Below are 93,946 nucleotides of genomic sequence, written 5' to 3' on the forward strand. Positions count from 1 at the left end.
ACCGGCGCAACGTCGTCGACGCCTACCGGTACTGGCGGCGGTCGGCCGTCGTGGCCGACCTGGACCTGCGGCGGCACGACTTCCATGTGGCCATCGAGAACCTGCGCCACGACCACAACATCGGGACCGTGGTGCGCACGGCCAACGCGTTCGCGGCGCGGGCGGTGCACATCGTGGGCCGTCGGCGGTGGAACCGCCGGGGCGCCATGGTGACCGACCGGTACCAGCACGTCGAGCACCACGCCGACGTCGGGTCGCTGGTGGCGTTCGCCGCCGCGGAGTCGTTGGTGGTGGTGGGGGTGGACAACCTGCCTGGTTCGCTGCCGGTCGAGGCGACGTCGTTGCCCCGGCGGTGCGTTCTGCTGTTCGGGCAGGAGGGGTCCGGGTTGAGTCCCGAGGCGCGGGGGGCGGCTGATCTGGTCGTCTCCATCGCACAGTTCGGGTCCACCCGGTCCATCAACGCCGGGGTCGCGGCCGGGATCGTGATGCATGCCTGGGTTCGGGAGCATGCCGATCCCGCTTCGTCCTGGTGAGGTCGTGCCCTAGGGGATGGCCGCGGTGGTGGCCGGTGCGGGGGCGGTGGCCGGTGTCGTTGCCGCTGCCACGTCCACCGGGATGCCGTTGAGGACGGCGGTGCCGGTGAGGGCGTCCAGGTCCGTGTCGTCGGTGAGGATGTTGGAGTTGACGCCGGGGTGGGCCCGGGCGACCTGTCCTCGGGTGCCGGTCACGTCGTGACCCCAGCCGTGGGGGATGCTGACCACGCCGGGGCGGACGGTGTCGGTGATCTCCACCGGGATGGTGATCGTGCCCGTTCGGGAGCTGATGTGCGCGCTCGCGCCGTCCTCCAGGCCCAGGCGGGCGGCGTCGGTGGGGTGTAGTTGGGCCGTGCAGCGGTTGGTGCCGCGAACGAGGCCGGCGACGTTGTGCATCCACGAGTTGTTCGACGCCAGCTGGCGGCGGCCGATCAGGATCAGGTGATCGGGGTTCGTGTTCTCCAACGCGGCGAGCAGGCGGGGGACGTCGGCGACGATGTCCTTGGCCGCCAGTTCGATGGTGCCGCTGGGGGTGGCGAGGATGTCGGGAAGCCGGGGGCGCAGGGGCCCGAGGTCGACGCCGTGGGGGGCGGCTTCCAGGTCCGCCAGGGTCAGGTCGTAGGGGCCGGCGCGCAGCAGTTGGTCGATCAGGCGTTCCGGGCCGGTCCTGTCGGTCACCGGATCCACACCGGCACGTTTCGCGGCCTCGGCCGCGACGAGGTCGTCGAGGGCTTCGAGGTTGGGGGTGGGGCCCTGGCCGGTGACGATCGCGGTGAGGCGTAACAGGGTCCGCCATTCCTGGGGGACCGTGGTGGGCAGGGCGGCCGGGGTCCAGTTCGCCACGTTGCGCACGGCCAGTTGGTAGAGGGCCACGTCGTAGTGCGGGCGCTCCAGCAGGGTGGGGCCGGGGAGGATCACGTTGGCGTGCCTGGTGGTCTCGTTCAGGTACACGTCCAGCGAGACCATGAAGTCCAACTGGCCCAACGCCTCCGACAGCCTCGCGGCGTTGGGGGTGCTCAGGCACGGGTTGCCGGCCACCGTCACCAGGGCGCGGACCTGTCCCTCGCCGGGAGTGAGGATCTCGTCGGCGAGGGTCGCCACCGGGAGCTCGCCCAGCACCTCGGGGAGGCCTCGGACCCGGCTGTGCCAGCGGCCCGAACGCCACGGGCGACGCGGGCCGGGACGCGCGTTGGCCTGGCCGGCGGCCGCCAGCGGGAACATCGCGCCGCCGGGGCGGTCCAGGTTGCCGGTCAGGACGTTCAGCACGTCCACCAGCCAGCTCGCCACCGTGCCGAAGGACTGGGTGGTGGTGCCCATGCGGCCGTAGACGGCGGCGCTGCCGGCGGCCGCCAGATCGCGGGCCAGCCTGGTGATCGTCGACGCGGACAGGCCGGTGGCGGGCGCCACGGCCTCGGGGGTGAACGGGCGGGCCAGGACCTCGACCTCGTCCAGGCCGGACAGGTGGGGGGTCAGGGCGCCCGGGGCGCACAGGTTCTCCGTGAACAACACGTTGACCATGGCGAACAGCAGCAGGGCGTCCGTGCCGGGACGGATGGCGTGGTGTTCGTCGGCCTGTTCGGCGGTGCGGGAGCGTTTCGGGTCGACCACCACCAGCCGCCCGCCCCGGGCGCGCAGAGCCCGCAGCCGGCCCCGAGCATCGGGGGCGGTCATCAGGCTTCCGTTGGACACCAACGGGTTCGCGCCCAACACGAGCAGGTACTCGGTGCGGTCAAGGTCGGGGACGGGGATCGACATCGGGTGGCCGAACAGGTAACCCGACGAGAAGTGTTTGGGCAGCTGGTCGACGGTGCCGGCGGTGTAGAAGTTCTTCGTGCCCAACGCCTTGTAGAACGCGGGGCCGTACAGGGCGGTCGCCGTGTTGTGCACCGACGGGTTGCCGGCGTAGACGGCGACGGCGTCGCGGCCGTGCTCGGCCATCAGGCGCGGCAGGTGGCGGTCGATCTCGGCGAACGCCTCGTCCCAGGACACCTCCTCGAAGCGGCCGTTCCGCTTGACCAGCGGCGCGCGCAAGCGGTCCGGGTCCTGGTGCAGGGCGCCGACGGACGCGCCCTTGGGGCAGATGAACCCCCGGGAGAACACGTCCAGCTCGTCGCCGCGTACCCGGGTCACCCGGTCCCCGTCGACGGTCACCGTGAGGCCGCAGGTGGCCTCACACAACGGACAGGTCACGGCTACGGTGCGCATACCCCCAACTGTTACACAACACACCGACATCACCCGCTCGACGGACACATCGGTACCGATACAGCCCGGACTATGGACAGGTGAGCCAACGAGCCGGCTACACCGACTCCGCCTCGGCCCCGCCGTCCCTGTGGGCCGCGCGGGCCGCGGTCGCGGAACGGGCCGTGCTCACCCGCCACCTGCGGCGCGTCTGGGCACTGCCCGGCACCCGGCTGGGCGTGAGCGGCTGGCCGGCCAACGCCCGGCAGAAGGCCCACACCCACTGGAACTACTGGTGGCAGGCCCACCTGCTCGACTGCCTGGTCGACGCCCAGCACCGCCAGCCCCACCCCGGCCGGGCCACCACGATGAACCGGCTCGCACGGGGCATCCGGCTGCGCAACTTCGGGGCCTGGACCAACTCCTACTACGACGACGTCGCCTGGCTCGGTCTGGCGCTGCTGCGGCTGCACGACTGCGAGGGCGTCACCGTCGCCACCCCGCTGACCAGGATCACCGCCCAGCTGCGCGCCGGCTGGACCGACCACGCCGGCGGCGGGATCTGGTGGCGCCGCGACGACGACTTCAAGAACGTGCCGGCCAACGGACCGGCCGCCATCCTGTTCGCCCGCTGGGCCGAGGACGGCGGTGAGCGCGCCGACCGGCAACGCGCCCGCTCACTGACGGCCTGGATGGAGGAACTGCTGGTCGACCCGGCCACCGGCCTGCTCTGGGACGGCCTGCACGTCAACCCCGACGGGTCCATCCGGGACGTCGTGCGCACCGTCTACACCTACTGCCAGGGCGTGTTCCTCGGCGCGTGCGTCGAACTGGACGACGGCCCCGGCGTGTGGCGCACCCGCGCCGAACGCACCATCCGCGCCGTGGCCGCCCACCTCACCGACCACGACGTCATCCGGGGCAGGGGCGGCGGCGACGGCGGGCTGTTCGCCGGCATCCTCACCCGCTACCTCGCCCTGGCCGCGGTCCGGTTCGGCGACACCCCGGCCGGGGCGGCGGCCGGGCGGATCGTGCTCGCCTCCGCCGAGGCCGCGTGGCGCAACCGGGCCCTGGCCAGAGGCGGGCCGCTGTTCGGGCCCGAGTGGTCCCAGCCGGCGCAGGAGCCCCGCTCACCCCGCCACCGCCGCGCCGAGCGTGACCTGTCGGTGCAGCTGTCCGGCTGGATGGCGGTCGAGGCGGCCGCCGTCGTCGAACGCCACCAGGCTCAGTAGCCGCCCGACACGGGCAGCACGGCGCCGGTGACGAACGACGCCGCCGGCGACAACAGCCACAGCACGGCCTCGGCGATCTCCCCTGGCTGGCCGGCGCGGCCCATCGGGATCAGCGGCGAGAGCCGGTCGGGGCGCTCGGGCATCCCCGCCGAGGCGTGCAGGTCGGTGTGCACCAGGCCGGGGGCCACGGCGTTCACCCGCACGGCCTCGGTCGCGACCTCCTTGGCCAGGCCCAGCGCCATGGTTTCCACCGCCGCCTTGCTGGCCGCGTACGGCACCCACTCGCCAGGTGAGCCCCGGTGCGCGGCCGTCGAGGACACCATCACGATCGCGCCGCCGGCGCCGCCGTGGCGGGTCGAGAGCCGGCGCACCGCCTCGCGCGCGCAGAGGAACACGCCGGTCACGTTCACGTCCAGCACCCGGCGCACCACCTCCGGGTCGTGCTCGTCGAGCCGGCCGGGGGTGTTGCCGGTGATGCCGGCGTTGGCGACCAGGCCGGTCAGCGTGCCGAGGTCGTCGGCCGCGGCGAACAGGCGGGCCACGTCGCCGGCGTCGGCGACGTCCCCGGCGAGCGCGGTCGCCCGGACCCCGGCCGTCTCGGCGTCGGCCACCACCGACGCGGCGGCGGCGGCGTCCGAGGCGTAGTTGACGACCAGGTCGTAGCCGGCGCGCGCCGCCAGGCCGCACACGGCCGCGCCGATCCCCCGGCTACCGCCGGTGACCACCAGGACGCCCGCGCTCACCCGGTCAGACCTCGCGGGCCCAGAGGACCAGCTGGATGCCGTCGGGGTCACGCAGCGCGATGACCTCGGTGCCCGGCGCCGACTGTTCCTCGCTGATCGGCGAGAACGTCACGCCGTGCTCGGTGAGCCGGTCGGTCCACTCCCGCAGACAGGTGTTGTTGGGGACGCTGAAGGACAGGTGGTCCAGGCCGGGGCGGCGCTCGTCGAACAGCGCGCGTCCGGCGTCCGGGTGCTGGACCAGGGTCAGCGTGATGCCGAAACCCGGGCCCCGTAAGTACACCTTGCGCCGGCCGGTCTCCTCGTCGTCGTCGCGGCCGATGCTCTCGAAGCCGAGCACCCGCTCGTACCACGGCTCGCTGCGGTCGACGTCGGTCACGGTGAGCGCGACATGGTGTACGCCGGTCAACGTGGGCATCAGAGTCCTTCCGGGCCCGTTCGGACGAGGGCCGACTCCGCCATACTGCCCGAGCCTGGTGACGATTCCACGGCCGTTACTGGATCTTTTGCAGGCCGAGACCCGACGCTCAGTCACCGAGGTTGGCGCGCGCCGGCTCCGTCTCGACCGGACGGTGCATCTCCTGCCGGTAGCGCAGCACACCCCACAGGGTGCCGACCACGAAGAACGCGATGCTGCCCCACAGCGCGACCGCCTTGAGCCACGGCAGGCCGTCGATGACACCGGCCGCGTAGTAGCCGACGAGCACCAGCGTCGGCACCCAGGCCAGGCCGCCGATCGAGGTGGCCAGCAGGAAGCGGCGGCGGTCCATGCTCGCCGCGCCGGCGATCAGCGGCGCCAGCGTCCGGATCCACGGGATCCAGCGGGCCAGCACGATCGCCAGGAAGCCGCGCCGGTCGAGGAACTCGCGCGCCCGCTCCAGGTTCTCGTGGTTGAGCACCCGCCCGCCCCGGCGGGCGATCAGCGCGTTACCGGTCTTGTGCCCCACGTAGTAGCCGACCAGGTTGCCCACGACCGCGGTGACCGTCGCGGCGATCGACAGCAGCCACGCGCTCGCCTCGTGGTCGTGCTGGGCCAGCACCACCCCGGCGGCGAACAGCAGCGAGTCACCGGGCAGGAACAGCCCGACGATGAACGCGCACTCGGTGAACACGAACCCGAGCACGATGACCCACACCATCACCGGTCCCGCCGAGGCGAGGACGCCGGAGGACAGCGCGCTCACGTCGGCGAAATCGATGGACACGACCTGTAGGTTAGTTCCTCCACCGGCGGGTTCGGGGAGAACCGGTCCCGATCGCGAGGTATGCCCACGTTCCGCGCGGGCCCGGAGTGGGGCGGATCACGCCGCCTCGGGCAGCGCCCGCCCGCCCCTGGCGTACTCGCCGACGTACCGGATCGCCGCCCGCCCCTCCGGCAGCACCGGGTAGAACGCCGGGAACACGTGCACCTGCCCCGGCCACACCTGCAACTCGCACTCGCCGCCGGCGGCGCGGATCCCGGCCGCGAGCCGCTCGGAGTCGCCGAGCAGGCACTCGGTGTCGCCGACCTGGATCAGCACCGGCGGCCAGCGGCGCTTGGGCGCGGCCAGCACGTCCAGTCGGCGGTGGCTGGTCGGGTGCGTCCCGGCGTAGCTGCGCCCGCATTCCTTGGCCCGCGCCGGCGGCACGAACGGGTCCCGCCGGGCGGCGTCCCGGTCGTCGACCTCGGCGCAGGCCAGGTCGAGGAACGGGGAGAACAGCACGGCCGCGGCCGGCATCGGCAGCCGCCGGCGGGTCAGGTCGGCGAGCAGACCGGCGGTCAGGTGCCCGCCGGCCGAGTCGCCCATCACCACGATCTCCTCCGGCGCGTGCCCGGCCGCCAGCAGCCAGCGGTAGGCGGCCAGCGCGTCGTCGGCGGCGGCCGGGAACGGGTGCTCGGGCGGGCGCCGGTAGTCGGCCAGCAGCGCCGGGCGGCCGGTGGCCGCCGACAGCGCCGCGACGAAGTGCCGGTGGGTGCGCCGCGAGCCGAACGCGAACCCGCCGCCGTGCAGGTAGAGCAGCACGCCCGCGCTCCGGTCGGCGTCCCGGCCGGTGATCATCAGGCCGGGTTGGCCGTCGGTGGCGGCGACCGTGGTGCCGCGCGGCAGGGGGGTGAGCCCGACGGTGTCGAACGCCTCACGGACCACGCGCAGCGCCGGGCCGCGGGTGATGGGCAGCCGCTCGCCCAGCGGACGCAGGCCGGTCATCAGCAGCTGGGCCAGTGCCCGGCTCGCCACGCTCGGCGTGGCCGGCACCGGGTTGCGCGGACGCGCCGAGCTGGGCGAACGCGTCATCGCGCACCACCTCCCGGCTCTGACGGTAAATGATGAGTGGCCCCGCTGGAGGCTCGATAACTCGACACCAACATCTCGGTTGCGCAACTCGGGTGTCGTACGGTTGGGACGTGAACGCCTCCGTGCTGCAGACCCTGACCGACCTGCTCGGCAAGGACGGGTTACTGGTCGATCCGGACGTGACCGGCAGCTACCGCCGCGACATGATGCCGCTGGCGCCCCACGGCTCCCCGCTGGCCGTCGCGCTGCCCCGCGACGCCGCCCAGGTCGCGGCCGTGGTGAAGGCGTGCGCGGCGGCGAAGGTGCCGATCGTGCCGCGCGGCGCCGGCAGCGGCCTGTCCGGCGCGGCCAACGCCATCGACGGCTGCGTCGTGCTGGTCACCACCCGGCTGAACGAGATCGTCGAGGTCGACCCGGACAACCGGCTGGCGGTCGTCCAGCCGGGCGTGGTGAACCTGGACCTGCGCGGCGCGGTGGAGAAGCACGGGCTGTTCTACCCACCGGACCCGTCCAGCTACGACTGGTGCACGATCGGCGGCAACCTGTCCACCAACGCGGGCGGGCTGTGCTGCGTCAAGTACGGCGTCACCACCGACTCGGTGCTGGGCCTGGAGGTCGTGCTGGCCGACGGCGAGGTGCTGCGCACCGGCCGCCGCACGGTCAAGGGCGTCGCCGGCTACGACCTGACGAAGCTGTTCGTCGGCAGCGAGGGCACCCTCGGCGTGATCACCCAGGCGACGCTGGCGCTGCGGCCGCTGCCGCAGGCCCCCGGCACGCTGGTCGCCGCGTTCTCCTCGGTCGCCGCCGCCGGGGCTGCGGTCAGCCGGGTGGTGCGCGAGGGCATCGTGCCGTCGCTGATGGAGATCATGGACGCCACCTCGATCGAGGCCGTCGAGGCGCACCTGAAGACCGAGCTCGGCGCGGGCAAGGGCTGCGCGGCGCTGCTGCTGTGCCAGTCCGACTCGGGTGGCGAGCAGGCCAGGCGGGAGCTGGGCGCGATCGAGCAGGTCTGCCAGGACAGCGGCGCCGACCTGGTGCACTCCACGTTCGACCTCGCCGAGGGCCAGATGCTGCTCGCCGCGCGGCGGGCGGTGCTGATGGCGTTGGAGGAGTACGGCACCTGGATGACCGACGACGTGTGCGTGCCGCGCACCAGGATCGCCGACCTGATCTCGGGCTGCGAGCGGATCAGCGCCGAGACCGGCCTGCGGGTCGCGGTCGTCGGGCACGCCGGCGACGGCAACATGCACCCGACGATCATCTACGACCCCACCTCGGAGCGGGAGTTCGCGCTGGCCACGCGGGCGTTCAACGACATCCTGGCGGTCGGCCTGTCGCTGGGCGGCACGGTCACCGGCGAGCACGGCATCGGCAAGATCAAGCGCGAGTGGCTGGAGCGCGAGATCGGCCCGGTCGGCCTGCGCACGCACCGCGCCATCAAGGCCGCGCTCGACCCGGAGAACCTGTTCAACCCCGGGTCGATGTTCTCGATGACCTGAGTGTCAGAACCGCTTGAACTCGGTGGTCTTCTCGGCCGAGGACTCGACCGGGATCTCGGTGGTCACCTCGCTGGTGACCTCGACCGGGGCACCGTTGGCGGCCAGCCGCTTCTTCTCCCGGCGCGACTTGAGCACCTCGATCACGATCGGGATGATCGAGATCAGCACGATGAGGACCAGCATCGCGTCGATGTTCTCGTGCACGAACGAGACCTGGCCCAGGGCCGCGCCCAGCAGGGTCACCCCGGTCGCCCACAGCACGCCGCCGATGGCCGAGTAGGTGAAGAACTTCTTCGGGTCCATCCGGCCGACACCGGCGATCGCGGTGATGAACGTGCGCACGATCGGCACGAAGCGGGCCAGGATGATCGCCCGGGCGCCGTACTTCTCGAAGAACTCGTGGGTCTTGTCCACGTACTCCTTCTTGAAGAGCTTGGAGTCCTCCTTGCTGAACAGCGCCGGTCCCGCCTTGGCGCCGATCCAGTACCCGCAGACGTTGCCGACGAACGCACACACGGTGAGCAGCACGCACACCAGCCACAGGTCGACGTCGATCACCCCCGAGGCGGCGAACAGGCCGGCGGTGAACAGCAGCGAGTCACCGGGCAGGAAGAACCCGATCAGCAACCCGCACTCGGCGAAGATGATCAGGCACAGCCCGGGGAGCAGGAACGGGCCGAGCCCCCGCAGGATGGTCTCGGGATCCAGCCACGAGGGCAGGAACGACATCGCGTTGGCGGTGGCGGCGGCAATCGTCACGCCCCACAAGGTACCGAAAAACCAAGAAAGCGTTATAAAAGGGTCACGAGCCCGACGACCGCACCGGCCGCCAGCCCCAGCAACAGGGCCAACAGCAGGATCCAGCCGACCGCGATCCTCGCCTCGGGCTCGATCCGGTTGGTCAGCTCGCTGGCCGCCGGATCACGCACCGTCGGGTCCGGCGGGTCCGGCGGGCGCGGCGGCATCGCCAGCCCCGACCCGGACAGCAGGCCGTAGCCGCCGAGCACCGGATCGGTGCCCTCGGCGGGTTGCGCGGCCGGCAGCGGCGTGCGGGCCGCGTGCGCGCGCAGCGCCTCGGCCACCAGCCGCTCCGGATCGTCGGTCACGCCCGCGACGTTATACCCACTCACCCCGGTGCAGGACGGCACGCGGGTGCAGCGTCTCGTCGAGCAACACCAGGTCGGCGGCCAGACCCGGGGCGATCCGCCCGGTCACCCCGCCGAGCCCGAGCAGCTCCGCCGGCCGGGTCGAGGCGGCCGTGACGGCCTCCAGCACACCGAGGCCGCAGTGCGTCACGAGGTTGCGGAACGCGGCGTCCATGGTGAGCGTGCTGCCCGCCAGCGAGTCGCCGCCGGCCAGCGTCGGCACCCCGTCGGTGACGGTGACCTCCAGGCCGCCGATCTCGTAGGTGCCGTCCCCCGCGCCCGCCGCCGAGATGGCGTCGGTGATCAACACGGTCCGGCCGGCGCCGGCGTGCCGGGCGGCCAGCCGCACGACCGTGGGATGCAGGTGGACCAGGTCGCAGATCAGCTCGACGGTGACCCGCTCGTCGTCGAGCAGGGTGCCGATCGGGCCGGGTTCGCGGTGGTGCAGCGGGCGCATGCCGTTGAACAGGTGGGTCGCCACGCTCGCCCCCGCGTCGACGGCCGGCACGACGTCCTCGGCGAGCGCGTCGGTGTGCCCGACGGCCGCGATCACCCCGGCGTCGACCAACCGTTTGACGGCCGGCACGGCACCCTCCAGCTCGGGGGCGATGGTGACCATGCGGATGGCGCCGGCGCCAGCGGCGAGCAGCGCGTCCACGGAGGCGGCGTCCGGGGGGCGGAGCACGGTCGGCTCGTGGGCGCCGCAGCGGGCGGAGGACAGGAACGGGCCCTCGAGGTGGATGCCGGTGAGCAGACCGTCGGTCACCAGGTCGCGCAGGGCGGCGACCTGCTCGACGAGTTCGGGGATCGGGCGGGAGACCAGGCTGGCCAGGGTGGTGGTGGTGCCGTGACGGCGGTGGGTCAGCACGGCGTGGCGGACGTCGTCGGGGTTCGTGCTGGTGAAGGCGGTGCCGCCGCCGCCGTGGCAGTGCAGGTCGACGAAGCCGGGCACGACCCACTGGCCGTGGGCGTCGGTGACCTGTTCGGCCGGTGGTGGTTGTCCGGTGCCGACGGCGGTGATCGCGCCGTCGTTCACCAGAACCCAACCGGGGTCGAGTACGCCGCCGGGCGTCGCCACCCTGCCCCCGGTGATGAGCCGTCCAGCCATCGCCACACCCCTTGAACCCGCCGCTGATGAAGCTATTGGTCTATACCATAGCGGTTGCCGATTCCCTGGTGGTGATTCACAAGGTATCAACCAAATATGGCGAAGTCTAACCGTTACGTTTCGTGTGTCTGGTATGGACGGTCTGGGGTCACGGGGTGATCCGGGCAGGGCTCGACGGCAGGACCGCGCCCTGCCCGTCCCGCCGGTGACCGCCTGGCTAGACCTGGCCGGGGCTGGCCATGATGCGCTGGAGGGCGTCGAGAGCCCGGCTGGCGGTGGACTTGACCGTGCCCTTCGAAATACCCGCCGCCTCGGCGATCTCGGCCTCGGACAGGTCGCCGTAGTAGCGCAGGACCAGCACTTCTCGTTGACGCGGAGGCAGCTGCGACAGCGCGCGCACCACCGACTGGTGCTCGGCCGTCAGCATGGCCAGGCTCTCCGCCGAGCGTGCGTTCACCTGGTGCGGCGGGGTGTACTCCCGGGCGGTCTTGCGCCGCCGCAGGACGCTGCGGGAGCCGTTGACCACCGCCGTGCGCAGGTAGCCCAAGGCCGCCGCCGCGTCGCGGAGATTGCCCCAGTTGCGGTGCAGGCCGGTGAACGCCTCCTGCACCACGTCCTCGGCCGTGGCCGGTTCGTCGACCAGCAACAGCGCCAGGCGCACCAACCGCATCCGGTGGGTGCGGTAGAGGTCCTCCAGGGTCAGCGGCGCCGGTTCCCTGCCCGGCACGGCATAACTACCGGTGTCGACAGCGCGCAGGTGACCGAGCGTGCGTTCGACACGCCGCTCGGTGCTGTTCCCGAAGGCCTGACCGTCCCCTGCCACGCGTGAACCGTACCGGTGATGCGCACCGGCGGACACCACCCATGACCGACCCGGGGCAGTAGCGTGCGCACATGATCTGGTTCACCGTGGAAACCACCTACACGCAGGACCGGGACGCGCTGCACGCCGCGCGGCCGGGACACCGGGAGTACCTGAGCGGCTTGGTCGAGCAGGGCAGGGTCGCCGCCGCTGGTCCCTGGGCCGATGACTCGGCGGGGTTCGCCGTCTACCGGGTCGCCGACCGGGACGAACTCGACCGGCTGCTGGCCGAGGACCCCTACACGACCGGCGGTGTGGTCGCCGGGCGCACGGTCAACGAGTGGAAGATCGTGCTCGGGTCACTGGCCGCCCAGTAGGTCGCTCAGTAGGTTCCGCCGAGCTTGCGGTGGTCCCAGCTGACGATCCTGGTCGGCGTGCACACCAGGCCGATCCGTTTGGCCGCCTGCAACCGCACGAACTGGGTGGCGGCCGTGGCGATCTGCTCGTTGGGGTTGTAGCGCCTGGCCAACGCCGACCCGATACGGGCGACCCGCTCGCGGTCGGTGACCAGTTCCACGTCGCACTCCAGCGACACGCCGCGTAGCTGGTCGTAGGTCTCGCCGGCCTCGATGAGCACCGTGGCCTGCGGCAGGCGGCGCAGGTTGACCGCCTTCTGGGAACTGGCGTACGTCCAGGTCTCCAGGCCGGGACCGCGCGGGACGTACCACAGCGGCACCAGGTGCGGGCGCCCGCCGCGGCCCACGGTCGCCAGGTTCGCGACCCTGCCGGCAGCGACGAACGCCTCGACCTCCTCGGGCGTCATGGTGATCTGCGCGCGACGCGACATCGGCCCTCCCGTGATCGACGCGCGTGCAGGCTAGCGCGAACCGGCGCTGCGCACGGCTGCCCGCGCGCCGGGACCGACGATGCTCGACTCCTCCGCGCCGCGCGCCTCGATGTCCCTGATCGCGTCCCGGTCCGCCGCCGGCACGTACTTGCGGGCCGCCTGCTCGATCACGCGGGGGAGCAGCGCGCGGAACAGCTTCAGCACGCCCACCCACCCCGGGACGTGCACCGCGCGCGCCCGGTCGCGGACCCCGGCGCTGATCAGGTCCACGGCCACCGACAGCGGGTACTTCCGGCTGGCGAAACCCCGGTCGGCCGCGCGCACCGGGCCGAACACCGGGTGGTCCTCGACGCTGTTGACCATGTCCGTGGCGATCCAGGTCGGGTGCACCACCCCCACGTCGACCCCCAGGTGACGGACCTCGCCGCGCAGCGCGTTGCCGAACGCCTCCACGCCGGCCTTGGCCGCCGTGTACGCCGAGTTGCCGGGGATGTGCGCGATCGCCGCCGCCGAGGAGACCAGCATCGCGTAGCCCTTGCTGGCGATCAGGTGCGGCAGCGCCACCCGGACCGTGCGCCACACGCCCAACAGGTTGATGTCGATCACCCGCTCGAACGCCTTCGGGTCGATGGAGCGGGTGAAGCCCGTGGCGGCGATACCGGCGTTGGCCAGCACCACGTCGATCCGCCCGTAGCGCTCAACGGCCCCGGCGACCGCCCGCTCCAGCGCCTCCCAGCTGGTGACGTCGGCCTCCCAGTGCCCGGCGTCGGGCCCGCAGTCGGCGGCGACCCTGGCCAGCTCGTCGGCCTCCAGTCCGACGAGCGCGACCCGCGCGCCCCGCCCGGCGAGGTCCCGCGCGACCCCGGCGCCGATCCCCCGCGCCGCGCCCGTGATCAGCACAACCTGTCCGCGTACGTCCCGCCTACGGCCCATGTCGCTCGCCTCCTCGGAAGAACACCTCGGCCAAAACTTACCACGAGTAACCTACCCTGAGTAGGAGACTAACGGCCGTTGGCCGCAACCGCCCGGTCGACCAGGATCGGAAGACATGGTTGATCCCCTGCTCGACCGCAGATCCGTCCTTCGCGCCGCCACCGTCGGCACGGCCGCCACCGTGGCCGCCAGCACCGTGGCCGCCGGCACCGTGGCCGCCGGCACCGTGCTGGCCTCGGCCACACCCTCGGCCGCCTCCCCCGCCCCGGTCTTCGCCCACGGCGTCGCCTCCGGCGACCCGCTGCCCGACGCCGTGCTCCTCTGGACCAGGGTGACCCCCACCCCCGAGGCCACCCCCGGCTCCGGCCTCGGCCCGGCCGTCGAGGTGGCCTGGGAGATCGCCACCGACCCGACGTTCGGCACCCTCGCCGGCTCCGGCACGGTCACCACCGGCCCCGACCGCGACCACACCGTCAAGGTCGACGCCACCGGCCTGCACCCGGCCACCACTTACCACTACCGCTTCCGCGTCGCCGGCACGACCTCGGCGACCGGCACCACCCGCACCGCCCCCGCCACCGACGCGGCGGTGTCCCGGCTGCGCTTCGGCGTCGTGTCCTGCTCCAACTGGCAGGAAGGCCACTTCGCCGCCTACCGCTACCTCGCCGAACGCGGCGACCTCGACGCCGTCCTGCACCTGGGCGACTACCTCTACGAGTACGGCGCCGCCGCCGGCGCGGTCCGCCAGCACGACCCGGCCACCGAGATGATCACCCTCGCCGACTACCGCCGCCGCCACGCCCAGTACAAGACCGACGAACACCTGCGCCGGCTGCACGCCGCCTGCCCGTTCATCGCCACCTGGGACGATCACGAGGTCGCCAACGACGCCTGGTCCGGCGGCGCCCAGAACCACCAGCCCGACACCGAAGGCGACTACGCCACCCGCCGCGCCGCCGCCCACCAGGCGTACTTCGAGTGGATGCCGGTCCGCAACCAGGCCGACCGCCTCTACCGGCGGCTGCGCTTCGGCCTGCTCGCCGAGATCACCATGCTCGACCTGCGCAGCTACCGCTCCCAGCAGGTACCGCCGTTCGACGGCGGCACCGACGACCCCAACCGCACCCTCACCGGCGCCGAGCAACTCGCCTGGCTCCAGCAGGGCCTGGTGTCCTCCGGCGCCCAGTGGAAGCTCGTCGGCAACTCGGTGATGGTCGCGCCGGTGCTCGTCCCGCCGCTGCCCGCCGACCTGCTCGGCCCGCTGCTCGAACTGCTCGGCCTGCCCCGCGAGGGCGGCGTGGTCAACCCCGACCAGTGGGACGGCTACGCCGCCGACCGCCGCCGACTGCTCACCACCATCGCCGACAACGACGTCACCGACACCGTGTTCCTCACCGGCGACATCCACTCCGCCTGGGCGTCGGACGTACCGCGCGACGCCGGGCTGTACCCGCTGTCGCCGTCGGTGGCCACCGAGTTCGTGTGCACCTCGGTGTCCTCGGACAACATCGACGACATCGCCGGCGTGCCGCCCAGGACCGTCGGCCCGGTCGTCGAAGGGGCGCTGACCACCCTGAACCGGCACATCAAATGGGTCGAGGTCGACTCACACGGCGCGTCGGTGCTGGAGGTCACGCCCGCCGGGGCGCAGATGGACTGGTACTTCGTGGCCAACAAGGACGACGCCGCCAGCGCCGTGTCCTACGCCCGGTCCTACCGGGTCCGGGCCGGCACCCAGCGGGTCGCCAGGGTGTGGTCGCCGATCGGTGGGGAATCGGCGAGCTGACTCGTTACAGTCGCAGGTCGTAGTATCCGTGCCGACGGCCCAGTCCAGCCCCGAGGAGGACGTACCGATGCCCATCGCCACACCCGAGGTCTACGCCGAGATGCTGGACCGGGCGAAGGCGAACGAGTTCGCGTTTCCCGCCATCAACGTGACCTCGTCCGAGACGCTCAACGCCGCGCTGCGGGGCTTCGCCGAGGCCGAGAGCGACGGAATCGTCCAGGTCTCCACCGGCGGCTCCGAGTTCGCGTCCGGGACCAAGGTCAAGGACATGGTCACCGGCTCGGTCGCGCTCGCCGAGTTCGCGCACGTCGTCGCCGCCAAGTACCCGGTGAACATCGCCCTGCACACCGACCACTGCCCCAAGGACAAGCTCGACGGGTTCGTCCGCCCGCTGATCGCCCTGTCCCAGGAGCGGGTGGCCGCCGGCCAGGAACCGCTGTTCCAGTCACACATGTGGGACGGCTCGGCGATCGACCTCGACGAGAACCTCACCATCGCCGCCGAACTGCTCGACGCCGCGGCCAAGGCGAAGATCATCCTCGAGGTCGAGATCGGCGTCGTCGGCGGCGAGGAGGACGGCGTCGCCCACGAGATCAACGAGAAGCTCTACACCGCCGAGGGCGACTTCACCAGGACGGTCGACGTGCTCGGCTCCGGCGAACGCGGCCGCTACCTGCTGGCGGCGACCTTCGGCAACGTGCACGGGGTGTACAAGCCCGGCAACGTGCGGCTGCGGCCGGACGTGCTCAAGCGCGGCCAGGAGGTCGTGGCCGCCAAGCTGGGCCTGGAGGCCGGCGCCAAGCCGTTCGAGCTGGTCTTCCACGGCGGGTCGGGCTCCCTGCTGGAGGAGATCCACGAGGCGCTGTCCTACGGCGTGGTGAAGATGAACATCGACACCGACACGCAGTACGCGTTCACCCGGCCGGTCGTCGGGCACATGTTCGCCAACTACGACGGCGTGCTCAAGATCGACGGTGAGGTCGGGAACAAGAAGGTCTACGACCCCCGCAGTTACCTGAAGGCGGCCGAACAGGGCATGGCGGCGCGGGTCACCCAGGCCTGCGAACACCTGAAGTCCGCCGGCCGGATGTTGGCGGGATGAGAGGATGACGTTGCAGGAGAACCTGTTCGGCGGTCCGCCGGCCACCCAGCTGCCCGACCGACCCGAACCGCAGAACGCGCTGGAGTCGGGCACCGACCCGGCCAAGGTCGTCACCCGGTGGCCCGACTTCAGCGAAGGCTGGGCCGCGCTGGCCGAACTGGCACTGTCGGAGAACAACCCGGTGGCCGCCTACGCCTACGCGCGCACCGGCTACCACCGGGGCCTGGACCAGCTCCGGCGAGCCGGCTGGAAGGGACACGGGCCCGTTCCCTGGGCCCACCGACCCAACCGCGGCTTTCTCCGGGCGCTGGGCGCGCTGGCCCGAGCCGCCGAGGCCATCGGCGAGACCGACGAGCACGACCGGTGTCTGCAGTTCGTCACCGACTCCGACCCGGCCGCCGTCGCCGAACTCGGCTTGGCGTGATCGCTCCACTCGCACTCCGAGTTGTCCACAGGCTCGTCCGACCACAGCTTTCCCACCCACTACCCGGATAGACTGGCCTTGAGGGGTGCCCCCGGAGCGGGTGGGGGCTGTGGTGAGGGCGTTCGTGTTTGGTCGTCGGTGTTGGCGTCGAGAGGTTCTGATCCGCGTTCGGTTCAGGGTGCTTGTCGTTCGGTGAGCCCGGGCCCCGTTGTCGGGGTCCGGGCTCTCGGCTGCTGGGGCCGTTGTGTGCCGGTGGGTCAGCAGGTTGCCAGCATGTCTTCCAGGGCCGCTTGTTCCGCCTCGGTGACCGTGAGGTCGTAGGTGTACTTCACGTGGGTGTAGGCGCTGGCGTACTGGCAGTGGTTCGACTCCAGCGGGGGTTGCCACTCGTCGGGGGTTTTGTCGCCCTTGGACTGGTTGACGTTGTCGGTCACCGCCCAGAGTTGGGGGGAGGTGAGGTCGTTGGCGAACGTCTCGCGTTCGTCGGTCGTCCAGTCGGCGGCGCCGGACCGCCAGGCGGCCGCGAGCGGGACCATGTGGTCGATGTCCACGTCGGCGGGGGCGTCCCAGGTGTCGCCGTCGTAGGGGCTGGTCCAGGTTCCTGAGGTGGGCTGGCAGTCCTCGCCCACCTCGACGTCGTCGCCGTCGCGTTCGAGGACGGCTTCCCGGGTGTTGCAGGCGCCCTCGACCGTGGACCAGTGGGGGAACAGGTCCCGGTCGTAGCCGTCCATGGAGCCGGCGGGGGCCACGGTCAGGTCCGCCAGTTCCGTCGCGGCCGTGTCGGCATCGGGGATTCCCGGGGGGATGGCGTTGGCGGTGCCTCCCAGGCCGACGGCGGCGCCGGTGGCCAGCAGTAACGCGGCGCCGAAAATCCTTGCTTTCCCCGACCTGGTGAGCATGTTCGCCTCCGTGGTTCGCGAGATGCGGCGAACCGACTGTGCGCCACGCGGGTCCGGGGGCTCAATGACTCCTTGGTAGGGAACGGGAAGTCCCGACTTTCGTCGGCGGCCGAACGGATGACTCGATCACCGGCAGGCCAGCAGGTCCTCGGTGTGGCGGTACCACGTCCACCGTTTCGCCGGGCGCGGGTGCGCCACGCCGTCGCGGACGGGGGTGACCGGGGCGCCGCCGTACTGGGCGGCGCGGCCCGTCAGGGTCGTCCTTCTCCTGCGCAGCAACGACTTGGTGACGATCTCCAGGGTGAGGCCGGGGCCGCCGGCCAGGTCCGGGGCCACCGTGACGCGGTGGGCGGGGCCGCGCAGGGGGATCTCGTCGTCGCAGTAGACCGTGCCGTTGACGGCGGGCAGGACGCCTTCGCCGAGCAGGACACCGCCGGAGTCGTCGCGGATCAGCGGGGTGGGGGTGGGCGGTGCGCTGAAGGGATCCGCGGGGAGGGTCCACAGGCGGGCGACCGGGGACCTGGTCAGCGGCACGTAGGCCACCGGCAGGTCCAGGCGGGAGCGGCGCAGCAGACGCAGGACCACGGCCGCCAGGTCGGCGTCGGTGCCGTGCACCACCACCCGGTCACCGTCGAAGTCCCTCACCAGCGGGTCGACGTCCGATTTGCCGGGTGTGGCGGGGATCTCCCGAACGTCTGAGCCGCTGGCCGAGGCCAGTTTCGGCCAGTCGTCGCTGGTGAGCGCCACGCCACAACCGAGTATCAGTGCGCCCATCCACCCGCTCCTGGTCTACGCTCAGGCACCGGCGTTTCGCCCTCAGAAACGTGTCCTGCGGAACCCGGGAGAAACCACCATGCCGGCCATCGTGCTCATCGGCGCCCAGTGGGGCGACGAAGGGAAGGGTAAGGCCACCGATCTGCTCGGCGAGCGGGTGCAGTGGGTCGTGCGCTACCAGGGCGGCAACAACGCCGGCCACACCGTCGTCCTGCCCGACGGGCAGGACTTCGCCCTGCATCTCATCCCGTCCGGGATCCTCACACCGGGCGTCACCAACGTCATCGGCAACGGGGTGGTCGTCGACCCGGCGGTGCTGCTCGACGAGCTCGCCGGACTCGAGGAGCGCGGGGTCGACACCGACCGCCTGCTGATCTCCGCCGACGCGCACCTGATCATGCCGTACCACGTGGCCATCGACAAAGTCACCGAGCGGTACCTCGGCAAGGCCAAGATCGGCACCACCGGGCGCGGCATCGGGCCCGCCTACCAGGACAAGGTCTCGCGTGTCGGCGTCCGCGTGCAGGACGTGCTCGACGAGAAGATCCTGCGGCAGAAGGTCGAGGCCGCGCTCGACGTCAAGAACCAGATCCTGGTCAAGGTCTACAACCGCAAGGCGCTGGACCCCGAGCAGGTCGTCGACTCCGTGCTGGAGGCCGGCGAGCGGTTCGCCCACCGCATCGCCGACACCCGGCTGCTGCTCAACGAGGCCCTCGAACGCGGCGAGACCGTCCTGCTCGAAGGCTCGCAGGGCACCCTGCTCGACGTCGACCACGGCACCTACCCGTTCGTCACCTCGTCCAACCCGACCTCGGGCGGGGCGTGCGCCGGGTCGGGCATCGGACCCACCCGGATCACCACGGTCATCGGGATCCTCAAGGCCTACACCACCCGCGTGGGCTCCGGGCCGTTCCCGTCGGAGCTGCACGACGAGATGGGTGAGCGGCTGCGCAAGACCGGCGGCGAGGTCGGCGTCACCACCGGCCGTTCGCGGCGCACCGGCTGGTTCGACGCGGTCATCGCCCGCTACGCGGCGCGGGTCAACGGCATCACCGACTACTTCCTCACCAAGCTCGACGTGCTCTCCGGGCTGGAGAAGGTCCCGGTGTGCGTCGGCTACCGGGTCAACGGCGACATCGTGCACGAGATGCCGATGACCCAGACCGACGTGCACCACGCCGTCCCGGTCTACGAGGAGCTGCCCGGCTGGTGGGAGGACATCTCCCAGTGCCGCGACTTCGACGACCTGCCGGCCAACGCCAGGGCCTACGTCGCGCGGCTGGAGGAGCTGTCCGGGGCGCGGATCTCGGCCGTCGGCGTCGGCCCCGGCCGTGACCAGACCATCGTCCGGCACTCGCTCACCGGCTGACCCCGTGGCCTGGCCGGACATCAGGCACACCTACGACGTCGTCGCCCGCGACTACGCCGACAGCTTCGCCGACGAACTGGCCGGCAAGCCGTTCGACCGGGAGCTGCTCGACGCGTTCGCCACGTCGGTCTCCGGGGCGGCGCGCGGGCCGGTGGTGGACGTGGGCTGCGGGCCGGCCGGGCACGTCACCCGCTACCTGGCCGACCGGCTGGAGCTCACCGACGTGCGGGTCGAGGGCATCGACCTGTCGCCGGTCGTGGTCGGCGAGGCCCGGCGGCGCCACCCCGACCTGCTGTTCTGGGTCGGTGACCTGCGCGAGCTGCCGGCCGACGACGGGGCGCTGGCCGGGATCGTGTCCTTCTACTCGGTGGTGCACCTGCCGCGCGCCCAGTGGCCGGGGGCCTTCGCCGAGTTCCGGCGGGTCCTGGTGCCCGGCGGGCGGCTGCTGGTCGGCGTGCACGGCGGCGTCGGCGAGACCGGTGTCGACGGGTGGTTCGGCCGGGACGTGGCGATCCGCACGACCCTGGTCGACCTGGAGGAGCTGACGGCCTTCGCCGCCGGCGCCGGGCTCACCGTCCTGGAACGCCACCAGCGCCCGCCCTACCCCGGCGAGTACCCGTCGGTGCGGCTGTACCTGCTGGCCGAGAAACGCTGAGGGACCCCTCCGCCGAGGCGGAAGGGTCCCTCGACCACCGGGTCAGGCCGCCGGGCGGTCGTCGCGGGCGGCGACGGCGACGTCCGGGTTGTCGCTGAACAGACCGTCGATCCCGGCGGCGCGGAACGCCGCGATCTCGGCGAACAGGTCGCCGTACTCGGCCGGCACCACCGAGGAACGGAAGTCGGCCGGCAGGAACTGGTTCTCCGCGCGGAAGGTGTACGGGTGCACCGTCAGACCCGCGCGGTGCGCGTCGCGCACCAGCGCGGTCGGCTCACCCAGGAAACCGGCCGCGTCACGCGGAATGACCTGGTTCTTCTCCGGGCCGAGACCGTCGGCGTAGCCGGCGACCCAGCGCAGGCCCGACGCGGTGACCAGGTCGGCGTAGGTGCGCGGGTCGCCGTTGGCGACGAAGTCGTAGGGCGCGCCGGACGCCGAGGTCAGCTGCACCAACGGAACCCGCAGCCGCGAGGACAGCCACCGCAGGTTCGACACCTCGAACGACTGCACGAACACCTTCGCCCCCGGCCGGTTGAGGCCGTTGCGGTTCAGCGCCTCGACGACCTTGGGCTCCAGGGCCAGACCCTGACGCTGGAAGAACGTCGGGTGCTTCGTTTCCGGGTAGATCCCGATGGGACGGCCCAGCTCGCGGGACAGCCGCTTGGACAGGTCGATGACCTCCTGGAACGTGGGCACCGGGTAGCGGCCGTCGTAGAGCGTGTTGCGCTGGCGCACGTCCGGGATCCGCTCGGTCGCGCGCAGCGTGCGCAGCTCGGCGAGGGTGAAGTCCTCGGTGAACCAGCCGGTCACCGCCACCCCGTCGAGGTCCTTGGTGGTCTTGCGGCCGGCGAACTCCGGGTGCTCGGCGACGTCGGTCGTGCCGCCGATCTCCGGCTCGTGCCGGGCCACCAGCACACCGTCCTTCGTGGTCACCAGGTCCGGCTCGATGTAGTCGGCGCCCATCCGCGCGGCCAGCTCGTAGGCGGCCAGGGTGTGCTCCGGGCGGTAGCCCGACGCGCCACGGTGGCCGACGACGGTGAAGTCGTCACCACGGCTGGCGCCGGGGCCGGGGCCGGCCGGCCGGTCGGCGGTCGCCGGGGCGGCACCGACCATGGTCAGCACGGCCGCCGCGGCGACCGTCATACGCAGGAACTTCGGACTCACGGGGGGTTCCTCCTCGCTAGATGGGGCCAGCGCATGCTGGCCGACGCGGGCAAACTCCACTCGGACCACAGATGACCGCGGGGAAACCAATCTGATCACTTCTGTGTGACCGTTGCCACGGGTATGTTGCTGCTGGTGGTGATCAGCGACGCGGTCGGCGAGCACGACGAGGAACGCCCGGCGCGCCGGCTGTCGGGCCGCTGGGCGCTGTTCGTGTGGGCCGTCTCGGTCGCCGTCGCCCTGCTGGTGCTCAAGCAGGTCTTCCTGCCCTTCGCCCAGGGAAACCAGTACTACCTGGTGATCTTCCTCGGGGTGACCCTGCCGCTGGTGTTCCTCTGCTACCGGCCCCGGGGCACCTCGGCCGGCGAGGACGGCGACAACCCCGGGCCGCTGGACTGGGTGTTCGCCGGGATCGCGCTGCTGGTCGGGCTCTACCCGGTGCTGCCGCTGGCGATCGGCGACGCCGGCGGCGGGTTCGACACCTTCCTCGACCGGCAGGGCCAACTGTCCACCGCCGACATCGTGGCCGGCACGCTGCTGCTGGTCCTGGTGCTGGAAGCCACCCGGCGCACCACCGGGCTGGTGCTGCCCGTGGTGTGCCTGGTGTTCCTCGCGTTCTCCTACTACGGCGGCTACCTGCCGCAGGACTGGGACATCTCGCACGCCGGCGTCGACTTCAGCCAGATCATCAACGCCCTCTACAACGACCAGAGCGGCTTCTACGGCATCCCGCTGGACGTGGCCGCCACCTACATCGTGCTGTTCACCATCTACGGCGCGGTGCTCGCCTCCTCCGGCGCCGGCACGTTCTTCGTCGACCTGAGCTTCGCGCTGTTCCGCCGCTCGCGCACCGCGCCAGGGCGCACCGCCGCGCTGTCGGGGTTCCTGCTCGGCACCGTCTCCGGCTCCGGCACCGCCACCACCGTCAGCCTGGGCGCCATCACCTGGCCGGTGCTGCGCAAGGCCGGCTACCCGAAGGAGAACGCCGGCGGGCTGCTCGCCGCGTCCGGCATCGGCGCGATCCTCTCGCCGCCGACCCTGGGCGCGGCGGCGTTCATCATCGCCGAGTACCTGGAGGTCGACTACCTCACGGTGCTGGTCTGGGCGATCGTGCCGACCCTGCTGTACTACCTGGGCATCGCGTTCGCCGTGGAGATCGACGCCCGCCGCTTCGGCGCCCAGCGGGTCGAGGTCGACTCCCCGCCCGTCGGCACGGTCCTGCTGCGCGGCGGCTACCACTTCCTGTCGCTGGCGATCATCGTCGTGTTCCTGGCGCTGGACATCCCGCCGTTCACCGCCGTGGTCTACGCCACCGGGGTCGCCGCGCTGTTCGCGCTGGCCGCGCGGCTGCTCACCCACCGGGCCGACGGCGTGGCCGCCGGCCTGCTGACCTGGTTACGGGCACTGGCCGACTCGCTGGCCGAGGGCATCCGGGGCGCGCTGCCGGTGATCGCGGTGTGCGCCGCCGCCGGGGTGATCACCTCCACGATCACCAAGACCGGTCTCGGTCTGGAACTCGCCGCCGCCCTGGTCGACGCCGCCCAGGCCCTCGCGTCCAACCCGACGGTGGTGCTCACGCTGACCGTGGTGTTCGCGGCGGTCGCGGTCAGCGTGCTCGGGCTGGCCGTGCCGGTGACCGCGTCGTTCATCATCGCCTGGGTGGTGCTCGCGCCGGCGCTGGCCGACCTCGGTGTCGCCCCGCCCGAGGTGGCGATGTTCATCTTCTACTACGCCGTGCTCTCCGAGGTGACCCCGCCGACCGCGCTCGCCTCGGTCGCCGCCGCCGCCATCACCGGCGGCTCGGTGATGAAGACCATGTGGCAGACCTGGAAGTACACCCTGCCGGCGTTCCTGGTGCCGATCGCGTTCGTGCTCACCGACAACGGCTCGGCGCTGCTGCTGCAACGCGACGTCGGCACCGTGGCGTGGGTGGTGGCGGTCTCCGCGCTCGGAGTGGCGGCGCTGGCCGTGGTCACCGGCGGCTGGCTGTTCGGCCCGGCGCGCTGGCCCGAACGCGCGCTGTGCGCCGTGGCCGCCGCGCTGCTGCTGTACCTGCAGCCGCTGTCGGTGGCCGTCGGGATCGGCTGCGCGGTCGTCGCGGTGGTGGTGCACCTGGCCATCCGCCCGAAACAACCCGTTACCGGACAAGGGAGCGAAGCGTGAACATGCGATCGACGAGGATCGTCGCCGGAGCCCTGGCCGTGGCCCTGGTCGCCGCCGGCTGCGGCGGCAAACAGGAACGCGAGGCCGGCGGCGGCGACACCGGGGCGTGCGAGGCGTCCTCGGGGCGGATCACCATCGCCACCGGCAACACCGGCGGCGTGTACTACACCCTCGGCGGCGGCCTGGCCCAGCTGATCAGCGACAACACCGAGCTCAACGCGGGCGCCGCGGAGACCGGCGCGTCCGTGCAGAACATCCAGCAGCTGGTCTCCGGGGACTACGACATCGCGTTCTCGCTGGCCGACACGGCCGCCGACGCGGTCAACGGCACCGGCTCGTTCGAGGGCCAGAAACAGGACATCGCGGCGCTCGCGCGGATCTACTCCAACTACACCCAGGTCGTGGTGCGCGCCGACGCCGGCATCACCTCGATCGCCGACATGCGCGGCAAGAAGATCTCCACCGGCTCACCCAAGTCCGGCACCGAGGTGATCGCCCACCGGCTGCTGGAGGCCGCCGGCCTCGACCCGGCCGCCGACGTCTCCGCCCAGCGCCTGGCGCTGCGCCCGACCGTCGACCAGATGAAGGCCGGGCAGATCGACGGGCTGTTCTGGTCCGGCGGCCTGCCCACCCCCGAGATCACCGACCTGACCACCTCGCTCGGCGAGGACGTCACCTTCCTCGACATCACCGACCTGCTGCCCGAGCTGAAGAGGATCAACCCGGTCTACGACGAGGGCACGCTCACCGCCGACACCTACAAGCTGCCCGCCGACGTGTCCACGGTCGTGGTGCCCAACATGCTGCTCGTGCGCTCCGACTTCGCCGACAACGACGCCTGCGCGATCACCAGCCTGATCTTCGACAAGAAGGACGAGCTCGTGAAGGTGCACAAGGCGGCGGCGGAGCTCGACGCGGCGAAGGCCGTCGAGACCGACCCGGTCCCGCTGCACCCGGGAGCTGAACAGGCCCTGAACACCGACTGACACCCGAGGGCATCTACGCTGCGCTCGTGCGTGTCCTGGTTATCGGCTCCGGTGCGCGCGAGCACGCACTGGTGCTCGCGCTCGCCCACGACCCGGCTGTCGTCGCGCTCGCCTGTGCCCCCGGCAACGCCGGGATCGCCGCGCAGGCCGAGACCTACGGCGTCGACGTCACCGCCCCGTCGGCCATCGCCGAGCTGGCGACCCGGTGGCGGGCCGACCTGGTGGTCGTCGGCCCCGAGGTGCCGCTGGTGGCCGGCGCGGCCGACGCGGTCCGCGCGGCCGGCATCGCCTGCTTCGGCCCGTCGGCGGCGGCCGCCAGGATCGAGGGCTCCAAGGCGTTCGCCAAGGACGTGATGGTCACCGCCGGGGTGCCGACGGCGACCAGCGAGGTGGTGGACAACCCGGCCAAGCTCGACGCCGCCCTGCGCCGCTTCGGCCCGACCTGGGTGGTCAAGGACGACGGCCTGGCCGGCGGCAAGGGGGTGGCCGTCACCACCGACCAGGCCGCCGCCCGCGCCCACGCCATGACCCTGCTCGACGACGGCCACCCGATCCTCCTGGAATCCTTTCTGGACGGCCCGGAGGCGTCGCTGTTCTGCCTGGTCGACGGCACCACCGTGGTCCCCCTGCTGCCCGCCCAGGACTTCAAACGGGTGGGCGACGGGGACGCCGGCCCCAACACCGGCGGCATGGGCGCCTACGCCCCGCTGCCCTGGGCCCCGCCCGGCCTGGTCGACGAGGTCGTCGCCAAGATCATCGCCCCGGTCGTCGGCGAACTCGCCGCCCGCGACTGCCCGTTCTCCGGCCTGCTCTACGCCGGCCTCGCCCTCACCGACGCCGGCCCGCAGGTGATCGAGTTCAACTGCCGCTTCGGCGACCCGGAGACCCAGTCGGTGCTCGCCCTGCTGCGCACCCCGCTCGCCGGCCTGCTGCACGCCACCGCCACCGGCACCCTCGCCACCCAGCCACCCCTGGAGTGGTCCGACGGCGCCGCGGTCACCGTCGTCATCGCCGCCGAGGGCTACCCCGGCCGCCCCCGAGCCGGCGACGTCATCACCGGCGCCGACACCGACGGCGTCCTGCACGCCGGCACCCGCCGCCGCGACGACGGCGCCATCGTCTCCGCCGGCGGCCGCGTCCTCGCCGTCGTCGGCACCGGCGACACCATCGCCGACGCCCGCGCCGAGGCCTACCGCAAGGTCGACACCATCCACCTCGCCGGCTCCCACCACCGCACCGACATCGCCGAACGTGCCTCCGTGACCACCTGAGCTTGGTAGCCTCCAGAACGGAAGCTGACCGACAACCAGTTGGGGGGCGACGGGATGCTCACCGCCGGCGCGATAGGAAGCGGCCTCACCAAGGCGTTCCACCAGGTCGACCAGGCCACCAGATCGCTCAGCTCGGGCACCTTCACCGTCAACCAGGACAACGTCCTCGCCGCCGCCCGCATCATCGAATCTCAGGCGGAGCACCTGTCCCGCCTGCTGCGGCTCTCCAAGCGGGGTATCAGGATCGAGCCGCCGGGCAGCGACGACGTCAGTACCCGCATGTCGAAGGCGTGGAACGACCGACTTCTCGACGACGAGGACGCCTACGCCAGGCGGATCGGCGAGTACGTTCTCGGCCTGCGCAAGCTCGCGATCCAGCTCGGCGACACCGCCAAGGCCTACGGGTACAGCGAGGAGCAGATCGAGGCGGCCTTCCGTGGATCCCAGGGTGCGTAGGGCGTTCCCGCTCGTTGCCGGTCTGTTGACGATCGCCCTCGCCGCGGGATGCTCCGACGCGACCGGCGGCACGGCCGTCCCCAACGGCGGTGGCGGTGACACCCCGAGCAGCGCCGGGCCGGACCCGTCCTCGGGTGGTCCGGAGCCGACGGTCGAGATTCCGCCGCGCCCCAAGGACCTGAAGGTGGATGGCCTGGAGCCCTGCTCGGTGCTCACCGAGGCGCAGGTCGCCCAGATAGCCAAGGACTACAAGTTCGACGCGCCACCGGTCCAGGACACCGCCGGCAAGGACAAGATCTGCACGCTTGAACAGACCGCCGAACCTTTCAATGCCATCGATGTCCTGCTGATCACCGACAGGGGCATCGAGTACTGGCTGTCCGGTCAGGGCAATGTCGATGCCTGGCCGGTGACCGTCGCCGAATTCCCGGCGGTGGACTACAAGCTCGCCGGTGTCGACGATGAAGAGTGCGTGACGTCGGTCGGAGTCGCTGACGGGCAGCAACTGACCGTGGAGTACACAGTCCTGACGGAGGAAGTCGACTACCGGGAGCTGTGCCAGGTCACCGAGAAGATCGCCGCGATGGCGACCGAGACGCTGCAGACGTTGAGGTGAGGGAGTTATGGACGGGGACTACGGACTCAGCGACCTGCGCTTCGAGGGGTACTCCAACGAGGACCTCGCGCGTCAGGTGGACGGACTGCGCGACGGCGGAAGCGGCACCGAGAGCCTGAACAACGCGGTTCGGGCGCTGATCGGCTTGGCCGACGGTCTGTCCGACACCGACACGGTGCTCCGCGAGCAGCTTCGCGAGATCGGCGTGAGTTGGGAGGGCACCGCCTCCGACGACGGGTTCCTGGCCACCCAGAGCGCCTCGATCTACGCCGAGGACGCCACCGACCCGGTCCGCGAGTCGGCGGACAGCGTCAACGAGCAGGGTGACGTGTTCACCAGCACCCGTAACTCCGCGCCGGACTCCGGCACGTTGCGGGGGCCGAGCGAGGAGAACATCGGCGACCGGGTCGCCGGGTTCTTCGGTCACACCACCGATCACGCCAAGGACGTCCGGGCCACCAACCAGGCCAGGGACCAGGCGATCGACGGCCTCAACGGCTACCAGTCGGGCAGTTCGGCGGCGATCGGGCGGGCCGGTGGTCTGCCGGTGCCGCCGGGGATGAACCTGGTGGCGCAGCCGGCGGAAGCGGAGTTGGGTGTCACGGGGGCGTCCGGGTTGGAGTCCGGGCCGGCGGTGGGTCCGGCCGGGCAGCCGGGGTCCGGTCCTGGTGCCGGCCCCAATCCGACGTTGCCCGGTGGGCCGAACAACCCGCTGCCGACCTCCGGTGGGACGCCGCCGGTCGGTGGCCCGCCCGGGCAGCAGTTCACCTCCACGAACCCGGTCAACCCGTCCCTGCCGTCGGGGCCGAGCGTCGGCCAGAACCTGTTGCGTCCGCTGAATCCGGTGCTGATGGGCGACGCCGCGTTGATGACCGCCGGTGGCGGTGGTGCCGGGACCGGCGCCGGGCCGGGGGACCGGACGGTCCGTGGTGGCCTGAACCCGGCCTCCGGCAAGGGGGTCACGCCGGGCCGGGCGGTCACCATCGGGGCGGTGCCCGACGACGAGGCCCGCGCGGCCCGCAACGCGGAGAAGTTCGGGGCGAGAACGGGGCGGCCCGGCTCGTCGCTGATGCAGCCGGCGGCTCCGGGTGGTCGTGCCGACGGTGAGGACGACAAGGAGCACGTGCGCCGGTACGGGATCGACTCCGGTGACGTGTTCGAGGACCAGCGTGTGGTCGCCCCCGAGTCCATCGGCGACGAGCCGGATGACCACTAGCGGGACGGTCAAGCTCTCCACGCTCGAGTTCGACGTGCTGTGGGAGCGGGAGCGGCTGCCGCGCAAGCACGAGGCGATCGCGGTGCCCAGCCCGGGCAAGACGCACTCCGAGCGTGCCCGGCTGGTCACCAAGGCGTTGGCGGAGCTGGCGGCGCGCGGGCTGACGGTGCACGACCGGGCGGCCGGCGCGCTGCTGGACCGGCTGGAGCTGCTGGCCCGCCCCCAGGTGTCCATCGACAGCTGGGTCTGGTCGGACCGGGAGATCCGCGCGTTGACGGCCGCGAGCGGCGACCAGGCGGTGCTGGCGGTGGTCGAGGGTGACGAGGTGTGGCTGATTCCCTCGCGGGACACGGCCATCGCCGAGTCGGCGGTGTCGATCTGCGGTGAGGCGCCGGCCGGGCCGGGGCTGTCGGTGAGTGTGCCGACCGACGTGCTGGTGGCGGCTGACGGCGAGGCCGGTGGGGACAGCCGGGAGCTGTCGGCGGCGCTGATCCGCCGGGGTGTGCCGAACAACGACGCCAAGACGCTCGGGTTGATGGTCGACGGGATGGACCTGCGCGGGCAGTTCTGTGTCAACCGGGTGCGCCGCGACGGCCGGCTGGCCAGGGCCGAGCGGGTCGTCGCCTTCCATGACACCGCGCAGGGCAGGTACGCCCACCTGGCCAAACCCAACAACGACGGCCGGACCTGGAGCACCGTGACCCCGGCGGACAACCGGCGGTTGGCGATGCTGGTGCGGGAGCTGGCCGACGAGGTCTGACGGCCGGTCGTGCGCCTGCGCGCCGGGGCGGTCAGGCTGTGGGTATGGATCACCCGTTGAAGATCGCCGGCCGGGCAGCGGTCCCGCCGTTCCACGTCATGGAGGTGCTGTCGGCGGCCAACGACCGGCAGCGGGCGCGGGGCGACGTGGTGTCGCTGGCCGCCGGGCAGCCGTCGGCGGCGGCGCCTCGGGCGGTGCTCGCGGCGGCCGCCGAGGCGTTACGCGGCCCGTTGGGCTACACCGAGCAGCTGGGGATCCCGGCGTTGCGGGAGGCGATCGCCGACCACTACGAGCGCCGTCACGCCCTGGCGGTCGACCCGCACGACGTGGTGGTCACCACCGGCTCCTCCGGCGGGTTCCTGCTGGCCTTCCTGGCGGCGTTCGACCACGGCGACCGGGTGGCGCTGGCCCGCCCCGGCTACCCCGCCTACCGCAACATCCTCAGCGCGTTGGGCTGTGAGGTCGTGGAGCTGCCCTGCGGCCCGGGCAGCCGCTTCCAGCCGACGGTGGAGATGCTGGAGGCGCTCGACGGGCCGGTCGACGGGCTGGTGGTCGCGAGCCCCGCCAATCCGACCGGCACGATGCTGGCCGCCGGTGAGCTGGCCGCGATCGCCGGCTGGTGCGCGGGCAACGGCGTGCGGCTGGTCAGCGACGAGATCTACCACGGCATCCAGTACGGCGAGGAGGAACCGGCCTGCGCCTGGCAGTTCTCCCGGGAGGCCGTGGTGGTGAACTCGTTCTCCAAGTACTTCGCGATGACCGGCTGGCGGCTGGGCTGGCTGCTGGTCCCCGAGCAGCTGCACCGCGCGGTCGACTGTCTGACCGGCAACTTCACCATCTGCGCGCCGGCGTTGTCCCAGCAGGCGGCGACCGCCGCGTTCACCTACCCGGAGCTGGACGCGCACGTCGCGCGTTACCGGGCCAACCGGGACGAGCTGGTGCGCGGCCTGGGTGAGCTGGGCATCACCGGGCTCGCCCCGGCCGACGGCGCGTTCTACCTCTACGCCGACGTCGGCCATCTGACCGACGACACGATGTCGTGGTGCCAGCGGCTGCTGGCCGACACGGGGCTGGCGATCGTGCCGGGGATCGACTTCGACCCGGTCGGCGGGCACCGGTTCGTCCGGCTGTCGTTCGCCGGTCCGTCGCAGGACGTGACCGAGGCGTTGCGCCGGTTGGGGAACTGGCTTCCCTGAGGGGTCTTCCCCGATGTGCCGGCCGCGTGCGGCTGCCAGACTCGGTGGTGTGGAACCGCCGGTGGGCGCCGTTCGTTCACCGGACACAGGCGGTTTCGGGGAGAGGTTGGACCCACATGCTGTTGAAGATCATCGGCGCGATCATCGTCATCTGGGTGGCTTTCGCCGTGCTCGGGTTCGTGTTCAAGGTGCTGGGCACGCTGCTGGTGGTCGCCGGCGTGTTGACCGTCGGCGCGATCGGCTACGCGGCGATCAAGGGCTCGTCCCGCAAGCAGATCGGCCGTTAGCGTCCGATCCCGGCGATCCGGTCGAGGACCTCGGTGATGTCGGCCGCGCTGACGTCGCGGTGGGCGATGAACCGCACCCGGCCGAGCATCGGCACGGCCAGCACGCCGACCCGGCGCAGCGCCTCCAGCGTGGCGCCGGCGTCGGGCGTGGCGGCGAGCACGATGTTGGTCTCCGGGGTGCCGACCTCCCAGCCGAGTGAGGCGAGGCCGGCGGCCAGTGTCGCCGCGTTGGCGTGGTCGGTCGCCAGGGCCGGTATCCGGTCGATGGCGATCAGTCCGGCCGCCGCCAGCACGCCGCCCTGGCGCACGCCCCCGCCGAGCATCTTGCGCAGCCGCCGGGCCTCCTCGACGAACGCGGCCGTGCCGGCGACCAGCGACCCGACCGGCGCGCCCAGGCCCTTGCTCAGGCACACCTGCACGGTGTCCACGCCGACGGTCAGCGCCGCCGGCGGCACCTCCAGGGCGACCGAGGCGTTCCACAGCCGCGCACCGTCGAGGTGCACCCGTAAGCCGATGTCGCGGGCGGTGGCCACCAGCTTGGCGTGCTCGTCGGGCGGGGTGACCACACCGCCGGCGGCGTTGTGGGTGTTCTCCAGGCACAGCAGCGTGGTCCGCAGCGCGTAGTAGGGGCCGGTGGCGCCGCCGGCCCCGCGCACCGCCTCCACCGGCAGGTGCCCCGGCCGGTCGCCCCAGTCGACGGCCTCCGGCATGCCGCCGGACAGCCACGCGGCCGCGCCGAGTTCGCTGTCGAGCACGTGGGCGCCCCGGGAGGCGATGAACTTCTCGCCCCGGCTCAGGTGCGCGGTGAGCGCGATCATGTTGCCCATCGACCCGCTGGGCACCCACAGGGCGGCCTCGACGCCGAGCACGTCGGCGACGCGCTCCTCCAGGCGGCGCATGGTGGGGTCACGGTCCAGCACGTCGTCGCCGACCTCGGCTCTGGCCATGGCGACCCGCATCGCCTCGTCCGGGGCGGTGACGGTGTCCGAGCGGAGATCGATGAGCCTCGTGTTTGTCACGATCCGATCACACCACATGCCGCTGGAGGCACCCGCCGGGGCACCTCGGGCGTCCTAGGGGGTGGCGTGGATCTCGTCGGGACACCGTGCAACCGTTGACCCGACATCTTCCGTCCCCCAGAAGCAGACGACGAGCGGAGAGAGTCCGCGTGGAACAGCGCGACGAGGAGGACTTCGCGGAGTACTTCGTGGCTCGGCGTGACGCTGTGCGGCGATCCGCGTACCTGCTGTGCGGTGACTGGCACCGTGCGGACGACCTCGCCCAGACGGCGTTCGTCGCGTTGCACCGCAGGTGGCGCAAGATCCGCGACCGAGGGGCGCTGGATGCCTACGTCCGCCGGACGCTGGTGCGCGCGGCGATCGACGAGTCCCGGCGTCCCTGGCGCCGGGAGCGGTTCGTCGACGAGCTGCCGGAGAACGCGCAGCTCGGCGACGGCGGTTCCGGCGAGCTCGGCGAGGCGGTCGCCAACCGGGCCGCCCTGCTCGACGGCCTGCGGCGGGTGCCACCCCGGCAACGGGCGGTGCTCGTCCTGCGGTTCCTGGAGGGTCTGGACGTGTCGGCCACGGCGGACGCGCTCAAGTGCTCCGAGGGCACCGTGAAGAGCCAGACGTCGCGGGGACTGACCGCGCTGCGGGAGGTTCTCGGCGACACGCTCGACGACCTGAGGTCGGCGACATGAGGAGGGAGGCCGTCGATGGATGAGCACAAGCTGTCCGAGCTGCTGCGCGACGCCGTCGCCGACGTGCCGCCCCCGACCTTCGACCAGGGCGACGTCGTCAGGGAGTCCGCGCGCCAGCGGGTCCGCCGGCGCAACGGCCTTCTGACCGGATCCGCACTCGGAGTAGCCCTTCTGGCGGGCGCGACTGCGCTGAGCGTGGCATTGTGGACAGGGACGGACTCGTCCGGACAGCCGAATGCCGCATCGGGTGACAGTGCACCCGGTAACGGAACCACTGCTCCATACGAGTTAGAGGAAGAGAAGGCCGCCGACGCGCCCAGCGCGGGAGGCGACACGAACTCCTCTCCGGAGTCGCGGAAGCAGGGCCGCACTTCGGGTGAGGAAGCCGGGCCTGCGGGGCCCGGCAGCACCCCTAGCGGGTGCGAACAGGCGGACCGGGAGCTCGCTGCTGCCCTCGCGGGCGAGCTCCCGGCCGCCGCACTTCCCGCCTACTACACCTGCCCGTCTGATGTGACGAACATCACATACGACCTGTACGGCGGTCGGCTCACCGTGATGCTGCTCGACGCCGGCAGCCTGATGGCGTCGGACGACGAGCCGGGCTGGACGATGCGGCAGGCCGTCGCCGAGACCGCCGACGGCCGGCACGTGATGATCTTCAGCGCTGCCCGGGACCCGGGCACGCCGCCGTTCGCCGACGAGCTGGAGGACCTCGCCGAACGGGTTGCCGGCCACTACTGAGCGCTGACCTGGCACGATCTGTCCGGATGACGGCAGCCAGCACACCCAAGGGCGAACGCCGCCGCCAGGCTCTCGTGGCGGCTGCGGCGCAGCTGCTCGCCGAGGGTGGCTTCGAGGCGTTGCGCCACCGCGCGGTGGCCGAGCGCGCCGGCCTGCCGCTGGCCTCCACCACCTACTACTTCGACTCGCTCGACGACCTGGTCATCGCCGCCGTCGAGCACCACGGCCGGGGCGAGCTGCGGCGCGGCGCGCAGCTGCTGGCCGCGCTGCCCACCCGGCCCCGGGGCGTGGCCGCGGTGATCGACCTGGTGCTCGACCAGCTGCTCGGCCCGCCGGCCGCCGACCGGGACGCCGAGCTGGTGCTGCTGCGCTACGAACGCCTGGTGGCCACCTTCCGCCGCCCCTACCTGCGCCCGCTGATGCACACCCTCGGCGGCGAGCTGCGCGGGCTGCTGCTGGAGGTGTTCACCCGCTCCGGCATGGACGCCGACCGCCGCCGGGTCGAGCAGATCATCGCGCTGGTCGACGGCACGGTGGTGAACGCGTTGATCGAGATCGACCCGGACCCGAGGGCGGTGGCCCGGCGCGCGCTGCGCGAGGTCCTCGCCCCCTGAACCGCTGAGCACGCAACCTCTTCCCCGCGTCGCGCGTATGCAGTGACGGAGCGAAAGGGGCGCGGATGCGCAAGACCGAGGAGAACCGGTTCCGGGAGTTCGCCCGCGAGCAGTCCGCCGCACTGCGCCGCACCGGCTACCTGCTGTGCGGCGACTGGCACCTCGCCGACGACCTCACCCAGCAGACGCTGATCAAGCTCTACCGGGCGTGGCCCCGGCTGGAGCGCGACGCCGCCCCGGTCAGCTACGCCAGGAAGGTGCTGCTGCGGTGCTGGCTCGACGAGCGCCGGCGGCCGTGGCGGCGGGCGGAGCGGCGCGACGGGGAGATCCCCGACGGCGCGGATCCGGCGACCGGGCCGGTCGAGGCGCACGAGCTGGTGAGCCTGCGCGCGGCGCTGTTCCGGTCGCTGGACGAGCTGGGGCCACGACAGCGGGCGGTGCTGGTGCTGCGGTACTTCGAGTCGCTGTCGATCACCGAGACGGCGGCGGCGCTGGGCTGCACCGAGGGAACGGTGAAGAGCCAGGCGGCCAGGGGTCTGGCCGCGTTGCGGACGTCGGTCGACGTCCGCGCCGAGGATCTGACGAAGGAGTCGCGATGAACGAACGACAGCTGATCGACGACCTGTCCACCGCGGTGCTCAACGAGCCGCCGCTGGGTTTCGACCCGGACGAGGTGATCGACCGGGCCGCGCGCCGGCGCCGGCACACGATGGCCACGGCGATGACGGGAAGCGCGGCCGTGCTGGTGGCGGTGACCGCGATCGCCTTCGGCGCCACCGGGGCGAACTCGCCACCGAGCGTGGGGGTGGCCAGCCAGCCGCCGGGGCCGGCGAGCGGTGGGCCCGACCCCGACGAGCCGGTGCCGTGTCCGCTGCCGATGGCGGAGATCGTCCCGGGGCAGCTCGCCAAGCACTTCCCCGGCGTCGAGTGGGATCCGGTTCCGGAGCCGCACATCGACACCGAGACCCAGAGCTGGATCAACCTGGCCGGCGACACCACGCAGAACGTGTACGTGATCTGCGGCAGCCCGGGCGGGATGGTCGAGGGCATCGAGACGCCGGAGCCGACGCTGGTCATCGACGAGCCGCAGCCCGACGGTGCCCTCCTGCGGGTCTGGCAGCGGGAGACGATCGAGGACCGGGTCCAGATCACGGCGGAATGGACGCTGCCCGGTGGGGGCGAGCTGATCGAGGTCCAGGTCAATGCCAAGGGTGAGCCGTTCGGCACACCGCGACAGGCTGGCGAGCTGGCCACCGAGCTGGCGGGGTTGGCCGGCTAGGCTGGGCAAACGTGACAGTCAAGCCGCGTATCCCCAACGTGCTCGCCGGCCGCTACGCCTCGGTGGAGCTGGCCACGCTCTGGTCGCCCGAGCACCGGATCGTCCTGGAACGGCGGCTCTGGCTCGCCGTCCTGCGGGCCCAGAGTGAGCTGGGGGCCGCCGTCGCGGACGGGGTGATCGAGGACTACGAGCGGGTGGTCGACCAGGTGGACCTGGAGTCGATCGCCGCGCGGGAACGGGTCACGCTGCACGACGTCAAGGCGCGGATCGAGGAGTTCAACGCGCTGGCCGGGCACGAGCAGGTGCACAAGGGCATGACCTCCCGGGACCTGACCGAGAACGTCGAGCAGCTGCAGATCCGCGACTCGTTGGTGTTGATGCGCGACCGGGCGGTCGCGGTGCTGGTCCGGCTGGCGGCCCTGGCCGCCGAGCACGCCGACCTCGTGATGGCGGGGCGCTCGCACAACGTGGCCGCGCAGGCGACCACGTTGGGCAAGCGCTTCGCCTCGGCGGCGCAGGAGCTGCTGATCGCGCTGGAGCGGACCGAGGACCTGATCGCCCGGTACCCGCTGCGCGGGTTGCAGGGCCCGGTCGGCACCGGGCAGGACATGCTGGACCTGTTCGGCGGTGACGTGTCCACGTTGGACAGGTTGCAGCGCAGGATCGCCGGCTATCTCGGCTTCACCCGGGTGTTCGACAGCGTCGGCCAGGTGTACCCGAGGTCGCTGGACCACGACGTGGTGTCCGCGCTGGTGCAGCTGGCCGCCGCGCCGTCGAGCCTGGCCACGACGATCCGGCTGATGGTCGGCCACGAGCTGGCCACCGAGGGTTTCCGGCCGGGCCAGGTCGGCTCGTCGGCCATGCCGCACAAGATGAACACCCGCTCCAGCGAGCGGGTCAACGGCTTCGCCGTCATCCTGCGCGGCTACGCCTCCATGGTCGGTGAGCTGGTCGGTGACCAGTGGAACGAGGGCGACGTGTCCTGCTCGGTGGTGCGCCGGGTCGCGCTGCCGGACGCGTTCTTCGCTCTCGACGGGCTGTTCGAGACCTTCCTGACGGTGCTCGACTCGTTCGGTGCCTACCCGGCGGTGATCGCCCGCGAGCTGGACCGCTACCTGCCGTTCCTGGCCACCACCAAGGTGCTGATCGCCTCGGTGCGGGCGGGGGTCGGCCGGGAGACCGCGCACGAGGCGATCAAGGAGAACGCCGTCGCCGTCGCGCTGGCCATGCGTGAGCGCGGTGTGGAGCGCAACGACCTGCTCGACCGGCTGGCCGCCGACGAGCGCGTGCCGCTGGACCGGGCGGGGCTCGACGCGCTGCTGGCCGACCGGCTCTCGTTCACCGGGGTGGCCGGCGCGCAGGTGGCCGCGGTGGTCAAGCGGGTCGAGGAGGTGGCCGCGCGGTACCCGGAGGCGGCCCGGTATTCCCCCGCGGCCATCCTCTGAGTCCGGCTACCCTCGACCGGTGGCGACCGTATCCGCGCTGGCGTACTACCCGGTCAAGGGGTGTGCCGGTGTTTCCGTGCCCGGGTTCGAGATCACCGCGACCGGCCCGGTGCACGACCGCGTGTTCATGTTCGTGTCCGCCGGGGAGGGCGTGTTCCGCAGCCAGCGCCGCACGCCCCGGCTCGCGCTGGTGCGCCCCGAGGTGGTGCACGAGGGCGCCAAGCTGACGCTGGCCGCGCCCGGTGTCGCGGAGCTGACGATCGACGTGGTCACCGACGGTCCGCGCCGGCGGGTCGACGTGCACGGCGTGTGGCAGGGCGACGGGGTCGACCAGGGCGAGGACGTGGCCGGCTGGGCGAGTGAGGTGCTCGGTGAGCCGGTGCGGCTGGTGCGGGTGCCGGCCGACCACGACCGCAGCGTGGACGAGCGCCACGGTCCGATCACCTTCACCGACTCGACGCCGCTGCACCTGACGTCGCTGGCCTCGTTGGACGAGTTGAACGCGCGGATCCTGGAGCGTGGCGGCGACGCCGTGCCGATGGAGCGGTTCCGGCCCAACATCGTGGTCGCCGGCCTGGACGGGCCGTTCGCCGAGGACGCGGTGCGTGGGTACGGCATCGGCGGGGTGGCGCTGCGCTGGGTCAAGCCGGACGTGCGGTGCGCGGTGACCATGGTCGACCAGGTGAGCGGGTCGCCGTCGGGGCCCGAGCCGCTGCGCACGCTGGCGACGTTCCGGCGGGAGCCGGCGGGCGGCGTGAGCTTCGGGGTCAAGCTGGCGGTGGACCGCCCCGGGCGGATCGCGGTCGGTGACGAGATCGTCCTGTCCGAATAGTTCGTGTTGCGAATTGTTCGGTTAGGCTGGTCGTGTGGACGACGTGGACGAGGAGCGGCTCGGGGTGGTGGCCGCCCTGGTGCGCTGTGCCTACCTGGTGAACGCGGTGTACGCCGCGTCGGCGCGCGAGCACGGCCTGACCGCCCAGCAGGGGCAGCTGCTGTGCGTGCTGATGTCCCGTCCGCTGGGCATGGGGGAGCTCGGGGCGACGTTGGGGCTGGCCAAGTCCAGTCTGACCGGCCTGGTGGACCGGACCGAGCGCAACGGCCTGGTCAGTCGGGAGGTGGATCCGGCCGACCAGCGCGCGGTCCTGGTCGGGCTGACCGCGCGCGGCACCCGGCTGGTGCGCGAGTTCTACGACGCGACCTGCCGGCGGGTGGACGAGTTGCCGGCGGGGCTCGACCAGGCGGAACGGGACGTGCTGGCGGGTCTGCTCAGCCGGGTGGTGGCCGACAACGCGGTGCCGATGGTTTTTGGGAACACCTTGAATTCGTAGCACGAACTAATATAGTTCGCAGTACGAACTCAAGGGAGGATCTCATGCGTGACCTCGTCTTCGGTATCGGCGTCGGCGGCAGCCTGGCCGACGGACCGGACCTGCTGGCGCTGGTCGAGCAGGCCGACCGCGACGGCCGCGACGGCCTCGACCACGTCTCGCTGCCCGACCACCCCTACCTCGGCGACCGGCTCGACGCCTACGCCACCATCGGCGTCCTCCTCGGGCGCACCAGCGCCATCACCGCCTTCGCCAACGTGACCAACCTGCCGGCCCGCCCGGCGCCGGTCCTGGCCCGCACGATCGCCACGCTCTCGGCGCTGTCGCGCGGACGCGTCGTGCTGGGCGTGGGCGCGGGCGGGCTGTGGGACCGGATCACCGACCTCGGCGTGCCCCGGCTGTCCCCGAAGGAGGCCGTGGCGTCCCTGGCCGAGGCGATCACCCTGGTCCGGCGGCTGACCGGCGGCGGCCCGCCGGTCACCGTCGAGGGCCGCCACCACCGGGTGCGGGAGCTGGAACCTGACCCGGTGCCGGCGCCGCCGGTGTGGACCGGGTCGGTCGGGCCGAGGTCGCTGGCGGTCACCGGCGCGCTGGCCGACGGCTGGATCCCCGGCCACGCCGCCGACTGGCGCAGCCCGCGCTACCGCGAGTCCCGCCCGGTCATCGACGAGGCGGCCCAGGCGGCCGGGCGCGACCCGCGCGCGATCCGCACGGTGTTCAACCTGCCCGGCCGGATCACCGACCGCCCACTGGCCGCCACCCGCGACCGCGACGGCCGCTGGCTCGGCGGCTCACCCGGCCAGTGGGTCGCCGAACTCACCGCCGCCGTGCTCGACCACCACGCCGGCGGGTTCACCCTGTTCTCCACCGGCTACGGCACCCAGGACGCCCGGACCGTCGCCCGATGGGCCGGCGAGGTCGCCCCGGCGGTGCGCGAGACGATCGCGAAGGAGGTCGGCTCGGCTAGCATCGGGGTCCGATGAGCTACGACTGGATCTCCTTCACCACCGACTACGGCACCGACGACGGCTTCGTGGCGGTCTGTGAGGGCGTCATCGCCCGGATCGCCCCGGTGCCCAGAGTCCTGCACGTCACCCACACCGTGCCGGCCCAGGACGTGCGCCGGGGCGCGTCGGTGCTGGCGCACACCGTGCCCTACCTGCCGCCGGCCGTGCACCTGGCGGTCGTCGACCCCGGTGTGGGCACCGAGCGGCGCGGGGTCGTGCTGGTGGTCGCCGAGGGCCTGCTCGTCGGACCGGACAACGGCCTGCTCATCGCGGCGGCCGAGGCGCTGGGCGGCATCCGCGAGGCCTACCAGCTCACCGAGCCCGCCTACCAGCTCTCCCGGGTCTCGGCGACCTTCCACGGCCGCGACATCTTCGCCCCGGCCGCCGCGCACCTGGCGGCCGGGATCGGGCCGGAGAACCTCGGGCCGCCGGTCGACGTGGGCACGCTGATCCGCCTGCCGGAGCCGGAAACCCTTGCCGAGGAAGGGAAGCTGTCCTCCGAGGTGTTCGCCATCGACAGCTTCGGCAACATCGCGCTCGCCGCCACCGGCGCCGACCTGGACGCGGCCGGCGCCACCCCGGGCACCTCGGTGCACGTCAACATCGACGGCCGCACGGTCAACGCCGTGGTCACCCGGACCTTCGGCGACGCGGGACCGGAGGCGTACGTGGTCTACGTCGACTCGGCCGGGCGGGTGGCGCTGGCGGTCAACGGCGGCTCGGCCGCCGCCGACTTCGACGCCACCCTCGGCGACCCGGTGCTGCTGCTGTTCGCCCGCCCCTGACCGGCGCTCAGATCTCGGTCGGCTCGCCGTGGGGCAGCACGGTCACCGTGGTGCCCTCCGGGGCGAGCCGCTCGAACCACGCGTAGGTCAGCGTCTTGCCCTGCTCGCCGAGCAGTTCCTGGTGGATCGGCACGGCGACCCTCGGCGACACCGCGCGCAGGAAGTCGATCGCCTCACGGAGCTTGAGCCACGGGGCCATCGTCGGCAGGCCGAGCACGTCGACGCGCTGCTCGGGGACGACCAGCGCGTCCCCCGGCTGGTAGAAGGCGCCGTGGTCGATCACGTAACCGACGTTGGGCGGCAGCGGCTGCTCCGGGTAGATGACCGCGTGCTGGCCGCCGACGGCGTTGATCGCCGCACCGGCGACGGTCGCCGAGCCGCCAGGATCCAGCCGCTCGGCGGCCAGCCCCAGCTTCGTGGTCTCCTCGGCGGTGCCGGGGTCGGTGAGCAGGGTCGCCTTCGGGTTGGCCGCGAGCAGGGCCGGCAGCCGTTCGGTGTCGAAGTGGTCGAAATGGCGGTGGGTGACGAGAACCGCGTCCAGGTCGCGCAGGCCCTCGAAGCCGGTGGAGAAGGTCCCCGGGTCGAACAGCAGGCGGGCCGAACCGGTCTCCAGCAGGACACACGAGTGTCCGAAGTGAACGAGTCGCACGTGGCTCACGCTACTCGCCAGGTTCCCTACCGACGGGTAGCGTGGAGGCCGCAGCCGACCAGGGAGGTCAGCATGACCACGGTCCACGCGGAGTCCGCGGCCACCGGCGACACGGCGGCCCGCGACACCTTCGACTCCCTCGACCCGGCGACCGACGAGGTCGTCGGCACGTACCCGATCAACACCGCCGAGGACGTCACGGCCGCCGTCGAGCGGGCGCGCACCGCGGCCGCCTGGTGGGCCGGCCTCGGCTTCGACGGCCGCGCGGAACGGCTGCGGCGCTGGAAGGGCGTCCTCACCCGGCGCAGCGCTCAGCTCGCCGAACTGGTGCACGCCGAGACCGGCAAACCGCACGGCGACGCCATGCTGGAGATCGTCCTGGCCATCGACCACGCCGCCTGGGTCGCGCGCAACGCGCGGAAGGTCCTCGGCCGCAAGCGCCGCTCACCCGGCCTGCTGATGGCCAACCACGCGGCCACCGTCGAGTTCCAGCCGCTGGGCGTGGTCGGCGTGATCGGCCCGTGGAACTACCCGGTGTTCACCCCGATGGGGTCGATCCTCTACGCGCTGGCCGCCGGCAACACCGTGGTGTTCAAGCCCTCGGAGTACACGCCGGGGGTCGGGGCGTGGCTGGCCGAGTCGCTCGCCGAGGTCGTGCCCGAGCACCCGGTGCTCCAGGTGGTGACCGGCTTCGGCGAGACCGGTGCCGCGCTGTGCCGCTCGGGCGTGGACAAGATCGCCTTCACCGGGTCGGCCGCCACCGGCCGCAAGATCATGGCCGCCTGCGCCGAGACCCTCACCCCGGTGCTCATCGAGGCCGGCGGCAAGGACGCGCTGCTGGTCGACCAGGACGCCGACCTCGCCGCGGCCGCCGACGCCGCCGTGTGGGGCGGCATGTCCAACGCCGGGCAGACCTGCGTCGGCGTCGAGCGCGTGTACGTGCACGAGAAGGTCTACGACGAGTTCGTGGCCAAGGTCGTGGACATCGCCGGCTCGGTCCGCGCCGGCGACGACCCGGACGCCGACATCGGCCCGATCACCATGCCCGGCCAGCTCGCCATCATCCGCCGGCACATCGCCGACGCCCTGGCCAGGGGCGGCCGGGCCCTGTTGGGCGGCGAGGACGCGGTCGGCGAGCGGTTCGCCCGGCCGACCGTGCTGGTCGACGTCCCGGAGGACTCGGCGGCCGTCCGCGAGGAGACCTTCGGCCCGACGCTGACCATCGCCAGGGTCCGCGACATGGACGAGGCCGTCGACAAGGCCAACGCCACCCGCTACGGCTTGGGCGCCACGGTGTTCGCCAAGGCCAGGGCCATGGAGCTGGCCAGCCGCCTGCGCTCGGGGATGACCGCGGTGAACAGCGTGATCAGTTTCGCCGGCATCCCGTCGCTGCCCTTCGGCGGCATGGGCGACTCCGGCTTCGGCCGCATCCACGGGCCGGAGGGGCTCAAGGAGTTCGCCCGCCCCAAGGCCATCGCCCGCCAGCGGCTGCGCGCGCCGCTGACCCTGACCACGTTCTCCCGCACGGCCAAGACCGACGCCACGCTCGCCAAGCTGATCACCCTGCTGCACGGCCGCCGGAGCTGACGCCTCACGGGCGGTCGCGCCCGGCCCGCCGCACCACCGCGACGAGCAGGACGAGACCGCCCGCGCCGGGCCAACCACCAGGTGGTCGAGCTCCCCCGAGCCGCGGATCGAGCGGGCGTGGGGACCGAGCTGGCCAGGCGCGGCACCGTCCTCGCGCGTGGGCCTCGGCGTGCCGATTCTCCTGTTTTCGCAGGTCAGGCCGTGGGGATCCCCCCGTTTTCCAGTCTATCGCGCGACGCCGACGGTTCTCGGTGGTGCGCGAGAGGGCTGTGGACAACTGGGGGACAACTCGGGGGCGGCTGGGGACAAGTGGGGCCGCGCCGGTGAGGCGTTCACCCGGCGCGGGATCGGTGGCGTGCGCGTGCCCGGCCGGAGACCGGCACGCTCCCCGGTTCAGGCCCTGATCAGGTCGGCGGCCTTCTCCGCGACCATGACCGTCGGGGCGTTGGTGTTGCCCCGGGGCACGACGGGCATGACCGACGCGTCAACCACCCGCAGCCGCTCGGTGCCGCGCACCCGCAGCGTCGGGTCAACGACCGTGCCGATCGCGCAGGTGCCGACCGGGTGGTAGAGCGTCTGGGTGTACTCGCGGACGTGCTCGGCCAGGTCCGCGTCGGACAGGTCGTGGGTGAGCGGCAGCAGCGGGCCGGCCAGGTAGCGGGCCAGCGGCGCCCGCGCGCCGATCTCCATCGCCTGGCGCAGGGCGGTGACCATGACGTCCAGGTCGCCGGGGTCGCTGTAGTAGGCCGGGTCGATCGCCGGGCGCCACCTCGGGTCGGCCGAACGCAGCCGCAACCGGCCCCGGCTGCGGGGCGCCACCAGCGTCGCGCCGGCGGTGAACCCGTCGACGGTCGGCTCGCGCAGACCGTTGTCGTAGAACGCGGTCGCCGCGACGTGGAACTGCATGTCCGGCAGCTCGTCGCGGATCGCCCAGAACGCGCCGGCCTCGCCGATGTTGGACGAGAGCGGGCCCCGGCCGGTCAGCTTCCAGGCCAGCAACCGGGCCGGGGTCGCCAGCTTCGCCAGGTCGCTGGTGCCGGTGGTGCGCCACAGCAGCCCGGCCGCCGGGTGGTCGTGCAGGTTCTCGCCGACCTCGGGCAGCGCGACCAGCACGTCGATGTCCAGCTCGCGCAGGTGCTGCGCCGGGCCGATCCCGGAGAGCATCAGCAGCTGCGGGGAGTTCACCGCCCCGCCGGCCAGGATCACCTCGCCCTCGGCGCGCGCGGTCTGCCGCACGCCGTGGCGGGTGTAGGTGACGCCGACCGCGCGGGTGCCCTCGAACACGACCCGCTCGGCGTGCGCGTGCGTGCGCACGGTCAGGTTCGGTCGCTCCAGCGCCGGACGCAGATAGGCGTCGGCGGTCGACCAGCGGCGCCCACCCCGGCAGGTCACCTGGTAGAGGCCGGCGCCCTCCTGGGTGGCGCCGTTGAAGTCGTCGGTCGGCTTGAGGCCCCAGGACACCGCGGCGTCGACCCACGCGGTGGACAGCTCGTGGGTGTAGCGGCGGTCCTCGACGTGCAGCGGGCCGCCGGTGCCGTGCAGCGGGCCGTGCAGGCGGGTGTTGTGCTCGGCGCGCACGAAGTAGGGCAGCACGTCGTCGTAGCCCCAGCCGGTGGCGCCGTGCGCGTCGCGCCAGGTGTCGTAGTCGGCGCGGTTGCCCCGGATGTAGATCATCGCGTTCATCGACGAGCAGCCGCCGAGCAGCTTGCCCCGTGGCCAGTAGGCGCGCCGCCCGCCGAGGTGTTTCTGGTCGACGGTCTCGTAGTTCCAGTCGAACCGGCTCTTGAACAGCGTCGAGAACGCGGCCGGGATGTGCACCTCGTCGGCGTCGTCCTCGCCGCCCGCCTCCAGCAGCAGCACCGAGCGGTCCGGGTCCTCGGTGAGCCGGTGGGCCAGCACACACCCGGCACTGCCGGCGCCCACCACGATGTAGTCGAAGGCCATGCCCCGAGCGTGCTACAGGTCGGCGAGGATCTCCAGCTCCCGCACCGGATCCAGACCCGAACGGCGCTCCCGGTCCAGACCCAGCTCGCGTTCGCGCGCCAGGGCGTCGGCGACCGCGTCGGCCAGCGGGCGCACCGGCAGCCCGGCGGCCAGTGACGGCGTCGGGTCGTGCGCCGGCATCCCGTGGTGGGTGTCGGGCAGCCACAGCGGCAGCGACCGAGGGCCGCTCCACGGCGTGACCCCGGCCGCGACCAGTTGTCGTGCGTCGGCGCCGACGAGCTCGACGTCGACGCCGACCGCCTCGGCGATCCCGGCCAGCAGCTCCGTGAGCGGCCCGACCGGGCCGGCGGCGTCGTAGGTGCCGGTCAGGCCGCGTTCGCCGGCGTCCACCAGCCACGACGCGTAGGCCAGCACGTCCAGGTACTGGATGGGTTGGTCGACGGCCGGCACCAGCACCCGCCCGCCCCTGGCGAAGCGCGCCGGCCAGTAGCCGAACCGGTCGCTGCGGTCGCCGGCGCCGGTGATCAGCCCCGGGCGGGTGACGAACGCCCGCTCGCCCATGACCTCGCGCACGGCCTGCTCGCTGGCGACCTTGATCCCGCCGTAGAGCGCGACGCCGTCCTCGCCGGCGGCGGCCATGATCTCCCGGTCGGCGTGCTCGGTGAGCGCGGGCACCAGCTCGCCCGTGGCGGGGGTCTGGCCGGGCGTTGCGGTGTCGGCGTAGACGTTGATCGTCGACACGAACGACCAGTGCGCGGCCCGCTCGCCCAGGGTGCGCAGCGCGCGGGCCACCCACGGGTAGGACAGCGGCGAGACGTCGACCACCGCGTCGAACTCGCCGGTCAGCGGGGCGAGACCGTCCTCGGCGTCCCGGTCGACCCGGACGAGGGTCGCCCCGTCGGGGACCTGCCCTGACTCGCCGCGGGCCGCGCAGACGACCTCGTGTCCCCGGCGCACCCCCTCGGCGGCCACCGCGTGCCCGACGAAGACCGTTCCACCCAGCACGAGAAGTCTCATGCGGCCCACCCTTGCCGGCGTGGCACGCGCTCGCCACCGATCTCGCGCTGGGTGAACGGGGTCGGCGCCGTGCCCCCCGGCCGTCCCCAGGTCGGTTGTCCACAGCCTCCCCGGTCACCACCGAGAACTGTCGGCGGTGCCCGCTAGACTGGAAAACGGGGGGATCCCCGTGGCCTGACCTGCGGAAACTTGCGGAAACTTGGGGAAACTTGGGGAGTCGGGGAGTTCGGGTGGCCGGCGCCCGCTCGTGGTCAGCGGCGGCGCAGGACGAAGTCCGTCGAGGTGCCGCCGCCGAGGAGCACGTCGAGGTGGCCGTCGAGGACGTAGTCGCCGTGCGGGGTGGCGGCGACGGTCGTCGGCGCCGGGTCGGCCCACGGCGTGACCCGGTAGGCCAGGGCCGAGTCGCGGCGCAGGACCAGCTCGTGCACCGCCGCGCTCGCCCCGGGGACCGGCGCCAGTGCGTTGGTGACCACGACCAGCGTGCCGTCGCGGCGCAGCGCGATCCCGTCGGCGCCGGTCAGCGGCGTGCGCAGGGTCAGTTCGCGCAGCTCACCTCCGGGTTGGAGGCGGAACAGCCGGCCGGTGACGAAGGTGGCGAGCAGCAGGTAGCCGTCGGGGTGCCAGGCGATGCCGTTGACGCCCAGCTCCGGGCCCAGCCTCGGGTCGGTGACGACCGTGGAGACCCGGCCGGCGCGGTCGACCCGGTACACCGAGCCGGTGGTGTCGGTGACGTAGGCGGTGCCGCGCGGGTCGACGGCGACGTCGTTGGGGGCGCCGGGCAGCGGCACCGACCAGGCGCGGGTGCCGGTGCGCAGGTCGTAGGCGGCCAGGCCGCCGGGCAGGCCGGGCGCGCCGTGCACGGCGACGATCCGCTGGTGGGCGCGGTCGACCTCGAGTCCCAGGAAGGCCGGCAGCTCGGGGTCGGTGACGACGGTCGTGGTGGTGGCGTCGGCGGCGACGGCGGTGATCCGCGCGGGGGTGAGCGAGCCCACCAGCAGTGCCCGGCGCGACGGGTCCCAGGCCACACCCTCGGGGAACTGGTTGGTCGCCGCCGGGCGCAGCACGTCTGGCCAGTGGCGGTCGGTGGTGGCTCGTGCCGGCGCGGCGAGGGTGGTCAGCAACAGCGCGGCGACGAGCGCGAGTGGTCCAGGTCTCATGGCGGAAGTCTTGCGGATCCGGCACCCGATCGGGGCGTTCGCGCTCAGGTAGTCTTCGGCAGTACCGCCACCACGCACCCCAGGAGCAGCCCGTCGTGGCCCGTGTCGTCGTCGATGTCATGCCCAAGCCCGAGATTCTCGACCCGCAGGGACAGGCGGTGGCCAACGCGCTGCCGCGCCTGGGGTTCACCGGGATCGCCGATGTCCGTCAGGGCAAGCACTTCGAGTTGGAGGTGGACGACTCGGTGGACGACGAGACGCTCGCCAAGATCGCCGAGGGCTTCCTGTCGAACCCGGTGGTCGAGGACTTCGTGGTCCGGAGGTTGCCGGCATGAGGATCGGCGTGATCACCTTCCCGGGCACGCTCGACGACGCCGACGCGGCCCGCGCGGTGCGCTACGCCGGTGCCGAGGCGGTCGCGCTCTGGCACGGCGACGCCGACCTGCGCGGGGTCGACGCGGTGGTCGTGCCGGGCGGTTTCTCCTACGGCGACTACCTGCGGGCCGGTGCGATCGCCCGGTTCGCCCCGGTGATGGGTGAGGTGGTGCGCGCGGTCAGGGGCGGGCTGCCGGTGCTGGGGATCTGCAACGGTTTCCAGATCCTGTGCGAGGCCGGTCTGCTGCCCGGGGCGCTGCTGCGCAACGCGGGCCTGCACTTCGTGTGCCGGGACCAGCGGCTGCGGGTGGAGCGCACCTCGACCGCGTGGACCGGCGGGTTCGAGGCGGGTGCGGAGATCGTGGTGCCGGTGAAGAACATGGACGGCCGGTACACCGCCGAGCAGTCCACTGTGGACGAGCTGGAGGGCGAGGGTCGGGTGGTGTTCCGCTACCTGGGCGCCAACCCCAACGGTTCGCTGGGCGACATCGCCGGGATCAGCTCGGCCGACGGCCGCGTCGTCGGCCTGATGCCCCACCCCGAGCACGCCATCGACGAGCTGACCGGCCCCAGCGCCGACGGCCTGCGGCTGTTCACCTCGGTCCTCGGGTCGGTGCTCGCATGACCGCCACCACGCACGTCGACACCGTCGGCCACGCCGCCGCCACCCCCGAGGTCGACCAGCCCTACCGCGAGCTGGGACTCAAGCACGACGAGTACACCCGCATCCGCGAGATCCTCGGCCGCCGGCCGACCGACGCCGAGCTGGCGATGTACTCGGTCATGTGGAGCGAGCACTGCTCCTACAAGTCCTCCAAGGTCCACCTGTCCTACTTCGGGGAGACCACCACCGAGGCGATGCGCTCCTCGATGCTCGCCGGCATCGGCGAGAACGCCGGGGTGGTCGACATCGGCGACGGCTGGGCGGTCACCTTCAAGGTCGAGTCGCACAACCACCCCTCCTACGTCGAGCCCTACCAGGGCGCGGCCACCGGCGTCGGCGGCATCGTGCGCGACATCCTGGCGATGGGCGCGCGGCCGCTGGCGGTGATGGACCCGCTGCGTTTCGGCGCCGCCGAGGCTCCCGACACCCGCCGCGTGCTGCCCGGTGTGGTCGCCGGGGTCGGCGGCTACGGCAACTGCCTCGGTCTGCCCAACATCGGCGGCGAGGTCGTGTTCGACCCGTCCTACCAGGGCAATCCGCTGGTCAACGCGCTGTGCGTGGGCGCAATGCGGGTCGAGGACCTGCACCTGGCACACGCCTCGGGCACCGGCAACAAGGTCATCCTGTTCGGCGCGCGGACCGGGCTGGACGGCATCGGCGGCGTGTCCGTGCTCGCCTCGGACACCTTCGCCGGTGACGAGGGCGGCACCGGCCGCAAGAAGCTGCCCAGCGTCCAGGTCGGTGACCCGTTCACCGAGAAGGTGCTCATCGAGTGCTGCCTGGAGCTGTTCGGGGCGGGGCTGGTGGTCGGTATCCAGGACCTCGGCGGCGCCGGCCTGTCCTGCGCGACCAGCGAGCTGGCCTCGGCCGGCGACGGCGGGATGCGCGTCGAGCTGGACCGGGTTCCGTTGCGCGCCAAGGGAATGACCCCGGCGGAGATCCTCTCCTCGGAGTCCCAGGAGCGGATGTGCGCGGTGGTGCGCCCCGAGGACGTCGAGGCGTTCATGGACGTCTGCCGGCGCTGGGACGTGATCGCCACCGAGATCGGCGAGGTCACCGACGGCGACCGGCTGGTGATCACCTGGCACGGCGAGACCGTCGTCGACGTGCCGCCCCGCACCGTCGCCCACGAGGGCCCGGTCTACCAGCGGCCGGTCACCCGGCCCGCCGACCAGACCGACCTGGAGGCCGACGACCCGGTCGTGCTGGAGCGCCCGCACACCCCCGAGGCGCTGCGCGCGGAGATCCTGCGGATGGCCGCGTCGCCGAACCTGGCGTCGCGGGCGTGGGTCACCGAGCAGTACGACCGGTACGTTCGCGGCGGCACGGTGCTGGCCCAGCCGGCCGACGCCGGCATGGTGCGCATCGACGAGTCCACCGGCCGCGGCGTGGCGATCTCGTGTGACTGCAACGGCCGCTACACCCGCCTGGACCCCTACGCCGGGGCGCAGCTGGCGCTGGCCGAGGCCTACCGGAACGTGGCGGTGTCCGGGGCGCGTCCGGTGGCGGTCACCAACTGCCTGAACTTCGGTTCGCCGGAGGACCCGGGCGTGATGTGGCAGTTCGAGCGGGCCGTGCACGGCCTGGCCGACGGCTGCGCGACCCTGGGCATCCCGGTGACCGGCGGCAACGTCAGCTTCTACAACCAGACCGGCCACACGCCGATCCTGCCGACCCCGGTGGTCGGGGTGCTGGGTGTGATCGACGACGTCCGCCGCCGCATTCCCACCGGCCTCGGTGCCCCGGGCGACACGCTGCTGCTGCTCGGTGACACCGCCGACGAGTTCGGCGGGTCGGAGTGGGCGCACGTGGTGCACGGCCACCTCGGCGGCCGGCCGCCGGCCGTGGACCTGGACGCCGAGCGCCGGCTGGCCGGGCTGCTGGCCGGCGGTGGGGTGTCGGCCGCGCACGACCTGTCCGAGGGCGGGCTGGCCCAGACGCTGGTCGAGGCGTGTCTGCTGTCCGGTCGCGGGGCGCGGGTGACGCTGCCCGGCGCCGACCCGTTCGTCGCGCTGTTCAGCGAGTCGAGCGCGCGGGTGCTGGTGGCGGTGCCGGAGTCCGGGACGGCCGCGTTCACCGCGCGCTGCGCCGAGGCCGGGGTGCCCTGCCACCGGCTGGGCACGGTCGAGGCGGCCGGGGCGCTGGCCATCGAGGGCCTGGCGGACCTGCCGCTCGACGAGCTGCGCACCGCCTGGGAGGGCACGCTGCCGGCGCTGTTCGGCTGAGCCGTGGATCCGTTCGCCGAGCATCCCGAGGTGTACGCGCGGTGGGCCGAGCGTGGCCCGGTGAACGTGCACTACGACCGCCCGGCGATCCTGCGCCTGGTCGGGGACGTGCGCGGCCGGCGGGTCCTGGAGCTGGGCTGTGCCGGCGGCACGCTGACCTCGCTGCTGGCCGGCCGGGGCGCGCGGGTGCTGGCCGTGGACCGCGAGCCCCGGCTGGTGGCGGCGGCCAGGGCGCGGCTGGGGGACCGGGCCAGGGTCGAGGTCGCCGACCTGGAGCGTCCGTTGACGTTCGTGGCCGACGGCTCGGTCGACGTCGTGGTGGCGTCGCTGGTGCTGCACTACCTGGCGGACTGGGCGCCGCTGCTGGCCGAGGTGCGCCGCGCGCTGGTGCCCGGCGGGGCGCTGGTGTTCTCCCTGCACCACCCGATCACCGGCTGGCTGCTCAGCGACCGCACCGACTACCACCGCACCGAGCTGGTCAGCGAGGACTGGGACTGGGGCGAGCGGTGGGTGACCGCGCGGCTGTACCGGCGTCCGCTGTCGCGGATCTTCGGTGACCTGCGCCGCGCCGGGTTCACCGTCGACGAGGTCGACGAGCCGCTGCCCGAGCCGGCGGCCGACCTCGACCGGGAGCTGGCCGGGATCCTGACGACGCAGCCGGTGTTCCTGTTCGTCCGGGCGCTGCGCGTCACGGCCTGACGAGGCCGAACTCGGCCTCGCGGGTGGTGTCCAGCTGCCAGGACGCCGGCAGGTGGTGGTCGTGCAGGGTGGACACGCGCATCCCGTAGGTGTTGGCGATCAGGGTGCCGCCGGCCACGCGCAGGTCGAGGCCGCCGCCGAAGCGGCTCTCGCTGAAGTCGACGTCGCGGCCGAACTCGGCGTCCTGGAAGGTCACCTCACCGTCCCAGGTGGAGCTGGCGAACTTGGTCTCGCCGTGGAAGGCGGCGCCGGTGAAGTCGACCGGCCCGCCGGCGGTGAACCGGCTGAACCAGCAGCGTTCCTCGAACACAGCCCCGGACGCGTGCAGCCGGCCCCGGCTGCGGCCGGCGGTGAACCACACCGGGCCGCGGAACACGCAGCCGCGCACCGAGTTCGACTCGTGCAGCTCCACCTCGCGGGCCCGCAGGTGGCCGATCAGTTTGCCGGACAGGTCGAGGTACTCGAGGGTGGCGCCCTGCAGGTCGAGGTCGTAGGCGGGCGCGTCCGGCGTTCCGGCGGCCGGCAGCAGGTCGGCGATCAGCCGCTGCGCGGTCTGGCGCACCTGGAGCCAGCGGGCGCCCTCGCGGACCTGCTCGGCGTCCAGGTCCTCGGTGTGCCGGGGGTGGTGGAACGGGCGGCGCAGGTAGGAGCAGATGACGTCGAGCACGTCCTGGGTGTAGCCGGGGCGGCTGCGGGCCAGGCCAGCCAGCGCGTGCAGCGCGCCCACCCGCACCTGGTCGGCGTCGCTGCCCAGCAGTTCGACCGCGCGCAGGAACCGTTCGTCGGCGGCGCGTTCGCGGTCGTGTTCGGCGCGGGAGCCCTCCAGTTCCTGGCGGGCCTGTTCGAGGGCCTGGCGTTCCTCGTCGACGCGGCGGCGGCGGTCGTTGAGCCACAGGGCGTAGAGCGCGACGATTGAGCCGGCGGCCAGCCCGCCGGTGCGTACGGCGTCGGCGCGGTTGGCGTTCTCCCCGCCGAGCAGCCAGCCGGCGACCAGGGCCAGCGCTCCGCCGGCGAGCAGCACGGTGGCCACCAGCCGCAGGTTCTCCCGGCCGCGGGCCCGCAGGTTCCACAGGGCGAACACCCCGGCGCCGGCGGCGATCGCCACCCCGCCGATGATCATGAACACCAGGCTCGACATGAGAAGGGATCCTCGCACCACCGGTGCGAGGATCCCTTCGGGTTCGCTAACTCAGTCGTGGTTGGTGGCGAACACGACCAGCCGGTCGTAGGAGCCGTTGAACGTGTTCTGGTCGATCGGGGTCGAGCTGTACTGCCACACGGTGTAGAAGCTCCAGCCGATGGGCAGGGTGCCGACGGTGGAGGCGTAGCGGGCGACCCACAGCGGGTTGGTCGAGCCGAAGCTCGCGCCGACGCACTGGTTCCACCAGCTGGTGGAGGTGTAGATCGCCGGGTACTTGTTCCAGCGCGCCTTGTAGGTGTCGCTGAAGTCGCGGATCCAGTTGGTCATGGCCGCCTTGGACAGCCCGTAGCAGGTGGCGCCGTAGGGGTTGTACTCCATGTCCAGCGCGCCGGGCAGGGTCTTGCCGTCGCCGGACCAGCCGCCGCCGTTGCTGGAGAAGAAGTTGGCCTGCGTCGCGCCGCTGGAGCGGTCGGGCAGCGCGAAGTGGTAGGAGCCGCGGATGAAGCCCTGGTTGTAGGAGCCGCCGTACTGCTGGTTGAAGTAGGGGTTGCGGTAGGTGGTGCCCTCGGTCGCCTTGACCCAGGCGAACCGCTTGCCCGCGTTCCACTGGGCGGCCCAGTCGACGTTGCCCTGCCAGCCGCTGACGTCGATGCCCGGCACCGACGCCAGGACGCCGACGTCGCGGGGGTCGACGGTCCTGGGCATCAGGGAGGTGTCCTCGTGCTTGCGGATCTGGGATCCCATCGGATGGTCGTACTGGCGGACCATCGCGTCGATCGAGGCCTGGTCGCCGGCAGGGGTGGCTTCCTGGCTCGCTGTCGCCGGGCTCGCGAGCACCGTCGTGACTGTCGCGACGGTGACCGCGATGGCCGCACCTAGCAGTCCGCGACGCCGGTCGCGGAAGATACGGTTCATGTGATCGCCCTTTCCGAAATGTGCCCTCGCGTGGCAACTCACGGTCCGGAGCTGCCAAGATACCGATTGTCGTCGCGTGCTACCGGTTTGTCACCCGGTCTGGTGAATAACTAACGGCGAGTTCGGTAACGTTTGATACGTGACCAGGCATAACGTCCGGGATCGGAGCATGGACGGAGCGTGAGTACCGCTCTATCCTCGGGGGACCTCGACAGCCGAAAGGTGTGACGGTGGCAGGCGCGACTGGGTCGACTCGCGACACGTTCGCGGCGACATGGGCCGATGCGCTCTCGGACACCGCCTTCGTGGCCACCGAAAGGGCGGAACTGCTCCAACGTCTGGGTGAACTCACCGACATCCTGGTGGCCGAGGTCTGCCGTAACCCGTTCGAGTCAAAACCGATCGAGCGCGTCGGCGCCGAACTGGTGACCCTGCGGTTCATCGCCCCGGAGGCCCTCTCGGCCACCGTCCGGCTGGTCGGCGACCTGCTCGCCACCCGCGACAACGGCCGGCTCGCCGCCGTCCAGGCCGCGCTGACCTGCGGGTTCGTCCGGGCCGTCCAGGCCAGGATCTTCCGCGAGCAGGAAATGCTGCGCCACGCCGCGCTGGACGCCCGCGACCGGGCCGAGGCCGCGCGCCGGCAGAGCGAGGCCCGGTTCCGCGCGATGTTCGCCGACGCCGCCATCGGCATCGGCATCGCCGACACCACCGGCCGGCTGCTGGAGATCAACTCCGCGCTCGGTCAGATGCTCGACCTGGTCCCCGAACAGCTGCAGGGCCGCCACCTCGCCGAGTTCCTGCACCCCGACGACCCGCCCGAGCTGCGTCGCTTCTTCCACGAGACGGTCGCCGGCGAACGCGACCACTACCGGATCGAGCGCCGCTTCGTGCGCCGCGACGGCTCACCGCTGTGGACCAACTTGACCGTGTCCCTGGTCCGCGACGAACACGGCGTCCCGCAGCTGCTGGTCGGCATGGTCGAGGACAACACCGAACGGCACGTGCTGTCCGAGAAGCTGCGCCACCAGGCCAACCACGACCCGCTGACCGGTCTGGGCAACCGCGCGCTGTTCACCGACCGGCTGCACGCCGCGTTCGGCGGAGCCGACGGCGCCCGGATCGGCCTGTGCTACCTGGACCTCGACGGGTTCAAGGCGATCAACGACACCCTCGGCCACGTCGTCGGCGACCAGCTGCTGGTGGAGATCGCCGACCGGTTGCACCGGCTGGTCACCGCCCCCGGCCGGCTGCTGGCCAGGATGGGCGGCGACGAGTTCGTCGTGCTGGTGGAGAACACCGACGGCATGGCCGAGCTGACCGACCTGGCGCAGCGGCTGCTCGCCGAGGTCAGCGAGCCGGTACTGGTCGGCGGCCACCGGCTGACCGTCTCGGCCAGCGTCGGCATCGTCGAACGCGCGGTCACCGCGTCCACCCCGGCCGACACCATGCGCGACGCCGACGTGACCCTGCACTGGGCCAAGGTCGACGGCAAGAACCGCTGGGCCTGCTACGACCCGGAGCGCAACGCCCGCGAGATCGCCCGGATCACCCTGTCGGCCGCCATGCCGGCCGCCCTGGAGCGCGGCGAGTTCTACGTGGAGTACCAGCCGATCGTGCGGCTGTCCGACGGCGCGCTGCTCGGCGCGGAGGCGCTGGTCCGTTGGGCGCACCCGGAGTTCGGGCGGCTGGGCCCCGACCGGTTCATCGGCCTGGCCGAGGAGACCGGGCTGATCGTCCCGCTCGGCCGCTGGGTGCTGGCCACCGCCTGCGCGCAGGCCGCCGAGTGGGCGGCGCACGCGGCGCGCACCGGCGGACCGCAGCCGTCGATCAGCGTCAACCTGGCCGCCCGCCAGCTCGTCGAGCCCGGCCTGGTCGACGACGTCGACCAGATCCTGCGCGCGGTCGGGCTGCCGCCGGCGAGCCTGCAGCTGGAGCTGACCGAGAGCGCCATCATGGGCACCACCGGCGAGCCGCTCGGCGCGCTGCACAAGCTGGTCGACCTGGGCATCCGGATCGCCATCGACGACTTCGGCACCGGCTACTCGAACCTGGCCTACCTGCGTCACCTGCCGGTGCACGCGCTGAAGATCGCCGGCTCGTTCGTCGAGGGCCTGCGGGCCGACGAGCCGGACTCGGTGGACGCGCAGATCGTGCGTGCGCTGGTGTCGCTGGCCCACACGCTGAAGCTGGACGTGGTCGCCGAGGGTGTGGAGACCCGTGACCAGGCCGATCGCCTCACCGCGCTGGGCTGCGACTCCGCCCAGGGGTGGCTCTACGCGAAACCGGGTCCGCCCGAAGAGATCAACCGCTGGATGGACCAGCACTAGATTGGCGCCATGCCGACCCCACGGATCGCGCTCACCGCCCTGTTGACCTCGCTCGCGCTGGCGGGCCTCGCCTCGGCCGGCTGCTCGTCGGCCGAGTCGGGCACCCCGCGGGCCGGCGACCCGCCGTCGAGCGAGCAGTCCGGCGAGCAACCCGGCGAGCGGCCCAGCGAGCAGGAGACCACGAGCGCCGAGCCGGCCCCGACCGGCGACACCCCCTCGGTCGACCGGCCCAAGGCGGTCGACCTGTCGACGGTGGACCTGTGCGCGGTGGTCTCCGGGCTCCCGTTACCGGAGTACCAGCTGGACACCGACCGGCCGCCGCTCGCGGGCGAGTCGAGCCTGTTCCCCGGTGAGAAGGACTGTTTCGTCAACGGCATCAGGAGCAACGTGTCGCTGCTGGTGGTCGCGGCGCGCGGGAACAACGCCGCGGAGTACGCCGAGTTCGCGAGCGTGAAGTCGAAGTCGGAGACGACGGCGGCCGGTTTCCCGCTGATCGTGCTCACCCCGCAGGCCCCCGGCAGCTGTATGGGTGTGCTGGACGTGAACGACGACCAGATGCTCTACCTGTCCTATTCCATGGCCAATCCGACCGGACAGCCGGTCACCCCGCAGGAGCGGCTGTGCAGTACGGTCCCGGCCATCGCCACGGCGGTGGCGGGGGCACTCTGATGGTCGGATTCGATCATTACGAAACGGTAACGGTGTGATCTTGTCGAGTTTCCGGGAACCGCTTCGCTCGTGTCCCCATCAGAGATAAGGTCGTCGCGATTGCACAGACGAGGAGACGAGCCGTGTTTCTGGTAGACGGTGGTGTCGGCGGGACGGTAGGCGGGTCGATCCCCAAGGAGCCGACCTACACGGGCACGCAGCAGCTGCGTATCGAGCCTTCCGCCATCCCGGGCGCGCTCGCCGCCTTCCGCGAGGCCTACGACCGGGTCACGCGCAAGGTCAGCGAGCTGGGAGGCCTGCCGATCACCCGGTGGGCGGGGGACCCGGTCAGTGCCGAGACGGCGAAGCTGTTCGGCGACCGGACCAACGGCGGCGGCGCCGACTCCGCGCTCGAGTGCCTGCTCGGCTACCAGCGTCAGCTGGAGAACGCGATCGACTCGCTGGAGCGCACCGAGCAGGCCTACCTCGAGACCGAGGGGACGAACACCGAACGCTGGGGCAACTACGCCTAGTACTACAGGGGCTGGGCCTCGCGGCCTGCGCACGCAAAGGGATTGATCTCCATGGGACACCGTTGGGCGGGGTACGGACACCCCGTGCTGTACAAGATGATCAACACCGGTCCCGGTCCGGCGGCGTCCGACCCGCAGGCCGTGTACTGGCAGGACCTGAGCAAGGAGCTCACCGAGGTCGACCAGGACCTCAACAAGAAGCTCAACACCCTCAACGCCACCTGGGAGGGCAACGCCTCGCAGAGCGCGCAGTCGGGTCTGACGCCGCTCGCGGAGTGGGCCAACGACGCCGAGTCGGCCAGCTCGGTCATGAAGACCTCGGCCGAGCTGCAGGGCAACTACGTCGCCGACGCGCGGTCGAAGATGCCTGAGCCGGTGCCGGTCACCACCCCCTCGCCCTCCGGCTGGGACATCGCCTCCGCCGCCGGCGCCGCCCTCACCGGCAACCCCGGCCCCGCGATCGCCGTCGCCGCCATGTCGGCCGACCACGAGGCGCAGGAGGCCGCGCAGAACGAGGCCGAGCAGCGCGCCATCCAGACCATGCAGAGCTACGAGTCGAGCAGCACCTGGAACCGGGAGACGCTCGGCACGTTCGTCGCCCCGCCCGACGTCGTCGTGGCCACCCCACCGCCCGCCGCTGTCGGCGGGATCGGTGTCGCCGGTCTCGGCGGCGGCGTGGCCGGCGGTGTCGGTGGGGTCGACGGTGGCGGTGGCACCTCGCCCAACGGCTTCACCCCGCCCAGCGGCGGCGGTGGCGTGCCCACCATCCCCGGTGGGGGCGGTGGCGGAGGCGGCGGTGGTGGCGGCAACCCGCCGCTGCTCACCAACCCGAACTACAACCTCCCGCCGGCGCCGGGCAACCCGCCGGTGCTCCCGCAGCCGAACCCGGGCACCCCGCCGATCGGTGGCCCGCCCTACGGCAACCCCCCGTTCCAGGGCGGTCCGCCGCCCTACGGGCCGAACAACCCGTACAACCCGCAGAACCCGTACAACCCCAACAACCCGAACATGCGGCCGCCGGTCACCAACCTGCCCGGCACCGGTCCGGGCGGGGGTGACCTGGCCAAGAACGCCCAGCAGTTGCGACCCGGCACGCCGGGCCTCGGCGGCGGTGGCGGCGGGCTCAACCCGGACGGCACCCGTGCCGGCTCCCAGCTGGGCCGCGGCCCGATGGGCATGCCCGGTGAGGGCGGCATGGCCCGGGGCGGTCCCGGTGGCGTCGGCGGTGCCGGCGGTGCCGGCGGTGCGGGTGGCCGTGGCGGTGCCGGTGGCCCGATGGGCGCCGGTGGACGCCGGGGCGAGGGCGAGGACGACGACGAGCACTACGCGGCCGACTACCTGATGGAGACCGACGACGTGTGGGGCGACGCCGACCTGAAGGTGGCGCCGACCGTGATTGGCGAGGTTTCTCCGCAACAGTGAGCTGACGTAGAACGACGGACGGGGCGGGAGCCGCAATCGCGGCTCCCGCCCCTTTCGTCCTTGAAGCTAAGGTTGTGCGTTGTGACCAGCACGTTCTCCATCGGCGACCGGGAAACCGAGCCGATCACGCTGTCCGCCCTCGAGTTCGACGTGCTGTGGGAGCACCTGGAACTCGGCCAGCTGCCGCTCGTGGTGAAGGTCCCCTCGCCCGGCCGGACCTTCGAGGAGCGCGAAGCGCTGGAACGGCAGGTGTGGGCGGCCCTGGAGAGCCGGGGCCTTGGCCGGCCGGTCGACCTGCACCCCGACATCGAGGGCATCCTGACGCTGATCGCCAAGCCCGACCGGGAGGTCGACGTGCGCGCCTACTCCGGGCGCAACGTCCGGGCGCTGGCCGCCCGCTGCGGCGAGGCCGGCGCGGTCGCGGAGCTGTCCGGCGGGCAGATCTCGCTGCGGCACGCGTCGCCGACCGGTCTGGCCAGCGCGGCGCTCGCCTCGCTGCGCGCGGCCCCGGCCGGCTCCGGCCAGTCGGTCACCCTGCGCACCATCGACTTCGAGGGCGCGGCCATCGACGGCGGCGGTACCCAGCCGGGCTTCCTCAACGCACTGATGTCCCGGGGGATCCGCCACGACGACGCCACCGCGCTGAGCGAGATGATCAAGGACGTGTCCGGGATGGGCAATTTCGGGGCGGCCGCGCGTGACCGTCTCGGCCGCCGGCACCGGGCCGGTCGGGTGGTGTCGTTCTTCGACACCGAGGAGGGCCGCTACCTGCAGATCCGCCGCCCGTCACAGGACGGCACGATGTGGACGACGATCTCCCCGGCCGACTCCCGCAAGCTGATCCACCAGGTCGACCAGTTGCTCGGCGAGGTCGTCAACGAGGTGTCCTCCTGAGCCGTCCGGGCGGGCCGGTCGACCCGCACGAGCTGCGCGCCGCCGTCGAGGCGGTGCGCCCGTGGCTGGCCGGCGACCCGCGGCGGCCGGCGCGGCCCGTGCTGGCGGCGGCCGTGCGGCTGAGCCTGCGCACCCTCGCCCAGGACGCGCCCGGCCGCAGCGTCGAGGTGCGGGTGCCGCCGTTCGCGGCCGTGCAGTGCGTCGAGGGTCCCCGGCACACCCGGGGCACCCCGCCCAACGTCGTCGAGACCGATCCGCTGACCTGGCTCGAACTCGCCACCGGCGCCGTGACCTGGGCCCAGGCGCTGGCCGACGGGCGGATCAGCGCCTCGGGCAGCCGCGCGGACCTCTCCGCGCACCTGCCGCTGCTGCGCCTGTAGCCGCTCAGTCGTCGGGGCCGGCGCGCCGGCCCCGCTTGATCTCGCCCCGGCGGCGTTTGGCCGCCAGCCGGCGTTCCTTCGCACCTCGGCTCGGCCTGGTCGCCCGGCGTGTCGGCGGCGGTGGGGCGGCGGCCGCGCGCAGCATCGTGACCAGGCGTTCGCGGGCCTCCACCCGGTTGGCGAGCTGGGCGCGGCGGGCGCTGGCGGCGACCGTGAGCACGCCGTCGACCAGCCTGCTGCCCAGCGCCGCGAGCAACCGGTCGCGCAGGTTGTCCGGTACCGAGGCCGAGCGGGCGACGTCGAAGGACAGCTCCACCCGGCTGTCGGTGGTGTTCACGCCCTGGCCGCCGGGGCCCGACGACCGGGAGAACCGCTCCCGCAACTCGTCGGGCGGGATCACCAGGCGCGGGGTGACCACCAGGTCGTCGGCGAGGTCCACGGCTAGTCGACGTCCAGCTCGGGCAGCGCGGCGATGCGGATCGCCGCGGACTCGGTCAGCGGCGGCCAGCTCGCCTTCACCGGCACCGCGCCGTCGCCGCGCTGGACCGAGGTCAGGTTGGACGCGGTCACGGTGACCGAGTCGCCGTCCGGGTGCACCGAGCGGACCACCCGCCGCACCTCCCCGGTGTCGAAGCGCTGCACGGCGACCACCATCGGCAGGTCACCCTCCTTGCGGACCTCACACTGGTCGACCGGCCGGGGCACGGTGTCGCAGTCGAGCCCGTCGCCGGGGCCGCGTCGCAGCAGCACCCACAGCCAGCCCGACCCGTCGTCGGTCCGCAGGTCGGCCTCGAACTCGTACACGCCCGGTGTGGTCCCCTGGAACACCGGGCCGCTGGTGCCGGCGACGGGGGACAGCACGTAGCGCGCGGGCAGCACGTCGGGGTTGACCACGGCCTGGGTGTACCGGACCGTCTCGTCGCGTACCTGCCCCTGCGGCCCGGCGGTGGTACTCGGCCCGGCGGCGGTACTCGGCTCGGCGGTCCTCGGCGGGGTGGTCAGCAAGGACGACTCGGCCGTCGGGGTCGACCCGGCGGCCGGCGGGACGGTCCGGTGGTCGCCGTCGTGGCCGGTGAGCACGCCGCTGACCAGCACCGTGCCGACCACCACGGCGACCGCGCCGGACACCGCGCCGCCGGCCTGGAACAGCCGCCGCCGACGCAGGCCGCGCCGGCCCCGGCGCAGCACCTCCTCGCGGTCGACGGCCAGCGGCGGCTCGCCGGACAGCGCCGTGTCCAGCCACCGCCGCACCCGCGCGTTCTCGTTCTCGTTCATCACTCACCCGCCCCCGCCGGTTCGTCGCTGGACAACATCCGTCGCATGGACGCCAGGCCCTTCGCCGCCTGGCTCTTGATCGTGCCCTCGCTCTTGCCGAGCGTGGCCGCGGTCTCCTGGACCGAGAGGTCCTCCCAGTAGCGCAGCACGACCACCGCGCGCTGGCCGGCCGGCAGCTTCGCCAACGCTCGTCGCACGTCGACCGCCTCCTCGACACCGGGCGGCCGCACCGCGTTCTCCGGCACCTCCTCCACCACCGACTCGCGCCGGCGGTAGGCCCGCCGCGACTCGTCGATCGCGGTCCGCACCATGATCCGCCGCGAGTAGGCGTCGACGCTGCCGTCGCGCCGGATCCGCGACCAGGCGACGTACATCTTCGTCAGCGTCGTCTGGACCAGGTCCTCCGCGCGATGCCAGTCACCGCCGCACAACAGGAACGCGGTCCGGCGCATGACGACGGCACGACTTTCGAGGTACTCCCCGAACTCCGCGTCGCGGTCGTACACGAACCCGTGATCCTCTCACCTCGCCCGTGATACGGCGGCCGGCTCCGACGGGTTGCCTCTAGAAGCGCGGGTGGTCCCCGGTCAGCTCGGCCCGCACGGCGTCCGGGTCCTCGCCGATCGGGGTGACCTCACCGAGCACCCAGGACGGTACGTGCCGGGCGGTGAGCACGGCGAGCGTGCGATCCACGTCCTCCGGTGCCACCACGGCGACCATGCCGACACCCATGTTGAACGTGCGCTCCATCTCCAGCCGCTCGACACGCCCACGCTGGGCGATCATCGAGAACACCGGCGCCGGGGTCCAGGTGCCCCGGTCGAGCACCGCGCGCAGCCCCGGCGGGATCACCCTGGCCACGTTGGCGGCCATGCCGCCGCCGGTGATGTGCGCGAACGTGCGCACCTCGGCCTCGGCGACCACCGCCAGACAGTCCTTGGCGTAGATCCTGGTCGGTTCCAGCAGCTCCTCACCCAGGGTGCGGCCGAACTCCTCGACCTGACCCTCCAGCGGCATCCGACCGATCTCCAGCAGCACGTGCCTGGCCAGGGAGAACCCGTTGGAGTGCAGGCCGGTGGCGCCCATGGCGATCACCACGTCGCCTGGCCGGACCCGCTCCGGGCCGAGCACCGCGTCCGCCTCGACCACGCCGACGCCGGTGGCCGACAGGTCGTAGGCGCCGTCGGTCATCAGGCCGGGGTGCTCGGCGGTCTCGCCGCCCAGCAGCGCGCAGCCGGCCTGCACACAGCCCTCGGAGATGCCCTTGACCAGCGCCGCGATCCGCTCCGGGACGACGGTGCCCACGGCGATGTAGTCCTGTAGGAACAGCGGCTCGGCCCCGCACACCACGAGGTCGTCGACCACCATGGCGACCAGGTCGATGCCGACCGTGTCGTGCACGTCGAGGGCCTGGGCGACGGCGATCTTCGTGCCGACCCCGTCGGTCGAGGAGGCGAGGATGGGCTCACGCCAGCGGTCCAGCCGCAGCTTGAACAGCCCGGCGAACCCGCCGATGCCGCCCATCACCTCCGGGCGGGAGGCCTTCTCGGCGAACGGCTTGAGCTGTTCGACGGCCTCGTCGCCGGCTTCGATGTTGACCCCCGCCGCGGCGTAGGTGGCGTGCGGGGAGTTGGCGCTGGTGTCGGTCATCGTGTCCAAGCTCAAGGTCGCCGGAGTGCGTCCCCGGCACCATAGCCGGCCGGCACCACCGGGGCGGCGGAGCCCGCGACACCCTTCTCCAGCCCTTCCAGCAGGTGCTTGCCGATCTTGGTCTCCTCCGGGAGGGCGATCGGGTAGGTGCCGTCGAAGCAGGCCATGCACAGCCGGGTGCGCGGCTGCTCACTCGCCGCGACCAGGCCCTCGATCGAGACGTAGGCCAGCGAGTCGGCGCCGATCGAGCGGCGGATGCCGTCCAGGTCGAGGCCGTTGGCGACCAGCTCGGCGCGGGAGGCGAAGTCGATGCCGTAGAAGCACGGCCAGCGCACCGGCGGCGAGGCGATCCGCACGTGCACCTCCAGCGCACCGGCCTCGCGCAGCATCCGCACCAGGGCCCGCTGGGTGTTGCCGCGCACGATCGAGTCGTCCACCACCACCAGCCGCTTGCCCCGGATGACCTCGCGCAGCGGGTTGAGCTTGAGCCGGATGCCCAGCTGGCGGATGGTCTGCGAGGGCTGGATGAACGTGCGGCCGACGTAGCCGTTCTTCACCAGGCCCGAGCCGTAGGGGATCTCCGAGCCCTGCGCGTAGCCGATGGCCGCCGGGGTGCCGGACTCGGGCACCGGGATGACCAGGTCGGCCTCCACCGGCGCCTCCTGCGCCAGCCGCCGGCCGATGTCCACGCGGGTGGCGTGCACCGACCGGCCGGAGATCGTGGTGTCCGGGCGGGCGAGGTAGACGAACTCGAACACGCAGCCCTTGGGCTCGGGGTTGGCGAAGCGTGAGGAGCGCAGCCCGTCGGAGTCGATGGCCAGCAGCTCACCCGGCTCGACCTCACGCACGAACGACGCGCCGACGATGTCCAGCGCGGCGGTCTCGCTGGCCACCACCCAGCCGCGTTCCAGCCGGCCGATGACCAGCGGGTGCACGCCGTGCGGGTCGCGGGCGGCGTAGAGGGTGGTCTCGTCGGCGAACACCAGGCAGAACGCGCCGCGCACGTCGGGCAGCAGCTCCAGCGCGGCCTGCTCGATGCCCCGGTCGGCGGCGGTCGCGGCCAGCAGCCCGCACAGCAGGTCGGAGTCGGTGGTGGCGCCGGTGGCCTTGCTCACCCCGGTGGCCCCGGAGCGCTCCAGCAGCTCGGCGGTGTTCACCAGGTTGCCGTTGTGGCCCAGCGACAGGCCGCTGCCCACGGCGGTGTTGCGGAAGGTCGGCTGGGCGTTCTCCCAGGTGGTGGAGCCGGTGGTGGAGTAGCGGCAGTGGCCGACGGCGATGTGGCCGCGCAGCGAGGACAGCACCTGCTCGTCGAAGACCTGGCTGACCAGGCCGAGGTCCTTGAACACGACGATCCGCTGACCGTCGGAGACCGAGATGCCGGCGGCCTCCTGGCCGCGGTGTTGCAGTGCGTAGAGCCCGTAGTAGGTGAGCTTGGCGACCTCCTCGCCAGGAGCCCACACGCCGAACACGCCGCACTCCTCGCGGGGCTCGGTTTCCGGCACGTCATGTCGGTCGGTGACCACCGAGTCAACTCCCATGCGAACGGTGTCAGTGCGCTCCAGTGTAGGCGCGGTTCACCGGGCCCATCGCGCCCGACCGACGTGGCGATCAGCTCATTCGCAGGCCCTTGAGCACCCGTTCGTCGCCGGTGCCGGACAGGCGCATCCGGCCGCGCAGCTGGTAGAGCAGGGTGGCGGCCCTGCCGTGCAGCCGCGCGTCGGCCGGCTCGCCCGGGTCGGCCGGGCGGACCTCGGGGACCTGGCCGGGGACCAGCCGCACGAACCAGGCGCGGCCCTCCTCGGTGGCCACGACCGCGCTGCCCTGGTACTCCGGCGGCTCGTCGCCGAGCTGGCGGGCGGCGAGCAGCGTGCCGAGCAGTTCGTCGAGTGAGTCGATGGCCTGGTCGGGGTCGGTCGGGTCGAGGGTGCGCAGCGTGGCCTGGGCGTCCCAGCGGCGCAGGTTCAGCTCGTGGGCGGCGCGCCGGTGCCAGACCCACGCGAGGTCCGGCGCCGCCGGTGAGAACGTCCACACCGGACGGTTGCCGGGGGTGGTCGCCAGCACCTCGGCGGCCCTGGCCAGCTCGGCGTCCAGGTGAGCGAGCGGGTCGGCGACGGCGCGCGGCGGGTCCAGACGCAGGGCGACGGTGCTGCCGCTGGCCAGGTAGGTGGTGACCTGCTGGCAGAACCGGGCGACGTGGCTGGTCAGCTCGGTGAAGGTCCAGCCGGGGCAGGAGGGCACCCGGGCGCCGAGGTCGGCGGCGCCGACGGCGGCCCGGAACCTGGCCGACTGCTCGTCGAACACCCCGGTCCACCTCGACGGGCTCCAGTCGCTCACCCGGTCTCCTTCCGTTCCGTGCGCACATGCACACAGTGCGCGCGAAAAGCACCCTATGCGGCGACCCCTGGCAGTAGCGTCGTTTTGCGCTTTTGTCCCGGACCGAGGAGGTCGACGTGCCCGAGGGCTACCAGGTGGACCCGGCGACGCTGCGGGGCGCGTCGACCAAGATCTACGAGGGCTCGGACGCCGTCGGCGACGCCGCCGCGTTGCTCTCGGTCGCCCAGTTGGTCCCGGCCGCGCTCGGTGAGGTGGCCGCCGCCGACGAGCTGGCCTGCGCCTTCGGCGAGTTCGTCACCAGCCACGGCGACGACCTGCGGCACGGCTCGGTGTGGGTGAACGCCACCGCCGACGGCCTGGTGGCCAGCGCCGAGGAGTACGAGAGCAGCGACCAGGGCTCCGCGGCGAACCTGACGGCGGCCGGCTCGTGACCGCCGACCCGGAGGTCCTCTACGGCAAGCTGGCCAGCGGCGACGCCGGCCGGATCGACGCGGTCGCCGAGCCGATCGGCTCGGCCCGGTCGGCGCTGTCCCGGGCCCGCGAGGCGATCGACGGCGGCGGTTCGACCGCCGCGTCCGGGTGGGACGGCGACGCCGCGTCCGGGTTCGCCGCGCGGGCGACGCTGTCGGGCACCGCGACGACCACGGCGAACGACCGCCTCGGCCAGGCCGGCCAGATCGTCGAGGCCGCCTCCTCGGCGTACCGGACGATGCGCGGCGCGGCGGACAACGCGATCCAGGCGTGGCGCTCCCGCCCGCCCGACCTCGACGACGCCGCGAAGCAGGCGCTGGCCACCCGGGTCAACGACGCCCTCGGCACGGTCCGCGACGGCTACGAGCGGACCCTGCGGGCCTACGCCGGCGCGCTGCGGGGCATCACCCCGGCCTTCGGTGAGACCGCCGCCGGGGACGCGTCGTGGGCGGCGACCGCGCCGCGGGCAGGCCTGACGGTGCCGCCGCCGGGCTCGGACCCGCGCGAGGTCGCCCGCTGGTGGAACAGCCTGTCCGAGACCGAGCGCGACCAGCTGATGGCCACCCAGTTCGACGCGCTGGGCCGGCTGCGCGGCCTGCCGGCCGAGGTGCTCAACGACGCGAACCGCCGCCGGATCGAGGTCGACCAGGCCCAGTACGCGGCCACGGTGTCCGATCTGGACGCCCGGATCGCCGCGCGCGCCGAGGAACTGGGCCTGGACCCCACCGACGAGGGCGCGCTGCGCGGCGACCCGGCCCTGGCCGACCTGCTCGACCAGCGCCAGGACGCCGACCGGTACCTGGACAACGCCACGGCGGCCGCCGGGCAGGTGACCAAGGCCGAGGGCCTGTCGCCCGACGGCGCGTACGTGCTGTCCTACGACCCGGTCGGCCCCGGGGTGCAGGAGGGGACGCTGGCGATCGCCCTGGGCAACCCGGACCAGGCCGACAACCTGTCGGTGCTCGTGCCGGGCACGACGGCCACGCTGGAGAGCGGGTTCCCGACCGGGTCGGCGGCCGACCTGCGGGCGGAGATGAACGCGGCGGCGCCGGGGCAGAACAACGTGACGATCGCGTGGTTGGGCTACGACGCGCCGACCTGGGACCTGAGCGTGGCGAGCCCGGACAACGCGATCGAGGGCGCGGCGAACCTGGTCGCCGACGTCGACGGGTACCGGGCGGCGGCCGACGGGCAGCAGCACATCTCGGTGATCGGGCACAGCTACGGCAGTGCGACCGTGGGCTACGCGGGGATGAACGGTCTGGCGGCCGACGACGTCGCGTTCATCGGCTCACCCGGTGTCGGTGCGTCCAATGTGGACCAGCTGTCGTCGGGGCCGGGTCACGTGTGGGCCGGGGCCACCGAGCACGACCCGGTGGTGCAGGGCACCAGCGGCGACTGGTTCACCGCCGACGGCTCGTCCACCGGACCCTACGACTCGTCCTTCGGTGCCAACCAGTTCGGCGCGGCCGACGGCGGCAACGCGTTGAACGCGCACACGTCCTACTACGACCCCGGCTCGGAGTCGTTGCGCAACCTGGCGAACATCGCGACCGGCAACTACGGCGAGGTGTCGGACCCGAACGTGCTGGACTCGCCGCTGCCGCCCGAGGTGCCAGGGTCGAACCTGCCGGTGGTCGGCCCGGTGATCGACGCCACGGTCAACCTGGGCCGGGAGACCGTGGACATGGTCGGGGACGTGGGCGGCGGGCTGTGGGAGTCCGGGCAGCACGCGGTCAGCGGCGACTGGGACGCTGCCTGGGACGAGCTGAAGTCCACCGGCGGTGAGTTCCTCAACGACGCCGGGGACGCCGTTCTCGGCACGGTCGGGGACGCGGTGGAGGCCGGCCGGGACATCTACGAGAACACTATCGGCCGGTTGTTCTAGTCGAGGAGCGGACGACCAGGCGCGGTGTCAGCAGGTGCCGCGCCGGTCCGGACCGTTCGCCGCGCACGCGGCGGACCAGCGCCTGGGCGGCCAGCCGCCCCATCTCGACCCTGGGCTGGTCGACGGTGGTCAGCGACACGTGCCGCAGCGCCGCCAGCCAGGTGTTGTCGTAGCCCACGACGGACACGTCCTCGGGGACCGACAGCCCGGCCTCGACCAGCCCGGAGATCACCCCGACGGCGTTGAGGTCGTTGGCGGCCAGCAGCGCGGTGGGTCGCCGGCCGGCCAGCAGGACCGGTACGGCGGCGGCTCCGGCGGCCTCGGTGTACTCGCCGCGCACGACCCTGGGTCGCAGGCCGTGGCGCCGCATGGCGGCCAGGTAGCCGGCGCGCCGGGGTGCGGCCTGGGATCCGCCGCCGCCGTCGATGTGGGCGATCTCCTGGTGTCCCAACGAGACCAGGTGGTCGACGGCCATCATCGAGCCGGCCTTGCCGTCGTCGTTCACGGTGTCCACAGTGGACGTTCGGGAGGACCGGGAGACCAGGACGACCGGGGTGTGCGCCGAGGCGGCGGCGATGGCCTTGGCCGGCAGGACCGTGCCCAGCAGCGCCAGTCCGGCGGGGCGGAAGGACAGCAAACCGTCCAGCGCCTGGCGTTCGCGCGCCGGGGACCGGCCGCCGGTGTTGATCACCAGCTCGAAGCCGGCCGCCCGCGCCCCGGAGTCCAGGCCGTCGACGACCTCCGCCCAGAACGGGTTGTGCAGGTCGGAGACCATCACGCCGACCACGTGCGAGGTCCGGCTGGCCAGCGACCGGGCCATCAGGTGCGGCGAGTACCCGAGCTCCTCGGCCGCCTTGAGCACCGCCGCCCGCCGCAGCGCGCTGACCTTCGGCGAGTCGCGCATCACCAGCGACACCAACGCGCGGGACACCCCGGCGCGCGCGGCGACGTCCTCGATGGTCGGTCTCGGCACCCCGCCTCCCTTGACACCGCTGTGACCGACATTACAGGATAGCTCGAATTGGAGCGCTCCAACAGCGGGGGGCCGGATGCGCATCGGGGTGGCCGGAGTCGGCCGGATCGGCACCATGCACGCCGGGCATCTGGCGGAACTGCCCGAGGTGGACCAGGTCCTGCTGTTCGACCCGGTGCCCGGCCGGGCCGAGCGGGCCGCCGAACAGCTCGACGGCGCGGGCGGGGCCGGCGGGCGGGCCAGCGCCAGCGGCGGCACCCACCGCGCGGTCGCCGACGTCGACACGCTGCTGGCCCAGGCCGACGGGATCGTGGTCGCCACCCCCACCACCACCCACCCCGAACTCGTCCGGCGCTGTCTGGGCGCCGGGGTGCCGGTGCTGTGCGAGAAGCCGGTGGCCGCCGACCTCGACGAGATGTCCGCGCTGGTGACCGAGATCGAGCGGTCCGGGGTGCCGGTCCTGGTCGGCTTCCAGCGCCGGTTCGATCCGCCGATGGTCGAGCTGCGACGGCGGATCGCCGTTGGCGCGCTGGGCACGATCTACCACGTCCGCGCGGTCGGCTTCGACGCCCAGCCACCGGACCTGAGCTACCTGCCGACCTCCGGCGGTATCTTCCGCGACCTGCTCATCCACGACCTGGACGCCGTCCCGTGGCTGGTCGGCGAGCCGGTGACCGAGGTCTACGCCTGCGGCTCGGTGCTCGTCGACGACGGGTTCGCGCGCGCCGACGACGTCGACAACGCTGTGGTGGTGCTGCGGTTCGCCGGCGGCGCGCACGCGGTGCTCGCCGCCGGCCGGCACGACCCGCTCGGCTACGACCACCGGCTGGAGGTGCTGGCGGAGAAGGACTCGGTCGCGGTGGGCCTTGGCCCGCGCACCCCGCTGAACTCGCTCGACGAGGACGGGCCGCGCGCGTCGGGCGCCCATCCCGGCTTCGCGCAACGGTTCCGGGCGGCCTACGTCAACGAGATGCGGGTGTTCGCGCAGGTCGCCGCCGGGAGCGCGGCCAACCCGTCACCCGCGCGGGACAGCCTGGTCAGCCTGCGGTTGGCGCAGGCGTGCGAACGGTCGCGGCGCACCGGCGCGCCGGTCCGGCCACAAGGGGGGAGTGACAGATGAGGATCGCGGCCGCGCCCATCTCCTGGGGGGTCTGCGAGGTTCCCGGCTGGGGGCGGGTGCTCGACCACGACACCGTCCTGCGCGAGATGGCCGACCTGGGCCTGACCGCCACCGAACTCGGGCCGCCGGGCTACCTGCCGGCCGATCCGGCCGCGCTGGCGGCCACCCTGGACCGGCACGGGCTCGGCCTGGTCGGCGGGTTCCTGGCCGTGGTCCTGCACGACGCCGGCCAGCAGCGGTCCGTGGTGGACCTGGCCGGGCGGCAGGCCGAACTGCTGGCCGCCGCCGGAGGCGACGTGCTGGTGCTGGCCGCCAGTACCGGCCTGGACGGCTACGACGAGCGGCCGCCGCTCAACCAGGCGCAGTGGCACACGCTGGTCGACACCGCCGGGATGATCCGCGACGTCGCCGTGCGCGCGGGCGTGCGGACCGTGCTGCACCCGCACGTCGGCACCCAGGTCGAGACGACCGCCGAGGTGCGCCGGTTCCTGGCCGACGCCGACCTGCCGCTGTGTGTGGACACCGGGCACCTGCTCATCGGCGGCACCGACCCGGTCGAACTGGTCCGGGCGCACCCGCACCGGATCGGGCACGTGCACCTCAAGGACGTGCGGGCCGATCTCGCCGAGCAGGTCCGCGACGGGCTGATCAGCTACACCGAGGCCGTCGCCCAGGGCATCTACGTGCCGTTGGGCGACGGCGACATCGATCTCGCGGCGTTGCTGAAACTGTTGCGTGACAACGACTACCGGGGCTGGTACGTACTCGAGCAGGACACCGCGCTACCCGAGGACGGTGACCAGGCCGACCAGGCGCCCCGGCTGGCGACCGCGCGCAGCCTGGCCTACCTGGACACCGTCTACTGAGGACTCCCTGCCCGGAAGGAGAGACAACGATGTCTGACCGAGGGCGCCGCCGGCTCGCCGCCGCGACCGCCGCCGTGGCGGCGACACTGGCACTGGCGCTCACCGCGTGCACCGGGCCGTCGGCCGACCTGGCCAGCGGCCGCGGGAGCGGCGGCACCGGCGGCGGTGGCGGCGAGTTCGACCCGGACGCGCCGCTGGAGTTCGCCGTGATCACCCACGGCAGCGACGGCGACGCCTTCTGGAGCGTGGTCAAGAACGGCGCGCAGGACGCCGGCCGCGACCTGGACGTCGACGTCGCCTACACCTCCAACGGCGACCCCGGCGCACAGGCCAAGCTCATCGACAACGCCGTCGCCCAGGGCAGGACCGGCATCGTCGTGTCGATGGCCAACCCGGACGCGCTGCGCCCGGCCATCGAGGCCGCCGTCGCCGCCGGCATCCCGGTGATCACCATCAACTCCGGCGCCGACCGCAGCGCCGAGTTCGGCGCGATCGCCCACGTCGGCCAGGAGGAGGACATCGCCGGCCGGGCCGCCGGCGAACGCCTCGCGCAGGCCGGCAAGAAACGGATGCTGTGCGTGATCCACGAGGCCGGCAACTCCGGGCTCAACGACCGCTGCGACGGCGCCCGCGAGGGCTTCGCCGGCCAGGTGGACAACCTCCAGGTCGACATCGCCAACCCGACCGACATCGAGGCCCGGCTGCGCGGCGCGTTGCAGACCAACCCCGACATCGACGCCGTGCTGACGCTCAACTCCCAGGTCGCCGACCGGGCGGTCACCGCGGCGCTGTCGGTCGGCTCCACCGCCGAGGTCGCCACCTTCGACCTCAACACCGACGTGGTCGACGCGATCCGCGACGGCCGGATCCTGTTCGCCGTCGACCAGCAGCAGTACCAGCAGGGCTACCTGCCGATCTCCATGCTCAAGCTGTACCGGCTCAACGGGAACACCCTCGGCGGCGGGCAGCCGGTGCTGACCGGGCCGGGGTTCGTCGACCAGTCCAACGCGGACCTGGTGCGTCCGTACACCGAACGCGGAACGCGCTGAGGAGCCGGTGATGACCACGACGACCGAACGACCCGACCCGACCGACGAACGCCTCGCCCCCGGCGGGGTGGTGAACCGGCTGGTGGCCCGGCCGGAGGTCGGCGCGCTGCTCGGCGCGCTGGTGGTGCTCGTCTTCTTCACCGTCGTCGCCGACACGTTCTTCACCACCGGCGGCGCCGCGACCTGGCTGGACGACTCGGCGACGCTGGGCATCATGGCGGTGGCCGTCGCCCTGCTGATGATCGGCGGCGAGTTCGACCTGTCCGCCGGTGTGATGACCGCGTCCACGGCGCTGGTCACCGCGATCCTGGCGACCGAGGCCGGGCTGAACGTGTGGCTGGCGCTGCTGGTGTCGCTGGTGTTCGCGCTGGGCGTCGGCGCGCTCAACGGCTGGCTGGTGGTGCGCACCGGGCTGCCGAGCTTCATCGTCACCCTCGGCACGTTCCTGGCGTTGCAGGGCCTCAACCTCGGGGTGACGCGGCTGGTCACCGGCTCGGTGCAGGTGTCGGGGATACGCGCGGCCGAGGGCTACGAGTCGGCCGGGTTCGTGTTCGCGTCCTGGCTCACCATCGACGGCACGAGCTTCCAGATCTCGATCCTGTGGTGGCTCGGCGTCACCGGGCTCGCCGCGTGGGTCCTGGTGCGCACCCGGTTCGGCAACTGGACCTTCGCCGTCGGCGGCTCGGCGCCCAGCGCCCGCGCGGTCGGCGTGCCGGTCGCCAGGACCAAGATCCTGCTGTTCATGACGACCGCGGTCGCCGGCTGGCTGGTCGGCTCGATCAACATCCTGCGGTTCACCACGGTGCAGGCCAACCAGGGCATCGGCCTGGAGTTCCAGTTCATCATCGCCGCGGTGATCGGCGGCTGTCTGCTCACCGGCGGGTACGGGTCGGTGATCGGCGCGGCGATCGGCGCGCTGATCTTCGGCATGGCCCGGCAGGGCATCGTGTTCGCCGACTGGAACTCCGACTGGTTCATGCTCTTCCTCGGCATCATGCTGCTCGGCGCGGTGCTGGTGAACAACACGTTCCGGCGCCGGGCGGAGAGGGTGCGGTCGTGAATCCCCTGATCGAGGTCGACCGGATCGGCAAGAGCTACGGCAGTGTGGTGGCGTTGCGGGAGGTGTCCACCGTGGTCAACGCGGGCGAGGTGACCTGCGTGCTCGGGGACAACGGCGCCGGCAAGTCCACGCTGATCAAGATCCTGGCCGGGGTGCACCAGCACGACACCGGCCGGTTGCGCCTCGACGGGCAGGACGTGCGGTTCGCCTCGCCCCGGGAGGCGCTGGACCGGGGCATCGCCACCGTCCACCAGGACCTGGCGGTGGTGCCGCTGATGAGTGTGTGGCGCAACTTCTTCCTCGGCTCCGAGCCGACCGTCGGCGCCGGTCCGCTGCGGCGCCTGGACCGGCGCACCGGCCGGGAGACCGCGCGCCGGGCGATCGCCGACATGGGCATCGACCTGCGCGACGTCGAGCAGCCGGTCGGCACGCTGTCCGGCGGCGAGCGGCAGTGCGTGGCGATCGCCCGCGCGGTGCACTTCGGGGCCAAGGTGCTGATCCTGGACGAGCCGACGGCCGCGCTGGGCGTCAAGCAGTCCGGGGTGGTGCTGCGCTACCTCGCCCAGGCCCGCGACCGTGGCCTTGGCGTCGTGCTGATCACCCACAACCCGCACCACGCCTACCCGGTCGGCAACCGGTTCCTGGTCCTCACCCGCGGCGCGAGCCTCGGCTCGTTCGAGAAGGCCGACATCACGCTGGCGGAGCTGACCCGCCAGATGGCCGGCGGCGAGGAACTGGAGGCCCTGGAGCACGAGCTGCGCGGGGTGTCCGGCTGATGCGCCTGACCACCGCCCAGGCGCTGGTCCGCTGGCTGCTGGCGCAGCGGACGGTCCTGCTCGACGGGACCGAGGCCCCGCTGTTCCCGGCCGTGTTCGCGATCTTCGGGCACGGCAACGTCCTGGGCCTCGGCACGGCGCTGTCCGAACACGCCGGCGAGCTCCCGGTCTGGCGCGGGCACACCGAGCAGGGCATGGCGCTGGCCGCCGTCGCCCACGCCAGGGCCACCCACCGCCGGCAGACCGGCGTGGTCACCTCCTCGATCGGGCCGGGCGCGCTGAACATGGTCACCGCCGCCGGGGTCGCGCACGCCAACCGGCTGCCGCTGCTCCTGCTGCCCGGCGACACGTTCGTCAACCGCGCGCCCGACCCGGTGCTCCAGCAGGTCGAGCCGTTCGGCGACGGCACGGCCACGGTCAACGACGCCTTCCGCGCGGTGAGCCGCTGGTTCGACCGGATCACCCGGCCCGAGCAGCTGCTGGCGACCCTGCCGCAGGTCGCGCGGGTGCTCACCGACCCGGCCGACTGCGGCCCGGTGACCCTGGCGCTCCCCCAGGACGTGCAGGCCGAGGCGTTCGACTTCCCGGATGCCCTGTTCGCGCCGGTCACCCACCACCCGCCGCGCCCCCGCCCGGACCGGGCCGCGCTGGACAGGGCCGCGCGGATCCTGCGCGGCGCCCGCCGGCCGCTGCTGGTCCTCGGCGGCGGCGTGCGGTACTCCGGGGCCGCCGAACGCGCGCTGGAGTTCGCCAAGGCCCACGGGCTGCCGGTGACCGAGACCACCGCCGGACGCACCCTGGTGCCCCACGACCACCCGCTGCACGCCGGCCCGCTGGGCATCACCGGCTCCCGCTCGGCCAACGCGCTGGCCGCCGAGGCCGACCTGGTGCTGGCCGTCGGCACCCGGCTGCAGGACTTCACCACCGCGTCGTGGTCGCTGTTCTCCCCCGACCTCACCCTGGTCTCGGTGAACACCGCGCGCTTCGACGCGGTCAAGCACGGCGGGTTCGCGCTGGTCGCCGACGCCGACGAGGCCCTGGCCGAGCTCGCCGGGCTGACCGGCGGCTGGCGCGCCGAGCCGGACTGGACGGCCAGGGCCGCCACCGAACGCGCCCGCTGGGACACCTATGTCGACGGTCTGCGCGCACCCTCGCCCGGCCTGCCGACCTACGCCCAGGTCGTCGGCGTGGTCAACGACGCCAGCGAGCCGGGCGACTACGTGCTGACCGCGTCCGGCGGCCTGCCCGGCGAGCTGGTCGGCGGCTGGCGGGCCACCGGCGGCGAGCCGTCGATGGACGTCGAGTACGGGTTCTCCTGCATGGGCTACGAACTGGCCGGGGCGTGGGGGGCGGCGATGGCCCGGCCGGCCGGCGTGGTGACCGCGCTGGTCGGTGACGGCTCGTACCTGATGCTGAACTCCGAGCTGTTCTCGGCCGCGTTCGCCGGGCACGGGTTCGTCGCGGTGGTGTGCGACAACGGGGGGTACGCGGTCATCGACCGGCTCCAGCGCGGCAACGGCGCCCCGGCGTTCAACAACCTCTACACCGACGTGCGGTCCCGACTCACGGACACGCCAAGGGTCGACCTCGCGTCGCACGCGGCGTCGCTCGGCGCTGCCGTGCTGGCCGCCACCGACCTCACCGACCTGCGGGACGCCTACGCCCGGGCACGCGCTCACGCACGGGACGGCCGGGTGGCCGTCGTGGTGATCCACACGCACCCTTCGGCCTGGACGGATGCCGAAGCGTGGTGGGAGGTCGGCGTGCCCGAGCGGTCGACGTATCCCGATGTCGTCGATGCCCGAGAGGACCTGGACAAGGCCAGGACGGACCAGGTTCGCTACCTGGGCCGCCCCTGAACCAGCCGGTCAACGACGGTAGTCGTCATCCTCAAGGTCATCATCGTCATCGAACCGCTCTCCGCCGTTGCCGTCCGATGGCGACTGACTCGACAGCTCTCGTTGCAGAGCGTCGAAGTCGGTGTGGTGAGTGCTGTATTTGAGCTCTCGGGCTACCTTGGTCTGCTTAGCCTTCGCTCGGCCGCGCCCCATGGCTCGACCCCCTCGCACAGTGACGGGGCGGCCGGGGGAATCGGCGGCCCCGCAGATCTCGACTACTGGTTCCTGCCAACTACCGTACCGTGTCGACGGCGTTCTGTGCGAAGGGGCACTGGGTTCGTCGGGTGTCGTTGATCGCCCCGTGACCACAGGTCCAGCGACCCGTGACACGATGCCTCTCGTGCCTCGACCGTTCGTCGCCTACCTCAGGGTGTACGAACCGTTGTCCTCCTTCGCCCAGGACGTGGCCAAACCGCTGCGCGAGGCCCTGGAGACCGGACACCTCGACCACGCCGGAGTCGGCGAACGCGAGCGTGACCTGTGGCTCAGATCACAACTGTCCGTGCCGACCACGTTGCTGCCCGGCGAGCTGGCCAGCGGCGAGCCCTCGCCCCGCGCGCTACGCGAACTGCTGGTGCTCGACCCGGCCGAGGTTCCCGTCGACCAGGCCACCGTCGGCCCCGGCCCCCTGATCTGCCCGCTGGACGTGCGCGCCCGCTCGGCCGCCGCCCTGGTCGGCTTCCTGACCTCCGCGCACCCGTCGCTGCGCGCGACCGCGCTGTCCGCGTCCGTCGACGAGGCCAAGGAGAAGGCCGCCCGGGTGCTCTCCGAGCTGCCCGGCGGCGCCGTGCACATCGTCTCCACCACCTGGACCGTGCCGCTGCCCTGGTTCACCCTCGTCGACCCCGCCCACCGCCACCTCGTGCTGGCCAGCCGGGAGGACCCGCGCCGGCAGGTGTGCTGGCGGGTGGCGATGGCCGACGCCCGCCGCCGGGTCGCCAAGGCGCACTCGCTGGCCGAGCGGGTCCTCGGCGAGCAGGGCCCGACGAAGGTCCTGGAGGACACCGGGCGCTGGCTGGAGCACTTCCACCCGCACTCGGCCGTCGAACTGGACTACGGCGGGCTGGTGCAGCTGCTCGACGACGAGGAGCTGACCGACGACACCTCGGCCGCCGACGTGAACGCGATCGTCGCCGCGCTGGAACGCGAGGACGTCGAGGAGATCGCCTCGCGGTTCGAGCGCCTGCGGGACTTCTGGGGCGACCTGGCCGTGCGCGAACGCTTCAACTAGCCGGTCGACGGGTCCTCGCCGCGCTCGGCGGCCAGCAGCCGGTCGACCGAGGCGCTGCCCGCGCGGTAGCGGGTGGCGATCTGGTCGTTGAGCACGTCGACCACCTGCTGCACCTCGCGGCGCCGCTGGGACACCGAGGCCTCCTCGGCGACATAGGTACGCAGCGCCAGGTCGAGCCGCTCGTCGGGCAGCGACGTCACGTCCGACAGGTCCGCGTCGGACACCAACGCCTCGACGTGCCGCCGGTGGGCCTCCGCGCGGGACGGTTCGAGCGTCTGGTGGCGCCCGGAGCCGACCGGCGCCGGGCCGACGGCGTTGTCCGCCAGGATCTCGGCCAGCCGCTCGACCACCGAGGCGGAGCCGCCCTCGGCCCGCCGCGTCCGCTCGGCCTTCACGATGTCGATCCGCGCGTGCAGCAGCCGGCGCAGGTAGGACAGGTCGGTCTCCTCCTGGGCGGCGTCGTCGCGCCGGGCCCGGACCTCGGCCAGGTCGAGCCGGTCGAGGTCGGACACGTAGTCCGGCGCGAGCACACGGTCTATCCGCCGGCGACCACCTGGTCGGACTTCGATCACGTGCTCATCCTCCGGTACCGAGGGGTTCGTGGACAAACCTGGTCTCAGTGGGTGAGCGCCACCCCGATCAGCTCCCGCGCCTGGCCGGGCGTGATCGGCGGCCGCCGCGCGAGGGTGGCGAACGCGGCGGCCCGCTCCACCAGCTGGGCGTTGTCCCGCACCCGCTCGCCCCTGGCGAAGGACACGGTGTCCTCCATGCCGACCCGCAGGTGCCCGCCGGCCGACAGCGCCGCCAGCATCACCGGCAGGGTCGTGCGGCCGATCCCGGTCGCCGAGAAGCTCGCGCCCGCCGGCAGCGCCCGCAGCGCCGCGACCAGCGTCTCGGTGTCGCCCGGCATGCCGCCCGGCACGCCCATCACCAGGTCGACGTGCACCTTGCCGCCGGCCGGCAGACCGTGCTCGTCGAGCAGCCGGCGCAGGCTGGCCAGCTGGCCGACGTCGAAGATCTCGTACTCGGGGACGATGCCGCGCTCGCGCATCCGCCGGTGCAGCTCGACCACGAACTCCCACCGGTTCATGAACACGTCGTCACCGAAGTTGACGGTGCCCATCGTGCAGGACGCCGAGTCGGGCATGGCCTCCAGCACGCGCAGCCGGTCGGCCTCCGGGTCGGTCACCGCGCCGCCGGTCGACAGCTGCACGACGAGGTTCGTCCGTTCGCGCAGGGCGGCGACGGTGTCGGTGAGCCGGCCCAGGTCCAGCGTCGGGGCGGCGTCGGCGCCCCGGACGTGCACGTGGATCATGGCCGCCCCGGCGGCCTCGCAGGCCACCGCCTCGGCGACCAGCTCCTCCAGGGTGACCGGCAGGTTCGGCACGTCGGTCTTGGCGTGCTCGGCGCCGGTCGGCGCGACGGTGATCAGGGTCCCTGTCATGGGCCCGGATCGTAGTCAGCCGCGTGGTCAGCCGCGCAGTTTCTTCGCCGCCTCACGACCAAGACCGGGGGTCGCCTCGGGCACCGAGTCGGGGTCGATCGCGGCCTGCACGACCCGGTCGTCCTGGCCGACGAGCAGCTCGGCCTCCACCGGCACCGAGTACTTGACCAGCGCCAACGCGATCGGGCCCAGCTCGTGGTGGCGGGCCACCGAACCCACCCGGCCCACGGTCTTCCCGTCGCGCACCACCGGGTCACCCGTTTCGGGGAGGACCTCGGGCGAGCCGTCCAGGTGCAGCAGCAGCATCCGCCTCGGCGGCCGGCCCACGTTGTGCACCTTGGCGACGGTCTCCTGGCCGCGGTAGCAGCCCTTCGCGACGTGCGCGGCGACGTGCACCCAGCCGACCTCGTGCGGGATCGTGCGGTCGTCGGTGTCCACGCCGTAGCGGGCGCGGGCGGCCTCCACCCGCAGCGCCTCGTAGCCCCAGCTGCCCATCGGCCGGGCGCCCTGCCTGGTCAGCCGGTCCCACCAGGCGACGAGCTCGTCCCGGGGCACCAGCAGGTCGACCCCCAGCGGCGTGGCCCGCACGACCACGTCCAGGCCGCCGGCCACCGCGTAGGGCTCGGTGGGCGCGGGCAGCCCGGCCGACTCCAGCAGCGACGCGGTGTCCGGGCCGAGGACCGAGAGCACCGCGCGTTCGGCGGTGGCCTCACGCAGCTCGACCTTGGACCAGAAGACCATCGACTCCAGGTAGGCCAGCAGCGGCTGTCGCCCGCCGCGCGCCCCGGTGGCCTCCGCGCCGGGGTCGGTGTCCAGCCAGACGGTGCCGTCGAGGTGGGCGAGGTCGAGGTGGGTGTCCACCCGGCCCTGGCTGTCGAGCACCAGCGCCTCGGTGCCGGCCCCGTCGGCCAGCTCGGTGACGTGCTGGGAGATGACCAGGTGCAGCCAGGCCAGCCGCTCCGGCCCGGTGACCGCGATCAGCTCCCGGTCGGACCGGTCGACGACCACGACCCGCCGCGCGGCGGCCCGCTGCTCGGCGAACGGGTCCCCGAAGTGCCACGGCACGCCCTGGTCGGGCCAGTTCTCGGGCGGCGGCACGGCACCGGCGGTGTCCAGGATCGGTGAGGTCATGTGGCGGCTCCGGAACAGTTCCGGCAGGTGCCGGACAGGGCGAGGTGGCTCACGTCCAGTGCGAACCCGTGGCGGTCGCGCAGTGTTCCGCTCAGCTCCGCCATCACCTCGCAGGGCGCCTCGATGACCGCCCCGCAGCGGTGGCAGACCAGGTGGACGTGCCCGTGCTCGTGCACGGAGTAGTTGGGCGCGCCGTGCCCGAGGTGGGTGTGGCGCACGATGCCGAGCGTCTCCAGCAGCTCCAGCGTCCGGTAGACGGTGGTGATGTTCACCGACGGTGTGCTGCGCTGCACCCGCTGGCAGACCTGCTCGGGCGTGGCGTGCTCCAGTTCCAGCAGCGCGTCGAGCACCAGCTGGCGCTGCGGGGTCATCCGCATCCCGCGCTCGTGCAGGGTCTGCCTGAGCTGGGCGCGTTCGGCATCGAGGTTGCGCGCGCTCACGGTCTCCACCCCGTCAATCGTAGGCCTCTGTAGGGTTTGGCCATGCGGGTGCTTGCGATGCTTGACGGAACCTTGGCCGACCCCGACGGACTGCACATCCGGGTGGACGATCTCGGACTGACACGGGGTGACGGGATCTTCGAGACGATCCTCGTGGTCGACGGGAAACCCCGTGAGCTGGGTCCGCACCTGGACCGGCTGGAGCGCTCCGCGCGGATGCTGGAGCTGCCGACCCCCGACCGGGCCGCCTTCGAACGCTGCGCCCAGGTCGTGATCGACGCCTGGACCGGGCCGGACGAGATGGCGCTCAAGATCGTCTACACCCGGGGCCCCGAGTTCGGCGACGGCACCCCGACCGGCTACGCCATGGGCGTGCCGATCGCCGAGAAGGTCCTGCGCAACCGGGTGGCCGGCGTCCGCGCGATCACCCTCGACCGGGGCTTCGAGCCCTCGATCGTCGCCAGCACGCCGTGGCTGCTGCTGGGCGCCAAGTCGCTGTCCTACGCGGTGAACATGGCCGCGCTGCGCTGGGCGGAGTCCCACGACGCCGAGGAGGCGATCTTCGTCGCCACCGACGGCTCGATCCTGGAGGGGCCGACGTCCAACGTGGTCGTCGCCGACGGCCGCACGCTGCGCACCCCGCCACCGGCGCTGGGCATCCTGCGCGGCACCACCCAGGGCGCGCTGTTCCGGGCCGCCGAGCGCGCCGGCTGGGCCACCAAGGTCGAGCCGCTGCGGCTGGCCGACCTGACCTCGGCCGACGGCGTCTTCCTCGCCTCCAGCGTCCGCAAGATCACCCGGGTGCGGATGGTCGACGGTCGCCCGCTGCCCGAGGCCGCCGAGCTGCACGCCGAGCTGAGCGCGCTCTACGAGTCCGAGTACGCCTGATCCCTCAGCCCGCCACCCGGCGCAACAGCGCCGAGGTGTGCGGCTGCAGCGGCTGGCCGACCATCGCGCGCTCCTCGACGTAGGCCAGGTCGCCGTTGTTGACCAGGCCGTAGAGCCGCTTGGCGCCGTTGACCTCCTTGGCGGTGGCCGTGCGCATGGTGACGTCGGTGGCCAGCTCCCAGGACGTCTGGGTCCTCGGCTCGCCGTAGAAGATCTCGATCACGCCGGTGGCGTGCGCCAGCAGCAGCTCGATGGTGTCGTCCTCGCCGGGCCGCCACCAGCCGACCTCGCGGGCCGCCGGGCGAATCACCTTGCCGTCGGCGTCGAGCAGCCACGCCCGCGACTCGTAGTACAGGAACGGCCGGCCGTCGTGGGCGAAGGTGACCTGCTGGCCGAAGTGCTGCGACTCGATCGTCGGGTACACGACCTCGCCCTCGCCGCGCCACACGCCGACCAGCGGCAGCAGCGCCAGCAGCCGGTCGTTGAGGTTCGCGCCGTCGCGCAGGTTGGCCGTATCGTTGGGGACCGGCAGGTCCTCCCACCGCGGGAGGTTGCGCGAGCGGGTGGTCGCCGCGCGTTCGGCGGCCGCGCGGACCGCCGCGTCACCGCTGCCGGGAACCGGACCGTTGGTCTCCGGCTCGCTCATCGCACCCGCCCCAGACGCAGGGTGAGCACGGCCAGCGACCCGGTGGTGGCCAGCGCGGCGACGATCAACACGACGGTCGAGAACAGTTCCACCCGGCGAGGATATGCGAACGCGGGACGGCCGCTCCGGCGACCGCCCCGCGTTCTCGGGTGAAGCTCTGCTAACCGACCGTCACCGCGACCGGGTGCAGGCCAGGGGCGTCGGCGACGACCCTGGCCTCGCCGTTGCCGGTGCGGTGCAGCGCGCGCACGGTCCACTGGCCGGGCGCGGCGAAGAACCGGAAGTCACCCTCGGGCGAGGACACGACCTCGGCGGTGAACTCGCCGCTCGCGTCGAGCAGCCGCACGAACGCGCCGCCGACCGGCGCGCCGTCGGCGGTCACCTTCCCGCCGAGCACGATCTCCTTGCCCAGGTCGACCCCCGGGGGCAGCGCCGCCGTCTGCTCCGGCGCGCCGCATCCGTCGTTGCTCATCCGCGTCTCCTCACCAGATGTCTCAGTTGGTGCCGGGGCCGACCTCGACCGGCACGCCGACCAGCGAGCCGTACTCGGTCCACGAGCCGTCGTAGTTCTTCACGTCCGAGTGGCCAAGCAGCTCGTGCAGCGCGAACCAGGTGTGCGAGCTGCGCTCACCGATGCGGCAGTAGGCGATGGTGGCCTTGCCGTCGTCGATGCCGGCCTCGCGGTACAGCTCGCGCAGCTCGTCCTCGCTCCTGAACGTGCCGTCCTCGTTGGCCGCCTTGCTCCACGGCACGTTGATCGCCGACGGGATGTGCCCGGCGCGCTGCGCCTGCTCCTGGGGCAGGTGGGCCGGCGCGAGCAGCTTGCCGGAGAACTCGTCCGGCGAGCGGACGTCGACCAGGTTCTTCGTGGCGATGGCGTCGACCACCTCGTCGCGGAACGCGCGGATGGCCTTGTCCTGCTCCTGGGCGACGTACTGGGTCTCCTCGCGGGTGACCGCGTCCTTGGACAGCGGGCGCCCGTCGAGCTCCCACTTCTTGCGGCCGCCGTCGAGCAGCTGCACGGCCTGGTGGCCGTAGAGCTTGAAGTACCAGTAGGCGTAGGCGGCGAACCAGTTGTTGTTGCCGCCGTAGAGGACGACCCGGTCCCCGTTGGCGATGCCCCTGGCCGACAGGAGCTTCTCGAACCCGGCACGGTCGACGAAGTCGCGGCGGACCGGGTCCTGCAGGTCGGTCCGCCAGTCGATCTTCACTGCACCGGGGATGTGGCCGCCGTCGTACGCGGAGGTGTCCTCGTCGACCTCGACGAACACCACCCCCGGGGTTGCGAGGTTCTCCTCGGCCCATTCGGCCGTGACCAAGACGTCTTCGCGGCTCATTGGCGCGCTCTCTCCTTCGAATGTGGGTCTCGCAGCCGAACCTCCCCTGACCGCGGCTGCTGGGTGGTGGGAACCAGCGCGGGCGAAGGCGTGTCGCGGTCCGCCCGTCAGTCGGTGGCCAGACACAGGCTCGAGTCGACGCGGCAGTAGTCCACTGCCCGCCTTCTCGTCAGTGGCCTGGTCAGCAAGGAGTGCACGCCATGAACACTACCGGCGTCTCCCTACCCCTGGGAGGGCCGTCCACCAGGTGGGACGGTGGTGTTCGCCCTGGTCAGCCGCCGAACAGCACGTCCCAGGCCTTGCCCTTGACCGACAGCACGCCCGGTTCGACGCTCACCGCGGTCGGCGTGACGGTGAACGGCAGCTCACCGGGGTCGAGGGTGACCTTGAGGGCCTCCAGCAGCTGGGCCTCGATCACCTCGGGGAACCGGCCGCCGTCGCCGAGCACGCTGTTGCTCAGCTCCAGGCGCGCCGGGGCGAAGCTCGCCTTCGCGTCGACCAGGGTGATGAGGCCGAACGCGCACAGGTCGGTCTCCTCGCCGCCGAGGTCGACGGTCGCGCACAGCCGGGCGCCGGCCATGGTGTCGTCCTCGTTCTCCAGCTCCTCGGCGCGCTCGGCGGCGGCCTGCTCCTCGTCGGTGCGTTCGTCGGGGTTGGTCAGGGCGTCCTGCTCGCTGATCGGGTCGATCGTCAGGTTGGTGATCGAGGAGATCAGCGGGTTCTCGTTCTCCAGCAGGGCGCGGGTGACGTCGGAGGCCTTGACCCGCACCTGGCCCTCGACCTCACGTACCCGCACGCCCCGCAGCTCGCCGGAGACCAGGTCGCCCAGCGGGGCGATGACGCCCATCAGGTCGACGTGCACCTCCAGGTCACGCAGCGTGTCCTGGACGGGGACGCCCTTGGCGTCGATGGCGACGTGATCGTACTCACCCGAGATGGCCTGGGTGAGGAACGAGATGCCGTGCACCTTCACCGACGGGTCGTCGGTGAGGCTGAACTGTTCGCGGGCGCGCTTGGAGACCTGGTACTCGAACATGGCCGCCGCGCCGAAGTCGGCCACGACCAGCAGGCCGAGCACGACCACGAGCGTGATGACGAGCCTGCGCGTCCGCCGTCGCCGCCTTGGCTTCGCGCGCGGGGTGCCGGGGTCGGTCGTGGTCGTCATGGGGTCATGGTCCTCGGGGCGTCGGGGCGGGGTTCACGGGGTGTGCGCGCCGGTGTTCCGGTCGGGCCGTTGGTGCTCTCGTGTGACACCTACGTCACGACCAGGACATTTAGCGGGCACAGCGGTTATTCTCCCGGAAAGCCACGGAGCTTCCCAGAGAGGCGGGCCCAGACATGAGCCTCGACCTGCTGCTGCTCACCGCGGACCCAACGCCGGGCTCGGTGGTGCCTTCCCTGATGCTGCTGCCACACCACGTGCGCACCCAGGCCCCTGAGGTGACCGCGTTGCTCGACGCCGGATCCCGCGACGTCGTGCTCGTCGACGCGCGCGTGGACCTGGCCGCCGCCAAGAGCCTGTGCCGGCTGCTCACCAGCGGTGGTGACAGCGTGCCGGTGATGGCGGTCGTGAACGAGGGCGGTCTGGTCGCCGTCAACCCCGAGTGGCGGGTGGACGACATCCTGCTGCCGACCGCCGGCCCGGCCGAGGTGGACGCCCGGCTGCGGCTGCTGACCTCACGCGGGCCGGCGGGCGCGCCGGGCACCGACGGCGCGCTGCGCCTGGGTGAGCTGGTGATCGACGAGGCCACGTACATGGCGCGGCTGCGCGGACGCCCGCTGGACCTCACCTACAAGGAGTTCGAGCTGCTCAAGTACCTCGCCCAGCACGCCGGCCGGGTGTTCACCCGGGCGCAGCTGCTGCAGGAGGTCTGGGGCTACGACTTCTTCGGCGGCACCCGCACGGTCGACGTCCACGTGCGGCGGCTGCGGGCCAAGCTGGGCACCGAGCACGAGCAGATGATCGGCACGGTGCGCAACGTCGGCTACAAGTTCGTCCAGCAGCCCAAGGCCGCCGGGCACGACCTCGCCTCCGAGGACCGGGTCCGCCGCTGACGGTACGGTCGGGTCGTGGTGACCTTGACCTGGCTCGACGCCCTGTCCGACGACTCCGCCGACGACTCTGCCGACGGGGCCGCCGTCCGGGCGCTGCTGCGCGCCGCCGGCGAGCACGACGGCCGGCCGGAGGTCGACGCCGACGGCCCGCTGCCGCGCGAGTTCCGGGGCGGTCGCCACCTGCTGGCCACCGACACCGACGGGTCGGTCGTGGGGTACGCGCACCTGGACACCGGCGGTGACGCGTTCGGCAACGGGGTCGTGGAGCTGATCGTGGCGCCGGACCGGCGGCGTGCGGGGGTCGGCGGCCGGCTGGTGGCCGAGGTGCTGACCGTCGACGGCCCGCTGCGGCTGTGGTCGCACGGCGACCACCCGGGCGCGGTCGCGCTGGCGAAGCGGCACGGCCTGGCCAGGGTGCGGGAGCTGCTGCGGATGCGACTGGGGCCCGGCGGTGAGCTGCCGGAGCGGGCGCTGCCGGGGCACCTGCGGCTGCGGACGTTCGAGCCGGGCCGGGACGAGGACGCGGTGATCGGGGTCAACGCGCGCGCGTTCGACTGGCACCCCGAGCAGGGGCAGCTCAGCGTCGAGGAGCTGGTGGCCACCGAGGGCGAGTCGTGGTTCGACCCGGCGGGGTTCTTCCTGGCCGTGGACGGTGACGACGACCGTGACCGGGTCGTCGGCTTCCACTGGACCAAGGTTCACCCGGACGGGATCGGCGAGGTGTACGTCGTCGGGGTCGACCCGGACGCGCAGGGCGGTGGTCTCGGCACCGCTCTGACCCTGGTCGGCCTGCGTCACCTGCGGGAGTCGGGGATCGACGAGATCATTCTGTACGTCGAGTCGGACAACGCTCCGGCCGTGGCCGTGTACACCCGGTTGGGGTTCACCGTTGCCGAAACGGATGTTTCGTACCAGCGCTGACCGTTACGTAGAGCAACAAAGGTCACAATTCGAGGTTGTTCACCTCGCGTTCATCTCTACAGGGCTGACCGTCCACTCCTCTTCCTTAACGTCCGCGCTGTGCCGTCCGGACATCCCCGGATCGGGCGCCTCTACGACACACCCCGAGAGGAAACAGTGAAGCCCATCCGCTACGGCCGCCTCGCGGCCATCGTCACCGCGGGCGCGCTGGCCCTGTCCGCGTGCGGAAACGACCCCGTCTCCGCCGGGAGCAACGACGGCGGCAACGGTGGCGCCTCGCAGGAGCAGGCCGCCGTCGCCGGCGAGATCGCCGGCGCGGGCGCCAGCTCCCAGGAAGCCGCCATGCAGGCGTGGATCGCCGGATTCCAGTCGGCGAACCCGGACGCCACCATCACCTACGAGGCCTCCGGCTCCGGCGCCGGCCGCACCCAGTTCGGGGAGGGCGCCGTCGCCTTCGCCGGCTCGGACGCGGTGATGGACGACGAGGAGCAGGCCACGGCCAACGAGCGCTGCGGCGGCGAGGCCATCCACCTGCCGCTCTACATCAGCCCGATCGCCGTGATCTACAACCTCGACGGCGTCGAGGACCTGCAGCTCTCGCCGGCGACGCTGGCCGGGATCTTCAACGGCAAGATCACCACCTGGAACGCGCCGGAGATCGCCGCCGACAACCCGGACGCCTCGCTGCCCAGCGGTCCGATCCGCCCGGTGAACCGCTCCGACGAGTCGGGCACCACCGAGAACTTCACCGAGTACCTGGCCGCCGCGGCGGGGGCGGCGTGGCCGCACGAGCCAAGCGGTGACTGGCCGATCCAGGGCACCCAGTCCGCGCAGGGCACCTCCGGTGTCGTGCAGACGGTGGAGGGCGGCCAGGGCACCATCGGCTACGCCGACGCCAGCAAGGCCGGCGACCTGGGCGTGGCCAAGATCAAGGTCGGCGAGAACTACGTCGAGTACTCGGCGGCGGCCGCCGCCAAGGTCGTCGACGAGTCGGCGCGGGTCGAGGGCCGGCCCGAGCACGACCTGGCCATCGAGCTGCAGCGGGACACCACCGCCGAGGGCACCTACCCGATCGTGCTGGTCTCCTACACGATCGTGTGCCTGAACTACGACGACGCCGCGCAGGGCGACGTGGTGAAGGCGTTCGTCGGGTACCTGGCCAGTGCCGAGGGCCAGGCCCAGGCGGAGCAGGCGGCCGGTTCGGCGCCGATCTCCGACGCGCTGCGGTCCGAGGTCGAGTCCGCGCTCGACGCCATCTCCGTCGGCAGCTGAGTGCCTGACACCTTGTTACGGTCGGTCGGACCGGATGGGCGGGTGCCTGCGGGCATCCGCCCACCCGGGTCCGCCGGCCCATCCCTGTTCCGGAGACTTGTGCAGTGACCACAACGGGCGAACCCGCGACCTCCCGGTCCGGCCGGCAGCGGGTGCCGCAGCGGCCGGGTGACCTGGTCTTCTCCTACAGCGCGAAGACCGCCGGTGTCCTCATCCTCGTCATTCTGGCCGCCGTCGCCGCGTTCCTGATCGTGCAGGCGTGGCCGGCGATCCAGACCGACTCGACGGAGCTGGCCGAGCGGGTCAGCTGGCTGGGGCAGGGGCGCACCCTGCTCAGCTACGTCGGCCCCCTGGTGTTCGGCACCGTGCTCGCCGCGCTGCTGGCACTGATCATCGCGACGCCGGTCGCCATCGGCGTCGCGTTGTTCATCTCGCACTACGCGCCGCGCCGGCTGGCCCAGGTGTTCGGCTACGTGATCGACCTGCTGGCGGCGATCCCCAGCGTCGTGTACGGCCTGTGGGGCGCGCTGTGGTTGATGCCCAAGCTGTACCCGGTGTTCAACTGGCTGGCCGAGAACCTGGGCTTCATCCCGATCTTCGAGGGCCCGGCGGCCAGCCCGCCGCGCACGATCCTCACCGCCGGCATCGTGCTCGCGGTGATGATCCTGCCGATCATCACGGCGGTCTCCCGCGAGGTGTTCTTCCAGACGCCGACGCTGCACGAGGAGGCCGCGTTGGCGCTGGGCGCCACCCGCTGGGAGATGATCCGGATGGCGGTGCTGCCCTTCGCGCGCTCGGGCGTCATCAGCGCGGCGATGCTGGGCCTGGGCCGTGCGCTCGGCGAGACGATGGCCGTGGCGATGGTCCTCTCGCCGGGCCTGACCTACTCGTTCCTGTTGTTGCAGCCCGGTCAGCAGCAGAACATCGCCGCGAACATCGCGCTCAAGTTCCCCGAGTCCAGCGGCCTGGGGGTCAACGTGCTGATCTTCACCGGCCTGGTGCTGTTCCTGATCACGCTGGTGGTCAACATGCTCGCGCGGTGGATCGTGTCGCGGCGCGCCGAGTTCTCGGGGGCGAACTGATGACCAGGGTCACGGCACCGGTGGACATCGAGGCGAGCCTGGTCGCGCGCAGGCTGACCCACGGCCGGCTGCCGCGCCACACGCCGATCGCGGTGTTCGTGGCGTCGCTGGCGGTGGTCGCCGGCGTGCTCGCGCTGTTCGACGCCTTCTCCATCCCGCTGACGGTGTTCCTGGGCGTGGTGGTGCACGCGGTGGCGCTGCTGGTGGCCAGCCGGGTCGTCGAGGGCGGCCGGGCCGCGCGGGACCGGCTGGCGACGACGTTGATGTACTCGGCGTTCGGGCTGGCGCTGATCCCGCTGATCAGCCTGCTGTGGACGGTGTTGCAGTACGGCCTGGAGCGGTTCGACGGGTACTTCCTGTCGTACACGATGCGCGGGGTCTACGGCGGCATGGACGCCGGCGGCGTGTACCACGCGATCATCGGCACGGTGGAGATCACGGCGTTCGCGACGCTGATCTCGGTGCCGGTGGGGCTGCTCACGGCGGTGTACCTGGTGGAGTACGGCCCGTCGCGGCTGGGCCGGGCGATCACCTTCTTCGTGGACGTGATGACCGGGATCCCGTCGATCGTGGCGGGGCTGTTCGCCTACGCGCTGTTCGCGCTGCTGTTCGGCCCGGGCGTGCGCATGGGTGTGGTGGGTTCGGTGGCGCTGGCGGTGCTGATGATCCCGGTGGTGGTGCGCGCGTCGGAGGAGATGCTCAAGCTCGTCCCGAACGAACTGCGCGAGGCCGCCTACGCCCTCGGCGTGCCGAAGTGGCTCACGATCGTCAAGGTCGTGCTGCGCACGGCGGCCGCCGGCCTGGTCACCGGCGTGATGCTGGCGATCGCCAGGGTCATCGGCGAGACCGCCCCGCTGCTGATCACCGTGGGTGTGGTGGACTCGGCGAACTTCAACCTGTTCGACGGCCGGATGATGACCCTGCCGGTGTACGTGTTCCGCCAGTACAGCCAGGGCCTGGCCCCCAACGGCGTGACGACGATCAACTACGACCGGGCCTGGGCCGCCGCGCTGACGCTGATCATCATCGTCATGCTGCTGTTCCTGGTCGCGCGCCTGGTGTCCCGCTTCTTCTCACCCAAGACCGGCCGCCGGTGACGGCCCACGACAAGGACGACGATGGCTAAGCGACTCGACATCACGGAACTCGACATCTACTACAGCGACTTCCTCGCTGTCTCCGAGGTGTCGATGGCGATCGAACCCCGGGCGGTGACCGCGTTCATCGGCCCGTCGGGCTGCGGGAAGTCGACGGTCATCCGGTCGTTGAACCGCATGCACGAGGTCATCCCCGGCGCCCGCATCCAGGGCAGGATCGCACTGGACGGCGAGGACCTCTACGGCCGCGACGTCGACCCGGTCCGGGTGCGCCGCCAGATCGGCATGGTCTTCCAGCGCCCCAACCCGTTCCCCACGATGTCCATCCACGCCAACGTCATCGCCGGCATGCGCCTGAACAACAAACGCATGTCCAAAGCCGAGGCGGACGACGTGGTGGAGCGGTCACTGCGCGGCGCGAACCTGTGGAACGAGGTCAAGGACCGCCTCAACCGCCCCGGCTCGTCCCTGTCCGGCGGCCAGCAGCAGCGCCTGTGCATCGCCAGGGCCATCGCCGTCCAACCGGACGTCCTGCTGATGGACGAACCCTGCTCGGCACTCGACCCGATCTCGACCCTCGCCATCGAGGACCTCATCGGCGAACTGAAGCAGGACTACACGATCGTCATCGTCACCCACAACATGCAGCAGGCGGCCCGCGTCAGCGACCAGACGGCGTTCTTCAACCTCGCCGGCGTAGGCCAACCCGGCAAACTCATCGAGATGGACGCCACCGAGAAGATCTTCTCCAACCCCTCCCAGAAAGCCACCGAGGACTACATCTCCGGCCGCTTCGGCTGACCCACCCCAGCCCGCCTCGTCACAACGAGTCCCCCACCCACACCACCCGGTGACCATGGGGACTCCGCGTCGACGTTTCCTGTGGTTGGGTGGACAGATCAAGAACAGGTTCACAGTCGGGAACCCAGCAGGTCCAACTTTCGTCACAATAGGGACCCGCGCCCGCACCGGTTGGTACCGTGCGGGGTTGGATCACCCGGTGGCACGTAGTGGGGGCCAGGCATGTACATAGCAGATGGTATCGGCGGCGGCGCCGTTGGCGGGATCTCCGCCAACGTGAAGAACTTCGCCAAGGCGGCGGCCTCCGGCGCCTTCTCGGTCAACGAGACCGGCGGCCAGGCCCTACTGGCCGCCATCAACCGCATGAGCAACTGGATCGACGAGCAGGCCACGCGCGTGATCTACCTCGCGCAGCCGGCACCACTCGGGTCCAGCGAGGGTGCGCGGACCATGCAGCCGTTCCTCCAGGACGTCGCTCAGGACCAGGAAGGTTTCATCACCATCCTGCAGGAGTTTCGCGAGTCGTTGGACGACGCGAAGCGGGGCATCGAGGCGGCCATGGCCTCCTACCAGAATGCCGACACCGAGTTCAGCAGCGGTTTCGCCCCGCAGTGAGGGAAAGGTACCCAGTGAGGCGTACGGCTCTGTTCGTTACGGCGTTGGTCGCGTTGGCCGTCGCGCTCGTCAGTTGTTCGTCGGAGACTCCCGGTGATGCCACGTCGGGTGACGGTGACGGCACGAGCGTGCAGATCCCCACCGAGGGCGGGGACAGTGAGACCACCGAACCTCCGGAGACTTCCGAGTCCGGGACCGGGTCGGCTGATTCGCTGGAGCCCTGCGAGCTGTTCTCCTCGGACGACCTGGCGGCGCTCTCGCTCACCGGCGGCCAGGAGGAGGAACTCGCTGGTGCTCGCGTCTGCCTCTGGCAGGCTACCGACAACCACACGGTGAGCGCGGGTGTCTGGGCGAACCTCGGTATTGACGACGTGCAGTCGAAGACGCCACCGGAGCCGAAGACCGTCGGTTCGCGGCCGGCGACGCAGTACACCGGTGAGCTGGGGGTGTGTGTGGTTGCCCTTGAACTCACCGAGACATCTCGGGTGGATGTGACCGCCGCCGCTCAAGGTGACCTGAACAAGGCCTGCTCGATCGCGAACCAGGCCGCGGAACTAGTTGAACCCAAGCTGCCCTGATCGGGAGTGGAGATGACACCTCAGAACCGGCGGAACGACAGTGGCGGCTACGGTAGCGACGGCTACAACAGCGACGGCTACAACAATGATGGCGACTACGACGCCACCTATGACCAGAGCAGCCGGTACTACATCGACCGCAGTGACACGGCCAATACCGGTGAAGAGGCTCAGCAGTCCGCTGAGCAGACCGCCGACTCCCAGGAAACGGGCGGTAACTGGGTCGAGCAGTTCATCGACCGGCTGACGCGTGAGGGCCGGGTGGACACCGCGTACCAGGAAGAGATGAACGCGCAGGCGGAGGCGCTCGCCGCCGGCGTCAACACGCGGCAGCCACCGGCGATGAGCTGCGCGAACTACATGAGCGTCGAGCACAGACAGCTCCAGGAAATGGTCACCACTGGCGTCGATCCGGATGCTGTCGGTGAGATGGGGGATCTGTGGATCAGTGCCGGCAACGAGATGACGCAGTTCCAGGAGAGTGTTGCCACCGCCATCAACAACAGTGAGGCGGACTGGCAGGGGACGGCGGGGAACTCGGCGCGTCAGTTCATGGCCGATGTCGGGAACTGGGTCGGGACGGCGGGGCAGAGCGCGCAGTTGGCCGGTACGCAGACCAACCTCCAGGCCGAGGCGCTCTCCGAGGCGCGTCGTTCGATGCCGGAGCCGGTTGAGTTCGATGTGGCGGCGGCCAATCAGGATCTGCGGTCGACGACCAATCCGATCGAGGCGATGACCAAGTACGCCAACTACATGACGCAGTACAACGCGCAGCAGGCGGCGCACGAGCAGGCCGTCCAGGTCGTCGGGACCTACGACAGCGGGTTGAGCGGCGCGAGCACGATGCCGGCGTTCACGAAGCCGCCGACGATGGCGAATCCGGACAGTGGGACCGGCGAGGCCTCGATCGACGGGGTCGGGTCCGGGGAGCTGGGCGGCGGCGGTGGTTTCAACGGCGGCACCGGCGGTGGCGGTGCGGGCAGCGGCGGCTTCGGCGGCGGCAGTGGTGGCGGCGGCGGTGGTGGTCTCCCGTCGATCCCGGGTGGGCCCGGGTCGGGCGGCGGCTCCGGTGGCGGCGGAGGCGGCGGTGGCGGCGGCGGGATCACGAACCCGAGCGAGTTCCCCGGCCCCGGCAACCAGTACCCCCTGCCCGGACCGGGACTTCCCCCCGGCGGTGGCGGCGGCGGTGGGGGTGGCGGCGGCGGTGGCGGTAACAACAACTTCTTCCCGCCGGGTCCGATGCCGATCGGGCCGGGTGGGCCGCCCGGTGGGGGTGACGGGTACGGGCGTTCGAACGGGCCTGGCGGCGGTGGTCGCGGGTTCGGGCCGGGCGGTGGGCCCGGTGGCAACGGGTTCGGCGGCGGTCAGGGCACGGGCTCCGGTGGGCTCGGTAGCCGTGGCGGGATGAGCGGCATGGGCGGTGCCGGTGCGCTTGCCGCGGAGAACGCGGCGATGCGTGGCGGGCCAGGCGGCGGTGTCGGCGGCCGTGGCGGCGGCGGCATGATGGGCGGCGGCGGCATGGGCGGCGGCCGAGGTGGCAAGGGCGAGGACGACGACGAGCACACCCGCGCGTCGTTCCTGGTCGAGGGGGATCCGGACGCCGTGTTCGGTACCGACGAGGTCACCGCGCCACCCGTGATCGGTGAGTGATGGCCGGTCCTTTCGTTCTGTCGCTGACCGAGGCGGACATCCTGGCGCAGCTGTTGGGTACCAACATCCGGCAGTTCCCGTTCAAGATCCCGAGTGCCGGTCGGCTGCAGGCCGACCGGCTGCGGATCGCCCGGGACGTGTTCGTCGATCTCGGGCGGCGTGGGTTGATCCGGCACGGTGAGCTGGACTCCCAGCTGGAGCGGGCGCTGCGCACGATGTCCGACTTCGGGATCGCGGTGGCGGTGATGGGCACGCTCAACGAGCGTGACGAGATCTACGCCCGCGCGTGCGCGACCACCGAGACCGGGGTGCTGGCCCAGCTCACCGGGTCGAGTCTGCGCCTGGAGCTGATCCGGCCGACGGCGCTGGCGGTCACCCTGGTCGGGTTGCTGCCGCGGGTGGAGGCCGGGCCGGGCCAGTCGGTGACGGTGAACCAGCCGGCGGCGGTGCCGCCGCCATCGCACGGCGCGGACGACGGGGTGTTCCGGCCGGTGAGCCGTTCGGCGGGGGCCGATCCTCGGCTGCGGATGGCCGCCAGCTATCTGAGCCGCCCGCGCAAGGGGACCGGGTTCTTCGCGGTCACCGGGCGCGGCCGGCACGGCAAGGAGGTCCGTGGCGGCGGCCTGACCTGGTTCGACACCGACGCCGGCCGGTACCTGTCACTGTCCCGGCCGCCGGGCGAGGACGGGTCGGTGACCAGCACCTTCTCCCCGGCCGACTCCGGCCGGATGATCCACTCGCTGGGCCAGATGATCGAGTCGGTGGCGCCCCGGCGTTAGCGGGGCGGGGTCAGACGACCTCGTCGTGCGATGCGCCGGGCATGCGGCCGGTGACCACGAACACCATGCGTTTGGCCACCGACACGGCGTGGTCGGCGAAGCGTTCGTAGAACCGGCCGAGCAGGGTGACGTCGACGGCCGACGCGACGCCGTGCGGCCAGTCCTTGTCCATGATCACCGTGAACAGGTGCCGGTGCAGGTCGTCCATCTCGTCGTCGGCCTCCTCCAGGGAGTGTGCCTGCTCGACGTCCCTGGTCAGGATGACCTGCTCGGCCTCGCGGGCCAGCTCGACGGCGACCCGGCCCATCTCCTGGAAGTAGGGGGCCACCTTCTCCGGCAGCACCGGCTGCGGGTGGCGCCGGCGCGCGGCCTTCGCCACGTGCAGCGCCAGGTCGCCCATCCGTTCCAGGCTCTCCGCGGCGTGGATGGCGGCCAGCACGGTCCGCAGGTCGGTCGCCACGGGTGCCTGGAGGGCCAGCAGCGCGTAGGCGTGCTCCTCGCACGACGACCGCGCGTCGTCGACCTTCACGTCGTCGCCGATGACCTGTTCCGCCAGGCGCAGGTCCGCCTCGAGCAGGGCCCTGGTGGCCAGTTCCATGGCCGTCGCGACCATCGAGCACATCCCGGCCAGTTCGCCGGCCAGCTCATCGAGTTCGCCCCGGTACGCCTCACGCATGCGGCCAGCCTACGACCGCGCCCGCCCGGTTACCGAATCGTTGGGTGAACCCCACGTGAACCCGAGGCCACAATCCGCTCAGACGCAGGACACGTCGCCGGCGTTGACCGTCGACACGTCCGGCAGGTCGGGGGCGGGCGCCTCGGCGCCGGGGGCGACGACGTTGCCGTCGAAGCCCGGGCCGATGATCAGCTGTAGCGCGCCGCCGGCCGCCGGGTCCTCGACGAGCTGCGCGTCGGGGACCGAGGCCGCGAGTGCCTGGGCCTGGGCCAGCTTCACCTTCGAGTACTTGATCACCGTCCGGTCGACCCTCTCGGGTGAGGCGTCCACCCACACGATCTGGTAGCCGAACTCGCTGAGCTCGTCGGCGGTGTCGCCGGCGATGCCGTCCTGGTCGTTGCCGCCGTTGAGGACCTGGACCTTCACGGTTTTCGGGTCGACGGGCGCGGGCTGGTCCTGGCGCAGCAGGTGCTGCTGGGCGGACTTGAGCTGCGCGTTGGGGGCGGCGGCCTTGCTCTTGTCGTCCTTCTTCTCCGCCGGCGACTCGCCGGGGATCGGGGTGTCGTTGCGGATGGCGCCGAACAGGTCGTTGGTGTCCTCGGTGCGCAGTTCCTCGTTGCCGGCGTCGTTGGCGTAGCCGACGGTCGGCACGGTCATGAAGGTGACCTTGCCGGCGTCCACGCCCTGCATCGACTGGCCGAGCAGCATCAGGGTCTCGACGTCGATGTTGTCGCCGAAGGTCGATTCGGCGAACGCGTTGACGAAGCCGGTGAGCTTGCCGACGTCGAGCAGCACCTCGGGGGACATCGCCTTGCGCAGCAGCGAGGACAGGAACCGCTGCTGGCGGGTGATGCGGCCGTAGTCGGACTTGGTCGGGTCGCTCTCGACCTTGCGCGCGCGGACGAAGTTCAGCGCCTGGTCGCCGGTGAGCGTGACGTTCTTGCCGGCCTGGGGCACGATCGTGCCGAGCACCTCGTCCTTCATGGGGCTCTCGACGCAGACCTGGACGCCGTCGACGGCGTCGACCATCTCCTTGAACCCGTGGAAGTCGATGCCGACGAAGTGGTTGATCGCGAGCCCGGAGATCTCCTGGATCTGCTTGGTCACGCACATCGGCCCGCCGACCTGGTAGGCGGTGTTCAGCTTGACCTGCTCCTCGCTGGGGGCGGTCTCGCCGGTGTACTCGCCGGTCTTGGCGTTCCAGCGCTCGCACTCGGGCCGGTTCACCTCGAGGTCGCGCGGGAACGACACGACCACGACCCGTTCGCGGCTCTTGGGGACGTGCGCGATCATCACGGTGTCGGAGCGGGCGCCGATGATGTCGTCCTCGTTGCCCACGCCTTCCTCGGCCTCCGCGCCTGCCCGGGTGTCCGAGCCGACGAGCAGGAAGTTCTCGTCGCCGAGTTGGGCGTCGGCGTCCTTGATGGCGTTGGAGTTCGGGTCGAGGGCGTTGACCTTCGTGGTGCTGCCGTTGATCCAGGCCTGCACGCCCCAGCCGACGCCGGTGCCGAGGAAGACCAGGGCGGCGGCGACGATGGCGAGCGCGCGGCCGGCGCGCATGGACTTGTTGCGGCGGCGGGCCTTCTTGTCCTTGAGCCGGGTCGACGGCTCGTCGTCGAAGGCGGCGCTCTGCGGCACGGCGATGGTCTGCCCGTCGGCCAGCTCGTCGAGCCGGTCGAGTTCGTCGTCGGTTTGCTGCCAGGGCAGCAGCCGGCGGCGTTTGGACTTCTTCTCCCGTTCCTCGGCGCGGAGCTCGTCGTGCACGGCGGAGAAGCGGGCGAGGGTGTGGTCGATGGAGCGGCGCTTCTGCACCTCTTCGCCGATGGCCTCCATCTCCGCGGTCATGGAGACGGGGTCGTCGTCGGGGCGGCGCGGCGGGGGCGGTGGCATGGGGGCCGGCATGGGGGCCGGTACGGGGGCGTGGCCGGTGTTCTGGCCGGGTTGGCGCGCGCCGGGCGGCGGGCCGTCGGGGCGGGCCGGCATGGGCCGCTGCCCGGGGGGCTCCTCGCCGGACAGGGCGCGGCGGATGCCGGATTCGCGGGCGCCGG

98 protein-coding genes (1 of these 98 only partly in view) are annotated in these 93,946 nt (G+C 72.3%); 59 read left to right on the forward strand and 39 right to left on the reverse strand.

Annotation, left to right across the window (positions count from 1 at the left end; genetic code table 11):
- On the forward strand, positions 1-533 hold the 3' portion of the coding sequence (locus tag BLA60_RS20015) for a TrmH family RNA methyltransferase (protein ID WP_075134555.1). The gene continues 118 nt to the left of window position 1, outside the view; the window shows 533 of its 651 coding nt (coding positions 119-651); the start codon falls outside the window, past its left edge; it ends in the stop codon at positions 531-533.
- A 9-nt stretch (positions 534-542) separates the two neighbouring features.
- Here the strand turns inward: BLA60_RS20015 and BLA60_RS20020 are convergent, their stop codons facing one another.
- Entirely contained in the window at positions 543-2,738 is a 2,196-nt protein-coding gene (locus tag BLA60_RS20020) for a molybdopterin-dependent oxidoreductase (RefSeq protein ID WP_075134441.1), read from the reverse strand.
- Positions 2,739-2,818: 80 nt separating this feature from the next.
- Between BLA60_RS20020 and BLA60_RS20025 the strand changes: the two genes are divergently transcribed.
- A complete protein-coding gene (locus BLA60_RS20025) occupies positions 2,819-3,949 on the forward strand; it encodes a glycoside hydrolase family 76 protein (RefSeq protein ID WP_245812067.1) in 1,131 nt (376 codons plus the stop codon).
- On the opposite strand, the gene BLA60_RS20030 is transcribed toward BLA60_RS20025, so the two are convergent.
- From BLA60_RS20030 to BLA60_RS20045, 4 genes are all read right to left on the reverse strand, one after another.
- Positions 3,943-4,692, reverse strand: coding sequence for an SDR family oxidoreductase (locus BLA60_RS20030; RefSeq protein WP_075134442.1), 750 nt, complete (start codon positions 4,690-4,692; stop codon positions 3,943-3,945). The genes BLA60_RS20025 and BLA60_RS20030 overlap by 7 nt on opposite strands.
- Before the next feature lie 4 nt (positions 4,693-4,696).
- On the reverse strand, positions 4,697-5,107 hold the full coding sequence (locus BLA60_RS20035) for a VOC family protein (protein WP_075134443.1): 411 nt from the start codon (positions 5,105-5,107) through the stop codon (positions 4,697-4,699).
- A 109-nt stretch (positions 5,108-5,216) separates the two neighbouring features.
- Positions 5,217-5,894: a DedA family protein gene (locus BLA60_RS20040; RefSeq protein ID WP_075134444.1), complete on the reverse strand. Its 678-nt coding sequence runs from the start codon at positions 5,892-5,894 to the stop codon at positions 5,217-5,219.
- Positions 5,895-5,990: 96 nt separating this feature from the next.
- Positions 5,991-6,962 carry an alpha/beta hydrolase gene (locus BLA60_RS20045; protein WP_075134445.1) on the reverse strand — a complete coding sequence of 324 codons (972 nt, stop codon included), beginning with the start codon at positions 6,960-6,962 and terminating at the stop codon, positions 5,991-5,993.
- Positions 6,963-7,072: 110 nt separating this feature from the next.
- On the opposite strand from BLA60_RS20045, the gene BLA60_RS20050 reads away from it, so the two are divergent.
- Entirely contained in the window at positions 7,073-8,461 is a 1,389-nt protein-coding gene (locus BLA60_RS20050) for an FAD-binding oxidoreductase (RefSeq protein WP_075134557.1), read from the forward strand.
- Positions 8,462-8,464: 3 nt separating this feature from the next.
- On the opposite strand, the gene BLA60_RS20055 is transcribed toward BLA60_RS20050, so the two are convergent.
- The 4 genes from BLA60_RS20055 to BLA60_RS20070 form a co-directional block, all read right to left on the reverse strand.
- Positions 8,465-9,190, reverse strand: coding sequence for a DedA family protein (locus tag BLA60_RS20055; protein WP_075134558.1), 726 nt, complete (start codon positions 9,188-9,190; stop codon positions 8,465-8,467).
- 62 nt (positions 9,191-9,252) lie between these two features.
- On the reverse strand, positions 9,253-9,567 hold the full coding sequence (locus BLA60_RS20060) for a hypothetical protein (RefSeq protein WP_075134446.1): 315 nt from the start codon (positions 9,565-9,567) through the stop codon (positions 9,253-9,255).
- Between the two features lie 10 nt (positions 9,568-9,577).
- Positions 9,578-10,714 (reverse strand): N-acetylglucosamine-6-phosphate deacetylase, encoded by a 1,137-nt coding sequence (gene nagA, locus BLA60_RS20065; protein ID WP_075134447.1) that lies wholly within the window; start codon positions 10,712-10,714, stop codon positions 9,578-9,580.
- A gap of 217 nt (positions 10,715-10,931) precedes the next feature.
- Positions 10,932-11,537, reverse strand: coding sequence for a SigE family RNA polymerase sigma factor (locus BLA60_RS20070; protein WP_075134448.1), 606 nt, complete (start codon positions 11,535-11,537; stop codon positions 10,932-10,934).
- A 71-nt stretch (positions 11,538-11,608) separates the two neighbouring features.
- On the opposite strand from BLA60_RS20070, the gene BLA60_RS20075 reads away from it, so the two are divergent.
- Positions 11,609-11,893, forward strand: coding sequence for a YciI family protein (locus BLA60_RS20075; protein ID WP_075134449.1), 285 nt, complete (start codon positions 11,609-11,611; stop codon positions 11,891-11,893).
- 5 nt (positions 11,894-11,898) lie between these two features.
- On the opposite strand, the gene BLA60_RS20080 is transcribed toward BLA60_RS20075, so the two are convergent.
- Together BLA60_RS20080 and BLA60_RS20085 are read right to left on the reverse strand one after the other, a co-directional pair.
- The gene (locus BLA60_RS20080) at positions 11,899-12,363 is read right to left on the reverse strand and encodes a pyridoxamine 5'-phosphate oxidase family protein (RefSeq protein ID WP_075134450.1); all 465 of its coding nucleotides are present in this window, start codon (positions 12,361-12,363) and stop codon (positions 11,899-11,901) included.
- Between the two features lie 30 nt (positions 12,364-12,393).
- Entirely contained in the window at positions 12,394-13,296 is a 903-nt protein-coding gene (locus BLA60_RS20085; protein WP_075134451.1) for a short-chain dehydrogenase/reductase, read from the reverse strand.
- A 115-nt stretch (positions 13,297-13,411) separates the two neighbouring features.
- Between BLA60_RS20085 and BLA60_RS20090 the strand changes: the two genes are divergently transcribed.
- The 3 genes from BLA60_RS20090 (at position 13,412) to BLA60_RS20100 (ending at position 16,608) form a co-directional block, all read left to right on the forward strand.
- Complete coding sequence (locus BLA60_RS20090; RefSeq protein ID WP_075134452.1) at positions 13,412-15,082, forward strand: alkaline phosphatase D family protein; 1,671 nt, start codon at positions 13,412-13,414, stop codon at positions 15,080-15,082.
- Positions 15,083-15,149: 67 nt separating this feature from the next.
- A complete protein-coding gene (gene fbaA, locus BLA60_RS20095) occupies positions 15,150-16,184 on the forward strand; it encodes a class II fructose-bisphosphate aldolase (protein ID WP_075134453.1) in 1,035 nt (344 codons plus the stop codon).
- Positions 16,185-16,188: 4 nt separating this feature from the next.
- On the forward strand, positions 16,189-16,608 hold the full coding sequence (locus tag BLA60_RS20100; protein ID WP_075134454.1) for a DUF3151 domain-containing protein: 420 nt from the start codon (positions 16,189-16,191) through the stop codon (positions 16,606-16,608).
- Positions 16,609-16,865: 257 nt separating this feature from the next.
- On the opposite strand, the gene BLA60_RS20105 is transcribed toward BLA60_RS20100, so the two are convergent.
- Together BLA60_RS20105 and BLA60_RS20110 are read right to left on the reverse strand one after the other, a co-directional pair.
- The gene (locus BLA60_RS20105; RefSeq protein WP_075134455.1) at positions 16,866-17,507 is read right to left on the reverse strand and encodes an HNH endonuclease family protein; all 642 of its coding nucleotides are present in this window, start codon (positions 17,505-17,507) and stop codon (positions 16,866-16,868) included.
- Positions 17,508-17,633: 126 nt separating this feature from the next.
- A complete protein-coding gene (locus BLA60_RS20110; protein ID WP_075134456.1) occupies positions 17,634-18,281 on the reverse strand; it encodes a hypothetical protein in 648 nt (215 codons plus the stop codon).
- A gap of 79 nt (positions 18,282-18,360) precedes the next feature.
- Between BLA60_RS20110 and BLA60_RS20115 the strand changes: the two genes are divergently transcribed.
- Together BLA60_RS20115 and BLA60_RS20120 are read left to right on the forward strand one after the other, a co-directional pair.
- Complete coding sequence (locus tag BLA60_RS20115; protein ID WP_075134457.1) at positions 18,361-19,650, forward strand: adenylosuccinate synthase; 1,290 nt, start codon at positions 18,361-18,363, stop codon at positions 19,648-19,650.
- A gap of 4 nt (positions 19,651-19,654) precedes the next feature.
- Positions 19,655-20,305, forward strand: coding sequence for a class I SAM-dependent methyltransferase (locus tag BLA60_RS20120; RefSeq protein ID WP_075134458.1), 651 nt, complete (start codon positions 19,655-19,657; stop codon positions 20,303-20,305).
- A 42-nt stretch (positions 20,306-20,347) separates the two neighbouring features.
- Here the strand turns inward: BLA60_RS20120 and BLA60_RS20125 are convergent, their stop codons facing one another.
- The gene (locus BLA60_RS20125; protein WP_211288793.1) at positions 20,348-21,448 is read right to left on the reverse strand and encodes a glycerophosphodiester phosphodiesterase; all 1,101 of its coding nucleotides are present in this window, start codon (positions 21,446-21,448) and stop codon (positions 20,348-20,350) included.
- 144 nt (positions 21,449-21,592) lie between these two features.
- Between BLA60_RS20125 and BLA60_RS20130 the strand changes: the two genes are divergently transcribed.
- From BLA60_RS20130 to BLA60_RS44595, 9 genes are all read left to right on the forward strand, one after another.
- Positions 21,593-23,632, forward strand: a complete 2,040-nt coding sequence (locus BLA60_RS20130) for a TRAP transporter permease (protein WP_075134459.1) — start codon at positions 21,593-21,595, stop codon at positions 23,630-23,632.
- Between the two features lie 2 nt (positions 23,633-23,634).
- The gene (locus BLA60_RS20135; RefSeq protein WP_075134560.1) at positions 23,635-24,618 is read left to right on the forward strand and encodes a TAXI family TRAP transporter solute-binding subunit; all 984 of its coding nucleotides are present in this window, start codon (positions 23,635-23,637) and stop codon (positions 24,616-24,618) included.
- A 26-nt stretch (positions 24,619-24,644) separates the two neighbouring features.
- On the forward strand, positions 24,645-25,889 hold the full coding sequence (purD, locus tag BLA60_RS20140; protein ID WP_075134460.1) for a phosphoribosylamine--glycine ligase: 1,245 nt from the start codon (positions 24,645-24,647) through the stop codon (positions 25,887-25,889).
- A gap of 54 nt (positions 25,890-25,943) precedes the next feature.
- The gene (locus tag BLA60_RS20145) at positions 25,944-26,345 is read left to right on the forward strand and encodes a hypothetical protein (RefSeq protein ID WP_075134461.1); all 402 of its coding nucleotides are present in this window, start codon (positions 25,944-25,946) and stop codon (positions 26,343-26,345) included.
- Positions 26,338-26,961 carry a DUF3558 domain-containing protein gene (locus BLA60_RS20150; protein WP_075134462.1) on the forward strand — a complete coding sequence of 208 codons (624 nt, stop codon included), beginning with the start codon at positions 26,338-26,340 and terminating at the stop codon, positions 26,959-26,961. The genes BLA60_RS20145 and BLA60_RS20150 overlap by 8 nt, the downstream gene beginning before the upstream one ends.
- Positions 26,962-26,968: 7 nt before the next feature.
- Positions 26,969-28,177 (forward strand): hypothetical protein, encoded by a 1,209-nt coding sequence (locus BLA60_RS20155; RefSeq protein WP_075134463.1) that lies wholly within the window; start codon positions 26,969-26,971, stop codon positions 28,175-28,177.
- On the forward strand, positions 28,167-28,937 hold the full coding sequence (locus BLA60_RS20160; RefSeq protein WP_075134464.1) for an ESX secretion-associated protein EspG: 771 nt from the start codon (positions 28,167-28,169) through the stop codon (positions 28,935-28,937). Before BLA60_RS20155 ends, BLA60_RS20160 begins: the two co-directional genes overlap by 11 nt.
- Positions 28,938-28,981: 44 nt before the next feature.
- Complete coding sequence (locus tag BLA60_RS20165) at positions 28,982-30,133, forward strand: pyridoxal phosphate-dependent aminotransferase (protein WP_075134465.1); 1,152 nt, start codon at positions 28,982-28,984, stop codon at positions 30,131-30,133.
- A 116-nt stretch (positions 30,134-30,249) separates the two neighbouring features.
- The gene (locus tag BLA60_RS44595; RefSeq protein ID WP_170108407.1) at positions 30,250-30,420 is read left to right on the forward strand and encodes a hypothetical protein; all 171 of its coding nucleotides are present in this window, start codon (positions 30,250-30,252) and stop codon (positions 30,418-30,420) included.
- Here the strand turns inward: BLA60_RS44595 and BLA60_RS20170 are convergent.
- On the reverse strand, positions 30,417-31,439 hold the full coding sequence (locus BLA60_RS20170; RefSeq protein ID WP_425427073.1) for a threonine aldolase family protein: 1,023 nt from the start codon (positions 31,437-31,439) through the stop codon (positions 30,417-30,419). The genes BLA60_RS44595 and BLA60_RS20170 overlap by 4 nt on opposite strands.
- A 149-nt stretch (positions 31,440-31,588) precedes the next feature.
- Here BLA60_RS20170 and BLA60_RS20175 point away from each other — a divergent pair, with 149 nt between their 5' ends.
- The 10 genes from BLA60_RS20175 to BLA60_RS20220 all read left to right on the forward strand — a co-directional run bounded on the left by BLA60_RS20175 (position 31,589) and on the right by BLA60_RS20220 (position 39,318).
- The gene (locus BLA60_RS20175) at positions 31,589-32,119 is read left to right on the forward strand and encodes a SigE family RNA polymerase sigma factor (protein WP_075134467.1); all 531 of its coding nucleotides are present in this window, start codon (positions 31,589-31,591) and stop codon (positions 32,117-32,119) included.
- Positions 32,120-32,134: 15 nt separating this feature from the next.
- Positions 32,135-32,860 carry a ferredoxin reductase domain-containing protein gene (locus BLA60_RS20180; RefSeq protein ID WP_075134468.1) on the forward strand — a complete coding sequence of 242 codons (726 nt, stop codon included), beginning with the start codon at positions 32,135-32,137 and terminating at the stop codon, positions 32,858-32,860.
- Positions 32,861-32,886: 26 nt separating this feature from the next.
- Complete coding sequence (locus tag BLA60_RS20185) at positions 32,887-33,474, forward strand: TetR/AcrR family transcriptional regulator (protein WP_075134469.1); 588 nt, start codon at positions 32,887-32,889, stop codon at positions 33,472-33,474.
- Positions 33,475-33,539: 65 nt separating this feature from the next.
- A complete protein-coding gene (locus tag BLA60_RS20190) occupies positions 33,540-34,073 on the forward strand; it encodes an RNA polymerase sigma factor (protein WP_075134470.1) in 534 nt (177 codons plus the stop codon).
- Positions 34,070-34,753, forward strand: a complete 684-nt coding sequence (locus tag BLA60_RS20195; protein WP_075134471.1) for a hypothetical protein — start codon at positions 34,070-34,072, stop codon at positions 34,751-34,753. Before BLA60_RS20190 ends, BLA60_RS20195 begins: the two co-directional genes overlap by 4 nt.
- 11 nt (positions 34,754-34,764) lie before the next feature.
- A complete protein-coding gene (gene purB, locus BLA60_RS20200) occupies positions 34,765-36,198 on the forward strand; it encodes an adenylosuccinate lyase (protein WP_075134472.1) in 1,434 nt (477 codons plus the stop codon).
- 19 nt (positions 36,199-36,217) lie between these two features.
- Positions 36,218-37,030 (forward strand): MOSC domain-containing protein, encoded by an 813-nt coding sequence (locus BLA60_RS20205; RefSeq protein WP_075134473.1) that lies wholly within the window; start codon positions 36,218-36,220, stop codon positions 37,028-37,030.
- 34 nt (positions 37,031-37,064) lie between these two features.
- Positions 37,065-37,526: a MarR family winged helix-turn-helix transcriptional regulator gene (locus BLA60_RS20210; RefSeq protein ID WP_075134474.1), complete on the forward strand. Its 462-nt coding sequence runs from the start codon at positions 37,065-37,067 to the stop codon at positions 37,524-37,526.
- A gap of 44 nt (positions 37,527-37,570) precedes the next feature.
- The gene (locus BLA60_RS20215; RefSeq protein ID WP_075134475.1) at positions 37,571-38,509 is read left to right on the forward strand and encodes an LLM class flavin-dependent oxidoreductase; all 939 of its coding nucleotides are present in this window, start codon (positions 37,571-37,573) and stop codon (positions 38,507-38,509) included.
- A complete protein-coding gene (locus BLA60_RS20220; RefSeq protein WP_075134476.1) occupies positions 38,506-39,318 on the forward strand; it encodes an SAM hydrolase/SAM-dependent halogenase family protein in 813 nt (270 codons plus the stop codon). The genes BLA60_RS20215 and BLA60_RS20220 overlap by 4 nt, the downstream gene beginning before the upstream one ends.
- Positions 39,319-39,325: 7 nt before the next feature.
- Here BLA60_RS20220 and BLA60_RS20225 read toward each other — a convergent pair whose 3' ends face one another.
- On the reverse strand, positions 39,326-39,967 hold the full coding sequence (locus BLA60_RS20225) for an MBL fold metallo-hydrolase (RefSeq protein WP_075134561.1): 642 nt from the start codon (positions 39,965-39,967) through the stop codon (positions 39,326-39,328).
- Positions 39,968-40,039: 72 nt separating this feature from the next.
- On the opposite strand from BLA60_RS20225, the gene BLA60_RS20230 reads away from it, so the two are divergent.
- On the forward strand, positions 40,040-41,554 hold the full coding sequence (locus BLA60_RS20230) for an aldehyde dehydrogenase family protein (RefSeq protein ID WP_075134477.1): 1,515 nt from the start codon (positions 40,040-40,042) through the stop codon (positions 41,552-41,554).
- 393 nt (positions 41,555-41,947) lie between these two features.
- Here the strand turns inward: BLA60_RS20230 and BLA60_RS20235 are convergent, their stop codons facing one another.
- The 3 genes from BLA60_RS20235 to BLA60_RS20245 all read right to left on the reverse strand — a co-directional run bounded on the left by BLA60_RS20235 (position 41,948) and on the right by BLA60_RS20245 (position 45,672).
- Positions 41,948-43,498: a GMC family oxidoreductase gene (locus tag BLA60_RS20235; RefSeq protein WP_075134478.1), complete on the reverse strand. Its 1,551-nt coding sequence runs from the start codon at positions 43,496-43,498 to the stop codon at positions 41,948-41,950.
- 12 nt (positions 43,499-43,510) lie between these two features.
- Entirely contained in the window at positions 43,511-44,515 is a 1,005-nt protein-coding gene (locus tag BLA60_RS20240; protein ID WP_075134479.1) for a Rossmann-fold NAD(P)-binding domain-containing protein, read from the reverse strand.
- Positions 44,516-44,766: 251 nt separating this feature from the next.
- Complete coding sequence (locus BLA60_RS20245; RefSeq protein WP_075134480.1) at positions 44,767-45,672, reverse strand: SMP-30/gluconolactonase/LRE family protein; 906 nt, start codon at positions 45,670-45,672, stop codon at positions 44,767-44,769.
- Positions 45,673-45,767: 95 nt separating this feature from the next.
- Here BLA60_RS20245 and purS point away from each other — a divergent pair, with 95 nt between their 5' ends.
- Genes purS through BLA60_RS20265 form a run of 4 tightly spaced genes read left to right on the forward strand, consistent with a single transcriptional unit; the run spans position 45,768 to position 49,635 of the window.
- Positions 45,768-46,007, forward strand: a complete 240-nt coding sequence (purS, locus tag BLA60_RS20250) for a phosphoribosylformylglycinamidine synthase subunit PurS (RefSeq protein WP_075134481.1) — start codon at positions 45,768-45,770, stop codon at positions 46,005-46,007.
- Positions 46,004-46,672: a phosphoribosylformylglycinamidine synthase subunit PurQ gene (purQ, locus tag BLA60_RS20255; protein WP_075134482.1), complete on the forward strand. Its 669-nt coding sequence runs from the start codon at positions 46,004-46,006 to the stop codon at positions 46,670-46,672. The genes purS and purQ overlap by 4 nt, the downstream gene beginning before the upstream one ends.
- Positions 46,669-48,936, forward strand: a complete 2,268-nt coding sequence (gene purL, locus BLA60_RS20260) for a phosphoribosylformylglycinamidine synthase subunit PurL (protein WP_075134483.1) — start codon at positions 46,669-46,671, stop codon at positions 48,934-48,936. The genes purQ and purL overlap by 4 nt, the downstream gene beginning before the upstream one ends.
- A gap of 3 nt (positions 48,937-48,939) precedes the next feature.
- On the forward strand, positions 48,940-49,635 hold the full coding sequence (locus tag BLA60_RS20265) for a class I SAM-dependent methyltransferase (RefSeq protein WP_075134484.1): 696 nt from the start codon (positions 48,940-48,942) through the stop codon (positions 49,633-49,635).
- Here the strand turns inward: BLA60_RS20265 and BLA60_RS20270 are convergent.
- Together BLA60_RS20270 and BLA60_RS20275 are read right to left on the reverse strand one after the other, a co-directional pair.
- The gene (locus BLA60_RS20270; protein ID WP_245812068.1) at positions 49,625-50,773 is read right to left on the reverse strand and encodes a pentapeptide repeat-containing protein; all 1,149 of its coding nucleotides are present in this window, start codon (positions 50,771-50,773) and stop codon (positions 49,625-49,627) included. The genes BLA60_RS20265 and BLA60_RS20270 overlap by 11 nt on opposite strands.
- 51 nt (positions 50,774-50,824) lie before the next feature.
- Positions 50,825-51,691 carry a lysozyme gene (locus tag BLA60_RS20275; protein WP_075134485.1) on the reverse strand — a complete coding sequence of 289 codons (867 nt, stop codon included), beginning with the start codon at positions 51,689-51,691 and terminating at the stop codon, positions 50,825-50,827.
- Between the two features lie 230 nt (positions 51,692-51,921).
- On the opposite strand from BLA60_RS20275, the gene BLA60_RS20280 reads away from it, so the two are divergent.
- From BLA60_RS20280 to BLA60_RS20305, 6 genes are all read left to right on the forward strand, one after another.
- Positions 51,922-54,018 carry a putative bifunctional diguanylate cyclase/phosphodiesterase gene (locus BLA60_RS20280; RefSeq protein ID WP_084735141.1) on the forward strand — a complete coding sequence of 699 codons (2,097 nt, stop codon included), beginning with the start codon at positions 51,922-51,924 and terminating at the stop codon, positions 54,016-54,018.
- Between the two features lie 9 nt (positions 54,019-54,027).
- A complete protein-coding gene (locus BLA60_RS20285) occupies positions 54,028-54,687 on the forward strand; it encodes a DUF3558 family protein (RefSeq protein ID WP_075134487.1) in 660 nt (219 codons plus the stop codon).
- 122 nt (positions 54,688-54,809) lie between these two features.
- A complete protein-coding gene (locus BLA60_RS20290) occupies positions 54,810-55,199 on the forward strand; it encodes a hypothetical protein (RefSeq protein WP_084735117.1) in 390 nt (129 codons plus the stop codon).
- Positions 55,200-55,283: 84 nt separating this feature from the next.
- Positions 55,284-56,621, forward strand: a complete 1,338-nt coding sequence (locus BLA60_RS46265) for a PPE domain-containing protein (protein ID WP_075134488.1) — start codon at positions 55,284-55,286, stop codon at positions 56,619-56,621.
- Positions 56,622-56,702: 81 nt separating this feature from the next.
- Positions 56,703-57,515, forward strand: a complete 813-nt coding sequence (locus BLA60_RS20300; protein WP_084735119.1) for an ESX secretion-associated protein EspG — start codon at positions 56,703-56,705, stop codon at positions 57,513-57,515.
- A gap of 53 nt (positions 57,516-57,568) precedes the next feature.
- A complete protein-coding gene (locus BLA60_RS20305; protein ID WP_245812069.1) occupies positions 57,569-57,895 on the forward strand; it encodes a sterol carrier family protein in 327 nt (108 codons plus the stop codon).
- Between the two features lie 4 nt (positions 57,896-57,899).
- On the opposite strand, the gene arfB is transcribed toward BLA60_RS20305, so the two are convergent.
- The 6 genes from arfB to BLA60_RS20335 form a co-directional block, all read right to left on the reverse strand.
- Positions 57,900-58,334 (reverse strand): alternative ribosome rescue aminoacyl-tRNA hydrolase ArfB, encoded by a 435-nt coding sequence (arfB, locus tag BLA60_RS20310; RefSeq protein ID WP_075134489.1) that lies wholly within the window; start codon positions 58,332-58,334, stop codon positions 57,900-57,902.
- Positions 58,335-58,336: 2 nt separating this feature from the next.
- Positions 58,337-59,170 (reverse strand): hypothetical protein, encoded by an 834-nt coding sequence (locus BLA60_RS20315; RefSeq protein WP_075134490.1) that lies wholly within the window; start codon positions 59,168-59,170, stop codon positions 58,337-58,339.
- Positions 59,170-59,676, reverse strand: coding sequence for a SigE family RNA polymerase sigma factor (locus BLA60_RS20320; RefSeq protein WP_075134491.1), 507 nt, complete (start codon positions 59,674-59,676; stop codon positions 59,170-59,172). Before BLA60_RS20320 ends, BLA60_RS20315 begins: the two co-directional genes overlap by 1 nt.
- Before the next feature lie 58 nt (positions 59,677-59,734).
- On the reverse strand, positions 59,735-60,820 hold the full coding sequence (gene purM / locus BLA60_RS20325) for a phosphoribosylformylglycinamidine cyclo-ligase (protein ID WP_075134566.1): 1,086 nt from the start codon (positions 60,818-60,820) through the stop codon (positions 59,735-59,737).
- Between the two features lie 11 nt (positions 60,821-60,831).
- Positions 60,832-62,358, reverse strand: coding sequence for an amidophosphoribosyltransferase (gene purF / locus BLA60_RS20330; RefSeq protein ID WP_154814464.1), 1,527 nt, complete (start codon positions 62,356-62,358; stop codon positions 60,832-60,834).
- Positions 62,359-62,428: 70 nt separating this feature from the next.
- Complete coding sequence (locus BLA60_RS20335) at positions 62,429-63,154, reverse strand: maleylpyruvate isomerase N-terminal domain-containing protein (protein WP_075134493.1); 726 nt, start codon at positions 63,152-63,154, stop codon at positions 62,429-62,431.
- Positions 63,155-63,270: 116 nt separating this feature from the next.
- Here BLA60_RS20335 and BLA60_RS20340 point away from each other — a divergent pair, with 116 nt between their 5' ends.
- Positions 63,271-63,585 carry a hypothetical protein gene (locus BLA60_RS20340; RefSeq protein ID WP_075134567.1) on the forward strand — a complete coding sequence of 105 codons (315 nt, stop codon included), beginning with the start codon at positions 63,271-63,273 and terminating at the stop codon, positions 63,583-63,585.
- Entirely contained in the window at positions 63,582-65,513 is a 1,932-nt protein-coding gene (locus BLA60_RS20345) for an alpha/beta hydrolase (RefSeq protein ID WP_075134494.1), read from the forward strand. The genes BLA60_RS20340 and BLA60_RS20345 overlap by 4 nt, the downstream gene beginning before the upstream one ends.
- Here BLA60_RS20345 and BLA60_RS20350 read toward each other — a convergent pair.
- Positions 65,494-66,486, reverse strand: coding sequence for a LacI family DNA-binding transcriptional regulator (locus BLA60_RS20350; protein ID WP_075134495.1), 993 nt, complete (start codon positions 66,484-66,486; stop codon positions 65,494-65,496). The genes BLA60_RS20345 and BLA60_RS20350 overlap by 20 nt on opposite strands.
- A 76-nt stretch (positions 66,487-66,562) precedes the next feature.
- On the opposite strand from BLA60_RS20350, the gene BLA60_RS20355 reads away from it, so the two are divergent.
- From BLA60_RS20355 to iolD, 6 genes are read left to right on the forward strand one after another with little or no spacing between them, the layout of a single operon-like run.
- Positions 66,563-67,606 (forward strand): Gfo/Idh/MocA family protein, encoded by a 1,044-nt coding sequence (locus tag BLA60_RS20355; RefSeq protein WP_075134496.1) that lies wholly within the window; start codon positions 66,563-66,565, stop codon positions 67,604-67,606.
- A complete protein-coding gene (locus BLA60_RS20360) occupies positions 67,603-68,472 on the forward strand; it encodes a TIM barrel protein (protein WP_075134497.1) in 870 nt (289 codons plus the stop codon). The genes BLA60_RS20355 and BLA60_RS20360 overlap by 4 nt, the downstream gene beginning before the upstream one ends.
- A gap of 29 nt (positions 68,473-68,501) precedes the next feature.
- Positions 68,502-69,521 carry a sugar ABC transporter substrate-binding protein gene (locus BLA60_RS20365; protein ID WP_075134498.1) on the forward strand — a complete coding sequence of 340 codons (1,020 nt, stop codon included), beginning with the start codon at positions 68,502-68,504 and terminating at the stop codon, positions 69,519-69,521.
- Between the two features lie 10 nt (positions 69,522-69,531).
- Complete coding sequence (locus BLA60_RS20370; protein ID WP_075134499.1) at positions 69,532-70,581, forward strand: ABC transporter permease; 1,050 nt, start codon at positions 69,532-69,534, stop codon at positions 70,579-70,581.
- Positions 70,578-71,357 carry an ATP-binding cassette domain-containing protein gene (locus tag BLA60_RS20375; protein WP_075134500.1) on the forward strand — a complete coding sequence of 260 codons (780 nt, stop codon included), beginning with the start codon at positions 70,578-70,580 and terminating at the stop codon, positions 71,355-71,357. The genes BLA60_RS20370 and BLA60_RS20375 overlap by 4 nt, the downstream gene beginning before the upstream one ends.
- A complete protein-coding gene (iolD, locus tag BLA60_RS20380; protein WP_075134501.1) occupies positions 71,357-73,216 on the forward strand; it encodes a 3D-(3,5/4)-trihydroxycyclohexane-1,2-dione acylhydrolase (decyclizing) in 1,860 nt (619 codons plus the stop codon). The genes BLA60_RS20375 and iolD overlap by 1 nt, the downstream gene beginning before the upstream one ends.
- 9 nt (positions 73,217-73,225) lie before the next feature.
- Here the strand turns inward: iolD and BLA60_RS20385 are convergent, their stop codons facing one another.
- Positions 73,226-73,408 (reverse strand): DUF3073 domain-containing protein, encoded by a 183-nt coding sequence (locus BLA60_RS20385; protein ID WP_075134502.1) that lies wholly within the window; start codon positions 73,406-73,408, stop codon positions 73,226-73,228.
- A gap of 187 nt (positions 73,409-73,595) precedes the next feature.
- Between BLA60_RS20385 and BLA60_RS20390 the strand changes: the two genes are divergently transcribed.
- Positions 73,596-74,486, forward strand: coding sequence for a DUF8083 family protein (locus BLA60_RS20390; protein WP_075134503.1), 891 nt, complete (start codon positions 73,596-73,598; stop codon positions 74,484-74,486).
- Here the strand turns inward: BLA60_RS20390 and BLA60_RS20395 are convergent.
- Genes BLA60_RS20395 through BLA60_RS20410 form a run of 4 tightly spaced genes read right to left on the reverse strand, consistent with a single transcriptional unit; the run spans position 74,483 to position 77,438 of the window.
- A complete protein-coding gene (locus BLA60_RS20395; RefSeq protein WP_075134504.1) occupies positions 74,483-75,058 on the reverse strand; it encodes an RsiG family protein in 576 nt (191 codons plus the stop codon). The two genes, BLA60_RS20390 and BLA60_RS20395, sit on opposite strands and share 4 nt — an antisense overlap.
- 44 nt (positions 75,059-75,102) lie before the next feature.
- The gene (locus BLA60_RS20400) at positions 75,103-75,930 is read right to left on the reverse strand and encodes a beta-keto acid cleavage family enzyme (protein ID WP_075134505.1); all 828 of its coding nucleotides are present in this window, start codon (positions 75,928-75,930) and stop codon (positions 75,103-75,105) included.
- 27 nt (positions 75,931-75,957) lie between these two features.
- Entirely contained in the window at positions 75,958-77,061 is a 1,104-nt protein-coding gene (ygfZ, locus tag BLA60_RS20405; RefSeq protein WP_075134506.1) for a CAF17-like 4Fe-4S cluster assembly/insertion protein YgfZ, read from the reverse strand.
- Positions 77,058-77,438 carry a Fur family transcriptional regulator gene (locus BLA60_RS20410; RefSeq protein ID WP_075134568.1) on the reverse strand — a complete coding sequence of 127 codons (381 nt, stop codon included), beginning with the start codon at positions 77,436-77,438 and terminating at the stop codon, positions 77,058-77,060. The genes ygfZ and BLA60_RS20410 overlap by 4 nt, the downstream gene beginning before the upstream one ends.
- 105 nt (positions 77,439-77,543) lie before the next feature.
- On the opposite strand from BLA60_RS20410, the gene BLA60_RS20415 reads away from it, so the two are divergent.
- Positions 77,544-78,389 carry an aminodeoxychorismate lyase gene (locus tag BLA60_RS20415; protein WP_075134507.1) on the forward strand — a complete coding sequence of 282 codons (846 nt, stop codon included), beginning with the start codon at positions 77,544-77,546 and terminating at the stop codon, positions 78,387-78,389.
- 4 nt (positions 78,390-78,393) lie between these two features.
- On the opposite strand, the gene BLA60_RS20420 is transcribed toward BLA60_RS20415, so the two are convergent.
- The 4 genes from BLA60_RS20420 to BLA60_RS20435 all read right to left on the reverse strand — a co-directional run bounded on the left by BLA60_RS20420 (position 78,394) and on the right by BLA60_RS20435 (position 81,537).
- Complete coding sequence (locus tag BLA60_RS20420; protein ID WP_075134508.1) at positions 78,394-79,035, reverse strand: heme-binding beta-barrel domain-containing protein; 642 nt, start codon at positions 79,033-79,035, stop codon at positions 78,394-78,396.
- Between the two features lie 160 nt (positions 79,036-79,195).
- Positions 79,196-79,507: a DUF1416 domain-containing protein gene (locus BLA60_RS20425; protein ID WP_075134509.1), complete on the reverse strand. Its 312-nt coding sequence runs from the start codon at positions 79,505-79,507 to the stop codon at positions 79,196-79,198.
- Positions 79,508-79,529: 22 nt separating this feature from the next.
- The gene (locus BLA60_RS20430; RefSeq protein WP_075134510.1) at positions 79,530-80,372 is read right to left on the reverse strand and encodes a sulfurtransferase; all 843 of its coding nucleotides are present in this window, start codon (positions 80,370-80,372) and stop codon (positions 79,530-79,532) included.
- 271 nt (positions 80,373-80,643) lie between these two features.
- Positions 80,644-81,537, reverse strand: a complete 894-nt coding sequence (locus BLA60_RS20435; RefSeq protein WP_075134511.1) for an LmeA family phospholipid-binding protein — start codon at positions 81,535-81,537, stop codon at positions 80,644-80,646.
- Between the two features lie 173 nt (positions 81,538-81,710).
- Here BLA60_RS20435 and BLA60_RS20440 point away from each other — a divergent pair, with 173 nt between their 5' ends.
- The 10 genes from BLA60_RS20440 (at position 81,711) to BLA60_RS20485 (ending at position 91,222) form a co-directional block, all read left to right on the forward strand.
- On the forward strand, positions 81,711-82,427 hold the full coding sequence (locus BLA60_RS20440; RefSeq protein WP_075134512.1) for a winged helix-turn-helix transcriptional regulator: 717 nt from the start codon (positions 81,711-81,713) through the stop codon (positions 82,425-82,427).
- Between the two features lie 15 nt (positions 82,428-82,442).
- Positions 82,443-83,348 carry a mycothiol synthase gene (gene mshD, locus BLA60_RS20445; RefSeq protein ID WP_075134513.1) on the forward strand — a complete coding sequence of 302 codons (906 nt, stop codon included), beginning with the start codon at positions 82,443-82,445 and terminating at the stop codon, positions 83,346-83,348.
- Positions 83,349-83,504: 156 nt separating this feature from the next.
- A complete protein-coding gene (pstS, locus tag BLA60_RS20450) occupies positions 83,505-84,620 on the forward strand; it encodes a phosphate ABC transporter substrate-binding protein PstS (RefSeq protein WP_075134514.1) in 1,116 nt (371 codons plus the stop codon).
- A 104-nt stretch (positions 84,621-84,724) separates the two neighbouring features.
- Positions 84,725-85,702 carry a phosphate ABC transporter permease subunit PstC gene (gene pstC / locus BLA60_RS20455; RefSeq protein ID WP_075134515.1) on the forward strand — a complete coding sequence of 326 codons (978 nt, stop codon included), beginning with the start codon at positions 84,725-84,727 and terminating at the stop codon, positions 85,700-85,702.
- A complete protein-coding gene (pstA, locus tag BLA60_RS20460; protein WP_084735121.1) occupies positions 85,702-86,799 on the forward strand; it encodes a phosphate ABC transporter permease PstA in 1,098 nt (365 codons plus the stop codon). The genes pstC and pstA overlap by 1 nt, the downstream gene beginning before the upstream one ends.
- A gap of 21 nt (positions 86,800-86,820) precedes the next feature.
- A complete protein-coding gene (gene pstB, locus BLA60_RS20465) occupies positions 86,821-87,600 on the forward strand; it encodes a phosphate ABC transporter ATP-binding protein PstB (protein ID WP_075134516.1) in 780 nt (259 codons plus the stop codon).
- 276 nt (positions 87,601-87,876) lie between these two features.
- Positions 87,877-88,215, forward strand: a complete 339-nt coding sequence (locus tag BLA60_RS44255) for a hypothetical protein (RefSeq protein ID WP_162292986.1) — start codon at positions 87,877-87,879, stop codon at positions 88,213-88,215.
- A 44-nt stretch (positions 88,216-88,259) separates the two neighbouring features.
- The gene (locus BLA60_RS44260; protein WP_162292987.1) at positions 88,260-88,793 is read left to right on the forward strand and encodes a DUF3558 family protein; all 534 of its coding nucleotides are present in this window, start codon (positions 88,260-88,262) and stop codon (positions 88,791-88,793) included.
- 12 nt (positions 88,794-88,805) lie between these two features.
- Positions 88,806-90,443 (forward strand): hypothetical protein, encoded by a 1,638-nt coding sequence (locus BLA60_RS43420; protein WP_154814465.1) that lies wholly within the window; start codon positions 88,806-88,808, stop codon positions 90,441-90,443.
- Positions 90,443-91,222, forward strand: coding sequence for an ESX secretion-associated protein EspG (locus BLA60_RS20485; RefSeq protein ID WP_075134520.1), 780 nt, complete (start codon positions 90,443-90,445; stop codon positions 91,220-91,222). The genes BLA60_RS43420 and BLA60_RS20485 overlap by 1 nt, the downstream gene beginning before the upstream one ends.
- Positions 91,223-91,232: 10 nt before the next feature.
- On the opposite strand, the gene phoU is transcribed toward BLA60_RS20485, so the two are convergent.
- Both phoU and BLA60_RS20500 read right to left on the reverse strand, forming a co-directional pair.
- A complete protein-coding gene (phoU, locus tag BLA60_RS20490; protein ID WP_075134521.1) occupies positions 91,233-91,898 on the reverse strand; it encodes a phosphate signaling complex protein PhoU in 666 nt (221 codons plus the stop codon).
- Positions 91,899-91,976: 78 nt separating this feature from the next.
- On the reverse strand, positions 91,977-93,946 hold a 1,970-nt coding region (locus tag BLA60_RS20500; protein WP_342744764.1), incomplete at its 5' end, for an LCP family protein.

Origin of the sequence: Actinophytocola xinjiangensis (assembly GCF_001921215.1) — a bacterium.
GTDB lineage: Bacteria > Actinomycetota > Actinomycetes > Mycobacteriales > Pseudonocardiaceae > Actinophytocola > Actinophytocola xinjiangensis.

Coding starts and splice junctions, on each gene's coding strand:
- BLA60_RS20020 (WP_075134441.1), bottom strand. CDS start 2,738: ATGCGCACCGTAGCCGTGACCTGTCCGTTGTGTGAGGCCACCTGCGGC.
- BLA60_RS20035 (WP_075134443.1), bottom strand. CDS start 5,107: ATGCCCACGTTGACCGGCGTACACCATGTCGCGCTCACCGTGACCGAC.
- BLA60_RS20045 (WP_075134445.1), bottom strand. CDS start 6,962: ATGACGCGTTCGCCCAGCTCGGCGCGTCCGCGCAACCCGGTGCCGGCC.
- BLA60_RS20055 (WP_075134558.1), bottom strand. CDS start 9,190: ATGTCGTTCCTGCCCTCGTGGCTGGATCCCGAGACCATCCTGCGGGGG.
- nagA (WP_075134447.1), bottom strand. CDS start 10,714: ATGGCTGGACGGCTCATCACCGGGGGCAGGGTGGCGACGCCCGGCGGC.
- BLA60_RS20075 (WP_075134449.1), top strand. CDS start 11,609: ATGATCTGGTTCACCGTGGAAACCACCTACACGCAGGACCGGGACGCG.
- BLA60_RS20080 (WP_075134450.1), bottom strand. CDS start 12,363: ATGTCGCGTCGCGCGCAGATCACCATGACGCCCGAGGAGGTCGAGGCG.
- BLA60_RS20085 (WP_075134451.1), bottom strand. CDS start 13,296: ATGGGCCGTAGGCGGGACGTACGCGGACAGGTTGTGCTGATCACGGGC.
- BLA60_RS20090 (WP_075134452.1), top strand. CDS start 13,412: ATGGTTGATCCCCTGCTCGACCGCAGATCCGTCCTTCGCGCCGCCACC.
- fbaA (WP_075134453.1), top strand. CDS start 15,150: ATGCCCATCGCCACACCCGAGGTCTACGCCGAGATGCTGGACCGGGCG.
- BLA60_RS20100 (WP_075134454.1), top strand. CDS start 16,189: ATGACGTTGCAGGAGAACCTGTTCGGCGGTCCGCCGGCCACCCAGCTG.
- BLA60_RS20105 (WP_075134455.1), bottom strand. CDS start 17,507: ATGCTCACCAGGTCGGGGAAAGCAAGGATTTTCGGCGCCGCGTTACTG.
- BLA60_RS20110 (WP_075134456.1), bottom strand. CDS start 18,281: ATGGGCGCACTGATACTCGGTTGTGGCGTGGCGCTCACCAGCGACGAC.
- BLA60_RS20115 (WP_075134457.1), top strand. CDS start 18,361: ATGCCGGCCATCGTGCTCATCGGCGCCCAGTGGGGCGACGAAGGGAAG.
- BLA60_RS20125 (WP_211288793.1), bottom strand. CDS start 21,448: ATGACGGTCGCCGCGGCGGCCGTGCTGACCATGGTCGGTGCCGCCCCG.
- BLA60_RS20130 (WP_075134459.1), top strand. CDS start 21,593: ATGTTGCTGCTGGTGGTGATCAGCGACGCGGTCGGCGAGCACGACGAG.
- BLA60_RS20135 (WP_075134560.1), top strand. CDS start 23,635: ATGCGATCGACGAGGATCGTCGCCGGAGCCCTGGCCGTGGCCCTGGTC.
- BLA60_RS20145 (WP_075134461.1), top strand. CDS start 25,944: ATGCTCACCGCCGGCGCGATAGGAAGCGGCCTCACCAAGGCGTTCCAC.
- BLA60_RS20155 (WP_075134463.1), top strand. CDS start 26,969: ATGGACGGGGACTACGGACTCAGCGACCTGCGCTTCGAGGGGTACTCC.
- BLA60_RS20160 (WP_075134464.1), top strand. CDS start 28,167: ATGACCACTAGCGGGACGGTCAAGCTCTCCACGCTCGAGTTCGACGTG.
- BLA60_RS20165 (WP_075134465.1), top strand. CDS start 28,982: ATGGATCACCCGTTGAAGATCGCCGGCCGGGCAGCGGTCCCGCCGTTC.
- BLA60_RS44595 (WP_170108407.1), top strand. CDS start 30,250: ATGCTGTTGAAGATCATCGGCGCGATCATCGTCATCTGGGTGGCTTTC.
- BLA60_RS20180 (WP_075134468.1), top strand. CDS start 32,135: ATGGATGAGCACAAGCTGTCCGAGCTGCTGCGCGACGCCGTCGCCGAC.
- BLA60_RS20185 (WP_075134469.1), top strand. CDS start 32,887: ATGACGGCAGCCAGCACACCCAAGGGCGAACGCCGCCGCCAGGCTCTC.
- BLA60_RS20190 (WP_075134470.1), top strand. CDS start 33,540: ATGCGCAAGACCGAGGAGAACCGGTTCCGGGAGTTCGCCCGCGAGCAG.
- BLA60_RS20195 (WP_075134471.1), top strand. CDS start 34,070: ATGAACGAACGACAGCTGATCGACGACCTGTCCACCGCGGTGCTCAAC.
- BLA60_RS20215 (WP_075134475.1), top strand. CDS start 37,571: ATGCGTGACCTCGTCTTCGGTATCGGCGTCGGCGGCAGCCTGGCCGAC.
- BLA60_RS20220 (WP_075134476.1), top strand. CDS start 38,506: ATGAGCTACGACTGGATCTCCTTCACCACCGACTACGGCACCGACGAC.
- BLA60_RS20230 (WP_075134477.1), top strand. CDS start 40,040: ATGACCACGGTCCACGCGGAGTCCGCGGCCACCGGCGACACGGCGGCC.
- BLA60_RS20235 (WP_075134478.1), bottom strand. CDS start 43,498: ATGGCCTTCGACTACATCGTGGTGGGCGCCGGCAGTGCCGGGTGTGTG.
- BLA60_RS20240 (WP_075134479.1), bottom strand. CDS start 44,515: ATGAGACTTCTCGTGCTGGGTGGAACGGTCTTCGTCGGGCACGCGGTG.
- BLA60_RS20245 (WP_075134480.1), bottom strand. CDS start 45,672: ATGAGACCTGGACCACTCGCGCTCGTCGCCGCGCTGTTGCTGACCACC.
- purQ (WP_075134482.1), top strand. CDS start 46,004: ATGAGGATCGGCGTGATCACCTTCCCGGGCACGCTCGACGACGCCGAC.
- purL (WP_075134483.1), top strand. CDS start 46,669: ATGACCGCCACCACGCACGTCGACACCGTCGGCCACGCCGCCGCCACC.
- BLA60_RS20270 (WP_245812068.1), bottom strand. CDS start 50,773: ATGTCGAGCCTGGTGTTCATGATCATCGGCGGGGTGGCGATCGCCGCC.
- BLA60_RS20275 (WP_075134485.1), bottom strand. CDS start 51,691: ATGAACCGTATCTTCCGCGACCGGCGTCGCGGACTGCTAGGTGCGGCC.
- BLA60_RS20285 (WP_075134487.1), top strand. CDS start 54,028: ATGCCGACCCCACGGATCGCGCTCACCGCCCTGTTGACCTCGCTCGCG.
- BLA60_RS20315 (WP_075134490.1), bottom strand. CDS start 59,170: ATGAACGAGAACGAGAACGCGCGGGTGCGGCGGTGGCTGGACACGGCG.
- purM (WP_075134566.1), bottom strand. CDS start 60,820: ATGACCGACACCAGCGCCAACTCCCCGCACGCCACCTACGCCGCGGCG.
- purF (WP_154814464.1), bottom strand. CDS start 62,358: ATGGGAGTTGACTCGGTGGTCACCGACCGACATGACGTGCCGGAAACC.
- BLA60_RS20355 (WP_075134496.1), top strand. CDS start 66,563: ATGCGCATCGGGGTGGCCGGAGTCGGCCGGATCGGCACCATGCACGCC.
- BLA60_RS20360 (WP_075134497.1), top strand. CDS start 67,603: ATGAGGATCGCGGCCGCGCCCATCTCCTGGGGGGTCTGCGAGGTTCCC.
- BLA60_RS20365 (WP_075134498.1), top strand. CDS start 68,502: ATGTCTGACCGAGGGCGCCGCCGGCTCGCCGCCGCGACCGCCGCCGTG.
- BLA60_RS20370 (WP_075134499.1), top strand. CDS start 69,532: ATGACCACGACGACCGAACGACCCGACCCGACCGACGAACGCCTCGCC.
- iolD (WP_075134501.1), top strand. CDS start 71,357: ATGCGCCTGACCACCGCCCAGGCGCTGGTCCGCTGGCTGCTGGCGCAG.
- BLA60_RS20385 (WP_075134502.1), bottom strand. CDS start 73,408: ATGGGGCGCGGCCGAGCGAAGGCTAAGCAGACCAAGGTAGCCCGAGAG.
- BLA60_RS20400 (WP_075134505.1), bottom strand. CDS start 75,930: ATGACAGGGACCCTGATCACCGTCGCGCCGACCGGCGCCGAGCACGCC.
- ygfZ (WP_075134506.1), bottom strand. CDS start 77,061: ATGACCTCACCGATCCTGGACACCGCCGGTGCCGTGCCGCCGCCCGAG.
- BLA60_RS20410 (WP_075134568.1), bottom strand. CDS start 77,438: ATGCGGATGACCCCGCAGCGCCAGCTGGTGCTCGACGCGCTGCTGGAA.
- BLA60_RS20415 (WP_075134507.1), top strand. CDS start 77,544: ATGCGGGTGCTTGCGATGCTTGACGGAACCTTGGCCGACCCCGACGGA.
- BLA60_RS20420 (WP_075134508.1), bottom strand. CDS start 79,035: ATGAGCGAGCCGGAGACCAACGGTCCGGTTCCCGGCAGCGGTGACGCG.
- BLA60_RS20425 (WP_075134509.1), bottom strand. CDS start 79,507: ATGAGCAACGACGGATGCGGCGCGCCGGAGCAGACGGCGGCGCTGCCC.
- BLA60_RS20430 (WP_075134510.1), bottom strand. CDS start 80,372: ATGAGCCGCGAAGACGTCTTGGTCACGGCCGAATGGGCCGAGGAGAAC.
- BLA60_RS20435 (WP_075134511.1), bottom strand. CDS start 81,537: ATGACGACCACGACCGACCCCGGCACCCCGCGCGCGAAGCCAAGGCGG.
- BLA60_RS20440 (WP_075134512.1), top strand. CDS start 81,711: ATGAGCCTCGACCTGCTGCTGCTCACCGCGGACCCAACGCCGGGCTCG.
- pstA (WP_084735121.1), top strand. CDS start 85,702: ATGACCAGGGTCACGGCACCGGTGGACATCGAGGCGAGCCTGGTCGCG.
- pstB (WP_075134516.1), top strand. CDS start 86,821: ATGGCTAAGCGACTCGACATCACGGAACTCGACATCTACTACAGCGAC.
- BLA60_RS43420 (WP_154814465.1), top strand. CDS start 88,806: ATGACACCTCAGAACCGGCGGAACGACAGTGGCGGCTACGGTAGCGAC.
- BLA60_RS20485 (WP_075134520.1), top strand. CDS start 90,443: ATGGCCGGTCCTTTCGTTCTGTCGCTGACCGAGGCGGACATCCTGGCG.
- phoU (WP_075134521.1), bottom strand. CDS start 91,898: ATGCGTGAGGCGTACCGGGGCGAACTCGATGAGCTGGCCGGCGAACTG.